Source organism: Leptotrichia sp. oral taxon 221, from assembly GCF_018128245.1.
GTDB lineage: Bacteria > Fusobacteriota > Fusobacteriia > Fusobacteriales > Leptotrichiaceae > JABCPH02.
This window is the reverse complement of record NZ_CP072378.1, coordinates 1,787,814-1,903,156: the sequence shown is the minus strand read 5'-3', so window position 1 is coordinate 1,903,156 and position 115,343 is coordinate 1,787,814. Positions and strand designations below refer to the sequence as shown.

General features: G+C 29.3%; 112 protein-coding genes, 1 other RNA gene and 2 pseudogenes (2 of these 115 cut by a window edge). 92 read left to right on the top strand and 23 right to left on the bottom strand.

Features of this window, described 5'->3' with window-relative positions; all coding sequences use genetic code 11:
* The 6 genes from J4863_RS08545 to J4863_RS08520 all read left to right on the top strand — a co-directional run.
* A protein-coding gene (locus J4863_RS08545) for a TolC family protein (protein WP_211618316.1) crosses the window boundary here: on the top strand, positions 1 to 1,244 show its 3' portion. It extends 25 nt beyond the left edge of the window; only the last 1,244 of its 1,269 coding nucleotides appear in the window; the start codon falls outside the window, past its left edge; the stop codon is at positions 1,242 to 1,244.
* 115 nt (positions 1,245 to 1,359) lie between these two features.
* Positions 1,360 to 2,559, top strand: coding sequence for an efflux RND transporter periplasmic adaptor subunit (locus J4863_RS08540; protein ID WP_211618315.1), 1,200 nt, complete (start codon positions 1,360 to 1,362; stop codon positions 2,557 to 2,559).
* Positions 2,560 to 2,609: 50 nt separating this feature from the next.
* Positions 2,610 to 5,684 carry an efflux RND transporter permease subunit gene (locus tag J4863_RS08535; RefSeq protein WP_211618314.1) on the top strand — a complete coding sequence of 1,025 codons (3,075 nt, stop codon included), beginning with the start codon at positions 2,610 to 2,612 and terminating at the stop codon, positions 5,682 to 5,684.
* Between the two features lie 102 nt (positions 5,685 to 5,786).
* Positions 5,787 to 6,083 carry a PG0541 family transporter-associated protein gene (locus tag J4863_RS08530; RefSeq protein WP_147002791.1) on the top strand — a complete coding sequence of 99 codons (297 nt, stop codon included), beginning with the start codon at positions 5,787 to 5,789 and terminating at the stop codon, positions 6,081 to 6,083.
* Between the two features lie 155 nt (positions 6,084 to 6,238).
* Positions 6,239 to 6,799 carry a hypothetical protein gene (locus J4863_RS08525; protein WP_211618313.1) on the top strand — a complete coding sequence of 187 codons (561 nt, stop codon included), beginning with the start codon at positions 6,239 to 6,241 and terminating at the stop codon, positions 6,797 to 6,799.
* Positions 6,800 to 6,846: 47 nt separating this feature from the next.
* The gene (locus J4863_RS08520; protein ID WP_211618312.1) at positions 6,847 to 7,665 is read left to right on the top strand and encodes a Cof-type HAD-IIB family hydrolase; all 819 of its coding nucleotides are present in this window, start codon (positions 6,847 to 6,849) and stop codon (positions 7,663 to 7,665) included.
* Between the two features lie 141 nt (positions 7,666 to 7,806).
* Here the strand turns inward: J4863_RS08520 and trxB are convergent, their stop codons facing one another.
* Positions 7,807 to 8,730 (bottom strand): thioredoxin-disulfide reductase, encoded by a 924-nt coding sequence (gene trxB / locus J4863_RS08515; protein ID WP_211618311.1) that lies wholly within the window; start codon positions 8,728 to 8,730, stop codon positions 7,807 to 7,809.
* A 174-nt stretch (positions 8,731 to 8,904) separates the two neighbouring features.
* Complete coding sequence (trxA, locus tag J4863_RS08510; protein WP_211618310.1) at positions 8,905 to 9,216, bottom strand: thioredoxin; 312 nt, start codon at positions 9,214 to 9,216, stop codon at positions 8,905 to 8,907.
* A 331-nt stretch (positions 9,217 to 9,547) separates the two neighbouring features.
* On the opposite strand from trxA, the gene J4863_RS08505 reads away from it, so the two are divergent.
* From J4863_RS08505 to J4863_RS08470, 8 genes and pseudogenes are all read left to right on the top strand, one after another.
* On the top strand, positions 9,548 to 10,210 hold the full coding sequence (locus tag J4863_RS08505; RefSeq protein WP_211618309.1) for a metalloregulator ArsR/SmtB family transcription factor: 663 nt from the start codon (positions 9,548 to 9,550) through the stop codon (positions 10,208 to 10,210).
* 623 nt (positions 10,211 to 10,833) lie between these two features.
* The gene (nadN, locus tag J4863_RS08500) at positions 10,834 to 12,627 is read left to right on the top strand and encodes an NAD nucleotidase (RefSeq protein WP_211618308.1); all 1,794 of its coding nucleotides are present in this window, start codon (positions 10,834 to 10,836) and stop codon (positions 12,625 to 12,627) included.
* Positions 12,628 to 12,850: 223 nt separating this feature from the next.
* Positions 12,851 to 13,168 (top strand): annotated as a pseudogene (locus tag J4863_RS08495) (recombinase family protein); the annotation flags it as partial.
* Positions 13,155 to 14,222 (top strand): RNA-guided endonuclease TnpB family protein, encoded by a 1,068-nt coding sequence (locus J4863_RS08490; RefSeq protein ID WP_211618306.1) that lies wholly within the window; start codon positions 13,155 to 13,157, stop codon positions 14,220 to 14,222. The pseudogene J4863_RS08495 and the gene J4863_RS08490, both read left to right, overlap by 14 nt.
* A 192-nt stretch (positions 14,223 to 14,414) precedes the next feature.
* Positions 14,415 to 14,780: a MazG nucleotide pyrophosphohydrolase domain-containing protein gene (locus J4863_RS08485; RefSeq protein WP_211618305.1), complete on the top strand. Its 366-nt coding sequence runs from the start codon at positions 14,415 to 14,417 to the stop codon at positions 14,778 to 14,780.
* A gap of 27 nt (positions 14,781 to 14,807) precedes the next feature.
* Entirely contained in the window at positions 14,808 to 16,466 is a 1,659-nt protein-coding gene (locus J4863_RS08480; RefSeq protein WP_211618304.1) for a bifunctional UDP-sugar hydrolase/5'-nucleotidase, read from the top strand.
* A gap of 371 nt (positions 16,467 to 16,837) precedes the next feature.
* Complete coding sequence (locus J4863_RS08475) at positions 16,838 to 18,085, top strand: dicarboxylate/amino acid:cation symporter (protein ID WP_211618303.1); 1,248 nt, start codon at positions 16,838 to 16,840, stop codon at positions 18,083 to 18,085.
* A 258-nt stretch (positions 18,086 to 18,343) separates the two neighbouring features.
* Complete coding sequence (locus tag J4863_RS08470) at positions 18,344 to 19,048, top strand: MliC family protein (protein ID WP_211618302.1); 705 nt, start codon at positions 18,344 to 18,346, stop codon at positions 19,046 to 19,048.
* Positions 19,049 to 19,133: 85 nt separating this feature from the next.
* Here the strand turns inward: J4863_RS08470 and epsC are convergent, their stop codons facing one another.
* The 3 genes from epsC to J4863_RS08455 form a co-directional block, all read right to left on the bottom strand.
* Entirely contained in the window at positions 19,134 to 19,688 is a 555-nt protein-coding gene (gene epsC, locus J4863_RS08465) for a serine O-acetyltransferase EpsC (RefSeq protein ID WP_249111594.1), read from the bottom strand.
* A gap of 140 nt (positions 19,689 to 19,828) precedes the next feature.
* Positions 19,829 to 20,746, bottom strand: a complete 918-nt coding sequence (gene cysK / locus J4863_RS08460) for a cysteine synthase A (protein ID WP_211618300.1) — start codon at positions 20,744 to 20,746, stop codon at positions 19,829 to 19,831.
* A gap of 135 nt (positions 20,747 to 20,881) precedes the next feature.
* Entirely contained in the window at positions 20,882 to 22,576 is a 1,695-nt protein-coding gene (locus J4863_RS08455; RefSeq protein ID WP_211618299.1) for a M3 family oligoendopeptidase, read from the bottom strand.
* A gap of 279 nt (positions 22,577 to 22,855) precedes the next feature.
* On the opposite strand from J4863_RS08455, the gene J4863_RS08450 reads away from it, so the two are divergent.
* Positions 22,856 to 23,116: a hypothetical protein gene (locus J4863_RS08450; protein ID WP_211618298.1), complete on the top strand. Its 261-nt coding sequence runs from the start codon at positions 22,856 to 22,858 to the stop codon at positions 23,114 to 23,116.
* A 326-nt stretch (positions 23,117 to 23,442) separates the two neighbouring features.
* Positions 23,443 to 24,201: a formate/nitrite transporter family protein gene (locus J4863_RS08445; protein WP_249111519.1), complete on the top strand. Its 759-nt coding sequence runs from the start codon at positions 23,443 to 23,445 to the stop codon at positions 24,199 to 24,201.
* 20 nt (positions 24,202 to 24,221) lie between these two features.
* Here the strand turns inward: J4863_RS08445 and J4863_RS08440 are convergent, their stop codons facing one another.
* From J4863_RS08440 to fucO, 3 genes are all read right to left on the bottom strand, one after another.
* Positions 24,222 to 25,460, bottom strand: a complete 1,239-nt coding sequence (locus J4863_RS08440; protein WP_211618297.1) for an MFS transporter — start codon at positions 25,458 to 25,460, stop codon at positions 24,222 to 24,224.
* A 72-nt stretch (positions 25,461 to 25,532) separates the two neighbouring features.
* The gene (locus J4863_RS08435; RefSeq protein WP_211618296.1) at positions 25,533 to 26,321 is read right to left on the bottom strand and encodes a PhzF family phenazine biosynthesis protein; all 789 of its coding nucleotides are present in this window, start codon (positions 26,319 to 26,321) and stop codon (positions 25,533 to 25,535) included.
* A 308-nt stretch (positions 26,322 to 26,629) separates the two neighbouring features.
* Positions 26,630 to 27,778 carry a lactaldehyde reductase gene (gene fucO, locus J4863_RS08430; protein WP_211618295.1) on the bottom strand — a complete coding sequence of 383 codons (1,149 nt, stop codon included), beginning with the start codon at positions 27,776 to 27,778 and terminating at the stop codon, positions 26,630 to 26,632.
* Positions 27,779 to 27,999: 221 nt separating this feature from the next.
* On the opposite strand from fucO, the gene J4863_RS08425 reads away from it, so the two are divergent.
* The 4 genes from J4863_RS08425 (at position 28,000) to J4863_RS08410 (ending at position 32,124) form a co-directional block, all read left to right on the top strand.
* Positions 28,000 to 29,130 carry a hypothetical protein gene (locus J4863_RS08425; protein WP_211618294.1) on the top strand — a complete coding sequence of 377 codons (1,131 nt, stop codon included), beginning with the start codon at positions 28,000 to 28,002 and terminating at the stop codon, positions 29,128 to 29,130.
* Between the two features lie 74 nt (positions 29,131 to 29,204).
* Positions 29,205 to 30,146 carry a YafY family protein gene (locus J4863_RS08420; protein ID WP_211618293.1) on the top strand — a complete coding sequence of 314 codons (942 nt, stop codon included), beginning with the start codon at positions 29,205 to 29,207 and terminating at the stop codon, positions 30,144 to 30,146.
* A gap of 24 nt (positions 30,147 to 30,170) precedes the next feature.
* Entirely contained in the window at positions 30,171 to 30,878 is a 708-nt protein-coding gene (locus tag J4863_RS08415) for a hypothetical protein (RefSeq protein WP_211618292.1), read from the top strand.
* Between the two features lie 37 nt (positions 30,879 to 30,915).
* Positions 30,916 to 32,124, top strand: coding sequence for a PD-(D/E)XK nuclease family protein (locus J4863_RS08410; protein WP_211618291.1), 1,209 nt, complete (start codon positions 30,916 to 30,918; stop codon positions 32,122 to 32,124).
* A 244-nt stretch (positions 32,125 to 32,368) separates the two neighbouring features.
* Here the strand turns inward: J4863_RS08410 and pcp are convergent, their stop codons facing one another.
* The 3 genes from pcp to J4863_RS08395 form a co-directional block, all read right to left on the bottom strand.
* Complete coding sequence (gene pcp / locus J4863_RS08405) at positions 32,369 to 33,010, bottom strand: pyroglutamyl-peptidase I (RefSeq protein ID WP_211618290.1); 642 nt, start codon at positions 33,008 to 33,010, stop codon at positions 32,369 to 32,371.
* Positions 33,011 to 33,137: 127 nt separating this feature from the next.
* A complete protein-coding gene (locus J4863_RS08400; protein WP_211618289.1) occupies positions 33,138 to 34,079 on the bottom strand; it encodes a DUF979 domain-containing protein in 942 nt (313 codons plus the stop codon).
* A complete protein-coding gene (locus J4863_RS08395; protein ID WP_211618288.1) occupies positions 34,079 to 34,759 on the bottom strand; it encodes a DUF969 domain-containing protein in 681 nt (226 codons plus the stop codon). Before J4863_RS08395 ends, J4863_RS08400 begins: the two co-directional genes overlap by 1 nt.
* 305 nt (positions 34,760 to 35,064) lie before the next feature.
* Here J4863_RS08395 and J4863_RS08390 point away from each other — a divergent pair, with 305 nt between their 5' ends.
* The 3 genes from J4863_RS08390 to J4863_RS08380 all read left to right on the top strand — a co-directional run bounded on the left by J4863_RS08390 (position 35,065) and on the right by J4863_RS08380 (position 38,018).
* The gene (locus J4863_RS08390) at positions 35,065 to 35,610 is read left to right on the top strand and encodes a type I restriction-modification system subunit M N-terminal domain-containing protein (RefSeq protein WP_249111518.1); all 546 of its coding nucleotides are present in this window, start codon (positions 35,065 to 35,067) and stop codon (positions 35,608 to 35,610) included.
* A 118-nt stretch (positions 35,611 to 35,728) separates the two neighbouring features.
* Complete coding sequence (locus J4863_RS08385) at positions 35,729 to 36,826, top strand: RNA-guided endonuclease TnpB family protein (RefSeq protein WP_211618287.1); 1,098 nt, start codon at positions 35,729 to 35,731, stop codon at positions 36,824 to 36,826.
* Between the two features lie 349 nt (positions 36,827 to 37,175).
* On the top strand, positions 37,176 to 38,018 hold the full coding sequence (locus tag J4863_RS08380; protein ID WP_211618286.1) for an aldo/keto reductase: 843 nt from the start codon (positions 37,176 to 37,178) through the stop codon (positions 38,016 to 38,018).
* A 35-nt stretch (positions 38,019 to 38,053) separates the two neighbouring features.
* Here the strand turns inward: J4863_RS08380 and J4863_RS08375 are convergent, their stop codons facing one another.
* Positions 38,054 to 38,905, bottom strand: a complete 852-nt coding sequence (locus J4863_RS08375) for a LysR family transcriptional regulator (protein ID WP_211618285.1) — start codon at positions 38,903 to 38,905, stop codon at positions 38,054 to 38,056.
* Positions 38,906 to 39,132: 227 nt separating this feature from the next.
* On the opposite strand from J4863_RS08375, the gene J4863_RS08370 reads away from it, so the two are divergent.
* The 5 genes and pseudogenes from J4863_RS08370 to J4863_RS08350 all read left to right on the top strand — a co-directional run bounded on the left by J4863_RS08370 (position 39,133) and on the right by J4863_RS08350 (position 43,220).
* Positions 39,133 to 39,720, top strand: a complete 588-nt coding sequence (locus J4863_RS08370) for a TMEM175 family protein (protein WP_211618284.1) — start codon at positions 39,133 to 39,135, stop codon at positions 39,718 to 39,720.
* 149 nt (positions 39,721 to 39,869) lie between these two features.
* A pseudogene (locus J4863_RS08365) lies at positions 39,870 to 40,322 on the top strand (aminoacyl-tRNA deacylase).
* A gap of 49 nt (positions 40,323 to 40,371) precedes the next feature.
* On the top strand, positions 40,372 to 41,169 hold the full coding sequence (locus J4863_RS08360; RefSeq protein WP_211618283.1) for an enhanced serine sensitivity protein SseB C-terminal domain-containing protein: 798 nt from the start codon (positions 40,372 to 40,374) through the stop codon (positions 41,167 to 41,169).
* 74 nt (positions 41,170 to 41,243) lie between these two features.
* A complete protein-coding gene (locus J4863_RS08355) occupies positions 41,244 to 42,164 on the top strand; it encodes an AraC family transcriptional regulator (protein ID WP_249111517.1) in 921 nt (306 codons plus the stop codon).
* Between the two features lie 156 nt (positions 42,165 to 42,320).
* A complete protein-coding gene (locus J4863_RS08350) occupies positions 42,321 to 43,220 on the top strand; it encodes an ATP-binding protein (RefSeq protein ID WP_211618281.1) in 900 nt (299 codons plus the stop codon).
* Positions 43,221 to 43,939: 719 nt separating this feature from the next.
* Here the strand turns inward: J4863_RS08350 and J4863_RS08345 are convergent.
* From J4863_RS08345 to J4863_RS08325, 5 genes are all read right to left on the bottom strand, one after another.
* Positions 43,940 to 44,254, bottom strand: a complete 315-nt coding sequence (locus tag J4863_RS08345; RefSeq protein ID WP_018497710.1) for a helix-turn-helix domain-containing protein — start codon at positions 44,252 to 44,254, stop codon at positions 43,940 to 43,942.
* Positions 44,255 to 44,400: 146 nt separating this feature from the next.
* Positions 44,401 to 44,751 carry a cupin domain-containing protein gene (locus tag J4863_RS08340; RefSeq protein WP_094080280.1) on the bottom strand — a complete coding sequence of 117 codons (351 nt, stop codon included), beginning with the start codon at positions 44,749 to 44,751 and terminating at the stop codon, positions 44,401 to 44,403.
* Between the two features lie 316 nt (positions 44,752 to 45,067).
* Positions 45,068 to 46,456 (bottom strand): MATE family efflux transporter, encoded by a 1,389-nt coding sequence (locus J4863_RS08335; RefSeq protein ID WP_147003477.1) that lies wholly within the window; start codon positions 46,454 to 46,456, stop codon positions 45,068 to 45,070.
* A gap of 319 nt (positions 46,457 to 46,775) precedes the next feature.
* Positions 46,776 to 47,231, bottom strand: coding sequence for an FxLYD domain-containing protein (locus tag J4863_RS08330; protein ID WP_211618280.1), 456 nt, complete (start codon positions 47,229 to 47,231; stop codon positions 46,776 to 46,778).
* A gap of 212 nt (positions 47,232 to 47,443) precedes the next feature.
* Positions 47,444 to 47,956, bottom strand: coding sequence for an FxLYD domain-containing protein (locus J4863_RS08325; RefSeq protein ID WP_211618279.1), 513 nt, complete (start codon positions 47,954 to 47,956; stop codon positions 47,444 to 47,446).
* 302 nt (positions 47,957 to 48,258) lie between these two features.
* On the opposite strand from J4863_RS08325, the gene yajC reads away from it, so the two are divergent.
* From yajC to secY, 35 genes are all read left to right on the top strand, one after another.
* Complete coding sequence (yajC, locus tag J4863_RS08320; RefSeq protein WP_211618278.1) at positions 48,259 to 48,519, top strand: preprotein translocase subunit YajC; 261 nt, start codon at positions 48,259 to 48,261, stop codon at positions 48,517 to 48,519.
* Positions 48,520 to 48,647: 128 nt separating this feature from the next.
* Complete coding sequence (locus J4863_RS08315) at positions 48,648 to 49,991, top strand: N-acetylmuramoyl-L-alanine amidase (RefSeq protein WP_249111516.1); 1,344 nt, start codon at positions 48,648 to 48,650, stop codon at positions 49,989 to 49,991.
* A 23-nt stretch (positions 49,992 to 50,014) separates the two neighbouring features.
* Positions 50,015 to 50,557 carry a GerMN domain-containing protein gene (locus tag J4863_RS08310; protein WP_211618277.1) on the top strand — a complete coding sequence of 181 codons (543 nt, stop codon included), beginning with the start codon at positions 50,015 to 50,017 and terminating at the stop codon, positions 50,555 to 50,557.
* 160 nt (positions 50,558 to 50,717) lie between these two features.
* A complete protein-coding gene (gene yqeK, locus J4863_RS08305; RefSeq protein ID WP_249111515.1) occupies positions 50,718 to 51,299 on the top strand; it encodes a bis(5'-nucleosyl)-tetraphosphatase (symmetrical) YqeK in 582 nt (193 codons plus the stop codon).
* 16 nt (positions 51,300 to 51,315) lie between these two features.
* The gene (rnr, locus tag J4863_RS08300; RefSeq protein WP_211618276.1) at positions 51,316 to 53,505 is read left to right on the top strand and encodes a ribonuclease R; all 2,190 of its coding nucleotides are present in this window, start codon (positions 51,316 to 51,318) and stop codon (positions 53,503 to 53,505) included.
* Positions 53,506 to 53,527: 22 nt separating this feature from the next.
* Complete coding sequence (gene smpB, locus J4863_RS08295) at positions 53,528 to 53,998, top strand: SsrA-binding protein SmpB (RefSeq protein WP_211618275.1); 471 nt, start codon at positions 53,528 to 53,530, stop codon at positions 53,996 to 53,998.
* Positions 53,999 to 54,276: 278 nt separating this feature from the next.
* Entirely contained in the window at positions 54,277 to 55,632 is a 1,356-nt protein-coding gene (locus J4863_RS08290; protein ID WP_211618274.1) for a glucose-6-phosphate isomerase, read from the top strand.
* Between the two features lie 201 nt (positions 55,633 to 55,833).
* Entirely contained in the window at positions 55,834 to 57,210 is a 1,377-nt protein-coding gene (locus tag J4863_RS08285; protein ID WP_211618273.1) for an aminopeptidase, read from the top strand.
* A 114-nt stretch (positions 57,211 to 57,324) separates the two neighbouring features.
* Positions 57,325 to 60,366 (top strand): alpha-amylase family glycosyl hydrolase, encoded by a 3,042-nt coding sequence (locus J4863_RS08280; RefSeq protein ID WP_211618272.1) that lies wholly within the window; start codon positions 57,325 to 57,327, stop codon positions 60,364 to 60,366.
* A 405-nt stretch (positions 60,367 to 60,771) separates the two neighbouring features.
* Entirely contained in the window at positions 60,772 to 61,155 is a 384-nt protein-coding gene (gene rpsL / locus J4863_RS08275; RefSeq protein ID WP_211618271.1) for a 30S ribosomal protein S12, read from the top strand.
* Positions 61,156 to 61,185: 30 nt separating this feature from the next.
* Positions 61,186 to 61,656, top strand: a complete 471-nt coding sequence (rpsG, locus tag J4863_RS08270) for a 30S ribosomal protein S7 (RefSeq protein WP_211618270.1) — start codon at positions 61,186 to 61,188, stop codon at positions 61,654 to 61,656.
* A 73-nt stretch (positions 61,657 to 61,729) separates the two neighbouring features.
* The gene (gene fusA / locus J4863_RS08265; RefSeq protein WP_211618269.1) at positions 61,730 to 63,814 is read left to right on the top strand and encodes an elongation factor G; all 2,085 of its coding nucleotides are present in this window, start codon (positions 61,730 to 61,732) and stop codon (positions 63,812 to 63,814) included.
* A 105-nt stretch (positions 63,815 to 63,919) separates the two neighbouring features.
* On the top strand, positions 63,920 to 65,104 hold the full coding sequence (gene tuf / locus J4863_RS08260; RefSeq protein ID WP_147002960.1) for an elongation factor Tu: 1,185 nt from the start codon (positions 63,920 to 63,922) through the stop codon (positions 65,102 to 65,104).
* Between the two features lie 25 nt (positions 65,105 to 65,129).
* On the top strand, positions 65,130 to 65,435 hold the full coding sequence (rpsJ, locus tag J4863_RS08255) for a 30S ribosomal protein S10 (RefSeq protein ID WP_211618268.1): 306 nt from the start codon (positions 65,130 to 65,132) through the stop codon (positions 65,433 to 65,435).
* Between the two features lie 83 nt (positions 65,436 to 65,518).
* The gene (gene rplC / locus J4863_RS08250; RefSeq protein ID WP_211618267.1) at positions 65,519 to 66,145 is read left to right on the top strand and encodes a 50S ribosomal protein L3; all 627 of its coding nucleotides are present in this window, start codon (positions 65,519 to 65,521) and stop codon (positions 66,143 to 66,145) included.
* Positions 66,146 to 66,166: 21 nt separating this feature from the next.
* Positions 66,167 to 66,811 (top strand): 50S ribosomal protein L4, encoded by a 645-nt coding sequence (gene rplD / locus J4863_RS08245; RefSeq protein WP_211618266.1) that lies wholly within the window; start codon positions 66,167 to 66,169, stop codon positions 66,809 to 66,811.
* Positions 66,811 to 67,095, top strand: coding sequence for a 50S ribosomal protein L23 (gene rplW / locus J4863_RS08240; protein WP_211618265.1), 285 nt, complete (start codon positions 66,811 to 66,813; stop codon positions 67,093 to 67,095). The genes rplD and rplW overlap by 1 nt, the downstream gene beginning before the upstream one ends.
* A 139-nt stretch (positions 67,096 to 67,234) precedes the next feature.
* Complete coding sequence (rplB, locus tag J4863_RS08235; RefSeq protein ID WP_211618264.1) at positions 67,235 to 68,062, top strand: 50S ribosomal protein L2; 828 nt, start codon at positions 67,235 to 67,237, stop codon at positions 68,060 to 68,062.
* A 99-nt stretch (positions 68,063 to 68,161) separates the two neighbouring features.
* On the top strand, positions 68,162 to 68,434 hold the full coding sequence (gene rpsS / locus J4863_RS08230; protein ID WP_211618263.1) for a 30S ribosomal protein S19: 273 nt from the start codon (positions 68,162 to 68,164) through the stop codon (positions 68,432 to 68,434).
* 59 nt (positions 68,435 to 68,493) lie between these two features.
* Positions 68,494 to 68,829: a 50S ribosomal protein L22 gene (rplV, locus tag J4863_RS08225; RefSeq protein WP_211618262.1), complete on the top strand. Its 336-nt coding sequence runs from the start codon at positions 68,494 to 68,496 to the stop codon at positions 68,827 to 68,829.
* Positions 68,830 to 68,852: 23 nt separating this feature from the next.
* Complete coding sequence (gene rpsC / locus J4863_RS08220; RefSeq protein ID WP_211618261.1) at positions 68,853 to 69,509, top strand: 30S ribosomal protein S3; 657 nt, start codon at positions 68,853 to 68,855, stop codon at positions 69,507 to 69,509.
* On the top strand, positions 69,509 to 69,934 hold the full coding sequence (rplP, locus tag J4863_RS08215) for a 50S ribosomal protein L16 (protein WP_211618260.1): 426 nt from the start codon (positions 69,509 to 69,511) through the stop codon (positions 69,932 to 69,934). The genes rpsC and rplP overlap by 1 nt, the downstream gene beginning before the upstream one ends.
* Positions 69,934 to 70,125, top strand: coding sequence for a 50S ribosomal protein L29 (gene rpmC / locus J4863_RS08210; RefSeq protein WP_211618259.1), 192 nt, complete (start codon positions 69,934 to 69,936; stop codon positions 70,123 to 70,125). The genes rplP and rpmC overlap by 1 nt, the downstream gene beginning before the upstream one ends.
* Positions 70,126 to 70,136: 11 nt before the next feature.
* Positions 70,137 to 70,397 carry a 30S ribosomal protein S17 gene (rpsQ, locus tag J4863_RS08205; RefSeq protein ID WP_211618258.1) on the top strand — a complete coding sequence of 87 codons (261 nt, stop codon included), beginning with the start codon at positions 70,137 to 70,139 and terminating at the stop codon, positions 70,395 to 70,397.
* A 41-nt stretch (positions 70,398 to 70,438) separates the two neighbouring features.
* The gene (gene rplN / locus J4863_RS08200; RefSeq protein WP_211618257.1) at positions 70,439 to 70,807 is read left to right on the top strand and encodes a 50S ribosomal protein L14; all 369 of its coding nucleotides are present in this window, start codon (positions 70,439 to 70,441) and stop codon (positions 70,805 to 70,807) included.
* 16 nt (positions 70,808 to 70,823) lie between these two features.
* Positions 70,824 to 71,204 (top strand): 50S ribosomal protein L24, encoded by a 381-nt coding sequence (rplX, locus tag J4863_RS08195; RefSeq protein WP_211618256.1) that lies wholly within the window; start codon positions 70,824 to 70,826, stop codon positions 71,202 to 71,204.
* A 31-nt stretch (positions 71,205 to 71,235) separates the two neighbouring features.
* Positions 71,236 to 71,775, top strand: a complete 540-nt coding sequence (rplE, locus tag J4863_RS08190) for a 50S ribosomal protein L5 (protein WP_211619356.1) — start codon at positions 71,236 to 71,238, stop codon at positions 71,773 to 71,775.
* 31 nt (positions 71,776 to 71,806) lie between these two features.
* A complete protein-coding gene (rpsN, locus tag J4863_RS08185) occupies positions 71,807 to 72,094 on the top strand; it encodes a 30S ribosomal protein S14 (protein ID WP_211618255.1) in 288 nt (95 codons plus the stop codon).
* Positions 72,095 to 72,122: 28 nt separating this feature from the next.
* Positions 72,123 to 72,518 carry a 30S ribosomal protein S8 gene (rpsH, locus tag J4863_RS08180; protein ID WP_211618254.1) on the top strand — a complete coding sequence of 132 codons (396 nt, stop codon included), beginning with the start codon at positions 72,123 to 72,125 and terminating at the stop codon, positions 72,516 to 72,518.
* A gap of 31 nt (positions 72,519 to 72,549) precedes the next feature.
* Entirely contained in the window at positions 72,550 to 73,083 is a 534-nt protein-coding gene (gene rplF, locus J4863_RS08175; protein WP_211618253.1) for a 50S ribosomal protein L6, read from the top strand.
* A 13-nt stretch (positions 73,084 to 73,096) separates the two neighbouring features.
* On the top strand, positions 73,097 to 73,459 hold the full coding sequence (gene rplR / locus J4863_RS08170) for a 50S ribosomal protein L18 (RefSeq protein ID WP_211618252.1): 363 nt from the start codon (positions 73,097 to 73,099) through the stop codon (positions 73,457 to 73,459).
* A gap of 18 nt (positions 73,460 to 73,477) precedes the next feature.
* On the top strand, positions 73,478 to 73,987 hold the full coding sequence (gene rpsE / locus J4863_RS08165; RefSeq protein WP_211618251.1) for a 30S ribosomal protein S5: 510 nt from the start codon (positions 73,478 to 73,480) through the stop codon (positions 73,985 to 73,987).
* Between the two features lie 21 nt (positions 73,988 to 74,008).
* Positions 74,009 to 74,188: a 50S ribosomal protein L30 gene (rpmD, locus tag J4863_RS08160; RefSeq protein WP_211618250.1), complete on the top strand. Its 180-nt coding sequence runs from the start codon at positions 74,009 to 74,011 to the stop codon at positions 74,186 to 74,188.
* 6 nt (positions 74,189 to 74,194) lie between these two features.
* Positions 74,195 to 74,809, top strand: coding sequence for a 50S ribosomal protein L15 (rplO, locus tag J4863_RS08155; protein WP_211618249.1), 615 nt, complete (start codon positions 74,195 to 74,197; stop codon positions 74,807 to 74,809).
* Between the two features lie 44 nt (positions 74,810 to 74,853).
* Positions 74,854 to 76,167 carry a preprotein translocase subunit SecY gene (gene secY / locus J4863_RS08150; protein WP_211618248.1) on the top strand — a complete coding sequence of 438 codons (1,314 nt, stop codon included), beginning with the start codon at positions 74,854 to 74,856 and terminating at the stop codon, positions 76,165 to 76,167.
* 152 nt (positions 76,168 to 76,319) lie between these two features.
* Here the strand turns inward: secY and J4863_RS08145 are convergent, their stop codons facing one another.
* The 6 genes from J4863_RS08145 to J4863_RS08120 all read right to left on the bottom strand — a co-directional run bounded on the left by J4863_RS08145 (position 76,320) and on the right by J4863_RS08120 (position 81,428).
* A complete protein-coding gene (locus tag J4863_RS08145) occupies positions 76,320 to 76,964 on the bottom strand; it encodes an ABC transporter permease (protein ID WP_249111513.1) in 645 nt (214 codons plus the stop codon).
* Between the two features lie 204 nt (positions 76,965 to 77,168).
* Positions 77,169 to 77,972: an ABC transporter permease subunit gene (locus tag J4863_RS08140; protein WP_211618246.1), complete on the bottom strand. Its 804-nt coding sequence runs from the start codon at positions 77,970 to 77,972 to the stop codon at positions 77,169 to 77,171.
* Between the two features lie 21 nt (positions 77,973 to 77,993).
* Positions 77,994 to 78,749, bottom strand: coding sequence for a phosphonate ABC transporter ATP-binding protein (gene phnC / locus J4863_RS08135; RefSeq protein ID WP_211618245.1), 756 nt, complete (start codon positions 78,747 to 78,749; stop codon positions 77,994 to 77,996).
* Positions 78,750 to 79,018: 269 nt separating this feature from the next.
* Positions 79,019 to 80,014: a phosphate/phosphite/phosphonate ABC transporter substrate-binding protein gene (locus J4863_RS08130; protein WP_211618244.1), complete on the bottom strand. Its 996-nt coding sequence runs from the start codon at positions 80,012 to 80,014 to the stop codon at positions 79,019 to 79,021.
* Between the two features lie 263 nt (positions 80,015 to 80,277).
* Positions 80,278 to 80,617: a transfer-messenger RNA gene (ssrA, locus tag J4863_RS08125) on the bottom strand.
* A gap of 70 nt (positions 80,618 to 80,687) precedes the next feature.
* On the bottom strand, positions 80,688 to 81,428 hold the full coding sequence (locus J4863_RS08120) for a sirohydrochlorin cobaltochelatase (RefSeq protein ID WP_211618243.1): 741 nt from the start codon (positions 81,426 to 81,428) through the stop codon (positions 80,688 to 80,690).
* Positions 81,429 to 81,599: 171 nt separating this feature from the next.
* Between J4863_RS08120 and J4863_RS08115 the strand changes: the two genes are divergently transcribed.
* From J4863_RS08115 to J4863_RS07975, 29 genes are all read left to right on the top strand, one after another.
* Positions 81,600 to 82,181, top strand: coding sequence for a GNAT family N-acetyltransferase (locus J4863_RS08115; protein ID WP_249111512.1), 582 nt, complete (start codon positions 81,600 to 81,602; stop codon positions 82,179 to 82,181).
* Positions 82,182 to 82,480: 299 nt separating this feature from the next.
* Positions 82,481 to 85,000 carry a DNA translocase FtsK gene (locus J4863_RS08110; RefSeq protein WP_211618241.1) on the top strand — a complete coding sequence of 840 codons (2,520 nt, stop codon included), beginning with the start codon at positions 82,481 to 82,483 and terminating at the stop codon, positions 84,998 to 85,000.
* A 63-nt stretch (positions 85,001 to 85,063) separates the two neighbouring features.
* Positions 85,064 to 86,125 (top strand): rod shape-determining protein, encoded by a 1,062-nt coding sequence (locus J4863_RS08105; RefSeq protein ID WP_211618240.1) that lies wholly within the window; start codon positions 85,064 to 85,066, stop codon positions 86,123 to 86,125.
* A 178-nt stretch (positions 86,126 to 86,303) separates the two neighbouring features.
* A complete protein-coding gene (gene scpB, locus J4863_RS08100) occupies positions 86,304 to 86,888 on the top strand; it encodes an SMC-Scp complex subunit ScpB (protein ID WP_211618239.1) in 585 nt (194 codons plus the stop codon).
* 24 nt (positions 86,889 to 86,912) lie between these two features.
* Complete coding sequence (locus tag J4863_RS08095; RefSeq protein WP_211618238.1) at positions 86,913 to 87,599, top strand: pseudouridine synthase; 687 nt, start codon at positions 86,913 to 86,915, stop codon at positions 87,597 to 87,599.
* 54 nt (positions 87,600 to 87,653) lie between these two features.
* Entirely contained in the window at positions 87,654 to 88,301 is a 648-nt protein-coding gene (locus J4863_RS08090) for an MtnX-like HAD-IB family phosphatase (protein ID WP_211618237.1), read from the top strand.
* The gene (locus tag J4863_RS08085; protein WP_211618236.1) at positions 88,298 to 88,918 is read left to right on the top strand and encodes an ACP phosphodiesterase; all 621 of its coding nucleotides are present in this window, start codon (positions 88,298 to 88,300) and stop codon (positions 88,916 to 88,918) included. The genes J4863_RS08090 and J4863_RS08085 overlap by 4 nt, the downstream gene beginning before the upstream one ends.
* Positions 88,915 to 89,064, top strand: a complete 150-nt coding sequence (locus J4863_RS08080) for a hypothetical protein (protein WP_211618235.1) — start codon at positions 88,915 to 88,917, stop codon at positions 89,062 to 89,064. The genes J4863_RS08085 and J4863_RS08080 overlap by 4 nt, the downstream gene beginning before the upstream one ends.
* A 101-nt stretch (positions 89,065 to 89,165) precedes the next feature.
* Positions 89,166 to 90,263: an RNA-guided endonuclease TnpB family protein gene (locus J4863_RS08075; RefSeq protein ID WP_211618234.1), complete on the top strand. Its 1,098-nt coding sequence runs from the start codon at positions 89,166 to 89,168 to the stop codon at positions 90,261 to 90,263.
* 188 nt (positions 90,264 to 90,451) lie between these two features.
* Positions 90,452 to 90,718, top strand: coding sequence for a hypothetical protein (locus J4863_RS08070; RefSeq protein WP_211618233.1), 267 nt, complete (start codon positions 90,452 to 90,454; stop codon positions 90,716 to 90,718).
* A 16-nt stretch (positions 90,719 to 90,734) separates the two neighbouring features.
* The gene (gatC, locus tag J4863_RS08065) at positions 90,735 to 91,034 is read left to right on the top strand and encodes an Asp-tRNA(Asn)/Glu-tRNA(Gln) amidotransferase subunit GatC (protein ID WP_211618232.1); all 300 of its coding nucleotides are present in this window, start codon (positions 90,735 to 90,737) and stop codon (positions 91,032 to 91,034) included.
* A gap of 129 nt (positions 91,035 to 91,163) precedes the next feature.
* Positions 91,164 to 92,627 carry an Asp-tRNA(Asn)/Glu-tRNA(Gln) amidotransferase subunit GatA gene (gatA, locus tag J4863_RS08060; protein WP_211618231.1) on the top strand — a complete coding sequence of 488 codons (1,464 nt, stop codon included), beginning with the start codon at positions 91,164 to 91,166 and terminating at the stop codon, positions 92,625 to 92,627.
* Between the two features lie 23 nt (positions 92,628 to 92,650).
* Positions 92,651 to 93,610 (top strand): HNH endonuclease, encoded by a 960-nt coding sequence (locus tag J4863_RS08055; RefSeq protein ID WP_211618230.1) that lies wholly within the window; start codon positions 92,651 to 92,653, stop codon positions 93,608 to 93,610.
* A 17-nt stretch (positions 93,611 to 93,627) separates the two neighbouring features.
* Positions 93,628 to 95,061: an Asp-tRNA(Asn)/Glu-tRNA(Gln) amidotransferase subunit GatB gene (gene gatB / locus J4863_RS08050; RefSeq protein ID WP_211618229.1), complete on the top strand. Its 1,434-nt coding sequence runs from the start codon at positions 93,628 to 93,630 to the stop codon at positions 95,059 to 95,061.
* An 18-nt stretch (positions 95,062 to 95,079) separates the two neighbouring features.
* Complete coding sequence (locus J4863_RS08045; RefSeq protein ID WP_211618228.1) at positions 95,080 to 97,227, top strand: penicillin-binding transpeptidase domain-containing protein; 2,148 nt, start codon at positions 95,080 to 95,082, stop codon at positions 97,225 to 97,227.
* Positions 97,228 to 97,248: 21 nt separating this feature from the next.
* Entirely contained in the window at positions 97,249 to 99,426 is a 2,178-nt protein-coding gene (gene priA / locus J4863_RS08040; RefSeq protein WP_211618227.1) for a primosomal protein N', read from the top strand.
* A 26-nt stretch (positions 99,427 to 99,452) separates the two neighbouring features.
* Positions 99,453 to 99,974, top strand: coding sequence for a peptide deformylase (def, locus tag J4863_RS08035; RefSeq protein WP_211618226.1), 522 nt, complete (start codon positions 99,453 to 99,455; stop codon positions 99,972 to 99,974).
* Between the two features lie 112 nt (positions 99,975 to 100,086).
* Positions 100,087 to 101,016 (top strand): methionyl-tRNA formyltransferase, encoded by a 930-nt coding sequence (gene fmt, locus J4863_RS08030; RefSeq protein WP_211618225.1) that lies wholly within the window; start codon positions 100,087 to 100,089, stop codon positions 101,014 to 101,016.
* A 63-nt stretch (positions 101,017 to 101,079) separates the two neighbouring features.
* Entirely contained in the window at positions 101,080 to 101,751 is a 672-nt protein-coding gene (locus tag J4863_RS08025; RefSeq protein ID WP_211618224.1) for a redox-sensing transcriptional repressor Rex, read from the top strand.
* Positions 101,748 to 102,599 carry a bifunctional methylenetetrahydrofolate dehydrogenase/methenyltetrahydrofolate cyclohydrolase FolD gene (gene folD, locus J4863_RS08020; RefSeq protein WP_211618223.1) on the top strand — a complete coding sequence of 284 codons (852 nt, stop codon included), beginning with the start codon at positions 101,748 to 101,750 and terminating at the stop codon, positions 102,597 to 102,599. The genes J4863_RS08025 and folD overlap by 4 nt, the downstream gene beginning before the upstream one ends.
* Before the next feature lie 80 nt (positions 102,600 to 102,679).
* Positions 102,680 to 103,156 carry an acetyl-CoA carboxylase biotin carboxyl carrier protein gene (accB, locus tag J4863_RS08015; RefSeq protein WP_211618222.1) on the top strand — a complete coding sequence of 159 codons (477 nt, stop codon included), beginning with the start codon at positions 102,680 to 102,682 and terminating at the stop codon, positions 103,154 to 103,156.
* Between the two features lie 21 nt (positions 103,157 to 103,177).
* Positions 103,178 to 104,500, top strand: coding sequence for a hemolysin family protein (locus J4863_RS08010; protein ID WP_211618221.1), 1,323 nt, complete (start codon positions 103,178 to 103,180; stop codon positions 104,498 to 104,500).
* Entirely contained in the window at positions 104,487 to 104,939 is a 453-nt protein-coding gene (locus tag J4863_RS08005) for an NUDIX domain-containing protein (RefSeq protein ID WP_211618220.1), read from the top strand. The genes J4863_RS08010 and J4863_RS08005 overlap by 14 nt, the downstream gene beginning before the upstream one ends.
* A 14-nt stretch (positions 104,940 to 104,953) precedes the next feature.
* Positions 104,954 to 105,484, top strand: a complete 531-nt coding sequence (locus J4863_RS08000) for an adenine phosphoribosyltransferase (protein ID WP_211618219.1) — start codon at positions 104,954 to 104,956, stop codon at positions 105,482 to 105,484.
* 171 nt (positions 105,485 to 105,655) lie between these two features.
* Positions 105,656 to 107,809, top strand: coding sequence for a bifunctional (p)ppGpp synthetase/guanosine-3',5'-bis(diphosphate) 3'-pyrophosphohydrolase (locus tag J4863_RS07995; protein ID WP_211618218.1), 2,154 nt, complete (start codon positions 105,656 to 105,658; stop codon positions 107,807 to 107,809).
* A gap of 25 nt (positions 107,810 to 107,834) precedes the next feature.
* Entirely contained in the window at positions 107,835 to 108,038 is a 204-nt protein-coding gene (locus tag J4863_RS07990; protein WP_211618217.1) for a hypothetical protein, read from the top strand.
* A gap of 30 nt (positions 108,039 to 108,068) precedes the next feature.
* Complete coding sequence (locus tag J4863_RS07985) at positions 108,069 to 108,878, top strand: ParB/RepB/Spo0J family partition protein (RefSeq protein ID WP_211618216.1); 810 nt, start codon at positions 108,069 to 108,071, stop codon at positions 108,876 to 108,878.
* A 30-nt stretch (positions 108,879 to 108,908) separates the two neighbouring features.
* Complete coding sequence (locus J4863_RS07980) at positions 108,909 to 113,516, top strand: translocation/assembly module TamB domain-containing protein (protein WP_211618215.1); 4,608 nt, start codon at positions 108,909 to 108,911, stop codon at positions 113,514 to 113,516.
* A gap of 8 nt (positions 113,517 to 113,524) precedes the next feature.
* Positions 113,525 to 115,343, top strand: the 5' portion of a protein-coding gene (locus tag J4863_RS07975; RefSeq protein ID WP_211618214.1) for an outer membrane protein assembly factor. Its footprint extends 260 nt past the window's final position; the window shows 1,819 of its 2,079 coding nt (coding positions 1-1,819); it begins with the start codon at positions 113,525 to 113,527; its stop codon lies beyond the right edge, outside the window.

The following is a 115,343-nucleotide window of genomic DNA, read 5'->3' as shown; positions in this document are numbered from 1 at the left end:
TAGTATCATTATTATTGTTAATTGCAATTCCGAGTTTTGCACAAAAAATAACGATACAAGAAGCAGCAGAGATGGCAATTAAAAATAATAAAGATATTAAAATTGGAATGTTGAAAGCAGAGCAAGGGAAAATTAATGTAGATAAAGCCTGGGCAAGCAAATTTTTTACAGTAGGGTATTCAGGGAAAGCTCAAGAATTTTTGGATAAAGATTTTTCTAAAAAAGGAGAGGCTTTTCAACATTATTTAACATTGTCGCAACCGATTTATACAGGTGGTAAATTGAAATTGAATCATGAAATAAGTAAAGAAAGTTTGACGTTGGCACAACTTAATTTGGATAAAGTTAGAAAAGATACTATTTTAAGCACAGTTCAAGCGTATATTGATGTTTATAATGCAATGAGTACTTTGGGAGTGTTGCAAAAATCGAAGGAAACACTAAATGAAAATTTGAAAACACAAAAAGAATTGTATGATTTGAGAATGACGACTAAGCCAGAGCTTACAGAAGCAGAAAGAAGTTTGTCATCAATTGAAGCACAAATCGTAGAACAAGAAGGAAATATTGAAGTTTCGAAGGAATCGTTAGGAATTTTGATTGGAATGAAAGACAGTTCACAAATTGAAATTGTTCCATTTGGAGTTGAGGATAATTTTACGAAAACAGTTAAATTAGAAGATGATTTATCAAAATTGAAAACAGAAAATACAGAGTATAAAATTTCTATGAAACAAAATGATTTGAGTAAGAAAAATGTTAAGTTGGAAGAAGCAAGTTACAAACCAACTGTTAGTGGGGTAATAAATTACGGAACATTGCAAAGTCAAGATAGATTTGGAAATATTTTGAAACCAAGAAACTTTACGACTTCGGCTGGTGTGAATTGGAGCTGGGACATATTTGACTGGGGAACAAGAAAAAACAACGTAAAATATGCGAAAAAAACTCAAGAAATAACAGAACTTCAAGTGGATCAAACTTTGGAGGTTGTTCAAACAAATATGAAAAAAACTTATTATCAATTAAGAGCATTGGAAAAAAGTATAGCTGCATTGCAATTAGCGGTTCAAAAGGCAGAAGAATCTTATGAAATGGAAAGAGAAAGATATTCATATAGATTAATTACGATGGAAAATCTATTGCAATCTGAAACTAATTTAAGACAAGCCAGAGTAAATTATGCACAAGCTAAATTGAATTATTATTTCCTAGTTTCTAAATATGGAGCATATTTGGATTAAAGATGTTATAAATAAAGAGTTACAAGAAGTTTTAATAATATGTTATTTAAAAAATAATTTAAATTTATAGATTTTTATAAATACTACTGAAAAAAATAAAAAATAGGGAGGAAAAATGAAAATAAATAAAAAAATAATTGTAGCGATGGTGGTGCTAGCATTGCTTACTGTTTCATGCGGAAAGAAAAAACCAAAAGGAAATTCATCTACAGCAAGACCAGTAAAAGTGCAAGTAATCGGTCAAAATCAAATGTCGTTGGGATACACGGCAAGTGGGTCGATAAAAGGGATAGAAGAAATACCGTATACAGCGACTTCAAGTGGGGAAGTTGTAGTAATTAACGGGAAAAATGGAGATTATGTAAATGCAGGGCAAGTAATTGTGGCAATTGATAATCAAGCGGCAAGATCTGGTGTTAGAGAGGCTGTTTCAAATGTAAGAACGGCAGAATCTAATATTAGTTCGGCACATGGAGATATTAGTGCAGCTAAAGGAAATATTGCCTCAGCAGCAGCAGCAGTGGAAGAAGCGAGAATTAATTATCAAAAATATAAAATGTTATATGATAAAAGATTAATTACAGAAACTGATTTCTTGACAGCACAAACAAAATTAAGTTCGGCACAAGCTAACTTAAATTCAGCTAGAAGTAACTATAATACAGCGGTAAATGCATTATCTTCTAGAAGAAACAGTTTGAGTTCGGCACAAGCTAATTTGGCTACAGCAAATGATACTAACAGTAAAACTGTTATTAAAACTAAAGTTAGCGGATATATTGCAAATATGGATTTAGAAAGACATCAACAAGTATCAGCAGGAGCAAAATTATTTACATTGGTTAATGAAAGTGAAATGAAATTGGAAATTGGAGTTCCAGCAGAAATTGTTAAAAAAATTCAAATGGGAGCACAAGCAACTATAAAAGTTGATGAATTGAATGGTAAGGAAATTGTTGGAACAGTTTATGAAATAGCAGCTTCAGCTGATTCAGCTAGTAGACAATTTATTGTAAAAGTTAAATTCCCTAATCCAGATAGAGAGTTAAAAAGTGGAATGTATGGAAAAGCAAATATTGCAACAGGAGCTGAAGATGGGTTGATTATTCCTAAAAAGGCGATTGTAGTAAGAGGAGTTCAGCAAGTTATTTATGTTATTAGAGATGGAAAAGCAGTTATGATACCGATAAATATTTCTAATCAAAATGAAACTTATGCGGCAGTGACTGGTGATGGCTTGACAGCTGGTGATCAGTTAGTTGTTGATGGACAAAATGTTGTACAAGCGAATGAAAAAGTAAATATTGTGCAGTAATAGAAAAATAGAGAAAGGAGCATACGGTTATTGCAATCGTATGAGATAAAATGACAGTAGCAGAATTTGCAACGAAGAGAGTAGTGTCGACAACGATGATACTTATATTTATGATTTTTGCTGGTTGGGTAGCGATGACAGGTATGAAACAGGAAAGAATACCAGATTATGATATACCGATAGTTGTTGTTAATGCCACTTGGACTGGAGCGACAGCGGAAGATGTAAAAACACAAGTATCTAAAAAAATTGAAGATGCGGCATTGAATGTAGATGGAATTAAAAATATTACAACATCTTCATCTTATGGTTCATCAGTAGTTACGATAGAGTTTAACTATGGTGTAGATACAGATATTAAACAAGTACAAGTTCAAACACAAATAGATAAAATAAAAGGACAATTGCCAGATGATGATAACTTTAAAGATCCTACAGTATCAAAATTAGATATAGCAGGGAGTTCCAACATGGCGTTAATGATTGGAATTACTGGGAAAAATAAAGAGTTAATAACATCATTTGTTGAAGAAACATTACAACCTAGATTGAAGAGAAATAGAGGTATCGGTAATATTTCTGTAATGGGTAATGCGACAAGACAAATTAAAGTTTGGCTGGATCCAGCTAGATTAAAGGAATATAATTTGTCAGCGGCAGAAATTTATAGTAAAATAAAAGCAGCTAATACGGTAACACCAGCAGGTACAATAACTGATGGGACGAAAGAATTTATCCTAAAAGTTGATGGAGAATTAAAAGAGCTTGATCAAATTCAGGATATCGTTATTTCAAATCAAAATAATCAAACAGTTAGATTGGCTGATGTGGCAAAAGTTGAGTATGGAACAGAGGATCCTACATCATATGTAACATATAATGGAAAAGAAATGGTTGCCGTTATGATTCAAAAGAGTAAAGATGGTAACTTGGTGGAGGTTGCTAAAAAGGCTAAGGAAACTTTGAAAGAAGCAAAACCATTATTTCCAGAAGGTTCTAGTTATAATATAATAGTTGATAACAGTGAAAAAGTTAGTGAATCAATAAAAAATGTTGCAAGTTCTGGGATACAAGCGGTTATCATTACAATCATAGTACTTTTTGTATTCTTGAAAAACTTGAGAGCGTCATTAGTTGTGGGAACATTGATTCCGATTTCAGCAATGTTTACATTCTTCTTACTTACAACACAAGGGATAACATTGAATATGGTTTCGTTAATGGGATTATCACTTGCAGTTGGATCATTAGTAGATAACGGAGTTGTTACGCTGGATAATATTTTTGATCACATTCAGATTAATAAGGAACCAGCAGATGTAGCAGCGATACGGGGTACAAATGAAGTAATTCTTCCGATGATGGCGTCAACTGCAACTTCAGTTTGTGTATTTTTACCAATTATATTATTTGAAGGACTTGCTAAGGAAGTATTTAAGAGTATTGCATTTTCAATGATGTTTGCGTTGTCAGCTTCGATTATTGTTGCGATGTTATGGGTTCCAATGGCTTCGAGTTTATTTTTAGATGTTAAAAAAATATCAGATAATGCTGAAAAAGCTGCTAAATTTAATGCATTTAGAGATAAATATAAAGAATTAGTGGCAAAAGTATTGGAAAATAGATGGAAAATGGTAATTGGAGTTACAATAACATTTGTTATAGTTGTATTTGGAATAGGAAAAACGGTAAAAACTACGTTCTTTCCAACGATTGACGATAATCAATATTCGGTAGTTGCGACACTTGCGACAGGATTAGATTTAGATGTGTCAAAAGATATTGCAAATAAAATGGAAGCTGTTGTAAAAGCAGATCCAGCGACTAAAGATATAAATGTTATTGCCTCAAAAAGTGCAGCGACAATAAATGTCGATGTAAAGAAAGATACGATGAAGGCAATGAACCGTGTCAGAGAAAAATTAAAAGATTTACCAAATGTAACACTTGCGGTTTCACCACAAAAAGCAGGAGGTCGTTCATCGCAGAAAGATTATTCGTTTCAAATAGAAGGTGATGACCCACAAGAATTAAATAGAATTGCAAATTCGATAATGAATGATATGAAGAGTCAGTCTTGGTTTAAGGATGTTAAGTCATCGACTGAAGGTGGATATCCACAAGCTAAATTGGAAGTTGACAGAGTAAAAGCAGAAAGTTATGGAATAACTGTAACAGATATTACTCAAATGCTATTTATGACAGCATCTGGATCAGCAAATCCAATTGATGTAACTCAAAGTACAGAAACATTGGATGTAGTGTTGGAATTGGAAAAAAATCAAAAAAATTCATTGAATAAAATTATGGATTTAGAGATAAAAACTAATAAAGGAACTTATGTTAGATTAGGAGATATTGCTACAATGCAATATGAAGAAAGTGCGTCAACTATTTCAACAGAAAATGGTAAAAGAATTGTAACAGTTGGTGCAAACTTGGATAAATCAAAAGGATTTAACGATGCAGCGACATTTATTCAACAGTCATTCAAGAAGGCAAATCCAGCTGAAGGATACAAAATTGGGGTAGCAGGACAAGCTAAAAACCAATCTGAAATGGGTGGACAAATTAAGAAAGACTTGTTACTTGCGATTGTGTTGATTTATACAGTACTTGCGGTTCAGTTGGAATCATTTATCTTGCCACTTATGATTATGACAACATTGCCATTATCAATGATTGGAGTAATTTTAGGATTAGCGATAACCAGAGTACAACTTAGTATGTTCGTTATGATTGGTATCTTGATGTTATTTGGTATGGCGGTTAATAATGCGATTGTAATGCTTGATTTCGTTGCGGGATTGCGGAAAAAAGGCTGGTCGATTCATGATGCCTTAGTAGAAGCCTGTGGTTCAAGACTACGACCAATTTTAATGACAACGCTTACAACAGTATTAGGTTGGTTGCCAATGGTATTCTCGAGTAAAGGAAGTTCGGGATACTATCAAGGAATGGCGATTGCAGTAATGTTTGGACTTTCATTCTGTACAATCTTGACATTGTTCTTTACACCAGTGTTATATTCGTTGGTTGAAGAAAGAAAAGAGAGAAAACAAAAAGAAAAAGAAGAAAAGAGAAGACAGGAAAAAGAAGAAGAAAGAAGAGGATATGCTAAATAATTCGATTCTTTGATTTATTAAAGTGTTTGGTAACTTATAAAAGTTAATTTTTATGAGTTATCAGACAAAATTATATTTATAAAAATTAGAGGGGAGAATTTTGTGAAAAGATTAGAAATATATTTTGATTCATTTTATACGGAAAAAATGAAAGAAGAATTAAGAGAGTATGGAATAGATCAATATTTTATAGTTCCAGCTGTTCATAGTTCTTGGAGTAAAACTTTTAAACATTTTAATACACATGTTTGGCCAGGGACAGACAGTATTTTAGTTACTTATTTGGAAGATAGGCACGCACAAGAGATTATACGGATTATTAAAATTATGAAGATAGATTTAGGTCGTGGAATTTCGATGGGAGCAGTTATTTTGCCTGTTGAAGATATTATTTTATAAAATTTTGTCAAATGTGATTTAATTTGAGAAAAAATAGGTTGTCTAATTAATTTTAGATAACCTTTTTCTATTTTTTATGATATAATTGGGTTGGAAAATATAATTTGTTTTTTATGATTATTTTTAGTGTTTAGGAAAAGAAAAAGAGGGAGATTATGAAAAAATTAATTTTAGGATGTGTAGGACTTATGAGTTTATCTATTTTTGGTGGAACAGCAAAAATATTTGAAAATGGTACAATTACGAGAGAAGATAAAAGATTGATAAAAAAAATGGAAGAATCTAAAAATTATTCTTGTAAAGTGTCAGAAAATTTGAAAAAAGTTGAAGGAAAAACTTATATTGGACATTATGATGTGAACGGAAAACCTGCTGGTGAATGGAAATTGAAGGACGGAAGCGTAAGACAGTGTTTTTTAAAAGATGGAGAAATTACAGAAGTAAAAGGAAATTATTTTAAAAAGATTAGCAAAAATATGGATTTGTTGATTTCGTATGGAAATTATGGTCAAAGACCTGCTATTGATGTTTACAATGTTTTTGTGAAAAAAAATGGTGAGAGAACTGATAATTACTTGTATTTGGAAAAATATAATGGAAAGTATTCTAAAAAATTAGGAAGATTACTTTTGTTGGATGAAATCAAGCCTTTGTATGAGCAAGAACGAGTTTTGAAGGATGATGCGAGTATTCCTTTAGAAATGATAAAAAAATAATTGGTTATCAAAAAATGTGAAATAAAATTATAAAATAGGGAGGAAAAATGGAATATAAATTGATTGCTACGGATATGGATGGGACTCTTTTGAATGATAGCCATCAGGTTACAGAGAAAAATATTGAAGCGATAAGAAAGGTTCAAGAAAAAGGTGTAAAATTTGTTTTGGCGAGTGGAAGACCAACCTTTGCAATGCATAAATTTGCAGAAATTTTGAATATGAAAGAAAACGGAGGGTATTTAATTTCGTTTAATGGTGGACAAATTGTGGATTTGGCAACAAATGAAACAATTTTTCATCAAGGATTTGACCAAAAGGATATCGAATTGTTGTATAACGAAGCAATGGAAATGGGAATGAGTTTTATCTTGTACGGAAGTGACACAATTTATGGGAATGAACTAAATGAGTATACTGGTGTTGAATACGAATTAACAGGAATGAAATTTGAGAAAATTGATTCATTGGCAGATTTGGATAAATTTGGGATTGAGCGAACTACGAAATGCATGATTTTAGGGTCGCCAGAAGAAGTAAAAAAAGCAGAAGTTAGAATGAAAGAAAAATATGGAAATGAATACTTCATCGCAACTTCTAAACCAATATTTTTGGAAGTAGCTAATGTTTTGGTAAATAAAGGTAAAACTTTAAAAAAATTAGGAGAATTGTTAGGAATTTCGACTGAAGAAATGATAGCTGTCGGAGATAGTGGAAATGATGCAGCATTGTTGGAGACTGTTGGAATGCCTGTTGCGGTTGAAAATGCGACACCAGAAATTAAAGAATTATCAAAATTTGTAGTACGTGAAAATAACGATGATGCATTAGACGATGTGATTCATCACTTTTATGAAATAAAATAAGAAATAAAAAAATAGAGACTAACTTTTAAGAAATTTAGAATTTCTTGAGAAAGTCTCTTTTTTTGTGAAAGATTCGTTCAAAAAATTTTATTAAAAAACCTCTAAATTTAATAGATTTTTTGATATTTTGTTTGAAGTAAATTAATTATTTTCATTTAAGTAATGTTCCACGTCAAGTGCTGCAATTGCACCACTTCCAGCAGAAATGATAGCTTGTTGGTATTTACTATCTTGAACATCTCCAGCAGCGAAGATTCCTGGAATATTTGTCGCAGAAGATTTTCCTTTTGTTAAGATGTAACCATTTTTATCTAATTCGATGTTGTCCCCTAAAAATGCTGTGTTAGGTGTTCTACCAATTGCTACGAATATACCGTCAATTTCAAGAGTTTCAGTTTCCTGAGTTTCATTATTAATTAACTCAATCCCAATAACTTTGTTACCATCAACAACAACTTTTTTTGGAATATAATTCAATTTCCAAGAAATTTTTTCGTTGTTTTTAGCACGTTCTTGCATTATAGCAGAAGCTCGAAGTTCGTTTCTTCTATGAATAATTGTTACATTTGAAGCAAATTTTGTCAAAAAGACAGCCTCTTCCATAGCAGTATCTCCTCCACCAATCACAACGATATTTTTTCCTCTAAAGAAGAATCCGTCACAAGTCGCACATGCACTAACTCCTCTTCCAATATATTCCTTTTCATTTTCAATTCCCAAATATCGTGCACTCGCTCCAGTTGCCAAAATTACTGTTTTTGTTTCAATAATTTTTTTATTTTCTAAATGAATTTTAATAGGTTTTGAGTCAGAATCAATTTTAGAAACATTCGATTGTAAAAATTCTGTTCCAAAATTAATTGCCTGTGTTTTCATGTCGTCAACCAATTGAGGTCCTAAAATTCCTTTTGGGAATCCAGGAAAATTCTCTACATCTGTAGTTGTTGTTAATTGTCCTCCAGGTTCAGAACCATTAATAACAATATTTTTTAAACCAGCTCTACTCAAATAAATTGCAGCTGTCAATCCTGCTGGACCAGAACCGATAATAACTGAATCGTACATAATTTCTCCTTTCTTATCCACTCCAAAAGTGGTCGTAATTTTATAATCTTAAATTTTAAATTAAATGAATCTATGATAAAATGGGAATTTTTAAAAGTCAAAATCATAAAAATAATTTTAAACTAATGTTAATTCCCATTTTTATAATTGTTATTATTATTGATTTTTAGTAGACTAAAGAGCGTTATTAATTTTATCAACTAAAGTTTCTTTAGCTTGAACTCCTACCATTTTATCAACGATTTCTCCATCTTTGAATAAAATCAATGTAGGAATACTTTGAACTCCAAATCTTTGAGCTAATTCTAATTCGTGGTCAACATTTATTTTTCCAACAGTTGCTTTTTCACCGATTTCTTCAGAAACTTCTTCCAAAATAGGTAATTGCATTCTACAAGGACCACACCATTCAGCCCAGAAATCTACCAAAGTTACACCATTTGCTATTGTATCATTAAAATTATCTTTTCCTAAAATTTTTGCCATTTTTATCACTCGCTTTCTAAATTTTTTCATTTTATATCAATTGTTTTTAATCTATTCAATTGATTAGTTGAATAGTATCACATTTTTGAAAATAAGTCAATGTTTTTTTTTAATTTTTAATCTAGCTATTTTTCGTGGGAAACAATAAGAATATTTTTTATACAATTTTTAGAAAAGATATGATATACTAAAAAATATTAGAAACTTTTTTTTGAAAATACAGTTGATAAAAAAAGAAAATTTAAAAAATTTCATGATGATGTATAAATTTTTGTCTAAAGTTATAAATTTAGGTAAAATAGAAATTCCTTGGAAAAAGAAAGGAGGAAAAATGAAAAAAATTTTGGAAGAATATAAAAATAATTTGTATAATGGACTTTCTAAAATTGGGAAGTGCCTTTCGAGCGAAAAGAGGATTGAGATTTTAGATTTACTTGTACAAGGTCCGAAAACGGTGGAAAATATTTCGAATGAAACAGGTATGACAATAGCGAATACTTCAAAACATTTGCAGACATTGAAGGATGGAAGGCTGGTTTCTTGTGAGAAAAAGGGGAATTTTGTGGAGTATAAAATTTCGAATACACAGATAATTGATTTGGTTTATTTGCTTAGGGATGTTGGAGAGCGGCAATTGGAGGATATTAAAAAAATTCATATGGAATTTGAGGAATGTTGCAATAATACAAAAACTTTGTCGTTGGAAAAGGCTTATGAGATGGTGAAAAAAGATGAAGTTTTAATAATAGATTTGCGTCCAGAAGATGAATTTAATTCAAATCATATTGAAAAGTCGATAAATATTCCGATGAAGACTCTTGAAGATAGAATAAATGAGATTCCTAAAAATAAGGAGATAATTCTTTATTGTAGAGGTCGTAATTGTGGAAGTGCAAATTTGGCTTCAAAATATTTGAATGAGAGGGGATTTAAGGCTTATAGCTTGAATCAAAGTTATTATGATTGGGAAAAATTTGAAAAGATATTAAAATAAAAATGAAAAAACACAAAAATGACACAAATAAATGATAAAATATATTTGTCGATGAAAAGCGGTTCGATGTTGGAAGTTATACTATTTATTTAGAGAAATTACTCGCAATTGTTGGTTTGTGAGTAATTTTTTTTTGGAAAATCTGCCATTCCACTTAAGAATAAAACAGTTAAATCCCAATTCATTTTTACCACCTCCAGTTAAAAGGTTTGTTGGTAGCGAACCAACGAATAATTATAACATAAAAAAAGACTCCATTCAATCGAATGAAGTCTCTTTTTCGCTATTTTTATTTACCTTTTAACTGGTTTTTCTTAAAAATATTATATCATTTTTGATATGGAAATGCAATCATAAATTTTCGATAATAGATGATTTTTATAAAGATGACAATAAATATTAATTAATATATTCAAGTTCATATTTTGGTTGAATATCAATATTTGTATTTTTAACAAAAAAATAATTAACTAAAATTTTCATACACTAAAAAGTAATTTTTTAGTGATTTTTTTTTGAAATTAGGTTATACTATTAGTATGAGAATAATTATGGCAAAATTATTAAATTTTAGAGAAATAAAGGAGCTATAATTATAAAATTTGAAACTTTTAGGAGGAATCATGAAAAAATTATTTTTATTAGGACTTACAGTTGCGATTGCGACAAGTTTACAGGCTGCAGGAAAAAACGCTAGAAAAAATGTGAGAAAGGTTGCGAATAATCAACCATTTGAATTGAATGTTGCTCATATTAATGACCATCACTCTCATTTAGAGCAAGAGAGAATGACATTGAAAATTGATGGGAAAGATGTAACTTTGGATATCGGAGGATTGCCAAGAGTTGGACAAGAAATCAAAGATTTTAGAAAAAATAATAAAAATACTTTAATTCTTCATGCAGGAGATGCAGTAACAGGGACATTGTATTATACTTTGTTTAAAGGAATTGCAGATGCAGAATTGATGAATGTTATTAATTTTGATGCGTTCACATTAGGAAATCATGAATTTGACGATGGAAACGAAGTATTGGCAAAATTCTTATCAGCATTGAAAATACCAGTAATTTCATCTAACGTTGTTCCAGATAAAGGAAGTATTTTAGAAGGAAAATGGAAACCTTACATCATTAAAAATGTTGGTGGAGAAAAAATTGGTATTATTGGAATGGAAGTTGTGAAGAAAACAGTTGAATCTTCTAGTCCAGGAAAAGATATTAAATTTATTGATGAAATAGAAGCTGCTAAAAAATATGTAAAAGAATTGCAAGATCAAGGAATTAATAAAATTATCTTGTTATCACATGCAGGATATGAAAAAAATGTTGAAATTGCACAAAAAGTTTCAGGAATTGACTTGATTGTGTCAGGAGATACTCACTACTTATTAGGAAAAGAATTTGAAAAATATGGATTGAAAATAGGTGGAGATCAATATCCTAAAAAAATAACTTCGCCTTCTGGAGAACCTGTTTATGTGGCTGAAGCTTGGAACTATTCATATTTAATTGGGGAATTAAAAGCTAAATTCGATAAAAAAGGTGTAATTACAGAATTAGTTGCATCACCAAAATTGTTACTTGGAGACGATTTGTTTGAAGTGAAAAATGCTGAAGGTAAAAAAGTTCAAGCAAGTAAAGAAGAAAAAGCAGCAATTTTAGCAGCAATTAAAAAAGATAAAAACTTAAAAATTGTTAAAAATGATGAAACTTTACAAAAATTATTAGATAGATACCAAAAAGAAAAAACAGAATTAGGTAAAAAATCAGTTGGTAAAATAAAAGAAATGATTCCTGGTGGTTCTGAAAACAGAGTTCCAAGTGCAAAAAATCCTGAAGGTTCATTAGCTACAACATTGGTTATGGAAGCAGAATTAGATACATTAAGAAATACAGGAACTGGAAATGTTGATTTTGTTCTTGGAAATGCTGGAAATGTAAGAATTACAATTGAACCAGGTGACTTTACTTATGATGAAGCTTACACATTATTGCCATTTACAACAAACACAGTTTACACATTGGAAGTAACTGGTGCAGAAATGAAACAAATATTAGAAGATGCAATTGATTATGCATTAACAGGTGGATCAACAGGTTCATTCCCTTATGGAGCAGGAATTAGATATGAAGCAACTAAAGATGGAAAATTAGGAACAAGAGTTACAAAAGTAGAAGTATTTGACTTTAAAGCAAACAAATGGGTTCCAATTGATGCAAACAAAAAATATATGTTAGCAACAAACTCATATATCGCAGGTGGAAAAGATGGATATACAACTCTTGGAAAAATTACTTCTGAAAGAGGTGGAACAAACACATATTTAGGAGATGATAAAATATTTATCGATTATTTGCAAAAACATAAAGAATTAGGAAGACCAGCAAGTTCAAATGTTAAATTTAAATATTAATTTTTGATGATTTAATTAGATTCCCAACTGAATTTTAGAAATTTTTGAGATTTGGTTATGATTATTTATATAGTCCTAAGATTACGTTAAATATAAAAAATCAATAACATAGTATTTAACTATTACAATGGGTGTTTAGTTACCAATCATCTAAGGCTAGTTAAGTTATGATGAAGGTTCAACGACTAGGTGGTTGAGCCACCCTTTTAAAAAAAGATAAACTGATATTGGAAGTGGAACAAATTATAAAAAAGAAGGTCTTTTAAAAATGATAAATTTAGTTGAATGTGGAGAAGTTGACAGAATAATTGTCTTATATAAAGACAGACTTATAAGATTTGGCTATGATTTAATTGAATACATTTGCAAACTTAATGATACTAAAATAGAAATAGTAGATAATTCTACTATTTCTAAGGAACAGGAACTAACAGAAGATTTAATACAAATTATAACTGTTTTTGCAAACAAACTGTATGGAGCAAGAAGAAAAAAAACAATTAATTTGATAAAGAGTGTAAAAGAAAATGCTGATAGGTAAAAAAATCAGAATAAAAACAACTCCTGAACTAGAAATATTATTTAGAAAATGTGCAGGTGTTGCAAGATTTTCTTATAATCTAATGATTAGTTTAAATAATAGTTCCCAAAAGTTTATTAAAGAGAGTGATGTGCGAAAATATGTAACGCAGTTAAAAAAGCAAGAAAATTACAGCTGGTTAAAAGAAGTTAGTGCTAATATCCCTAAACAGGCAATAAAAAACTGTGGGAAAGCATACTCCGATTATTTCAAAAAGTTAAGAGGAAAACCTAAATTTAAAAAGAAATTCAAAAATGACCGTTTCTATGTGAATTATGAGAGCTTGAAAAAAACAAATTTAGGATTTAAAGCTGAAAAATTAGGAGAAATAAGAACTAGCGAACCATTACCTGAAGCCAAACAATATTATAATCCGTATATTGTATATGACAATAAATATTGGTATCTAACATTTTCTATTGAAACAGAGTGTATAAAAGAGCAATTAAATGATTTTACACTTGGAATTGATTTAGGAATAAAGTATTTTGCAGTAACATCACAAAATGAAATTATACCAAATATAAATAAGACTTTGACAATAAAAAAACTTTACAAGAAAATAAAAAGATACCAAAGAAAACTTACAAAGTGTTTAAAAAATAGTTTTAATAGAATTAAAGTTTTAAAACAGCTTAGGCGATTGTTTAGAAGACAAAAAAATATCAGAAATAATCATATACATCAAGCAACTTCACATTTGGTAAAAACCAAGCCAAGTAAAATAGTTGTTGAGTATTTGAGAGTTTCTAATATACTTAAAAACAAAAGATTATCAAAAGCAATATCTGAAAGTGGATTTTATGAATTTAGAAGACAACTTGAATATAAATGTAAATTAAGAAATATTAAATTTATGTTAGCAGATACATTTTTTCCAAGTAGTAAAAAATGTTCTAACTGTGGAAATATAAAAAAAGATTTAACATTGAAAGATAGAATATATAAATGCGATTGCTGTGGTCTTGAAATAGATAGAGACTATAATGCAAGTCTTAATTTAAGCAAGTTATAATACAATATAAAAAATTAACATACCGTTCGATATACGGAAATTTAAGTCTGTGGAGAGTTAGAAAAACTTGTCAATTTTATTCGATAAGAACTTTATGAAACAGAAAGTTGAATTAGTGATAATCAACATAATAAAAGTTTATTTTAATTTTTATAGACTTTTTATATCGGAATTAGTTAACAGGAGGGAAAAATGACTTTAAAGGAAGCACAGTATTTAATAAAACATATTGAATTAGGAACTCTTGAAGAAAAAGAAGATACGAGAACGGCAATCGAGAAGAAAGATAATATCCAAAGACTTGTTTTGAAATTGATAGAAGAATTTGGTGAATTGGCGGAAAATATTCGTAAAAATGCAAGATATACAGGTGAAAGTATTAAGGGTACGATTGAAGAAGAGGCATTTGATATTTTTTACTATATAATTGCAATTGCGAATGAATATGATATTGACTTGGAAAAAGTATTTTTAATGAAAGATAAGTTGAATCAAGAAAAATACAAAAGGGAATTTTCTTTGGAAGAAGCAAGGGAAATGTATAAAAAAGTGAAGTAAATTTTGAGAGGAGAAATTTTAATTTATATGAAAAATAAAATAGCAGCGTTATTATTGGCCTTGTCAACGATGGGATTTGCAAAGGAAGTGAATGTAAAAATATTAGGAACATCAGATGTTCATGGAAGAGTAGTTCCTTGGAGTTATGCGTCTGATACTGAGGATAAATCAGGATCTTATGCACAATTATCAACATTGATTAATCAGAGAAGAAAAGAGAATAAAAATGTAATTTTGGTGGAAGTTGGAGATTCGATACAAGATAATTCGATAGATTTGTTTGCATTGACTTTAGAAGAAGCGAAAAATCACCCAATTCCAAAAGTGTTGAATTATATGAAATATGATGTTTTTGTTCCAGGAAATCATGAATTTAATTTTGGGATGCCTGTATTAAATGAAATTTTAAATGATATAAAAGCTAAAAAATTAGCGGCGAATTTGTATCATAAAGATGGGAAAAGATATTTGCAACCAACTACGATCATTCAAAAAGATGGTGTAAAAATTGGAATTATTGGATTGACAACACCAATGTCGGCTAAATTTGAGGAAGATACTGGAAATTTAAAAGACTATAAATATGTTTCAATTATTGAAGAAACTAAAAAACAAGTGAAAAACTTGAAGGCTAAAAAAGTTGATGCAATTGTAGCTGTGGCGCATATGGGAATTGAAAATGAAAATAATATTCCTGAAACAGGGTTGAGAGATTTAGCTAATGCAGTTCCTGAAATTGATGCGATTGTAGCTGGACATATGCACCAAGATGTTAAGAGTGAAACTATAAATGGTGTATTGATAACAGAACCTCATAGATACGGAACTGTTTTATCTGAAATAGATTTAAAATTTGATGTAAATGACAAGACTAAAAAAGTAAAATTATTAGGAAAAACAGCTACTACAACGCCTGTTAAAAATTTAGAAGCAGATAAAAAAGTAGAAGAAATTTATAAACCTTATCATGAAAGATTGCGTGAAATTGCAAATGAAAAAATAGGAGAAACAGAAAATGATATGGTTCCTCAAGGGAAAATTCACGGAGTTTCAATATCATTTGCGAAGGATACAGGAATGTCATCGTTCATTACAGATGTGGAAAAATATTACAGTAAAGCTGATGTAGTTTCATTTGCATATGATTATGAAAATGTAAAATTGGATAAAGGGGACATTAAGAGAAAAGATATCGCCTACAATTATAGATATGTAGGTGGAGATGTTTCAGTTTATGAAATGACTGGAAAACAATTAAAAGACTATATGGAATGGGCAGCAGATTACTTTGATACAATTCAAAAAGGTGATACAAACTATAGATATAACGATGTTAGAGGGAAATCAAAATATGTAACATTCGATATTTTTGGAGGAGTTTCTTATAAAATTGATTTAAGAAATCAAAAAGGTAATAAAATTGTTGATTTGAAATTAGCTGATGGAAGAAAAATAACCCCTGATATGAAATTAAAAGTAGGAATGAATTCTTACAGATTTGATCAATTAATTAAAAAAGGTGGAATTTTTGAAGGACAAAATATACCACTTGTTTGGTCATCGAAAGATGAAATGGGACAAGATAAAGGAAGAATCCAAAGCATGATGATAGATTACATTAAAAATGTAAAAGGTGGAAAAATTGATGGAAAATCACACGACAGATGGGAAATTATAGGATTATAATTTAGAAAGGAAAAATATCGATGAAAAAATTAATTTTAGCAATATTTTTAATTTAAAAAATATTTTTTCGAATATACAGAATTAAAAAATTGAACTAAAAAGGCAATTACTATTTTAAGTATTATAAATATTTATAGAATTATATATATAATATATTTGAATTTTCTTCCGTGAAAAGGTAAAATTTAAGGATAAAAAGATAGAAAACGGAAGAAAGGAGAAGGGCATTTATAATTAAAATAAATTCAAAAAATAAATGTTATATATTTTTGAAAGTTTTGATGATCAAATAGATTTAGAGTAGATGAATTCAGAAAATATGTAAATTTATAGTGAAAATTTTTATTATAAGATGCCCGAGAAGTTACGTTATGAAAAAGTTAGGATTAACAACAAGAATAATGGTTGGATTAGCATTAGGTATCTTGTTTGGACTGATTTTGAGTCCTTTTTCAAAAACTCCATTTGTAAAAGATGTAGTAATTGATTCAGTTCTTGCATTTTTTGGAGGAGCATTCATTAACTTAATGAAAGTTATGATAGTGCCATTAGTTTCAGTTTCATTAGCAATGGGAGCAGCATCGATAGGAGATATTAAAAAACTTAGAAGAATTGGAACAAAAGTTTTAGGATTTTATTTTGCTACGACAGCGATTGCAGTTGCGATAGGATTATTTGTAGCTAAGATAACAGGCGTTGGTAAAGGAATGAAGATGGGTGAATTACCTGTTGGTGAATTTAAGGTTGCAGAGCAAGATAAACTAATAAATGTATTGCTTGACATGGTTCCCAAAAATATTGTAAATGCAATGTCTGAAGAAAAAATGTTAGCAATTATAATTTTCTTCTTATTGTTAGGAGTAGCAATTACAGCTTTGGGAGATAAAGTAAAAAATATAAAAGTTATTTTAGAGGAAGCAAATGAATTAGTATTGAAAATGGTTGAATTAATAATGGAAGTTGCACCAATCGGTGTATTTGCGTTAATTTCAAAAGTTGTTGCATCAACAGGAGTAGACGTATTGCTAAAATTAGTAGGATTTGTTGTAGTAACATTGATAGCATTTGTAATTCATACAGGAGTTTATCAAATAATGCTTGTAAGTATGGCAAAAATGAGCCCTATAAAATTTTTCAAAAAATTCTTAAAAGTTATTTCGGTAGCATTTTCTACATCAAGCAGTAATGCAACAATACCAGTAAATATCGAAACATTATCAGAAAATTTTGGTGTTTCAGAAGAAATAAGTTCTTTCACAATACCATTAGGAGCGACAGTAAATATGGATGGAACTGCGATAATGCAAGGAGTTGCAGCAGTATTTATAGCTAACCTTTATAATATTCATTTAGGACCAACACAGTATCTAGGAATTATTTTGACAGCAGTATTGGCTTCAGTAGGAACAGCAGGGGTACCAGGAGCAGGAATGTTGATGTTATCGTTAGTATTGAAACAAGCAGGATTGCCATTAGAAGGAATTGGAGTGGTAATCGGTGTTGATAGAATAATAGATATGTTTAGAACAGTTGTAAATATTACAGGAGACGCTGTTTGTACGATTGTTGTTGCAAGAAGTGAAAATGAAATTACGGATATGGAAAAATTTAATAGTTAAAAATAGAAATTATGCTGTTATTATATTAAACAAATAAATTAGTAATGTAAAATTTCTTATGTATAAAAAGTAAAAAGTACACTTTAAAATATTAAAAATCGTTCATTTTTATAAGTGAGCGATTTTTTTTGTAATTTTGTATTCTATCTAATAAATTACAAATCTAAAAATATGGATTTTAGAGTAAAATATCCTTAAAATAGAGTAGCGAATGTAAATTAAATTATGAGATTTTATAATAGAAAGAAGGAGTTTAAGATGAGAAAAAATAAAATTTTATTAACGATATTAGCACTTACTTTGGGAATTTCTGCATCAGGATTTGCAGCACAAACAAATGATGCGTCAAAAACAACGCCAACAAAGACTACAACATCAAAAACAGCCCCTAAACCAACATCAAAACCTAAAACTACACCAGCACCAAAAAAGGCAACAACAAATACTCCAAAAGCAACTACTGCAAAACCGAAAACAAACTCAAAAGTTGTAACTAATTTTAATTGTGCTGGTCAAACAATTAAAGTTGAATATGATGGAGAAATAGCAAAATTAACAAATAAAGATGGGGTTTATACTTTAAAAGTGGCAAAAGCTGCGAGTGGAGCACTTTATACAAATTCAAAAGGATTATCGATTCATTCGAGTGGAAAAGATGCTATTTACACAGTTGGAGGAAAAGATATATCGTGTGATATCGTAAAAGCTGGAACTGCTGCAAAACCTACAGCAACACCTGTAACAAAAGTAGTGGAATACAATCTTAAAGGCAAAATAAAAGTAGAATTTATAGGTCAAAATACTGCGAGAGTAACTGATTTTTCTGGAAAAACTTATACATTAAAAAGAGCAAAAGCAGCAAGTGGTGAATATTTTGAAAATGAAAATGGTGTATCGTTGCACATAAAAGCTGATGAAGGAGTTTTCACTGTTAAGGAAGTTGACTATTCTTTTGGAAAATAAATTTTATGAAAAAATTAAGAAGAGATAACTATAAAATAGAAAATTCGATAAATTAGAAAGTGATTTCAAATTTACCGAATTTTTTTTAAATATGCCACATATAATAATCTTCTGTATCTTTTGTAATGATACGAGCAGGAATACCTACCGCAACAGCATTATTTGGGACATCTTTCAAAACAACAGAATTAGCACCAATTTTTGCATTATTTCCAATAGTAATATTTCCTAGAATTTTTGCTCCAGTTCCAATTGAAACATTATTTCCAAGAGTTGGGTGTCGTTTTTTATTTTTTCCTGTAATTCCAGCAATTCCTCCTAATGTTACACCATGATAAATAGTGCAATCATTCCCAATAACAGCAGTTTCTCCAATTACAATTCCCATTCCGTGATCAAAAAGATTTCGCTTTCCAATTGTCGCACCAGGATGAATCTCGATACCAGTGAAAAATCTAGAAATTTGCGAGATTAACCGTGCTAAAAAGAAAAATCTCTTTTTGTATAAATAATGTGCAGCTCTATGATTTATAACAGCGTGTAAAGAAGGATAAAGTAATGCTTCAAATTTATTTTTTACAGCAGGATCTTTTGCCAAAATATTATCCATTTCAAGTTTAATTATTTTAAAAATATTAATTCCTCCTTTATATTTTTTTTGAAAAAATAAATTATCATTCCAGAATTTATTTTTGTTCTAGAATTTTAATTAATAAAAAACATTATTGTTAAAAATGGCTGCCTATAAACAAAGACAGCCAGTATTTAAAAATTTTTGAATTATTTATAAGCTTCAACAGAAAGATATTTTTCTCCACCATCTGGTGCTATTGCAAGAACTTTTTTACCTTTTCCAAGTTTTTTAGCTACTTGGAATGCAGCAGCAATTGCAGCTCCTGAAGAGATACCAACGAAAAGTCCAGCTTCTTTACCAGCTTCAACTCCATATTTAATAGCATCTTCATTAGAAATTTGAATAATTTCATCTACATATTTAGGATCGTAGTTTTTTGGAACAAATCCAGCTCCGATTCCTTGAATAACGTGTTTTCCAGGATTTCCACCAGATAATACGTTTGAATTAGTTGGCTCAACAGCGATTAATTTTGTATTTGGACTTTCTTCTCTTAATCTTTTTCCAACTCCTGTTAATGTTCCAGCAGTTCCAATTCCAGATATGAAAGCATCCAAAGAAGTACCAAAATCAGCGATAATTTCTTTTCCTGTTGTTTCATAGTGTTTTTCTGGGTTAGCAGGATTTTCAAATTGTTGAGGTAAGAAATAACCTGGGTTTGCGGCAACTATTTCTTCAGCTTTGGCAATAGCACCTTTCATTCCAGTTGCAGCGTCAGTTAATACTAATTCAGCACCATATGCTTGTAAATATTTTCTTCTTTCAACACTCATCGATTCAGGCATTACAATAATAACTTTGTATCCTTTTGCTTTTCCAATTAATGATAAAGCGATACCAGTATTTCCAGAAGTTGGTTCAACGATTGTTCCTCCTGGTTTTAAAAGCCCTTCTTTTTCAGCAGCTTCAATCATTCCTAAAGCAGCACGATCCTTAACACTTCCCCCTAAATTAAATTTTTCCAATTTTACATAAACGTCAGCAATATTTTCATCTTGACCTTTCAAATTTAATTTCACAACCGGTGTATTTCCGATAAGTTCTAAAATATTTTCGTAAATCATAAGTTACCCCCTATATTTAGTTCTAATTTATTTGTACATAAAAATTATAACATAAATTTAAAAAAAATCAATAGTTTTAGTTATATAAATATCTAATAGTGATATAAATAAGATATATTATTATTGATTTAATAATTATAATTTCATATCGTCAATACTTTCTAAAAACTCTCTAATTTTAGGAATTACAGAAGCAATAGTTCCTTGCTCAAATGGATTTTTCAAGTTGGCAGCTTTCATTAATTCAAAGAAAGGTTTGCTACCTCCTAATTTACAAAGTGCCAAATATTCGTCCCATGCTTTTTCACGATTTTCTTGAGATTTTATCCAAAATTGGAATGCACAAACTTGAGCTAGTGTGTAATCAATGTAGTAAAAAGGCGAATTAAAAATATGTCCTTGTCTAAACCAGAAAATTCCTTCTTTCAAGTCATCAACTTCTCCATAATCTCTAGTTGGCAAATATTTTTTCTCAATTTCAAGCCATTTTGCTCTACGGTCGTCAGGCGTTGCATTTGGATTTTCATAAACCCAATGTTGGAATTCATCCACAGTAACTCCGTATGGAATGAATAGTAAAGCTTCCGACAAATGGATAAATTTATATTTTTCAGCATCATTTTCAAAGAAAAGATCCATCCATGGCCAAGTTAAAAATTCCATACTCATTGAATGAATTTCACATGCTTCATAAGTAGGCCATAAATATTCAGGAATTTCATATCCACGACTTTGGTAAACTTGGAATGCATGTCCAGCTTCGTGTGTTAAAACATCCACATCGTGAGAAGTCCCATTAAAATTAGCAAAAATGTAAGGCGATTTATATTCAGGAATGTAAGTACAATAACCACCACTCATTTTACCTTTTTTAGACAATAAGTCCAAAAGATTTTTTTCTGTCATAAACGAGAAAAATTCAGCAGTTTCTTTTGAAAGTTCATTGTACATAGTTTTTCCATGATTCAAAATCCATTCAGGATCTCCATGTGGATCAGCATTCCCAGAATTAAATTTAATTGGCTCATCATAAAATTTTAATTTATCTAGACCAAGTCTTTTTGCTTGTCTTTGTCTAAGTTCTGTATGAAGAGGAACAATATTTTCTAAAACTTGTTTTCTGTATGAAGCTACCATTTCAGAATCATATTCAAGTCTAGAAAGTCGTGCATATCCCAATTCAACATAATTTTTGTATCCTAATTTTTGTGCAATTGTAGTTCTAACTTTTACAAGACCATCATAAATTTTATCAAACTTATCTTTATTCTCTTTAAAGAAATGAGCTACTTTTTTACTCGCTTCAATTCTAACATTTCTATCTTTTGATTGCGTGTAAGGAACCATTTCAGAAAGATTTTTTTCCTCTCCATCAAATTGAATTTTTGCACTTGCAATTAATTTGCTATATTTACTAGAAAGTCTATTTTCCTCTTGCAAATCAGGAATAATTTCTTCATTAAAAGTTTTCAATGTATTTTCAGCTAAATCGAATAAAAATTTTCCATATTTTTTCTCAAGATCAGCTCTAAATTTTGAATTTACTAATGCTTTGTAAAATTCAGAAATAAATCCAAATAAAATAGGTGAAATTTCATCCACATACTCATTTTCTTTATCGTAAAATTCATCAGTCGTGTCAATACTATGTCTAATTGATACTAATGTTTCCATTGTCTCAATATGATTTCTCAACTTAATAATTTCATCCATATATTTTGTTTGTTCTTCAAGGTTTTCTGCATCAGAAAAACTCTTAATTAAATTTGAAAATTTTTCTTTTGTTTCATCAATGTTAATTTTTTCATATTTATAGTCATTAAATTTCATATTATTTTGATTCTTAAATAGAATCGCTCCTTTCTTTTTGATAGTTTGATTATATCCTATTTGAGAAAAGATTACAATTTTTTTTAGAATTCTTTTTGTTTGTTATGAAAAAGAGTATGAAAGTTGATTTTTATTGAATATTTTTGTTACTTATTCCAAAAAAATAATATGGAATCTTATAAATTCATAGTATGTGAAAATAAAAAAATTCCAAATAGAAAATAAAGAGAAAAATGTTAGAATAATCAAAAAGAAAATTAAAAAAATTTGGAGGAAGATATGAAAAAAGTATTGACTTTATCAGTATTGGCAATGATGATGATGACATTTTCTGTTGCGAATGCGAAAACTACTAGAAGAAACAGAGTTACAAAAAAAACAGTTGCTAAAAAAGTAACACCTAAAAAGGTTGCACCAAAAAAAGTAGTTCAAAAAACAGCAGCAAAACCAGCAAAAGTGGAAAAACCTGCATCATCAACTTGTGGAGTTCCAGCTCCAAAAGCAGAAGTAAAACCTGGAATTTGTAAATTACCAAAATAAAAGAATTATAAGTAATTAGTTATTGTATCAATCAAAATATAATGAAAATAAGTAAAATATCAATTAATTAAGAGTAGAAGAGAAATTGTTTGGTTTCTCTTTTTTGGTTTGTGAAGAATTCTTTTTTAGTTATTTTAGAGGTATTGAAGATTTTAGTTGTAGGATTTTTAAATTAAGAAAAAGTCGGAAATTATATTTAGATAACCAAATTATTCTGTGAGCAAATGAAAAAAAATAATTTACAAATTTTTAAAAGTATGTAATAATTATAAATTAGTTTTTACTCAATTTAGTGAAAAAAATAATTTTATTAAAGGAGAGAGATTATGCACGAGGATACATTAGCGAGTATTTCAGGAGCAGCGAAAAAGAAAATTGAGTTGTTGCGTGAAAGTAGATTAAAATATTTGATGTCAGCAGGATTGGCTGGACTGTTTATAGGATTTGGAATTATGCTTATTTTTGTGATAGCAGGTCTTATGGCAGGGAATCCAGCTAGTAAAATAGTAATGGGAGTAGCATTTCCTGTAGCATTGAGTTTGGTAGTGGCTTTAGGAACAGAGTTATTTACAGGGAATAATATGGTTGGAATGGCAGGTTTTTTGAATAAAGCAATAACTGGAAAAGATTTAATTGAAATGTGGGTAAGTTCGTATATTGGGAATTTAATTGGTTCGATTATTGGTGGAGCTTTGTTCTTTTATTCGGGAGTTGCTTCTCAACCAATAGCAGCAGCAATTGTAAAAGGAAGTGTTAGTAAAATTACAGCACCAGCTGGACAGTTATTTTTTAGAGGGATTTTGTGTAATTTCCTTGTATGTTTAGCAGTACTTGCTGGAATAAAATTAAAAGAAGAAACTGCAAAATTAATTATGGTTTTCTGGTGTCTATTTGTGTTTATCACAGCAGGATTTGAGCATAGCGTGGCTAATATGACACTTTTAACAATTGGAGCTTTGATTGATGGGACAAAAGTTACTTTATCAGGATTTGCGTATAACTTGTTGTTTGTAACGTTAGGAAATATTGTAGGTGGATCATTTATTGGATTTGCTTATTACGTTATTGGAAAAAAGAAAAAATAGAAAAAATGAGATTAACCAATTTAGGCTAATCTCATTTTTGGATGGAAAATAATTAGTAAAATTAAGACAATTGAAATTACAACAATGTTTACGATAAATGGTAAAAAGCTATTAATTGATAAAATGTAGCCTGATAAAAGTGATCCAACAGCATTTCCTAAAAAGCTCACAGCTGAAGCAACACCTAAAATTTTACCTTGCTCATATTTGTAATTTTTTGCAATAATTGTATTTCCAAGTGATTTTACGATTTCGTAAGTCATTGTGTACAAAGCCATTAAAATGTATGATGGGAGCGTTAAATTTAATCCGTGCGAATTTAATCTGAATAAAATAATTCCCATTAGCATGATTCCGATAAAAAGTAATGCTTTGTAAAGTAAAAGTTCTTTGTATTTTTTTAATAAAAAACTTAATAAAACACTTGTTCCAAAAAAGGCAGTAAGCGATGAAAACATTACAAATGTTCCGATTGTATTTGAAGAAACTTTTACATAAAATTTTAAAAAGTAGTTTATAGAGCTTCCAAAAGTGTAAATTCCAATTCCTGTTAGAAAAATTATAAAGCAGAAAAATTTAGAGAAGGGATCTAATTCCTTGATATAAGTAAATGTTGAAAAAGGATTTAGATTTTTTTTCTCGTTTGTTTTTCCAGTTGAATTTTCTTCAAATTTATCGCTTTTAATCTCTTTCATTATAATAAAAATTAGTAAAAATGCGATAATTCCACAAATGAACTGTAATCCAAATGAATATCGCGGATCAATTAATGCGACTAATCCTCCAACTTTTTGACCGATTGCACCACCGATAATAGCGGCAGAACTTACTTTTGCGATGTTTTTAGCTTTTTCTTCTTTTGAAGAAATTTGGCTAACATATCCGAATGCGACTGCATAAGTTCCTCCAGAAGCGAATCCTGATATAATTCGTGCTAAATAAATAAATGATAAATACGGTGAGAATCCAAAGATTAACTGTGCTGAACCATAAATTAATGGCATAAATTTAAAGATTTTTTTCATTCCAACGTGATCAGCTAAAGATCCCAAATATGGTGATGAAATGAACATCGAGCAACTCATAAGAGCTAATAAAACTCCAGAAATACTCTTTTTCCAGTTTCTAAGTTCGATTAATGCTGGCGTGGCTGGATGTCCAAGATTGTATAAAAATACACAAAAAAACATTAAAAATATCATTCTATTTATATTATTTTGAAAAAAAGAATGAAAATTAACTTTTTTTGTTGATGTCATAAATTTTTTCCTCCTAAAATAATTTTTCTTTTTTGTCTGTCACAAAAAAAGTAAAAAGACGTCGTTAATTTTTTAAATAAAAATTTCTGAAACTGCAAATAATACAGCTTTTCCACTCAATGAAACTCGATTTTTTTCTCTATCTAATTTGCAATAAAGAATTCCTGTCCGTTTGGAAGCTTGAAATGCGACAATTTCATTTTTTCCCAATTTATCTGACCAAAGTGGTACAAGATGACAATGTCCAGAGCCACAAACAGGATCTTCGGCAACATCCAATTTTGGTGCAAAGGAACGAGAAATACAATCAAATTCTGAGTTTTCATCAGCTTTAGCCGTAATGTGTAAAAGAAGTCCATCAAGCAATTTAATTTTTTCCAAATTTGGCTCAAACTTTTCCACAAGTTCCGAATTTTCTAAAACACAAACTAAATCCCTGTCAATAAAGACTTCTAGTGGTTTAACTCCAATCGCATCAATTATTTCTTCCGTAATTTCAACAGATTTTAAGTCGTAAGAAGGAAAATTCAATTCAAATAATTCTCCTTTTTTATGAACAGTTAAATCGCCACTCAATGTGTCAAACACGATTTTATCAATATTTTTTTCATAAAAATTAGTTATCACAAAAGCTGTAGCCAAAGTAGCATGTCCACAAAGGTCGATTTCTCCGCCAGGCGTGAACCAACGCAATCTATATTTTTTATTTTCCTTCACAGCAAAAGCCGTCTCTGACAAATTATTCTCTCTAGTAATCGAAAGCATCAAGTCGTCATCTATCCAAGAATCCATAATACACACAGCAGCAGGATTCCCTTTGAAAACAGTGTCTGCAAAGGCATCTACAACATATTGTTTCATATTTTTCCTTTCTGTTTATTTTGAAATAAAATTTAAAAAATTAGTTTTGAATACTTCAGAATATTGTATAGTAAAATGGGAAAAAATTCAAGGTTTAAATGAATTTTCACTTACAATGTTATAAATCACAATTGAGGAATTGCAATGGGAGGAAACAGGAATATCATAAAGAAATATTGAAAAAACAAGTAAAAGAATTTTTAGAATTTATTAAATAAACTTGAATTTTAAGAAAATTAAATATTCAAATTTAGAAATTAAAATTAATAGAAAACTCCACTCTAAAACGAATGGAGTTTTTTTGTAAATTACAACAATTTTTTATAAAGTTTTTTTATTTCTTCCAAGTTTGTATCTCGTGGATTTCCGCCAGTACAAACATCATTCAAAGCTGATTCAGCGATAAAATCTAAATCTTTTATATCCATTATTCCCTTTAAATTTTCAGGAATATTTACGTCATGTGCCAATTGTCTTACAGCCTCTACTGCTGCTTTTCTATATTCTTCGGGAGCCATTTTTTTAGTATGTTTTATTCCAAAAGCTTTTGCTATTTCTCTAAATTTTTCCCCTGTATATTCAGCATTGTATTCCATTACAGTTGGTAAAATTATAGCGTTTGCAACACCGTGCGGAGTTCCGTAAAATGCTCCTAGAGGATGAGCCATTGAGTGTACAATTCCAAGTCCTACATTTGAGAATCCCATTCCTGCTAAATATGAGGCAAGAGCCATTTTTTCTTTAGCTTCTTCGTCATTTTCCACAGCTTTTCTCAAATATTTTGCTATTAATTCAATTGCTTTTAAATGGAACATGTCAGTCATTTCCCAAGCAGCTTTTGTTGTAAATCCTTCGATTGCATGAGTTAGTGCATCAAGTCCAGTTGCAGCTGTCAATTCTTTTGGCATTGTCATCATCATTCCTGGATCAACTATCGCAACTATTGGCATATCGTGTGGGTCAACACAGACAAATTTTCTATTTTTTTCAACATCAGTTATAACATAATTTATTGTAACTTCGGCAGCTGTTCCAGCTGTAGTTGCAACTGCGATTATTGGAACGCATTTATTTTTTGTATCTGCAACTCCTTCAAGACTTCGAACATCAGAAAATTCAGGATTATTTATAATAATTGCTACAGCTTTGGCACAATCCATAGCAGAACCTCCACCAATTGCAATAATATAATCTGCACCACTTTCTTTAAATTTTTCAACTCCAGCTTTTACATTTTCAATCGTAGGATTTTGTTGAACATCAGAAAATATTAAATATTTCAAATTAGCTTTATCAAGTATATCAGTAATTTTTTTAGCTGCTCCAGCTTTAATTAATCCAGGATCTGTACAAATAAAAGCTTTTTTGAATTTATTTTTTTCCACTTCACCTGGAATAGATTCAATTGCTCCAAATCCATGATAAGATACTTCATTTAAAATGATACGGTTTACCATAACAAGTCACTTCCTTTTATTATAGAAATATTAATTATTTTTTTCTCTTTCTGATATAATTGTATCTCGAAAATTATTGTTGTCAAGATAAAAAGAATGTTGCATTTGATATTGTAGTTATAAAATTTTAAAAAAATAAATTTTTATTCTAAAGGGACAAAATATGTCTCATATAAAAAGTATAATTAGATAACAAAAATAAAGTTGAGGAGATGGGGAAAATGAGTAATGTAAAATTAGTTAAAAATGATGCTTTTTATAACGCTGAGTTTGATACCGATATTTTTTTATATTGGATGATAAAATGGTTAAATGTTGAGACTACAAATAATAGCAGTAAGGTGGCTTTAAAAAATATGGCAAAAAAATTTATTGAGGAAATTTTAGGAGAAAAGTTAACTACAGAAGATATTGAGATACATTTTTCAAATAAAAATTATTATTCTGAAAATAGAACCTTTATTGATAGAATTTTAGGTAATTGTCCGATTTTGTTAATTTTAAATAGGAATCAAAATGGAAACAGAAAATATATATATTTCAGAGATTTTAGTTATTATGAATATTCAAAAGATTTTAATGAATACAATGGGAAATTAATTAAATTATTAAAAAAATATGAGAATTTAAAAGAAAACGAAGAGAATAATGTAAAAATTGTTCATTTTTCATCTGATTTAATTTCTAGGTATGAAAAGGAAGAAGTAGAAGAAATAAGTATTTTATACGATAAAGAAAAATTTTTAACTTTATTTGAAAATTCAAAAAAATATATTGATGACAGTATTTTTGACAGTTATTACAATCAAATCAAACAAGAAAATAAGAAAAATTTCGGTGTAAGTATTAACGAAAATTTATCTTTATATTTAGTCTTAGAAAGTTATATAAATAAAAAATTTGAAGATTATGATGTATATCGTTGTTTTGATTATATAAAATGGTTGAAACATGAATTTTTTATAGAATGTTTTTGTGTAAATTTAATTGCAGAAGATAAAAAAACAAATAATTATTTTTTGTTAAAATGGTTTAATGATAATAAAATCGAAGAAAAGACAATAAAATTAATTCAGAAAGAATTAAAAGATATATTTCCTAATTTTAAGGAAGTTAATTATGAAGATATTGATTGTGAAAATAATGAAATTCCATTAATGTGTTTTACAGTAAATCTAGATAGTTCATTAAAAGATATAAAAAAAATGGTTGATAAAATAACGGAAAAAATTGAGAAATTTAATAAAATGAAAAATTGTAGAGACATAAGAGAGGAATATGTAGAATATTTTGAAGAAAAGAGATTAAAGAAAAGATTTCGAAGTAATAGAAAAATTAGGAAAAAGTTTTAAATTTTGAAAAAGTGACAAATCAAGGTATAATTAAAACGTTGAGAAGAATTTTTTAGAAAGGCTTAATCTTAATCATGAAAAATAAAAATTCTGAGGAAAAATCGATTAGAATATTAAAAATAATGAAAAGGTTGAATCAAAAAGAGATAGTGAATAGAAGTGATTTAGCTAATGAATTTAAAGTTGATAAAAAAACGATACAACGAGATATAGCTACTTTGAGGAATTATTTTTTTGAAGAAGGTGAATCGGATATAAAATATTCTAGTTCAAAAAAAGGTTATTATCTTGAAAAGAATGACAAGATAGCTTTTACAAACGAAGAACTTTTGGCTATAAGTAAAATTATCCTTGAAAGTCGGGCTTTTAATAAAGAAGAAACTGAAAAATTAATAACGAAACTAGTTAACAATTCCTCAATAAACGATAGGGAGATAATAAAAAATTTGATAAATAGTGAAAAGGCGAATTATATTCCTTTACAGCATGGACAGAAACTACTCGAAAGCATTTGGAAATTAGCGCAATGTATAAAAAACCAAGAATGGGTGCATTTAAATTATACAAAAAAAGATAAACAATATAAAGAATACAGAATAAAGCCACTATCAATAATGTTTTCTGAATATTATTTTTATCTAATTGGATATATTGAAAATAAAGAAGAATATCCTGCAATTTTTAGAATTGATAGAATGAAAAAGATAGAAAATACAGGCAAGAAGTTTAAAATCCTAAATTATTCTGACAAATTTAAAGATGGAGAATTTAGAAAATATATACATTTTATGCATTCTGGACCTCTTACAAGAATAGAATTTAAATACAGAGGCTATATCGAGTATGTGCTTGATAAATTTCCAACTGCAGAAATATTGGATGAAAAAATAGTTAAAGAAAATAATCGGGAAACTACAGTTTATACTGTAAAAATCGAAGTTTATGGAAGTTTTGGAGCGGAAATGTGGCTACGAAGTCAGGGAGATTACGTTATTGAATACAAAATTTTAAAATAAATTTCTATAAAAAGGAGAAAATTTATGGAAAAAATACCAAAAATAAAAATTATAAGTTTAGGAGAAACAGCTCTAAGCACTATTGAGAAAGAAATAATTACACATGAAAATATAAGCATTATTACAATTAAAAATGACTACAAAGATTTAAAAATAAATTTTCAAGATACAGATGTAATTTTGATAATTTTAAATACATATTTTGAAAATGATAAAAATTTTGCCTTAGAAATAATCAGAAACACTGAAAAAAACGACATTTTTACTGGCATTTACGATATTGAAAATGGCTATACTGACCTATTTGATTCAAAAACAGACTTTATCATAAAATGCAAATCTTCAGAAGATTTAAAAAATGGAATCAACGGAATAACAAAAACTTTAACAGCAAAAGGAATGGTTACTCTTGATTTAGCGGACTTAAAAACTGTATTTCAAAAAACCTCAAAATCTTTCGTAATTTTTGAAAAAGGAAATTTAGAAACTTTTGATGATTTCTTGCAAAACCTAAAACTAAAGCTGGAAACTTTTGATAAAAATAAAACTTATAAAATATTTTTGAATATAACAGCAGGAAAAAATATCGAATTGACTCAGATAAAAGAGATTGCTAAAATAATGACTAATATTCTTAATGAGCGGGCATTTCTTTGGGGACTGCAAATATATCCAGAAAATGAAAATTTCATAAATATTATTGCTTACATTGTGGAAGATTCAGTTAAATAAATAAATTAATTAATATTATAGAAAGAAGGGATTTAAAATGGAAAGAAACAATATTTTTAATTTTGCAACGTCAGAGCTGTCACAGGATGCTTTTATATGTTGGTTATGTAACTGGGTAAATTTTGATGACAATAGTTTATCAGAAGATGAAAAAAAATTAAAATCACTTGCAACTGAATTTATTGAAAAAATGTTAGGTGAAAAGCTCGAAGATAGGAAAGTGAATATAAAAAGACAATATCAGAAAATAGACGTACTATTGGAAATTCAGAATAAAACAGAATTTATAACTAAAGGGAATAATATAAATCCAATAGTAGACATGTATGTAATAATAGAAGATAAAGTGGGAATAGGTTTACATAGCAATCAGATTGAGAGATATAGAGAATTAATATCTGAAAAAAATGAAAAAGATAATGGAAGTAGGGCTAAAATAAAAGTAGTTTATTATAAAATATACGATGAAGATAATACGGAAAGATTAAAAGAGAATGGTGTGAATGTAATATTAGGAAGAGAAAACATCCTAGAATTATTAAAAGAATACAAGGATAAGATTAATAATTCAATATTTGAAAATTATCATAATTATTTGAGCAATATAGAAACAGATGTAAATTCATATGAAAAAAAGAACTTGGAAGACTGGAATTCAAACTGTTATATCGGATTTTTTAAAGAATTAAAAAACGAAAAAAATTTATTAGAACATGCTATTGGAAGACAAAAAGATTGTAGTTGGGGTTATGTGAATAACTCATCAGGTGGATTTATGGGAATGTGGTGGTTTCCTTTAAGTGAAGAAAAAATTAATAAATTAACAGAAACTTCTGATGAAGATATTTATTTACAAATAGAACAATATAATCAGAAAAATATAATTGCAATAAAATATTCAGTTCCTAAAAAAAATAAAAATAATAAAGAACTTTCAAAAGAAGATTTCGAAAAGAAAGTAACAATTGCTTCCGAAAAACGTAAGGAACTTTTTTCTAAATTAAAAAATAAATTAGAAAATGAGTCGAAAGATATACTAAAATGCGAAAATAAACCAGAAAATATAAAAAAATTCAAAAATATACTAAAAAATGAAAAGTTTCAGAAAAAATATTTTAGAGCAGGTCAGTATATGACAGTAGGATATTTAGAATTTGAAAATATTGATGATTGTAAAGATAAAATAAAAATCCTTCAATATGCTTTAAATCTTTTGTTAAAAGGGTGTGTAAAAATTTTTGTGTAAATCTCTAAATAATATATGATAAAATAACTATATAATATTTGGAGGTTTTTGTTATGGCTAAAAAGAAAATTGACAATAAAATTTTGACTTCTTAACAGCAAATGAATAAAATTTAGTTTCTGTTTTTTAAAAGAAAGTTTACCTTTTACAAGTAAAAAATAAAGAATAAAACCTGCTTTAGAATTTTTTTAAATAAAAGCAGGCTTTTTATTTTTGATATATCTAAATGTTTAGAAGAATGTTGCTAACAAATAGTTCCGCCAGTTTCTTTAATATCTTTATCATTTTTTACAATAGTTTCAATTGCGGCAATTAAACCTTTTACAATAGTATTTAATTCCATTGATGGTGTATTTTTTTTATTAATAACTTGTTCTGGTAAAAATGGAATATGGATAAATCCAGATTTCTTGTCTTTGTATTTTTTATTTATTAAATAAAGTGTACCGTAAAGAACGTGATTACAGATGAAAGTTCCTGCAGTGTATGAAACTGAAGCTGGAATTTTATTTTTTTGTATGTTTTTTACCATAGCTTTTACAGGAAGATCTACAAAATATGCATTTTCTCCATCTGGAAAAATTGGCTCATCAATAGTTTGGTTTCCTTCGTTGTCAGGTATTCGGAAATCATCAAGATTTATTCCAACTCGTTCAATGGAAATATCAAATCTTCCGCCTGCTTGTCCGATTGACAAGATAACATCTGGATTGTGCTCTTCAATAGCTTTTTCAATTTTTTTAATAGATTTTCCTTTTACTGTCGGAATTTCCAATTTGATAATTTGTGCTCCTGCAATATTATCAGGCAATTTTTTAACTGATTCAATGGCAGGATTTATGGGCTCACCTCCAAAAGGGTCAAAGCCAGTAACTAATATTTTCATAGTATTTTTTGTATGATTTTATAAAAATAGATTTAATTTATAATTTCATACTCTCCTTTCTAGATTTTTTTTTAATTTACTTGTTTGTAAAAATTTAGAAATCTCAATAAACATAGTATTTTCAGTTTTATTTTACTCCAAATAACAGCAGCATAAGTATAATATGTGTTACAAGCAGTAATAAAGCCATTGGAGCTTGGACTTTTATAATTCCATATTTATCTTTTATTTCAAGAATTGAAGCAGGGACAATATTGAAGTTTGCTGCCATTGGAGTCATAAGAGTTCCGCAATAGCCAGCGGTCATTCCCAAAGCACCAATAACAGCTGGATTTCCACCGTTTTTGATAATAAATGGGATTCCAATTCCTGCAGTTATTACTGAAAATGCAGCAAAGGCATTTCCCATAATCATAGTGAATATAACCATTCCAATAGCATAAATAACTATTCCTACAAAGATATTTCCAGTTGGAACAACAGATGAAATGCTGGCAGCTATTACTTTTCCAACTCCAGCTTTAGTAAATACAGCACCTAATGCAGCAAGAAGCTGTGGCAAAATGGCAGTTGCACCAATTTGCATAAGGAGTTTTGAAGTATCTTCGTTTGTTTCGCTGAATTTTGGTTTTATGATAATTGCAGCTGCCAGAAGGGCGACAAGCGAACCTCCACCGATACCTAATGCAGGTGGTATAGCAGTTTTTCCAATTTTAAATTGAAGTATCAGAAAAGCGGCAATTCCAATTAATACAGCTGGGATGAAAATTTTATTTTTTAATTTTTCACTTTGTGCGATTTTGAATTGTGAAGAAATATTTTCAAATTTTCCAATATGTAATTGTTTTGTTACAGTAATTATGGCAAGAATTACAAGAAGTCCGCCAGTAACCTTATATGGAATAGCTTCTCCAAAAATAAATATTATCCCAAGAATAGTCCAAAACAAAAATGTTCCTATTTTTGCCTTTTCATTTTTCAATCCTCTAATTCCAGTACTTATACTAACAAGTCCGCAAAGAATATAAATAATTTGTGTCAAAAGTTTTAAAAGAGCTTTTATTTCCATTATTTTTTACCTCCTTTGCTCAAAATTATTTTTTTATCGTAAATATATACTTGAATAAAAGTAAAAATTATTGCAATTATCCCAATTGGTATTGAAGATAGCGCCAATTGCTTCAAAGATACAGCATATCCATTTTCCTTCAGTGTAGTCTGAATCAAAAGAAGTCCTGATGCCCCTACAAATATGTTTTGTGAAAAGAAATTTCCATAATTTTCAATTGCGGCACTTAAACTTTTTAACTCTTCAGTTTGCTTTTCTGTTAAATCCTTATTTTTATGAGCTTTTGCAGCAGCTTCAGACATTGGGTAAATAAGAGGACGTATAAACTGAATGTGTCCACCAATTCTAATTGACAATGCACTCGCAATCGAACGGATTACCATATAAAGTCCTAAGATTCTACCAGCAGTTGCATTTTTTAATTTTTCAATTAAAGCTGCACTTCTTTCTCTAAGTCCATATCTTTCAAGGACTGCAATAACTGGCAAGCTAATCAAAAAAATTGACATAAGCCTATTATCCACAAAAGCCTTTCCAATAATTCCAAGAATTTCAAAAAAATTCATTTTTGCAGCAATTCCAGTAGCTATACCAGCAGTAAGTACCACAGCCAGCACATCTAGCTTCAAAGAAAATCCCACTACAATAATAACAATACCAATAAGTATCCATAAATTCATAAGTATTCCTCCTAATAAAGTTTATTATTTTTTTAAAATTATCATATAATCCTAATATGATTTTACCTTGAAATAGTGAAAATGCAATAGTTTTAGAGAAAAAATAGATTTCTAATTTTATACTGCTTTTTAAGTTTTGAAAAATAGAAAATAAAATTAGTTTTAAATATTTTAAAGGATTGCGTAGTAAAATGGGAAAAAAAATCAATATTTAAAAAAAGTTTTGTACTGAAAATAAATTTTATGTGAAACTATGGTATAATGTTAACAAAAAATAAATTATGAATAGATATAAGGAGAAAGAAGTGGCAAATACAAAAGAATCAAATGAAACGGCACAAAGAGCAGAACTGCATCGTAAAATTTGGGCAATTGCAGATAATGTGCGTGGAGCGGTGGATGGTTGGGATTTTAAGCAATATATTTTGGGAATATTATTTTATAGATTTATTTCAGAAAATATGACAGAATTTTTCAATAAAGCAGAACATGAAGCTGGAGATTTGAAATTTAATTATGCGGATATTTCTGATGAAGAAGCCAAAGAAGATTTTAGAGCTGGTACCGTGGAAGATAAAGGATTTTTTATTTTACCAAGTCAACTTTTTGAAAATGTAGTAAAAACAGCGAGAGCCAATGAAAATTTGAATACAGATTTAGCAAATATTTTTAAAGCTATTGAAGCAAGTGCTGTTGGATTTGAGTCGGAAGATGATATTAAAGGATTATTTGAAGATGTCGACACTACGAGTAATCGTTTAGGTGGAACGGTTGCTGAAAAAAATACAAGATTGGCAGATATTTTAACAAAAGATAGCAAGAAGTCTCCGACTTCTATAAGTGGGAGATGAATTGCTTTTTTTGTAAAAAAAATTGAAAAAAGGATACTCTTATGATACAATTTTTGTATAAAATATCGAAGAGAAATAATTAAAAATAATATTCAAAATCAAAAGGAAGTGTAATTTCATGAAATATAATTTGGCATTCAAATACAGAATTTATCCAAATAAAGATCAGGAATTATTGATAAATAAGACTTTTGGATGTGTTCGTTTTGTTTACAACAAAATTTTGTATACAGCGAATAAAATTTATGAAGAAACTGGAAAAAATAAAATAGTTACACCTGCCAGTTTGAAAAGTGAAAACCAATTTTTAAAAGAAGTAGACAGTCTAGCACTTTCAAATGCTCAATTAAATGTAAAACGATCATTTACGAATTTCTTTCAAAAGAGAGCAAAGTTTCCAAGATTCAAATCTAAAAAGAATAATGTTAAAAGTTACACGACAAATTGTGTGAACAATTCAATACGAATTGAGGAAACAAAATATTTGGTTTTGCCAAAATTGAAAAAAGTTAAATTAAAATATCATAGAGAAATACCGAAGGATTACAAGATAAAGTCAGTAACATTGACAAACAGTAATGGAAATTACTATGTTTCCATCTTGACAGAATTTGAAAAAGAAATTCAAAAAGTGCCAAGTAATGATAAAATAATTGGACTTGATTTTTCAATGTCTGAGTTATTTGTCAGTTCTGAAAACCAAAGAGCTGATTATCCAAGATATTTTAGGATGTTGGAGAAAAAATTGAAAAAATTACAGAAATCATTATCGAGAAAAGTAAAATTTTCTAAAAATTGGTATAAGCAAAAAGCGAAAATATCAAAGTTACATGAGTATATTAAAAATTGTCGAAAAGATTTTCTGCATAAATTATCAAAAAAATTGTCTGAAGCGTATAATGCTGTAGTTGTTGAGGATTTGAATATGAAAGGGATGAGCCAGGCATTAAATTTTGGGAAAAGTGTAGGAGATAATGGGTGGGGAATATTTTTGAGAATGCTTGAGTATAAACTGATGTTTTTAGGGAAACAATTTTTGAAGATAGATAAGTGGTTTCCGTCATCGAAAACTTGCAGTAAATGTGGAAATATTAAAGAGGAACTGAAATTATCAGAAAGAAGTTATAAATGTGAGTGCTGTGGAATTGAAATTGATAGAGATTATAATGCTGCAGTGAATATAAAAAACATTGGAAAATTGATGTTGGAATATTAGGAAAATTAAAAAAACAGGGCAGGGACTGTCCGAAGAGCTTGGTAAATATATTTGGCTAGCAAAAGCAGATACTTCCCAAGAAGCTCCCGCTTCTACAAGCGGGAGTAGTTCACTTCTTTATTTTTCTCTAATATATTGTATCTCAAAAATTGTTGTTGTCAAGATAAAAAGAATGTTGTATTTAATATTACAATTTATGATGGATAACTTTATAGTATGCATTTTAGTTATAGTGAATTTGCAAAATTGATATTAGACTTCAGAGGAAAAAATTGATAAAATAAGTTCAAGAAAATTAAAAGTACAACTGTAATTAAAAAATGACATATAAAAATTAGGAGGAAATATTATGAAATACGTAACTTTAAACAATGGAGTAAAAATGCCTATATTGGGATTTGGAGTATTTCAAATTGATGATATGAAAGAATGTGAGGAAGCAGTCTATAATGCGTTAAAAGCAGGATATAGATTAATTGATACAGCTGCGTCCTACAGAAACGAAGAAGCTGTGGGAAGAGCTATAAAAAGAAGTGGTATACCTAGAGAAGAAATTTTTGTTACAACAAAATTATGGGTAAGTGATGCAAATTATGAAAAGGCAAAATTGGCATTTGAAACTTCTTTAAAAAAATTGGATTTGGAATATATTGATTTATATCTGATACATCAGCCATTTAATGATGTATATGGAGCTTGGAGAGCGATGACAGAGCTGTATAAGGAAGGGAAAATAAAGGCAATTGGTGTAAGTAATTTCTATCCTGACAGACTGGTTGATTTTATTATGAATAATGAAGTAGTGCCAGCTGTAAATCAGGTGGAAACACATCCTTTCAATCAGCAGGTTAAAGCAAATGAAATAATGAAGGAATATGGAGTTCAAATAGAATCATGGGGACCTTTTGCAGAAGGAAAAAATGGAATATTTACAAATGAAATTTTGTCTGAAATTGGTAAAAAATACAATAAATCTGTGGCTCAGGTAATTTTAAGATGGCTAATTCAAAGAGATGTAGTTGTAATACCAAAATCAGTCAGAAAAGAAAGAATTGAAGAAAATTTTAATGTATTTGATTTTGAATTGAACAGTGAGGATATGGAGAAAATATCTGAACTTGATAAAAAGGAAAGTCTATTCTTAAATCATGATGATGTGGAAATAGTAAAATGGCTTAATGGAAGGAAATAATAAAAATAAGAGGGAGATATCTTCCCTCTTATTTTTTAAGAATCTTTACTAAAACTATCAAATATTTTTTTTATTTCATTTTTTATATTTTTCTTACAAATACAGTAAAATGTCATTTTTGCTTCTTTATCAATAATCGGAATTGAAATATTATTTTTAAAATTATCTTCACGTTCAAGTGTGAAATTTGAACGGAAATGTAGTAAATTTTGCATTTCAGCTAATTCCTGATAAATAATCCTGTCACTTTGGATAAGGAAGTTCATATTAGGCATTTTTTCTAAAACTACATCCTTCCATATTCCTATTGGATTGAATAAGAGCATTCTGTCATCTGTAATATCTGAAAAATGTATTTCCTTCTTTTTAGCCAGTGGATGCTGCAAAGGAACTGATAAAAATAGTTGTTCAGTTTTGTATTTTATGCAGAAAAATTCAGAATTATCAATAGGTTCAGAAAGTATAATCATCTGATAAATGTCATTTTTAAGTTTTTCAAATAACTGAAGATTATTTTCTATTTTATGAAGAATATATTTTTCAGGATAAAATCTTCCAAATAATGAAATCATATCCCACAATGGAGCTGGAGCAAATGAACCGATTGAAAAATTATTTTGAACCAGATTATTTTTATTAACTTTTTCTTCCATTTCATCTATAAGATTAAGTATTTTTTCTGCGTACTGGATAACAGTTTTTCCATTTTCATTTAATTCCATCTTATTTTTTTTCCTGTCAAACAGTTCAACCCCTAAAGTTTTTTCCAGCTTTTGTATCGAACGGGAAAGGGCAGGCTGTGAAATATACAATTCTTCAGCAGCTTTTGATAATGTTCCATATGTTGCAAACGCAATAAGCTGTTTTAGTTGTTCCAATTCTATCATATTAATCACCTTATATAATTTTTATTTCTAGTATGCATTTTAATTATAGCACATTTTCTAAACGGTATTGTACTTTTATCTTAAATTTTAGTATTATAACTACATGAAGATAAGGAAATAAAAATAAGAAAATGAAGGAGATTATATATGAAAAACTAAAAATTTAAATTCCTTACTGATTTATGATATAATTGTATTATTATAAAATCATGGAATGGAGTTTAACTATGAATAAAGAAAGATTGGCAGCTTTTATGGATGCCATACTTGCAATTATTATGACAATTCTTATATTAGAACTGAAAAAACCTGAAACAGCAACTTTAAAAGCACTTTGGAATCTGAGAGTAGATTTTTTTGCATATACGCTTTCATTTTTCTGGCTTGGAACAATGTGGGTAAATCTGCATAATGAATGGCATAAAATAAAATATATTACACCGTCAATTGTCTGGGTAAATGTAGTAATACTTTTCTTTTCTTCATTTTTTCCATATGTAACTTCTTTTGTAACTTCATATTATAACAGTAGTGTAGCACAAGGATTTTATGGGATAATAGTTCTAGCTGTTACATTCTGCAATATAATTTCGTTGTATCTGATAGAAAAGGTGAATAAACATGATAAAGAATTGCAGGAATCATTAAAAACAATGATAAGATGGATAAAAGTTGATATAAGTATAAAAATAATTGGGTTAATAATATCGTGTATATTTTATCCGCCAGCAATGATGATAAGTGTTTATATTACTTTATTTGGAGTTGCATTTCCGGAACAGTATAAGGCAATAAAAAGAAGAAGGGGAAAATAGAAAAAGTAAATAAAAATTGTCATTCTGTACTGCACCCAAAATCTTGGACACAAGATTGGAGGTGCAGTTTTTATGAGCAAATTAACAAGAAAAGATAAAATTGAAATATATGAAAGAAAAAATTGCAAAAACAAATGCATTAAGACAGCTTGATAAACAAAAGATTCCATATATTAATTCACACTTATGAGTGGAGTGAGGATAAAAGTGGAGGGCTTGGTGTTGCTGAGAAGTTGCCTGAACTAGCGGATAGAGTTTTTAAGACAATTGTTTTGAAAGGGAAAAGTAAAAATTTGTATGTGTGTGTAATTCATGGAGAAGCACATTTGGATTTGAAAAAAGTAGCAAAGGCCTGCAAAGAGAAAAATATTGATTTATTGCCACTTTCATAACTAGAAAAAGAAACAGGATATATTCTTGGAGGGTGTTCTCCTGTAGGAATGAAAAAACTGTTTAAAACTTTTTTTGACAAGGAAGTTGAAAAATTTGATAAAATAATGGTTTCGGCTGGCAGACGAGGACTGCAGATGGAAGTGGAAACAGAAAAACTAGTTGAAGTTGTGAAGGGGAATGTTGTGGATTTGACGATGGAAGAGATTTAAGCTATAATGGGTATAATATAAAATATTGAAACGAAGGAGTTGAAAAATTATGATTGATGTAAATAAGCCATTGGAAAATCCTGTGTTAAAAGAATTGTTTAGTAGAATAGGAAAAAATCAGAAAAGTGATTTAGAATTACAAAATAAAATTTTAGATGAAATTATAATGAGAGCTTATTTTTTAAGTTATGTATTTTTTGATAAACCTATTGAAACTGATGAAACTGGAAAAGGAACTGTTAAAGAAGATTCAAATGTATCTTTCTATATGATTTCTTCGTCTGATGGAAAACAATTTTATCCAGCATTTACTGACTGGGAAGAATTGAATAAGTGGAATATCGGCATTGATAAAATACAGACACTTATTTTGTCTTTTGATGATTATGCAGAAATGGTATTGCTAAATCCAGATATAGAAGGTTTTGTTATTAATCCATTTACTACATCATTTACCTTTACAAGAGAACAACTTAAAATTTTGAAAAAGGAAAAGGAAGAAAGACTTAAGGTCGTTGAAACAAAAGTAGAAAAGGACACACCTGTAATGATTGGAGAAGCGAAAGAATATCCTGAAGACATGCTTGAAGCATTAAAAAGTGCTTGTAAATTAGATAAAAATATTAAAAGAACATGGTTAATGCTCATGTATAAAGAGAGACAGGAGAGTTATCTATTAGTTATTGACAGTATGGGAAATGAAAAAGAAAGTATAGAATTTATAGGAAGAAAAATAACTCCATACTTGAATGGAAAATATATTGATATGTTTTCATATAAAGATAGTTTTGGAAAAGATGTTGTTAAAGATAAAAAGCCATTTTATGAAAAGAAAAACTCGATATAATAAAAAATAGGAAAAAGAAGAAAATAACTATACCAAAGCAGTTTCAGGATTTTTTAAAGAGCATTGGGATGTCAATGGAAAATATACTTGAAAAAGCAGGAATTCCTAATATTTTATGGAAAGAGGAAATTCAGTTTTCTACTGAGGAATATTATTTGTTTTTAAAGGAAATTGATGAAGTTATTACAGATGAACAGATTTTAGTAATTAGTAATGTAGATAATTTGAATATGTTTATTCCTTTGTTTTTTGCGGCACTTTCCTCTAAAAATGGACTTGAAGGTATAAAAAGGCTGGCAAAATATAAAAAACTGATAGAGCCTGTATTTCTGGAAATTAAAGAATTTGAAGAAATGGTTCAAGTACAGTATTTTTTTGAACAAAGAGAAAAGGAATTACCATGTTTTGCAGTCTTGAATGAACAGCTTATGTTGATAAATTTATTGAATAAAGGAATTGGTAAGAGAATATCTCCAGTAAGTGTTACAAGTCCTTTTGAATATGGTGAATTATTGACAAAAGAGATAAACGCTATGATAAATAAAGCAAAACAAAATGAAGTCATTTTCAGCATGAAAGATTTGAAAAAGCCATTTTTGACAGCAAACAACATAATGGTGGAGTATCTGGAGCCACAATTAAAACAGAAACTGGCAGAAAAAGAAAGTGAAACTCTTGAAACTTTTACTGACAGGGTTCAGAAAAAACTTTGTCAGCTTATTCCAAGTGGACAGTCTAGCCTTGAAAATGTTGTGGAAGAATTTGGGATAAGTGCTCGAACAGTTCAAAGAAATCTGGATGTAGAAAATATAAAATTTAACCAGGTAGTTAAAAATGTTCAAAAAATAATGACCCTTAATTATTTAGAATCAAAAGAACTTTCAATAGAGGAAATAGCCTATTTGGTAGGATATACTGAAACTTCTTCATTTTATCGTGCATTTAAAGGATGGATAGGGAAAACAGTATTGCAGTATAGAAAAGAAAAAGAATAAATATTAAAATACGTCATAAATTTGGCGTATTTTTTTCGTTGCAAAATGAAACGAAAAATGGAACGAAAATCTTTTCGTTGCAAAAGTGATAAAAATGAAGTATAATTAATTTGTAAAAATATTGTTTTAAGTAGATTATATAAATGGAGGGTTTATATGAGAAAAGATTATGAAGCAATTAAAATAGAAAACGAAAAATTAGAATTTAAGTTTTTAGAAAAGAAAATGAAAGAGGTAGTAGGAATAAAAGAACTGAACCTGGATATACTAAAAACATTGAATTTATATGAAAATAAAAAATTTAATATAGCTGCTGAACTTTTTGCAGACAATAATAATAGAAAATTTTCTGGAATTGATATAGTAGTTTTAGGTGAAAATATAAATAAAATATTATTAAGGGAAAATATTGAAAGAAAATCCATACTTGAACAATATTCTGACGCAATCAGTACATTTGAAAGATATTATGAATATGAAGAAATAGTGGGAGCTGAGCGTGTAACAAAAGAAAAAATTTCAAAAGAAGCTTTCAGGGAATCTGTTGCAAATGCAATAGTTCATAGATTGTGGGATATAAATGCGAATATAAAAATAGTAATGTCAAATGATAAAATTGAGATTATATCGCCAGGAAGTTTACCTCCAGGAATGTCAGAAGATGAATATATGAGAGGCTATGTTTCAGTTTTGAGAAATCCCATAATAGCAAATATTTTTTATAGACTAGGAATAATTGAAAAATTTGGAACAGGAATAAAAAGAATAAAATATGAATACAGGGAAAATTTTGTAAAACCGTCTTTTGAAATATATGAAAATAGCGTAAGAATAACTTTACCAATAATTGAAACAGTTCCAAGTAATTTAGTCAATGGGGAAGTAAAAGTTTTTGAAATTCTTAAGAAGCGTGAAAAATTAAGTAGAAAAGAAATCGAAGAATTAAGTGGCTATAATAAATCAAAAGTTATAAGATCAATAAATGGTCTAATTGAAAAAAGTATTGTTGAACAGTTGGGAAAAGGACGTTCTGTAAAATATCAATTAAAGAAATAAGAGAAAATTATTTTTTCGTTGCAGAAGTATAAATCGTATTGATTTTTTTCAAAAAGACTATACTATAATATAGAGGTGGTTTTAATGATAGTTACAAATTATTCGAGTCTGAGAAAGGATTTGAAAAAATATTGTGACAAAGTTATTGATGATTGAGAAGCAATAATCATAACAAGAAAAAACGATAAAAATGTAGTACTGATGAGTTTAATAGTTTGATAGAAAATCTTTACATCATGTCAAATAAGAAATACTGCAATAAACTGTTAAAAAGAAAAGAGAAAGCGGAGAATATACAAATGCATGGTATAATTGAAGTAGAATAATGAATTCGGATGAGAGGAATAAAAATGGAGCTGTCCTGTTATGAAAAAAATAGTGAGTCATCTCTATTTTGAAACAGGAAATGAATACAGGGAATAATTATATCAAAAATTAACAGCTACAGAACATATTATATGGATAGATAATCCTAAAGTTCTTGGAATTTATGAAACAAGATATTATTTTGATTCTAATGGAAAAATTGTAAGATATGTAGATGAAAAAGGAAATATTCACGAAAATGATTCACAGATGAGAGAAGAAGATGAAGAGATTAGGAGATTTAAATTGAATTTTTTAGGAAATAGGTTATAAGTTTAAAATAAAAGTGATATTAGCTTAAAATTTGTAATATCACTTTATAGGGTGTGTACAAAATTTTTGGTGCAGTATACTTATTTTTTCTTATATTTATTTCCATATTCGTTCATTAAATCAAAAATGGGTTTTAGTTCACTACCTTTCTTTGTAAGAGAATATTCTACTTTTGGTGGAACAACTGGATATACTTTTCTTACAACTATTCCATCACTTTCAAGTTGTCTTAAATTTTCAGTTAAAACTTTTGCACTGATTCCGACTATAGATTTTGTTAATTCATTATATCTTTTTGTACCAGTTAATAAATCCCTCAATATTAGTATTTTCCATTTATTAGCTATCATTGAAGCAGTATATTCAACTGGACATTCTGTATATATTTTTCTCATAAAATCACCTCTTGTATTCATTATATCATCATATGATACTTTAAGTAAGTACAAAAAAAGAGCTGTCTCAAAATTTTAAAATTTTAAATAATTCAAAAATACAGCTCCCACATTATTTTTAAATTTTCTTTTTGAGACAAACCCTATTAATATATAATACCATCATTTTCAGTATATGAAGTTAATGAATTTTCCTTTACTTGAACACATACATAGCTGATACCTTCATCATCTGCGGCTGCAAATTGTCTTTTACCATTAGGGGATATTTTAATTACATTTCCTTTTTTTATTTTAACAACTTCACCATCAATTGTCAGAGTACCTTTACCCTCTGTAATTATATATATTTCCTCATTTTCTTTATGCGAATGAACAAATGGTACGCTTACACCTGCAGGTAAACTGTTAAAACTTACTTCCGCTCCTGTTAATCCTAATGTTTGATGGAATTCTGTTCTTGCTCCATCCGCAATTCCTATTGAATAATTTTTCATATATGATTCCTCCTTTTCTTTTATGTGTTTATTTTATAACATAATGAAACAAATGGCAAGAATGCACTTTTTTGTTATATAGTTACCTTTTGGTATAAATTGTGGAAATATAGAGGAAAATGATAGGATAAATTTTAAAAATAGCTCTATACACAAATTATATAATATATTACGACATATAAAAAATGGAACGAAAAGCTTTTCGTTGCAAAAATATTATAAAAAAGCTATTTCATAAAATAACTCTTATGAGATAGCTTTTAATTCAATAAAATTTATTTTAAAAAATTTCAAATCTTACAATTCTCTAAATTTTTTATACATCTTGATTCACTTTCGGAATACTCTTCATTTCCCCTTTCAAAACAATCACAGATACAACAAAAGCTATGAAATCTGCTATTGGAAATGCGAACATAATTCCATCAATACCCATAAAATATGGTAAAATTATTAGTAATGGTAAAAGTGATATAATTTGTCTTACAAGTGACAAAAAAGCTCCTTTTGAGGCCCTTCCAATTGATGTTAAAAACATTGTAATAGCACCTTGAATACCATTTAGGAATATGAAGAATAAAAATACTCGCATATATTTTGTTCCGTATTGAAAGTAGAGTTTGCTTCCGTTACCGAAGACAGAAATTATTTGAACAGGGAAAAGTTCAGCGATTGCAAATGCTACTAAAGAAATAATAAAAGCCACTTTTAGAGATAATTTTAAAATTTCTCGAACCCTTGCAAATTTTTTTGCTCCATAATTAAATCCAGCAATAGGCTGAGCTCCTTGCGTCAATCCCAATAAAATCGCTATAAATATGACATTTATTTTCATAACAATTCCAGCAACGGCAATAGGAATTTCACTTCCATAAATAGATTTCGCACCATAAATTTTCAATAAATTATTTGTCACAATTTGAACAATTAGTGCAGAACATTGGAAAATCAAAGGCGATGTTCCCAACATAAACAAAATCCAAATTTCTCGTATTTTTATCTTAAAATCCTTCAATTCAAATTTTACACTTTTAAATCTAAAAAAATATAATCCTAGCATAATTGCTGAGATAAATTGCCCAATTACAGTCGCCCAAGCAGCACCGTCCATTCCCATATTAAATCCAAACATAAACAGCGGATCAAGAATCGTATTTGTAATAGCTCCAATAACTATCGCAAGCATTGAATAAAAAGAATTTCCATCAGCTCTAACCATAGGATTTGCTCCTATTGAGAATAATAAAAACGGTATTCCAAGAGATGTAATTTGAGTATATTCAATCGCATAATCAAAAATTTGATTAGTAGCCCCAAAGGCCGTCAACATTGGTCTTAAAAAAATATTAATTAATATACACAAAATAATACCACTTAAAAGTAACATTGTAGCCGCAGTTCCAGCCACGCTTTTTGCCCTTTTTGGACGCTTCCTTCCCAATTCCAAATTAAAGTTAGTCGCAGCTCCAACTCCAGTCATAAGCCCAATCGCAAGACAAATCGTCGTAAGCGGAAAAGCCACATTCGTAGCCGCATTCCCAAGAAACCCAATTTTTTGCCCAATAAAAATCTGATCCACAACATTGTAAAGAGCATTAACCAAGTTAGCAATGATAGCAGGAACCGCAAGTGAAATCAACAGTTTTCCAACAGGTTCTGTACCAAATTTAGTTTTTCGTTCATTTATTGCTTTCGTTTTTCCCATTTTTCCTTCCTTTCCAAAATTTTTAAATATGATAAAATTCTCTCTAATAAAAAGAGAAAAAATTTTTTGTAACAAGAAAACTGAGAAAAAATCCCAGTTTTAAGCCATCATATTAGTATGGTAAAAAATAATATCTTATGAGTATTTTACTACATTTGGTAAAGGGTTTCAAATTTTTTTATTTACATAAATTGCAATATTAACTGTAAATACAATTATAAAAACCCCAAGTTTATAAAATTAATTATAACTTGGGATTTTTTTTATCATTTTTATATAACAATCTCTTATTATTGAGATACAGTTCCTATATTTTCAATTATTCACCTGTAATAGTTCCGTATTCAAGAGCACAAAATCTAACTTTATCAGATTTTATAGTAGCTCTAAATGGTGTTGGATCTCCTTTTTTAGATATTCTAGTTTTAGCAATTGCATTCCCAATTTCATTATGTTCGCTATCATAACATGGTATAGTAAGAGTTACATTTTGTGTTGTATTTTCTGGAGAGCTTTTATAAATTAATGTTCCATTGATAATTACTATTCCATTTTGTTGACTAATTTTTGCATTTTTATATTCAAAAACTCCTATTGAAGAATCAATATAGTCTGTTTCACCGTTTATTTTTTCTTTAATAGAATCTTTTATTAGTGATGGTGCTAATAATAATAGTGATGGTGGTGCCATAACTGTTGCTGCTATTCCACTGGCAGTGGGACCACAAGATGATAATAATGCTAAAATTCCAGTTAATAGAATTAATTTTTTCATAAATTTACTCCTTTTAATGCTTTATTAAGATAATGTATCTTTGATTAACGTTATAGCATAAAAGACAAACTATTTCAAGAAAAAATATACTTTAAATTTCAAATGAATCTAATAATAAATTATACTTTTTTTAAATATTCATTAATCAAAATTTTTCAATAATTTTATGGAATTTATATAATTGAAAGAAGACTTCACTCAGTTGAATGTTTTTATTTTTGAGGTGAAGTTGTTTCTGTGCCTGGAGTATCTGAGTTTTTACCTTCTTTAGTCGTAATAACTGATTTTTCAGGATAGCAAAATCTTACATCATTACTTTTTAAAGTAGCATTAAAATTCCAATGTTCATTTTCTTTTAATGTTTTAGTTGTAGCTATTGCATCTCCAATTTTGTTATGATCCTTATCTTCACATGGAATGGCAAGAGTAACATCTTCATGCAATTTTTTATAGTTTTTCAATGTACCACTAACGATAATTGTTCCATCTTTTTGAGCAATTCTTGTATTTGTATATTCAAAATGGTCATTACCGTATTCTGTGGAATTATCTATAGTTTTAGTTTGGTGTTCGATAATTGGTGAAAGAATACCGGTAGCCACTAAACCTACTGGTAAACCTGCAGTTAATGCTACAGGAACAACTACCGCTTTAACTACACCACCTGCTGTTTGACAAGACGATAATAACGCAAAAATACCAATTGATAAAATTAATTTTTTCATAAATTTACTCCTTTTAATTCTTTATTAAGATAATGTATCTTTATTAACGTTATAGCATAAAAGACAAACTATTTCAAGAAAAAATAGACTTTAAATTTTAAATAAACCTAATAACAAATTATACTTTTTTTTAATATTTTTTAATAATTTTTTATAACATTCTTATGAAAGCATAAAAATTAAAGCAATAAATACTTTTTACACATCAATAAAACAGAATTTTTTATCTGTATAAAATTGAAAAAAGATTTCAATTATGGTATAATACAATGTAAATTTATAATAAAAGTGAGGAGAATTTTATGAATCAAACAGTATTTTTAATTGTTTATATAATCTTTATAATGGCACTATTGATTTTGCCTTCATATTTGTCGAATAAAAAGAAAAAGAAAGCTTTTGATGAAATGATGGATGGATTAAAAGTGGGAGATAAGATTATTACAACTGGAGGAATTCACGCTACAGTTGTTAATATTTTAACTGAAACAGTAGAAGTAAAAATAGACAAAAATGCAAGAATGACTATTTCAAAATCATCTATTTCATCAGTTGTAAAATAAAAAGTAGTGATGTGGTAAATTTTATTCTTAGATTAATTGAAATGTAATCTAAGAATGAAATTGTATCACATTAAAAATTAAGAAATATTAAAAAGGGAAATGTTGGGAAAGAATAAAAAGGAGGAGAAATGAAAAAAATTATAGCGGTAATGTTGCTTATGATGAGTACGTTTATGTTTGCGGAAACATTGGAAAAAGTAACATACGGAAATGGTGTTTATACAGGTACATTTAAAGAAAATACGAATAAATTGCCAAATGCAAGTATTCTAGTTAATGGTTCAGAAAAGATTTTAAGATTAGATTATGATGATGTAGATTTGGGAAGAGGCGTTGGTCAAGGGTCGGCTAACGTGTATGACCAATTTGTTAATAGAATTGATACTTCACAAAATGGAGGAAAATCATCAATTTTATTTTATTTGAAGTCTCAAACAGAGTATAAAATCTTGAGTAAAGGGAAAGAAATTGAGATAACATTCAGTAACCCAAATGCAGGAGCAACAACAAATACAGTAGTTGTAGGAAATAATGCGAATAGAGGAACAACAAATAATAATTACTCGACACAATCTTACAACAACAATAATTATCAAAATAATAATAACTATAATACTAATAGAAATACTTATAGTAACAGTAGTAATGACACATATACAAACAATAATTACAACACTAATGCTAATAGAAACACTTACAGCAATAGTAATAACAATACTTACACTAATAATAATTACAACAGTAATACTTATAACAATGTTAACAAAAATTATACAAACAATCCAAATACAAATGTATATACTCCAGCACCAACTAGAACTGGAAACAAAAAATATACAATTATAGTCGATCCAGGACATGGTGGACATGATTCTGGTGCAGTAGCAAATGGATACAGAGAAAAAGATATTGCCTTAGAAGTTGCAAAAAGATTAGCTAGAAATCTAAGTGCAGATTATAATGTAATTACAACAAGAGATTCAGATTATTTTGTAACATTGGATGAAAGACCAGCAATTGGAAATAGAGTAAATGCAGATTTTTTTATAAGTATTCACTTAAATTCAGGAGGTAGTTCAGCTAATGGAGCAGAAGTTTATTATTATAGTAAAACAGGATCAAGCGATTACGCTTCAGAAGTAGCTAAATTTGAAAATAGAGTAGATGAAAGTTATGGAAGTTCACCTTTTTCTGATTATGTTTTAAAAGATATATTCTATAAAGTAAATCAAGAAAAAAGTGCTGCAATTGCTGAATCGGTATTGGATGGAATTATAAATGTGACAGGATTAAGAAGAAGAGGAGTTAAGGGAGCTAACTTTGCTGTATTAAGAGGAAGTAACTCACCAGCAATTCTTGCAGAGATAGGATTTATTTCAAATTATTCTGATTTATCAAAATATCTTACTCCAGAAGGTCAAGAAAATGTAGCAAGTGCAATTGCTGATGCGATTAGAAGACATTTTAGATAGAAAGTTTTAAGAAGGAGAAATTTATGGAAAAAGGGAAAAAAGCAAAAAATGTACAAATGCCAAAGAAAAAAAGTTTTTTTAGGGAAAATTTTTCTATAATAATTCTAATTTTACTTTCTGGAATGTCGATAGCAATTAATTATTATGATAAAGAAAATTCTGAAATGATAAATGTTGAAGTAGATAAAAATTTAGTAAAAGCATCATCTAATAATGCTCAACAAAAAATAAATATATTCATTTATAATCCATCAAATAAAATGGTTGAAGAAAAGGAAGCTTATATTCCGAAACAGAAGAATTTGGTGGAAGGAGATTATATTAATGAAGTTATCAAAGATACAAATTTTTTAACTAAAAACATGAAATTCATGAGTGCCTATACTTTGAGAATTGATGGAGAAAATACTACAATAGTTAAATTAAATTCAGAATTTACAGGATTGAGATCAAATCAAGCGTTATTTAATGGATTTGCACAATCAGTATCAAATACGATTTTGAAAAATTTTAGTAATATTAAAAAGGTTATAATTCAAATAGATGGAGAAGCAATTATTCAATAGTTGCTTTTTCTTTTTATCATAATAAAAAATTATAATAGAAAAAAGTGAAATTTTTATTTGGTATATTGAAATAATATGAGATTTTAGATAAAATAGTAAATAGGAAAAGTATAAAATTGTTAATGTATCATGAAAAAAACTTATTAAAAAGGAGATAAAAATGAGTAATATAAATATCGAAAAAATAAAAACAAATGTAAGAAAATATCTTGATGAAAAAAGATATAATCATGTAGTAAGAGTGGCAGAATGTGCTGTGGAATTGGCAAAAATTTATAATGTGAATGTGGAAAAAGTGGAGGCTTCGGCGTATTTACATGATGTGGCTAAATTTTTTGATTTATCAGAAATGATAGATTTGATTAAAGGGAAATATCCAGAAGTATCAGATGAATTATCTAAAACAACTGCAATTTTACACGGTTTTGCGGGAGCTGAATTTGTGAGAAATAATTTCGATTTATTTGGAATTGACGATGAGGAAATTTTGGATGGAGTGAAATATCATACAATTGGAAGTCCAAAAATGTCGACTTTGGCTAAAATTGTGTATTTGTCAGATGCGATTGAAGCGGCGAGAACATGGGAAGGCGTGGATGAAGCACGTGAATTAGCGAAAACAGATTTGGATGCAGCAATAAAATTTGAAATTAATGAAAAATTGAAATATTTATTGGGGAAAGATTCTATAATTCATCCAAACATAATATTATTTAGAAATGCGATAATTGCAAATCAATAGAAAAATAGGTGAAAAAATGAAAATAGAAAAAGAGTTAAAATATTTGAAACAAGTGTTGCAAGAGTATGAATTTACGTTTCAGGAAATTTTGCAATTAATGGATTGGAGTCCAAAAAAACGTAAATTGTATAAGCAGATTGTGAATGCTTGGGAAGAAAATGGAGAAATTTATTTAAAGAGAAATGGGAAATATACGCTGCCAGAAAAAGCTGGATTACTAAAAGGTGAAATTTCTATTGCAAATGGGAGTTTTGGATTTTTAGATGTTCAAGGTGAAAAAAGTGTATTTATTCCTGGGCCTTTTTTAAATACAGCGATGGACGGAGACACTGTTATTGTTAGAGTTTTGAAGGAAAATGTTCAAGGTGACAGAAAAAGAGAAGGGGAAGTTCTTCAAGTTGTAAAAAGAAATCGTGAAGTTGTCGTTGGGATTTTTGAGCATAATATGAGTTTTGGGTTTGTGCGAGTAAAAAATTCGAGAAAAGATATTTACATTTCCAAGAAAAAGATAAAAGGTGCGAAAACTGGGGATTTGGTTGCGGTAAAAGTGTATTTTTGGGGAGATGATACGAGAAAACCTGAAGGAGAAGTGGTTAGCATTTTAGGTGATCCTCAAGATACGGAAGCATTAATTTCTTCATTGTTAATAAGTGAAGGGATTCAAGAGAAATTTCCTGGAGAAGTTTTGAAGGAATTGGATAGCTTGGATGAAGATTTATCGTCTGAAATTCCGAATAGAAGGGATTTGAGAGATCTTGATATTATTACGATTGATGGAGCTGATGCGAAAGATTTGGATGATGCAGTTTATGTTGAAAAAACAGAGGATGGATATAAGCTGATTGTAAGTATTGCGGATGTTTCGTATTATGTTAAAGAGGGAACTGAATTGGATAATGAAGCCTTGAAGAGAGGGAACTCGATTTATCTGGTGGATAGAGTTATTCCGATGTTGCCGAGAAAATTGTCTAATAATTTGTGTTCGTTGAATCCAGATGAGGATAAAATGACTTTTTCTGTGGAAATTGATTTTGATGAAAAAGGGAAAGTTTTAAAAAATGATTTTTATAAATCAGTTATAAAATCGAAATTTAGAATGACTTACGATGGTGTAAATCAAATTTATGATTACATTGATAATCGAGAAAAAACTGATTTGAGTGAAAAAGAAATCGAAAAATTAGAAGAAAATAAAAAAGTTTTTGAAAAATATGAAAAAATTGTGCCAATGTTGCAGGAAATGTTGAAATTGTCACACATAATTAGAGGTACGAAAAAACGTCGTGGAAGTATTGATTTTGAATTACCAGAGATAAAAGTTGTTCTTGATCAAAATAAATTGGTTAAGGATATTGTTTTGCGTTCTCGTGGTGAGGCAGAAAGATTGATTGAAGATTTCATGGTTGCAGCGAATGAAGTTGTGGCGGAAAAATTGTTTTGGGAAGAAATTCCAGCGATATACAGAGTTCATGAAGATCCAGACAAAGAAAAATTAAAAGCATTAAATGAAACGCTTGTAAAATTTGGTTTCTCAATAAAAAATCTTGATGAAATTCATCCAGGGAAATTTCAAACGATTATTGATAGAACGACGGGATTGCCAGAAGGATATTTGATTCATAAATTGATTTTGAGAGCAATGCAAAGAGCAAGATATGCAAATAAAAATTTGGGACACTTTGGATTGGCGTCGAAATATTACTTGCATTTTACGTCACCGATAAGAAGGTACTCGGATTTGGTCGTTCATAGAATGCTTGGAAGATCGCTTGAAAAATTCATTAATGATAAGGATAAAAGTAAATATTTTGGAGAATTTGACGTTGTCGCTTCAGCAATTTCACGAACAGAAAGAGTCGCTGACAAATTAGAAGAAGATAGTGTAAAAATTAAATTAATCGAATATATGCAAGATAAAATCGGTAAAACATACATCGCAAGACTTAGTGGAATGAATAAAAATAAAGTGTTTATGGAATTGGAAAATCACATTGAAGTCGTGTATAATGTAAATGTTACGAGAGATCATTTTGTATACGATGAAGAAAATTTTAAAATAATTAACACAAATACAAACGAAACTTATACAATGGGAAATACAATAAAAGTAGTGGTTACAGGTGCTTCGTATGAAAAAATGGAAATAGAAGTAATTCCTTATGAGGAAGAAATTTTGAAAATTGAAGATGACGGAGACAAAGAATAATTTATAAAAAATTGAATTAAAAATGACTGAAAAGGAGGAAAAAATGCCAGTATTAGCTAGAAACAAAAAGGCTTTTCATGATTATTTTATCGAAGATAAACTTGAAGCGGGAATTGAACTCGTTGGGACAGAAGTGAAATCTGTGAAGGCTGGGAAAGTGAGCATAAAAGAGAGTTTTATCAGAATAATAAAAAATGAAATTTTTGCAATGAATATGCATATTACGCCATATGAATTTGGGAATATTAATAATGTTTCTGAATCGAGAGTACGAAAATTATTGCTAAATAGAAGAGAAATTGAAAAATGGGGATCAAAAATTAAAGAGCAAGGATATACGATTGTGCCACTTTCAGTTTATACAAAACAGAGATTAGTGAAAATGGAAATTGGACTTGCTAAAGGTAAAAAATTACACGATAAGAGAGAATCATTGAAACAAAAAGATCAAGAGCGAGATATGAAAAAATATCAAAAAAGTTTCACTCGATAATTTTTGTAAGAATTGATTTTGGATAAATTAACTTTGAAACAAAAGTTGTTGAAAACCTTGTTTTACCTAGTTTTAATAGGTTCTTATAAGTTGAAAAATTGTAAAATATTATTTTAGGCTTTACTTTGAATGTATTTAGTGATAAAATAGTGAAGAAATAAGTTTTGATTTATATAAATCAAATAAAATTTTTAAAATGGTTAAATTTAATCTTTTATGTATAAAAAGAAAAGGGATTTTTAATTTGTAGAAAAAAAGAAAGGAAAGGTTTTTTTAAAATGAAATTAGATTTTAGTTACAAATTTTCAAAAAATTTCTTCGGTGAACACGAAGTAGAACAAATCAAACCATATGTAGAATTGGCAAATGAAGTATTAGTATCAGGAAAAGGAGCTGGAAATGACTTCTTGGGGTGGACAACATTGCCATTAGATTATGACAAAGAAGAATTTGCTAGAATAAAAAAAGCAGCAGAAAAAATAAAAAATGATTCAGAAGTATTAATCGTTATTGGAATTGGTGGTTCTTATTTAGGAGCAAAAGCTGCAATTGAATTTTTATCACACAGTTTTTATAATAATTTACCAAAAGATAAAAGAAAAACTCCAGAAGTTTATTTTGCTGGAACAAATATGAGCGGTGTTTATTTACAACACTTAATTGATGTAGTTGGAGATAGAGATTTCTCAGTAAATGTTATTTCTAAATCAGGAACAACAACTGAACCAGCAATTGCCTTCAGAGTATTCAAAAAAATGTTAGAAGAAAAATATGGAAAAGAAGAAGCTAGTAAAAGAATTTATGCAACTACTGATAAAGCAAAAGGTGCATTAAAAACATTAGCTGACACAGAAAAATATGAAACATTTGTTGTACCTGACAATGTTGGAGGAAGATTCTCAGTTTTAACACCAGTTGGATTATTACCAATTGCTGCAGCTGGAATTAACATTGATGAATTAATGCAAGGAGCGGCTGATGCAGTAAAAGATTTTTCTAGCAAAAAATTAGAAGAAAATAAAGCATTGCAATATGCAGCAGTTAGAAACATTTTATTGAGAAAAGGTAAAAATGTAGAAATTATGGTTAACTATGAACCAAGATTACATTATTTCTCTGAATGGTGGAAACAATTATTTGGAGAATCAGAAGGAAAAGATTTCAAAGGATTATATCCTTCATCAGCTGATTTTTCTGCAGATTTACACTCTTTAGGTCAATATATTCAACAAGGACAAAGAATGTTTATCGAAACAGTTGTTTCAATTGATAAACCAGAAGTTGAATTTGAAATTGAAAAAGATGAAGAAAACTTAGATGGATTGAATTTTGTTGCAGGAAAAACTTTAGATTATGTAAACAAAAAAGCAAGAGACGGAGTTATTTTAGCACACGTTGACGGTGGAGTACCTAATTTAACAGTAAATATTCCTGAAGCAACACCTTATCATTTAGGATATGCATTCTACTTCTTTGAAAAAGCATGTGGAGTAAGTGGATACGTTTTAGGTGTAAATCCATTCGATCAACCAGGAGTTGAAGCGTACAAGAAAAATATGTTCGCATTATTAGGAAAACCTGGATACGAAGAAGAAGGTAAAAAATTAGAAGAAAAATTAAATTCTATAAAATAGTAAAAAATAGTTAAATATATATAATAAAAAATCTTGAATATATTTTCAAGATTTTTTTTTAAAAAATTAAATAAATTTATGTAAAAAAATAATAATAGTTCACTTTTTTGAAAAAAAGTTGTAAAATAGTGTTAGAAGGAAAAAAGTAAACAAATCCAATGCAAAAAATTTTACAAAAATAAAATAAGAAAGGGAAAATTTATGACAAAAGAAAATTTGTGGAAAAATTATTCTGAAAAGAAAAAAGAAGAAATTTTCGATTTTGCTGAGGGATATAAGAAATATTTAGATTCGGCAAAGACTGAGAGAGAATTTGTTGTAGTGACAGAAGAAGAATTAAAGAAAAATAATTTTGTTAATATAAATGAAAAAAGCGATTTAAAAGCAGGTGACAAAATTTATTTTAATAATCGAGACAAAAATCTTGTGGCAGTTATCATTGGTAAGGAAGATATTAAAAATGGGATTAATATGGTTGTTTCTCATTTGGATTCACCAAGATTAGATTTGAAGCCACATCCAATTCAAGAAACAGAAGAATTTGCGTTATTAAATACGCATTATTACGGTGGAATAAAAAAATATCAATGGGCGTCAACGCCTTTAGCTTTACATGGTGTAGTTTATTTAAAAGATAATACGAAAGTAGTTTTGGCGATTGGAGAAAAAGAAGAAGATCCAGTTTTTTGCATTCCAGATATTTTGCCACATTTATCTTACAAAGTGCAAGATGATAGAAAGGCACGAGAAGTAATTAAAGGTGAAGAATTAAAATTATTATTTGGAAATACACCAGTAAAAGATGAAAATATTGAAAAAAAAGTTAAGCAGTGGGTTTTAGATAAATTAAAAGAAGAATATGGTATCGAGGAAGATGATTTTTTTGCGGCTGAATTAGAAGTCGTACCAGCAGGGAAATTAAGAGATGTAGGTCTTGACCAAACAATGATTGGAGGATACGGTCAAGATGATAGAATTTGTGCATATACATCATTAAAAGCATTATACGAAATAGAGAATCCTGAAAAAACAGTAATGGTTTATTTGACTGATAAAGAAGAAATTGGAAGTGAAGGGTCGACAAGTTTGAAAACTACATTGCCAGAATATGTTGTTGGGAAAATTTTGTCGTTAACAGAAAAAAATTATAATGACCAAATGTTAAGAGAAACTTTATGGAATTCAAAAGCGTTATCATCAGATGTAACAGCAGCTATAAATCCTGTATTTTCGTCAGTTCATGATCCAGAAAATGTAGCAAGATTGTCTTATGGATTAGCTTTTGCAAAATATACAGGTTCAAGAGGAAAAGTAGGTGCAAGTGATGCTGATGCAGAGATTATGCAAGAAATAAGACAAGCATTTGAAAAAAATGAAGTTGCATATCAAGTTGGAGGATTCAACAAAACAGATGAAGGTGGCGGTGGAACTGTCGCAAAATTTTTGGCGTACTATGGAATAAGAACTGTAGATGCAGGGCCAGCACTTATCTCAATGCATTCGTTATTTGAAATTTCTTCAAAGGCAGATTTATACGAAACATACCGAGCATATAAAGTGTTTTTTGGAATAAAATAGTATTTGGATTGTTTTAAATATAAATTTATGCAAGAGAAAATGAGAAATAAGTGATTGTAAAAAATTAAAAAGATTTACAATCAATTAAATTACATGGAAAGATAAGGGAGAAAAATGAATTTATTAGATTACAAAATAATCATTTACAGAAATAATAAATTTTATAAAGAAGAAAATTTTACTTCATTTGATGGAGTCAGATATTTTTATAAATGGAGTGACGTTGAGTCAGGAAGTTATTATTTTGAAATAAGTTATCAAGATGAAATTATAAAATCAGTTACCTACAACCATACATCGCCTTTTGCTACTGTTTTTGAAGCAAGGGTAGAATTAACAGGAAGACCAAAAGCAATAACAGGATTCCAAGCAGGAATTGATATTTTAGTAGAATATTATCCAGAAAGAGAAAAATTCATTTTATCAAAAACAAAATTTTTCAGAACGAAAGTGGATATAAAAAAATATGGCTTGAAAGATGTTGAAAAAGTTGAAGTTGCAAGTGAAGAAACAGGGTGGAGACCAATAAGTGAACCTGTGAAAAAGCTGTCAGATACAATTTATGAAATAACAATGATCCCTGGAAATGGTGTTTATGAGTATAAATATGTAATTGATGGAAAATGGTATCCTGAAGGAGAAAATTTGAAATTAATTCTTGGAGAAAGAGGAGAATTATTCCCAAAAGGATATATGGGTGATGGAAAATTTGTTTATGATACGAAAGAAAAAGAAAGCGATTTAAAGGCAATTGTTCATGATTATAAAAGTTTGAAATATTTTAATAAGATATCAGACAGAGACTATGAATTTAAAATAAGAACACAAATTGAAGATGTGGAAAGAGCCTACATAAGTATTGTTTTATCAGAAGAAGATAGCTATGAAATGATTTATGAGCTAGAAAGATTTAGTGATAAAACAAATAGTTTTGACTATTTCCAAAGAATAGTAGATTGTGGTAGAAAAGTAGATAAAATCATGTATTATTTTATTTTGGAAGATGGTGGAAAGAAAGTTTACTTTAATGGAAAATTACATGAAGAAAAACCAGAAAGAATGGTTATCAAAACAACTAGAGAAGATATTCAAATTTTTGATGTTCCAGATTGGTCAAAAGAAGCCATTTGGTATAATCTTTTCCCAGATAGATTCTACAATGGGAATCACTACAATGATGCCATTTTCAATGAATTTGGACCAGAAGAATTTAGTATAAATGAATTACATGAAAATAAATTTATCGAAAAATATAAATGGGAAAAATTAAATAATGTCTATGGAAAATTTGATAGAAATAGATGGACTTCTGATTTCTCTGATAGAACTGATTGGGAAAAAGCTGGAGAGAAAAAAGTTGATTATAGCTTGAAATATGCGAGAATGTACGGAGGAGATATTCAAGGTATCAAAGAAAAAATTCCTTATTTAAAAGAATTGGGAATAAACGCAATATGGTTAAACCCAGTATTTTTCTCATACCAAAATCATAAATATGGTGCAAATGATTTCAGACATATTTCACCAGACTTTGGTACAATCAGAACAAGTGGTGAAAAATACGATGTAAAAGTTAATAAATCCAATAAATACAACAATAAAACATACATCGACGTTCTAGGAAAACAAGCAATTAATAACAGTGAATTAAAATTATTAGAAGTTAACTTAAAAGGTGAAAATAAAGGTAAAAATGGTTATGGTGAAACTGAAGATCCAGAAACTTGGGTTTGGACAGAATCTGATTTAATTATGGTTGATTTTATAAAAGAATTACATAAAAATGGAATAAGAGTAATTTTTGATGGAGTTTTCAATCATAGTAGTGACAGACACTGGACATTCAATATGGTGTTAGCTGATGGAGAAACTTCTCAATATAAAGATTGGTATAAAATTAAAGATTTTACAAATCATATTCCTGTGACAGACGATTTGTCAGATGAAGAAGCATATGATTTGATTATGAAAAATAAAAAACGTTTAATTTATAACGCTTGGGGAGGATTTAATTCGTTACCAGAATTCAATACTTTCAATGAACAATATAAGGATTATATCTTTAATATTACAAGAAAATGGATGTATGGACCTGATGGAAAAGAAAGTAAAAACTGGATGGAAGATGATGGAATAGACGGATGGAGACTAGATGTACCAAACTGTCTTGAAAATCAAAATTTCTGGAATGAATGGCGACAAGTCGTTAAAGGATGCAAACAAGAAGCCTATATTACAGCAGAATTGTGGGGAAATGCTTCAAATGATATTAATTATGGTAATAAATTTGATACAGTTATGAACTACGAATGGCTAAAAACTGTTATCGGATATTTTATAAATCACAGTAGAGAAGGTGGAGAAAGATACAAATTAAAAGCAACTGATTTCTTCAATGAATTGAGAGAAAAACGTTCATGGTATCCATATCAATCTCTACAAGCATCACAAAATTTAAATGGTTCACACGATACAGATAGACTATATTCAAGAATTGTAAATGATATTTTAGGTAGAAACTTAGAAGAAGGAAAACAATTAGAAAAAGGTTATAACTCAATAAGACCAGACCTAGCTTCTAACTATCATCCAAATACATCAATTGACTGGATAAATAGCAAAATAAAACCAAAAGATGTATTAAAATTAATATCAATTTTCCAAATGACATATATTGGAGCACCGATGTTATATTACGGTGATGAAGTGGGAATGTGGGGAGCTACTGACCCTTATTGTAGAAAACCAATGCTTTGGAAAGAATTTATGTATGATGAAGAAAAAAATCCATCATTCTTGAATAAAGAAGAAAGATATGAGCAAAAAGTAGACGAAGACTTATTATTCTGGTACAAAAAATTAATAAAAATTCGTAGAAAAAACAGAGTGCTAGTATATGGTAAATTCAAAGAATTATTAGCAGATGATCAAAGAGACATTATAGCTTATGAACGTAAAAATGAAGACCGTTCAATAATAACAGTTATAAATAATTCATTCAATGACTATAAAGATATCGAATTTTTAACTGATTATCCAGGAGAAAGATTCCTAGATTTAATTTCAGAAAAATTTGTAAAAGTTAGCATGAATGGAAAAATTAATATTAGTCTAAAAGCTAAACAAGGTGTAATATTGAAACGTTGGAATTATTAGAAACTAAAATTTTAGGGAGTGAGTCAAGTTGCTCACTTCTCTATTACAATTACAATTGTTATTTCAAAAAATATATTATATAAATATTAACTATATAAAAGATATATAATTTATATAATAAAATTTCGATAATTTTAACAAAAACTCAATAAAGACCTTGACATAATGGCTTAAATAGTATAAAATAAGTAAGTTATAACTCATAAACTAAATCTTCAGAAAATATGTAAAAAAACATATTTTTTAGTAAATTTAGAGTAAATCGCTATACTTATAAATGGGTATACATTATGCCCTACAAATTAGGGTGTAGATTGAAGGGATGAGCTTTTAAAAAAGTTTTAGTTTATAAAAAATGACGAGAAATTATATATAAAATTTGAAGAAAGTTGGGAGGAGGAAAATATGCCTACTATTAATCAATTAGTAAGATTTGGTAGAAAAACAACAGAGAAAAAGAAAAAATCACCTGCGTTAAAAGGTAATCCACAAAAAAGAGGGGTTTGTGTAAGAGTATATACAACTACACCTAAAAAACCAAACTCAGCCTTAAGAAAAGTAGCAAGGGTTAAATTAGTAAATGGAATTGAAGTTACTGCTTATATTCCAGGAATCGGACATAACTTACAAGAACACAGTATCGTTCTTTTAAGAGGAGGAAGAACAAAAGATTTACCAGGGGTTAGATATAAAATAATCAGAGGTGCTTTAGATACTGCGGGAGTAGTAAACAGAAGACAAGCTAGATCAAGATACGGAACAAAAAAACCAGCGGCAGGCGCTAATTAATTAAAACTAAGAAGTAAGGAGGACAAATAAGTGTCAAGAAGAAGAAAAGCGGAAAAGAGAGATGTTTTACCTGATTCTCAATATAACGATAAAGTAGTAACTAAATTCATAAATGGATTAATGAAAGATGGAAAAAAATCATTAGCTGAAAACATTTTCTATACAGCATTAAATGAAATTAAAGAAGAAACTCAAGAAGAGGGAATTGAAGTGTTCAGAAGAGCAATGGAAAATGTTAGACCTCAATTAGAAGTTAGATCAAGAAGAATTGGAGGAGCTACTTACCAAGTACCAGTTGAAGTTAGAAAAGAAAGACAACAAACTTTAGCTATTAGATGGTTAGTTAGATACACAAGAGAAAGAAAAGAACACGGAATGGTAAACAAATTGAAAAAAGAGTTAGTAGCAGCTGCTAACAATGAAGGTGGATCAATTAAGAAAAAAGAAGACACATATAAAATGGCCGAAGCAAATAGAGCATTCGCACATTATAAATGGTAATTCGTTAAAGTATAGTTTATTTAATTATCTGAATTATTTAACTGCTTAATATTTAGAAGGAGGAAACATCAGAATGGCAAGAAAAGTTGCTTTAAAAGATACTAGAAATATTGGTATCATGGCTCATATTGATGCCGGAAAAACGACTACTACTGAAAGAATTTTATTCTATACAGGAGTTAACCATAAAATTGGAGAGGTTCACGAAGGAGCCGCTACAATGGATTACATGGAACAAGAACAAGAAAGAGGAATCACAATTACATCAGCAGCAACAACTGCATTTTGGAATAAACACAGAATTAACATCATAGATACACCAGGTCACGTTGACTTTACAGTTGAAGTTGAAAGATCTTTAAGAGTATTAGATGGAGCTGTTGCAGTATTCTCAGCAGTTGATGGTGTTCAACCACAATCTGAAACAGTTTGGAGACAAGCTGATAAATACAACGTTCCAAGAATGGCTTTCTTTAATAAAATGGATAGAGTTGGAGCAGATTTCGATATGTGCGTTAACGATATTAAAGAAAAATTAGGTGGAAACGGTGTACCTATCCAATTACCAATTGGTGCTGAAGATAATTTCGAAGGAATTATTGATTTAGTAACAATGAAAGAATATTTATTTAAAGATGAAACTATGGGAGCTGACTATGAAATAGTTGATATAAGAGCAGAGTTAGTTGATGAAGCTCAAGCAGCTAGAGAACATATGATTGAATCTGTAGTTGAAACTGATGATGAATTAATGGAAAAATATTTTGGTGGAGAAGAAATTTCTGAAGAAGAAATCAAAAAAGCATTAAGAGCTGCTACAATCGAAGGAACTGTTGTACCTGTATTGTGCGGAACTGCATTTAAAAACAAAGGAATTCAACCATTACTTGATGCAGTAGTTGCTTATATGCCATCACCATTAGACATCAACGGTGGAAAAATTAAAGGAACTGATCCTAAAACTGAAGAACCTATCGAAAGAGAAATGGGAGACGATGCTCCATTCTCAGCATTAGCGTTCAAAATTATTACGGATCCATTTGTAGGAAGATTATCATTCTTCAGAGTTTATTCAGGAATATTAGAAAAAGGATCTTATGTATTAAACTCTACTAAAGGTAAAAAAGAAAGAATGGGAAGATTACTTCAAATGCACGCAAACAAAAGAGAAGAATTGGAAACAGTTTACTCTGGAGATATTGCTGCAGCAGTAGGGTTGAAAGATACTACAACAGGAGATACATTGTGTGCTGAAAATGCTCCAATTATCTTGGAAAAAATGGAATTCCCTGATACAGTTATTCAAATAGCTGTTGAACCAAAAACAAAAGCTGACCAAGAAAAAATGGGTACAGCATTAGCTAAATTAGCTGAAGAAGATCCAACATTTAAAGTTACAACTAACCAAGAAACTGGTCAAACATTGATCGCTGGAATGGGAGAATTACACTTGGAAATTATCGTAGATAGAATGAAACGTGAATTCAAAGTTGAAGCAAATGTAGGTAAACCACAAGTTGCATATAGAGAAACAATCAACGGAAGCGCTGATGTTGAAGAAAAATATGCTAAACAATCTGGAGGTAGAGGTCAATACGGACATGTTAAAATTAAAGTTGAACCTAATCCAGATAAAGGTTATGAATTTATTAACCAAATTACAGGAGGAGCTATTCCAAGAGAATACATTCCTGCAGTAGATAAAGGAATTCAAGAAGCATTAGAAGCTGGAGTTGTTGCAGGATATCCAGTTCAAGATGTAAAAGTAACATTATATGACGGATCTTACCATGAAGTGGATTCATCAGAAATGGCATTTAAAATAGCTGGATCTATGGCAATTAAAAAAGCCTTAAGAGCAGCAAATGCAGTATTATTAGAACCAATCTTCAAAGTAGAAGTTACTACTCCAGAAGAATACATGGGAGATGTTATTGGTGACTTGAACTCAAGAAGAGGACAAGTATCAGGAATGACTGACAGAAATAATGCGAAAATTATTAACTCAGAAGTACCATTATCTCAAATGTTTGGTTACGCAACTGACCTAAGATCTAAAACACAAGGTAGAGCATCTTATTCAATGGAATTTGAAAAATATGTAGAAGTACCTAAAAATATTGCAGATCAAGTTATTAAAGAAAGACAAGGAAAATAGTAAATAAAATGTGAACGACTTTCTATTTGTTAAGTTATCAATAGAATAGAAAGTCTTCAAATTAGAAATAAAATATAAATTTAAAATATCTGGAGGAAATAAGAAATGGCAAAAGCTAAATTCGAGAGAAGTAAACCACACGTAAACATAGGAACAATCGGTCACGTTGACCACGGTAAAACAACAACAACAGCAGCAATTTCAAAAGTATTAGCTGAAAAAGGGTTAGCTGAAAAAGTTGATTTTGAAAACATTGACCAAGCTCCTGAAGAAAGAGAAAGAGGAATTACAATTAACACAGCTCACATTGAGTATGAAACAGAAAAAAGACACTACGCTCACGTAGACTGTCCAGGACATGCTGACTATGTAAAAAATATGATTACAGGAGCAGCTCAAATGGATGGAGCTATCTTAGTAGTATCAGCAGCAGATGGTCCAATGCCTCAAACAAGAGAACATATCTTGTTGGCAAGACAAGTAGGTGTACCTTACATCGTAGTATACTTGAATAAAGTAGATATGGTAGACGACGAAGAATTATTAGAATTAGTAGAAATGGAAGTAAGAGAATTATTAAACGAATACGGATTCCCAGGAGATGACGTACCAGTAATCAAAGGATCTTCATTAGGAGCATTAAATGGAGAACAAAAATGGATAGATGCAATTGTAGAATTGATGGATGCAGTGGATGAATATATTCCAACACCAGAAAGACCAATTGACCAACCATTCCTTATGCCAATTGAAGATGTATTCACAATTACAGGAAGAGGAACAGTTGTAACAGGAAGAGTAGAAAGAGGAGTAGTAAAAGTTGGAGAAGAAGTAGAAATCGTAGGAATTAAACCAACTTCAAAAACAACAGTAACAGGAGTAGAAATGTTCAGAAAATTATTAGATTCAGGACAAGCTGGAGATAATATAGGAGCATTATTAAGAGGAACTAAGAAAGAAGAAGTGGAAAGAGGACAAGTGTTGGCAAAACCAGGAACAATCACTCCACATACAGGATTTAAATCAGAAGTATATGTATTGACAAAAGATGAAGGAGGAAGACATACTCCATTCTTTACAGGATACAAACCACAATTCTATTTCAGAACAACTGATATTACAGGAGAAGTAAACTTACCAGAAGGAGTAGAAATGGTAATGCCTGGAGATAACATTGAAATGACAGTAGAATTAATTCACCCAATTGCAATGGAAGAAGGATTAAGATTTGCGATTAGAGAAGGTGGAAGAACAGTAGCTTCAGGAGTAGTTGCAACTATTACTAAATAGTCAAAAATTATAGGAGGAAAAAACTTTGGATAAAATCAGAATATATCTTCAATCTTATGATCATAAATTATTAGATCAATCTGCAAAAAAAATTGCAGAAGTAGTAAAGAAAAATGGTTCAGAATTAGCTGGTCCATTACCTTTACCAACTAAAACTAAAAAATATACAGTTTTAAGATCTGTACATGTTAATAAAGATTCAAGAGAACAATTTGAAATGAGAATACACAGAAGATTTGTTGAAATTAAAAATTCTAGTCAACAAATAATGGCTGCGTTAGGATCATTAAACTTACCATCAGGTGTAGGAATAGAAATTAAGCAATTATAAGCTTAGTACATGTTGGCAATTGGATTGAGGAATTTTCCTTAATTCAATGTCAACCAATATATTAAGGAGGATAAATAAATAAAATGATATTAGGTAAAAAAATCGGAATGACTCAAATTTTCGAAGATGAAAAATTAATACCAGTAACAGTTATCGAAGCTGGTTCAAACTTCGTAGTTCAAATTAAAACAAATGAAAAAGAAGGATACAATGCTATTACATTAGCATTTGATGAAAAAAAAGAAAAAAATACAAATAAACCAGAAGCAGGTTTATTCAAAAAAGCAGGAATTACTCCTAAAAAATTCTTAAAAGAATTCAAAGTTGCTGATACAGCTTCATATGAATTAGGACAAGAATTTAAAGTAGACGTATTAGAAGGAATCGAATTTGTTGATATCACAGGAACTTCAAAAGGTAAAGGGACTGCAGGAGTTATGAAAAGACATAACTTTGGTGGAAACAGAGCTTCACATGGGGTTTCTAGAAACCATAGATTAGGAGGGTCAAATGCTGGAGGTGCTGCATCAAACAGTAATGTACCTAAAGGTAAAAAAATGGCTGGAAGATTAGGTAATGAACAAGTAACAGTTCAAAACTTAAGAGTTATTAAATTTGATGTAGAAAACAACCTTTTATTAGTAAAAGGTGCAATACCAGGACCTAAAAATGGTTACTTAGTTATTAAAAAATCGGTTAAGAAATACTAATAGGAAAGAGAGGAGGATAAAATGCCAGTTTTAAATATTTATAAATTAGATGGTTCGCAAGCAGGAACTGTTGAATTAAACAATGAAGTATTTGGTATTGAACCAAATAAATCTGTAATGCACGAAGTTTTAGTTGCTGAATTAGCAGCTTTAAGACAAGGTTCTGCCTCAACAAAAACAAGAGCAGAAGTAAGAGGTGGAGGAAGAAAACCTTTTAGACAAAAAGGAACAGGAAGAGCTAGACAAGGTTCTACAAGAGCACCACACATGGTAGGTGGAGGAGTTGTTCACGGACCAAAACCTAGAAATTACGCTAAAAAAGTTAATAAAAAAGTTAGAAAATTAGCTTTAAGATCAGCATTAGCTCAAAAAATTATTGAAGGAAACTTAATTGTTTTAGATGACTTTGCATTAGAAGCACCAAAAACAAAAACATTTGTTGAATTTGCAAAAGCATTAAATTTTGCTGATACTAAACAATTATATGTAACTGAAGATTCTTATGAAACTTCTGATAGAGATTACTTCTTGTATTTATCAGCTAGAAATATTAAAAAAGTTTCAATTTTAAATTCAAGAGAAATTAATGTTTATTCATTAATCAAACAAGATAAAGTAATTGTTACTAAAGAAGCACTTGCAACTATCGAGGAGGTGTTAGCATAATGCATATTACTGATATAATCAAAAAACCAGTATTGAATACAGAAAAAGCTAGAAACTTATTTGAAAATAATGAGTACGTATTTATCGTTGATAGAAGAGCAAACAAAATTCAAATCAAAGAAGCTGTTGAAAAATTATTCAATGTAAAAGTTGAAAGCGTAAATACTTTGAATATTAAACCAAAAGCAAAAAGATTTAGAATGTCAGTTTATAAAACATCTGCTATAAAAAAAGCAATGGTTAAATTGAAAAAAGGTGAAACAATCGCAGCATATGAAGGATAATTCTGATTTATCAGAATCCTTTTTATGATATAAAAAATATATGAAAAAAATATTTTTTAGTATAGGAATTATTTCATAAAAATGATATAATATACAGGTTGTGAAAAAATGAAATTAAGGAAGAGAGGTAATAAAAGTTATGCCAATTAAAAAGTTAAAACCAATAACTAGTGGGACAAGGCATATGTCGATATTAGTTAATAATGAATTAGATAAAGTAAGACCTGAAAAATCATTAGTAGAACCATTAGGTTCATCTTATGGAATTGATAACTACGGTCATAGAACAGGTAGAAATAGACATAAAGGTCATAAAAGATTATATAGAGTTATTGATTGGAAAAGAAATAAATTAGGAGTTCCTGCAAAAGTAGCAACTCTTGAATACGATCCAAACAGAACTGCAAACATTGCATTATTACATTACGTTGATGGAGAAAAAAGATATATCTTAGCTCCAAATGGATTGAAAAAAGGTGATGTAGTATTAGCTGGTGAAGGTGCTGAAATCAAACCAGGAAATGCTTTGAAATTAAAAGATTTACCAATCGGGACAGTTATTCACAATGTTGAGTTGATGCCTGGAAAAGGTGGACAATTAGCAAGATCTGCAGGAACTTCTGCAAGATTAGTAGCTAAAGAAGGAACTTATTGCCACGTTGAATTACCTTCAGGAGAATTAAGATTAATTCATAAAGAATGTATGGCAACAATTGGTGCAGTAGGAAATTCTGAACACTCATTAGTATCATTAGGTAAAGCTGGAAGAAATAGACATTTAGGAAGAAAACCACACGTAAGAGGATCAGTAATGAACCCTGTAGATCACCCTCATGGAGGAGGAGAAGGTAGATCTCCTATAGGTAGAAAATCACCAGTTACACCTTGGGGTAAACCTACTCTTGGTAAGAAAACAAGAGGTAAAAAACTTAGCGATAAATTTATTGTTAGAAAAAGAAAAAAATAGTCAAGTTAACAAAATGATATATGATAATGTTGCTTAACACACTTTTATGTGTGTGAGCTAACATTTTCAACTTAAAGATGAGATGATAAGGAGGAAAGAATGGCTCGTTCATTAAAAAAAGGACCTTTTGTTGATGCTTATTTATTGAAGAAAGTAGAAGCATTAGGAGAAAAAAAACAAGTTATTAAAACATGGTCAAGAAGATCTACTATATTCCCTCAATTTATTGGACATACTTTTGCAGTATATAATGGTAAAAAACATTTACCTGTATACGTAACAGAAGAAATGGTAGGACATAAATTAGGTGAATTTGCACCAACAAGAACTTTCTATGGACACGGGAAAGATGCAAAAAAAGGTAAAAAATAATTAAATATAAAAGAATCTAATTAAAATATATAAAATTAGTAATGGAAGGAGGCCATTTAATGGCAGTAGTAGCTAAATTACGTTACCAAAGATTAAGCCCTCAAAAAGCTAGACTTGTAGCTGATATAGTTAGAGGAAAAAATGCTTTACAAGCTTTAAACGTATTAGAGTTTACAAATAAAAAAGCAGCTAAATATATAGAAAAAACATTAAGATCAGCAATTGCAAATGCAGAACATAATTTTAATTTGGATCCAGAAAAATTATATATTTCTAAAATTTTAATTGATAAAGGACCAGTATTAAAAAGAATTAGCCCAAGAGCAATGGGAAGAGCAGATGTTATAAGAAAACCAACTGCTCATATAACAGTAGAAGTTTCAGAAAGAAACTAAGAATAGTATAAGGAGGTAAGTCTGTGGGACAAAAAGTAGATCCTAGGGGGATTAGAATTGGAATCACAAAAACTTGGGATTCAAAATGGTTCGCTGAAGGGAAAGAATACTTAAATAATTTTCATGAAGATATAAAAATAAAAGAATACATTAAAAAGAATTACTATCATGCAGGAATTTCAACAGTTCAAGTTGAAAGAACATCACCAACTGATGTTTCTGTAATAATAGAAACTGGGAAAGCTGGAATTCTAATTGGTAGAAAAGGTCAAGAAATTGAAGCTTTAAAAAATAATTTGGAAAAATTAACTAACAAAAAAGTACAAGTTAAAGTACAAGAAATTAAAAATCCTAATAAAGATGCACAATTAGTGGCTGAAAGTATAGCAACTGCTATTGAAAAAAGGGTAGCTTATAAAAGAGCTGTTCAACAAGCAATTCAAAGAGCTGAAAAATCAGGTGTAAAAGGGATTAAAGTAATGGTATCAGGAAGATTAAATGGTGCCGAAATAGCTAGAAGTGAATGGACACTTTCAGGAAGAGTATCATTACATACATTGAGAGCAGATGTTGATTATGCAACTGCAACTGCACATACTACATATGGAGCTTTAGGAATTAAAGTATGGATTTTCAATGGTGAAGTTCTTTCTACTAAAAAGGAAGGAGGAAATAATTAATGTTAATACCTAAAAGAACGAAATATAGAAAACAGTTCAGAGGAAAAATGGGTGGTATAGCAACTAAAGGAAACAAAGTTGATTTTGGTGAATTTGGATTGGCCGCTAGAGAATTTGGTTGGATTACTTCAAGACAAATAGAAGCTTGTAGGGTAACAATCAACAGAACATTTAAAAGGGAAGGAAAAATTTGGATTAGAATATTCCCTGATAAACCTTATACAAAAAGACCAGAAGGAACAAGAATGGGTAAAGGTAAAGGTAATACAGAAGGTTGGGTAGCTGTAGTTAAAAAAGGAAAAATAATGTTTGAAGTTGCTGGAGTATCAGAAGAAAAGGCTAAAGAAGCATTAAGAAAAGCAGGACATAAACTACCTATCAAAGTTAAATTTGTAAGAAAAGAAGAAGTAGGTGGTGATAAGTAATGACAGCAAATGAAATAAGAGAATTATCATTAGAAGAATTAGATGCAAAAGTTAAAGAATTGAAACAAGAATTGTTTAATTTAAAATTTCAAAAAACTCTTGGACAATTACAAAACACTACTAAAATAACTGAAGTTAAAAGAACGATAGCAAGAATAAAAACTATCGCAACTGAAAAAACTGTTAAATAGGAGGAACAAGAGTGGAGAATAAAAGAAACGAAAGAAAAGTAAGAGAAGGTATTGTTGTTTCTGATAAAATGGATAAAACAGTAGTTGTTCTTGAAGAAACAATGAGATTACATAAAATCTATAAAAAAAGAGTGAAAACTTCTAAAAGATATAAAGCACATGATGAAAATAACGAATGTGGTGTAGGAGACAGAGTAAGAATCATGGAAACTAGACCATTAAGTAAAGATAAAAGATGGAGAGTAGTGACTATCTTAGAAAAAGCTAAATAGAGAATAGTGGATAATGAAATTTTGAGAGGAGGAAATTTTAAATGGTTCAACAACAAACGATACTTAATGTTGCTGATAACACAGGAGCGAAAAAAATCATGGTTATTAGAGTATTAGGTGGGTCAAGAAGAAGATTCGGTAAAATTGGTGACATCGTAGTAGCATCTGTTAAAGAAGCTATACCTAATGGAAATGTAAAAAAAGGAGATGTAGTTAAAGCTGTTGTAGTAAGAACAAGAAAAGAATTAAAAAGAGCAGATGGTTCATATATTAAATTTGATGATAATGCAGCAGTTGTATTAAATACAAGCTTAGAAGTAAGAGGTACAAGAATTTTTGGACCTGTAGCAAGAGAACTAAGAGCTAAAAACTTTATGAAAATAGTGTCTCTAGCACCAGAAGTATTATAGAAAGGAGAGTTTATAAGTGGCTAAACCAAGAGTAAAATCAATACCTAATAGATTACATGTTAAAACTGGAGATACAGTTGTTGTAATTAGTGGTAGATCGAAAGACTTATCTAGAAATGACAAAGGTCAAACTGGAGATAAAGGAAAAGTTGGAAAAGTATTAAAAGTATTCCCTAAAATAGGTAAAATAGTTGTTGAAGGTGTAAATATTCAAAAAAGACATATCAAACCTAATGCAATGAACCCACAAGGCGAAGTTGTAGAAAAAGAAATGCCAATTTTCTCATCTAAAGTAATGCTTTGGGATGAAAGTGCAAAAAAAGGGACTAGAGTAAGATATGAAATTAAAGATGGAAAAAAAGTAAGAATATCAGTTGTTTCTGGTAACGAAATATAGAAAGGAGGAAAACTCAGTGGCTGAGAAATATATTCCAAGATTACAAAAGTTATATAAAGAAGAATTGGTTGCATCATTAATGAAAGAATTAAACATCACTAATGTTATGCAAGTACCTAAAATTGAAAAAATAGTAGTTAATATGGGGATTGGTGAAGCGGTAAACAACCCTAAATTAATTGATACTGCAATGAGAGAATTAGGGCAAATTACAGGACAACAGCCTGTAGCTAGAGCAGCTAAAAAATCAGAAGCAGGATTTAAATTAAGAGAAGGACAAAAAATCGGAGCAAAAGTAACATTAAGAAAAGAAAAAATGTACGAATTTTTAGATAGATTAATTAGTATTACTTTACCAAGAGTTAGAGACTTTGAAGGAGTTTCACCTAAAGGGTTCGATGGAAGAGGAAACTATACTTTAGGTATTAGAGAACAAATCGTTTTCCCTGAAATTGAAATTGATAAAGTTGATAAAACATTTGGAGTAGGAATTACAATAGTTTCAACTGCAAGAACTGACGAAGAAGGAAGAGCGTTATTAAAAGCATTCGGAATGCCGTTTGCAAAATAGTTTACAATTTGAAGGAGGTGTAATTCAATAAATGGCTAAAAAAGCAATGGTTGAAAGAAACTTAAGAAGAGAAAAAATAGTTGATAAATATGCAGAAAAAAGAGCAGAATTAAAAGCAAAAGCTAAAAAAGGTGATAGAGAAGCAATAGCTGAATTGGCTAAATTGCCAAGAAATGCGTCACCTACTAGATTGAGAAATAGATGTCAAATTAATGGAAGACCAAGAGGATTCATGAGAGAATTTGGAATTTCTAGAGTAATGTTTAGAAAATTAGCAGGAGAGGGTGCAATCCCAGGAGTAAGAAAATCAAGTTGGTAAGAAGAAGTTCGAGAGGAGGAATAAGTAAATGCATTTAACAGATCCTATTGCTGATATGCTTACTAGAATTAGAAATGGAAATATGGCAAAACATGCTGAAGTTAAAATACCATTTTCAAAAATTAAAGAAAGTATAGCGAATATATTAAAAAATGAAGGATATATAGTTAGTTACGAAGTAAAAGAAGAAGGTACAAAAAAAGATATAGTAGTAACATTAAAATATATGGATGGAGATGCTGTAATCAAAGGGTTGAAAAGAATTTCTAAACCTGGAAGAAGAGTATATACATCTGTAGAAAGTTTACCTAAAGTATTAGGTGGATTAGGAATTGCCATTGTCTCAACACCAAAAGGTGTTATAACAGACAAAGAATGCAGAAAGCATAGCGTTGGTGGAGAGGTTCTTTGCTACGTGTGGTAATTTACGCATTTTATAAAATAGGAGGAGAGTCATGTCAAGAATAGGTAATAAACCTATAACTATACCAGCTGGTGTAGAAGTTAAATTAGATGGTAATAAATTTATCGCTAAAGGACCTAAAGGACAATTGGAAAGAGAATTAAGCGATGAAATTAAAGTAAATATTGATGGCACTGAAATAACTTTTGAAAGACCTAATGACTTACCAAGCATTAGAGCTCTTCATGGGACAACTAGAGCAAATGTTAATAATTTGATTATTGGTGTTAGTCAAGGGTTTGAGAAAAAATTAGAATTAGTAGGGGTTGGATACAGAGTACAAGCTAACGGAAAAGGTTTGACTTTAGCTTTAGGATATTCTCACCCTGTTGAAATAGAAGCTGTTGAAGGAATAACTTTCAAAGTAGAAGGTAATACAAAAATTTCTATTGAAGGAATTGACAAACAATTAGTTGGACAAATTGCTGCAAATATCAGAGCTAAGAGACCACCTGAACCTTACAAAGGAAAAGGAGTTAAATATGCTGATGAAGTAATTAGAAGAAAAGAAGGTAAGAAAGGATAGGAGGTAGATTTTAGTGATAAAAAAACTAGATAGAAAAAAAGTAAGAACTAGAAAACATAAAAGTATAAGAAGAAGAATCGTTGGAACTGCTGAAAGACCTAGACTTTCTGTTTACAGAAGTTTACAAAATATATTTGTTCAAATTATTGATGATACTACTGGAAATACTTTAGTATCAGCATCTACAATTGAAAAAGGTGCAAAAATCGAAAATGGTTCAAATATTGAAGCAGCTAAACAAATTGGTGAGAGAATTGCTAAAAAAGCATTAGAAAAAGGAATAACGACAGTTGTATTTGATAGAGGTGGATATATTTACACTGGAAGAATCAAAGCAATAGCTGATGCTGCAAGAGAAGCAGGATTAAAATTCTAAGGAGAAGGAGGACTTATTTTGGCCAGAGATAGAGAAAGAAATGAAAAAGCAAGTGAATTTAAAGAAAGTCTTTTAAGAATAAATAGAGTTTCTAAAACTGTTAAAGGGGGAAGAAGAATGTCATTCTCAGTTTTAGCAGCAGTTGGAGACGAAAAAGGTAAAGTTGGTATTGGTTTAGGAAAAGCAAATGGTGTACCAGATGCTATTAGAAAAGCAATCGCTAACGCTAAGAAAAATTTAGTAACTGTATCTTTAAAAGGTGGAACTTTACCACATGAACAAATTGGTAAATACAATTCTACAAGTGTATTATTGAAACCAGCTTCAAAAGGGACAGGAGTTATTGCTGGGTCAGCAGCTAGGGAATTATTAGAATTAGCTGGTGTAACAGACGTACTTACAAAAATTAGAGGTTCAAAAAATAAAAGTAATGTTGCAAGAGCTACATTAGAAGGATTAAGACAATTAAGATCTATTGAAGAAGTAGCTAGATTAAGAGGAAAAACAGTAGAAGAAATTTTAGGATAATTAGGTTAGGAGGTAAAATTAATGTCTAAAGTAAAAGTAACACTTGTTAAGGGAATTAATGGAAGAAAACCTAATCATATTGCGACTGTGAAATCACTTGGATTAAGAAAAATCAGTCAAAGTGCAGTACATAATAAAACTGCAGATATAGAAGGAAAAATAAAATTAGTTTCTTATTTACTTAAAGTAGAGGAGGTTTAAGAATAAATGAATCTTAATGAATTAAAACCTGCTGAAGGATCAAAAAGACAAAGAAAAAGAGTAGGAAGAGGTCACGGAACTGGTTGGGGTAAAACAGCTGGTAAAGGGCACAATGGACAAAAACAAAGATCAGGTTCATATGTATCACCTATATTTGAAGGTGGACAAATGCCAATAGTTAGAAGAGTTCCTAAAAGAGGATTCTCTAATTCAGCATTCAAAAAAGATTTTGTAGTAATTACATTATCAGATATAGTAGATAAATTCAACGATGGTGATGTTGTAAGTTTACAAACATTAGTTGAAAATGGGATTATTAAAAATCCTAAATTTATATCTAAATATTCAGATGCAGCTTTAAGAGAAGTAAAAGGTAAAAAAGCAGTAAAAAGATATTTAGCTGAAAATGTTGAATCATATGTTAAAGAAAAAGAATTTACAAGTTTATTAAAAGTAATTGGAAATGCAGAAGTTTCTAAAAAATTAACAATTAAAGCTCATAAAGTTTCAGGAACTGCTAAAGCATTAATTGAACAAGCTGGTGGATCAGTAGAATTACTTGAAATTAAATCGTATTCAGCTAAAGCAGGAAATAACAAAAAAGAAGAAGAGAATAAGTAAGATTTAATATCTTGCTTTTTCTTCATATATAAGGAGTGGTTGTATTGACTTTAACTGAAGCAATAGTAAGTAGAGTGAAAGCTATTTTTAATATTCCAGAATTGGAAAAAAGAATAACGTTTACACTATTGATGATACTAGTAGCTAGAGTAGGTATACATATAGTTGTTCCGGGAGTAGATACAAATGTATTCAAGAGTCTTTCGCATAATAATGCAATTGCAGGATTTTTAAATCTGTTTTCTGGAGGGGCTGTAGAAAGAGCTTCGATCTTTTCATTAGGAATAATTCCTTATATTAACTCTTCTATTGTGTTTCAATTATTAGGAGTTATTTTCCCTAAAATAGATGAAATGCAAAAAGAAGGTGGAAAAGAAAGAGATAAAATAACACAATGGACAAGATACTTGACTATAGTGTTAGCTTTAGGACAATCATTTGGGATAGCAGTAATGCTTGCTAATCAAGGATTTGTTCTAGAAGATACAAGTTTTAAATTTATTATAAGAACAGTTGTATTAATGACTGGAGGAACTGCATTTTTAATGTGGATTTCTGAAAGAATTTCTATAAAAGGTATTGGAAATGGGACTTCAATGTTAATCTTTTTAAATATTGTTGCAGGATTGCCTAGTGTTTTAACACAAGCATATTCAAGTTTAAAAGGAAGTGGAACAGGTATAATCTTAATGTTTATATCAATAATAGTTTTTGTTGTATTTATTGCTTTAATGGTTTTAGTGCAACTTGCTGAAAGAAGAATACCAATTCAATATGCTGGAAAAGGAAGTTTAGGATTTGGTGGAGGACAAAGTGCAGTTGGTAGAAGAACATATTTACCATTAAAAATAAATATGTCTGGAGTAATGCCAATAATCTTTGCTTCAGTGCTAATGGCGGCACCACCATTTTTAGTTACATTAATGAAACCGGGTGTTTGGAAAAATAGATTGACAACTTGGTTTTCACAAACAGGAGTATTGTATCTATTATTATTTGCTGTATTAATTACAGTATTTTCGTTCTTTTATACGTTAACAATAGCTTTTGATCCAGATAAAGTATCAGAAGATTTGAAACAAAGTGGAGGAACAATACCTACTGTAAGAGCAGGTGCAGAAACAGCTGATTATTTAGAAAAGGTTGTTACAAGAGTTACTTTTGGAAGTGCTATTTTCTTATCAATATTAGGAATATTGCCTAATATTTGGTTTGGATATGTTCTTCATATACCTGTATTACTTGGAGGAACAAGCTTATTGATCTTAGTTGGGACAGCTGTTGAATTATTGTTACAAATTGATTCATATTTAGCTGTTAAACAAATGAAAGGTTTTATAAGTAGAAAAAATAAATAAAAATATAATAAAAAAATCTCTGATTAAGAATAACTTCTTTTTAAGAGATTTTTTATTTTATATTCGAATTTATTTAAAATCAAACTACTAAAATTATATAAATTTAGGTTTTAAGTAAGTAGCAATAACTTTTGGTTCAGTCTTACGGAAGTTTAATTTTTTAGATATTTATTTTTTAAGAAATAAGAAATAAATTCTAGTATGAGTGCTACGATAAATATTAAGTAAACAAATACTCCAATTTCTCGAATGTCAAAATACATTGTTCCTGACATAAACATGTCGTATCCGATTCCACCTGCTCCTGATGCAGCGCCAACTGCTACGGCGTTTGTAAAGTTGATTTCGAATCTTACAAAAGTCCATGAGAGGATGGAAGTAATTGTAGATGGTAAAACTGCTTGGAATATTATTTGCCACCAAGAAGCACCTGTTGCTTTAAGGGCGTCGATAGTGTCTGTGTCGATTTCTTCTATGCTTTCAGAATATGCTTTTATTAAATAAGCAATACTATGAAATGACATTCCAATAATAGCAGATTCCACACCAATGTTTGCAACAACTGAAAATACTAAAACCCAAAGTATTGTCGGGATTGCTCGTATGAATGATACAATAATTTTGATTATTTTTGATGTTCTTTCATTTGAAAGATTTTTTGCTGCAAAAAAAGATAAAAATAACGCTATAAAAGATCCAATCAATGTTGTCAATATAGCAAGTGCAATAGTGATTAAAAGACTATTAAATACTTCTAGAAACGTATATCTATCTGATAATCGTGCTTCGAAAAACATAATTTTTAAATCTTTTAAAAATTCTAAAAAAGCAGAAGACAGTTTAACACCACCCATATTGATTGTAGCTAGTGTAAAAATGGTGATTAAAGATAGAATACTTAATGTAGACCACAAATAAATTCTAGATTTTGTGAATTTTCTTATTATTATTTTATTATTTTTTGTTTTTTCAATATATTTTGAATTCATTTAAAGATCCTCCTACATTAATTCTTTTCTGATTTTATTAGATAGTAATTCTATGCTGATAATAATTATTATTACGAACAATATAACCATTCCAGCCGCATCATAACGGAAACTTCGATAGTAGAGGTTAAAAATGAATCCGATTCCAGTACCTGTAAGTAATCCGATTAAAGTTGCTTCCCTAATTCCATTTTCTATAAAAAATAATAGCCAAGATATTAGTTGTGGTAAAACGCTTGGGATAACACCTTGAAAAATTATTTGGAAATATGATGCACCTGTTGTTTTTAAGGCTTCAATAATATTTTCTGATGCTTCATCTATAGTCTCAATGAAAGTTCTTGTTAAATATCCAAGAGTTACTAAAAACAGTGCTAAAAATCCTGTAAACTGGCTTTGTTTAAATGAAAATAGAAGAACTAAAGACCAAGCAACAAGAGGAATATTTCTGAAAAACGAAGCAATAATTTTTACTAATACTTTTGTAAAAAGGTTTATTCCAGTTGCTTCAGAACCGATTAATGCTAAAAATAGTGCAAAAATAGATGATACAATTGTTGAAGAAACTGCTAATAAAATAGTTTCAATTGCTGTTTTAAAAATAATTGGCAAATACTGCAAAGATTCTGATGTTGGAATAAATTTTTGGAAAAGCCAAATTATCCCACTTGGAATTGATAAAAAAGCAGCGGTATTTTTAAAGCCAGAAATAATGCTAGAAAAAAAATATAAAATAAAAACTATTAATACAAAAAAGATTTTACTATTTTTTCTTTTTTTAAAAATATCGTTATTTATTTTTTGTGATTTTAACATTTTTGTGACACCCCTTTCTTATTAATGTTCTTCGGTTTCTTCATTTTTATAAATTTTTTCAATTTCTTCTTTTGATAATTTATCAACAGAATTGTCGAATACTTTTTTTCCTTTATTTAAAGCGATTATTCTGTCAGAATATTTCAAAGCTATATCAACTTGGTGAAGATTAACGATGCAAGTAACACCCATTTCCTTAACAATTTTAAGAAGGTATTCCATAACTTTTTCAGATGATTTTGGATCAAGCGAGGCAATAGGTTCATCACATAATAACAAAGTTGGTTTTTGTATCAAAGCACGTGCAATTCCAACTCTTTGTTTTTGTCCTCCACTTAAATCACTGCATTTTTGATAAGCATATTTTGCCAAATCAACTTTTTCCAATAATCTAAAGGCTTCTTCCTTTTCCTCTTCTGTATAAATCCCCAAAGCTCCAGCTAAAACCGATTTATAGCCAAGTCTTCCGTGCAAAACATTCTCAATAACAGTCAAACGTTCAACTAAATTATAATTTTGGAAAATCATACCAATCTGTCTTCTAACTAGTTTAGTTTCCTTTTTATTCAATGTTTCAATTTTTTTACCTTCAAAAATAATGCTACCACTTGAAATATCAATCATTCTGTTAATACTTCTAAGTAAAGTAGATTTTCCCGCCCCAGAAGGTCCAATAATAGATATAAACTGTTGTTTTTCTACATCAAATGAAACATCTGAAAGAGCAACAGTTTTATTTTTATAAGTTTTGAATACATTTTTTAAACTTAAAAGCATATTTCTTCCTTTCTATCAGAATCTATCAATAAAAATAAGAATTTAGTTTCATAAAAAATTGTAAAATAGAACTAATTATTTATGAAAAATTTTATTTATTAAGATATTTCTGAAAAGTTTTTTTTAGAAAATTTTCATAAACAATTTTATCATATATTTTATAAAAATAATAGTTTAAAAAAATAAAAAAGCTTTCATAATATCATTTAGAAATTATAAAAGCTTTGTTTAATAGCCACTCTTTTAAAATAAATTAAAGTAGCAAAAAATTATTTTTCTTTCATTATATCTTCATACCATTTATTGTTAACTTCAACAAATCCTACTTTGTCACTTTCTTTTAAGAACATTCCTCTAATTTTACTTGTTTTAGCACTAAAAATTGCAGGGTTTTCATAAGTTTCTTTAGATAATAAAGCTGCTTTTATTTTTGCTTGGTCATCTTTATTAAGTGATTTTACGTTGAATACGATTGCTCCATTAGGTACAGGAATAGATTTTATAACTGTAAAACTTTTTCCAACGTATTCTCCAAATGGTGAAGGTGCACCAGCTTTAACTTTGTATGTAGCCCCAGTTTTATTTTCTTCCCCTGATACTAATTCATAAGTTGTAAAAGATTTAGGAATAGCAAATGTAGCAACATCTACATCTTTTTTCAATAAATTTACTTGTGTTCCAGGATGTGAATTTCCGAAAATAACTTTCGAGAATACTTTTCCTTCTTGAAGTAATTCATCAGTATTTTTCAATCCAAATTCTTTAACTAAAACTTCTCCAGGAACAACAAATCCTGATGTGGAACTATTTGTTACAAAAGAAACTTTTTTACCTTTTAATTTTTTCAAATCATAAGTATTTCCAACTTTGTAATTGTTAGCAGCATCACTAGGTACAGCTATAAAACTGTAATAAAGAGCATCTGCATTTGTACCACTTTTTCCAGCATTTGTAACAATTGCTTGTACATCTTTTGTTTTTTTGTCAGCACTTAAAATACCTTCGGCCCCAATATAAGCGATTTGAGCTTGCCCCGAAATAATGTTTTCCATAGCAATATTGTAGTCAGTCGTTGTAACAATATTTGCCTTTTTACCTGTTGCTTTTTCAATGATTTTAGCAAATTCTTCACGAGAAGCTTTTAGAGAATCATTCGATTCATTTGGCAAAAATACTATGTTAATTGTGTCATTCTTTTTACCACAACTTATAGCAAGCATAAGAATTACTAAAGCCATTAAAATTTTAAAAATTCCTTTTTTCATAAATACCTCCTAGTATTATTTTAGATTTGTAAAAGATAAATTAAAATATAAATTATAGAAGATATAATTAATTTTAATTTCTTTAGCACATTATAACAATTTTTTTTAGATTTTTCTAGGATTAATTTTTTTTAATATTTAGAAAAATTTTTTAGAGAAAAATTCAAAATATGATTTTAAAAATAAAAAAGAGATAATCTAACACTTTTTAGAAAATCTCTTTTAGTAAATAATTTATTTATAACATTAATTTGAATTTTTTTTGGTGGAAATGACGGGAATCGAACCCGTGTCCAAAATAGAAAGTCCTTACTACCTTCTACAAGTTTAGTTCATTTAACGCTTTAACTTTTAGATATTAAATGAACAAAAGTCTAAAAGCGAGATTATAAGTTGTCCTCAAATGACATAATCATACACTAGAGTAAGCCATTTAAAATGACGTCTTCCAAATCAACAATGGCAAATTCAAATGGAGACGAGCCGCGTAACTAGGCAGCTAAAGCGTAATTATCGTTTCCGATTAATTTAAAGTTGGATTTAAAGACTCCCGTCTACTTGCTAGTAATAAGCTTTTTATCCTGTCGAAACCAAAACATTCCCACATTTATCGTATTGATATTATATCACAAAAATTCAAATATTCAAGCTAAATTTTATAAAAATTAAAAATTTATAAAACTTTTTCTAGTTTTTTCATAAATATTTTTTGAATGAAATCGTATTCACCCATTCCTTTTAATGAAACTGTAACATTGTAGCCATTCTTTTTAAGAATGGATTTCCATGAATCTTCTTCGTCAGATGCCATATCATTTTTGGCATGGTCTCCAGCAACAATCATTAAAGGTTTTAATAAAATATTTTTAAAATTCGTTTTTGACAATTTTTCTAAGACATCTTTTAAAGTGATTTTGCCTTCAACAGTAGCAACGAAAATATTATTTTTTCCAGAGGAATTATATTTTTCTTGTAGAGTTTTATAAATAACATCTTCTTTATGATCAGAACCGTGTCCCATAAAAACTATTGCATCATTATTTTCTAAATCGTTAAATTCATTATTTTGAACGATTTTTTCATAATCAGAGTCAGTTGCTAAAAGTGGCTCTGTGATTTTTCCATAAGTATCGTCTAATTTTGAATATTCAATTCCAGCTAAAATGTGTAGAGACATAGTGATTACTTCTGAAAATCCTCTTTGCTTTAAGGCTTCAAGACCTTCTTTTTGATTGTAAATTTTTAAATTTTCGTTTTTTTGAATAATTTTTCTTATAATATTTGATGTAAATGCTCTTTCAAAACATTCTTTTCCATATTTTTCAATTACTAGATTTTCGATAACTTCGATAGTTTTTTTTCTTGTGTCAGAATGAGAAGTACCAAAACTTGTGACTAAAATACCTTTTTTCATTTTTAATCCTTTCTTAAAATTATGAATTAATTAATTTATTGTATTATATCATAAATTTTGAAAGTAAAATAGATAGAAAATTTTTTTGGGAATAAAATTTATTTTTTATTTTTTCTAAAATTATGATATACTTAGAGAATAAAAGTTTTGAGTAAAGGGAGGTTTGTGAAAATGAAAAAAAATGCTTTGTTTAGGCTTGCGACAAAGGAAGATGCGAAAGAAATATTAGAAATATATCGATATTATATTGAGAATACGACGATTACATTTGAGTATGATGTGCCGACGATAAAAGAATTCGAGAAGAGAATAGAGGATATTGAAGGGGAATATCCGTATATTGTTTGTTTGGTGGATGATAGAATTGTGGCGTATGCATATGCACATAAAGTTTGGGAGAGAGCTGCTTATCAATGGGATGTTGAATTGTCAGTTTATACGGATAAGGATTATGTTGGGAATGGTTTTGGGAAGAAAATGTACAATATTTTAATTGATATTTTGAGATTGCAAAATGTAATAAATGTTTATGGATGTGTTACTTTTCCAAATGAAAATAGTGAGAAATTACATAATTATTTAGGATTTAAGAAAAATGGTGTCTTTACTAAGGCTGGATATAAGTTTGGGAAATGGTTAGATGTTATGTGGTTTGAAAAGGCGATATTAGAGCATGGATTGGAGCCAAAACCAGTAAAAAGAATGGATGAGTTAGAACAAGAAAGAGTAAAAGAAATTTTGAATAAGTATTAAAAATTTAAAAATATAGCAAATTTATAGAAAAAATTGTTAAAAATTGCTTATAACCAATGACAAAATAAGAAAAATAATGTATAATAGTGAGAAGATAATATAAAAATATTATTTAAAAAAATTTTTGAATTGTGCTAGAATAATTATAGTATTAAAATTCAAGGGGAATATTTTTAGATAGTATTTTTAAGAAAAAAATTAATTATACAGAAAATGTTTTGATAATTGGAACTGTTGTGAGTTTTAACATTTATCGAAAAACTTTAATGCACAAATTTAAAATAAGGAAGGAATGAGGAATGAATAAAAAAAGGATAGAAGGATTTTTTTGGATTCTTTTAGGGCTATTTTTATTGGTATTATTGTCCAATAAGGCAAGTATCCAAAGTAACGGTAGTTCTGATAAAAATCTTTTAATATTTTTTCTAAAAATGTTAACTTTACTTTTTGGTAAGTTAGCGTGGTTTATTACTGTTTCGATTCTAGTCATTGGAGGAATTATCGCATATAGAGGTGATTTTCAATTTACAAGAATAAAGGTTATTGGATTTATAGGATGGTTTTTTAGCTGGTCGTTGCTACTTATAAAAAAGGCGTTGACAGGATCATTAGCTGGAGATAATTTTACTGTGGCAGGGCAGAAATTATTAGAAATAGGATTTAATGGTAAAAGTGGTGGAGTTCTAGGTGCGATAGTTTCGATGCCATTGTATAAAATTATGTATTCAATGACAATGGGATTTTTGCTGACTTGTTTGTTGTTAGTCTCAATTTATTTGGTATTTAAGGATTACATAGAATTAGGTTACGAAATAATCATAGGAATCTTGAAATATCATAAAAGTGATGAGTATAAAGAGAAAAAAGCATTGTTAAAAGCAAAAAGAGAGACAGAAAAATTAAAGAGAACTAATTATAAATTATATCAAAAAGAAAAATTAAAAGAAAAAATTATACAATCAAGAAAAGAAAAATTGAGTTTTGAATTGTCGAAAAAGCCGAAGGAAAAATTCTTACAAAAAACGGAAGTTTATACACCTGAAGAAATGAAGGTAAAAGAGAAGGAATGGAAAGAGGCTTCTGAAAAAAGAGTATTGCCTAAAGACAATGTGAAGAAAAAATTATCAGAAGAGAAAGTGGTTTTGAAAGAAGAACCTGTAAAAGCTGATAATAAAGAAAATTCAAAAGTTGAAAAGACTGAGGAAATTAATAAGAAAGAAGCTACGGTTGAAAATGAAAAAGATGAGAAAACAAAATTGGAAATTGTAGTTGATGATAAAAAGAATAAAAAAGATAAAAAAGATAAAAAAACAGTGGAAGAGGAATTGCCAGAATTTCCTAAAATAGAGGCTTTTGAGAATATAGATACAATTGAAAACCAGAAAAAAATTAATGAAAAGTTAGAAAAGATTAACCAAGAGTTGGAAAATGGTAGAGGCTATAATGAATTAGTAAAAAAAGCAATTAGTGCTATTTTTAAAGAAAAGCCGATGGATAATGAAACGAAAGATAAAATTGAGAAAAGTATCGTGGAAAATGTGTCGCATTTGGAAAATGTGTTGAAGGAATTTGGAGTGGATGCGAAAGTTGTGAATTATGAATATGGACCAACAATAACAAGGTACGAAATAACAATACCTACAGGGACAAAAGTAAGTAAGGTTACAAATCTTTCGGATGATATTGCTATGAATTTGGCGGCAGAAAGTATTAGGATAGAAGCACCAATTCCAGGAAAAAATACGATTGGGATTGAAACGCCGAATAAAATAAAAGAGCCAGTTTATTTCTCTAATATAATAAAAAATAAAGAATTAGAAAAGGGAGATTTAAATGTAATTTTAGGAAAAGATGTGGTTGGACGTGATAAAATAATTGATATTGCTAAGACACCACATTTGTTAATTGCTGGTCAAACTGGTTCAGGGAAATCAGTAGCAATAAATACATTAATCTCTACATTAATTTCTAAAAAGTCAGAAAAAGAAGTTAGATTTATTATGGTTGATCCGAAGATGGTAGAATTGATGCCATATAATGGAATACCACATTTATTAGTTCCAGTAATTATTGACCCACATCAAGCGGCATTGGCGTTAAAATGGGCGGTTAATGAGATGGAAAATAGATATAAACTGTTGGTTGAGAATGGTGTAAGAAATATTACAAGTTATAATAAATTAAACTTTGTAGAAAAGATGCCGTTTATTGTTATTGTCATTGATGAGTTGGCTGATTTGATGATGACTGTTTCTGGAGGCGTAGAGGAATCGATAGTTAGAATAGCTCAAAAAGCAAGGGCTGTAGGAATTCATCTAGTTGTTGCTACTCAAAGACCGTCGACAGATATTGTAACAGGATTGATAAAAGCTAATTTACCTAGTAGAATTTCGTTTGCATTGAGATCGCAAGTAGATTCGAGAACAATATTGGATGTGATGGGAGCTGAAAAACTGTTAGGAAAAGGAGATATGCTATTGTTAGCAAATGGATCTTCAAAATTAGAAAGAATACAAGGAGCATTCATTTCAGACGAAGAAGTTAATGATTTAACAAATACGTTGAAAATGAATTCGAAAGTACAGTATAGAGATGACATTTTAGTTGAACAAGATGAAAATACGCTTAGTACGTTGGATTCATTCTTTGAGAATGCAGTTGATATTGTAAGGCAAGAAAATAGAGTATCAATTTCATTGTTGCAAAGAAAGTTAAGTATAGGATTTCCAAGAGCGTCAAAAATTTATGAACAACTAAAAGAAAATGGAATTATTGATGACAATAATCAAATTGTGATGAATGATTTTGAAAGAGTTTAGTATGAAAAAGTTATTAAATTAAATTGTAAATAAAAAAACAAAATATTAAGGAGATAAAGTTTTATGGGATTTTTCGATTTTTTTAAAAGAAGCATGAGAGGAGCAACGCATAGCTCAAGATCAACAAGAGATATAGCGATTGATTTAGGGACAGCAAATACAGTAGTGTATGTTAAAGGGGAAGGAATTTTAATAGATGAACCAACATATGTTGCTATAAATATAAAAACAGATGAAGTGGAACATATTGGAGAAAAAGCAAAAGAAATTATTGGAAGAACAGCTAAGCATACAGAAATAATTAGACCATTGAAAAATGGAGTTATTTCAGATTATGAAGTAACTGAAAAAATGTTAGAAGAATTTTTAAGAAAAATTAGAAAAGATAAAGTTCAAAGTTCGAGAGTAATTATTTGCGTTCCAAGTGGAGTTACACAAGTAGAAAGAAGAGCTGTGGTAGAAGTAGTAAAAGATGCTGGAGCTAAAGAAGTTTATTTGATTGAAGAACCAATTGCAGCAGCTATTGGAGTTGGAATTGATTTATTTGAACCAAAAGGACACTTGATTGTTGATATAGGTGGAGGAACTACTGAAATTGCGTTTATCGTTTCAGGTGGAGCAGCTATTTCTAAATCTGTAAAAATTGCAGGAGATCATTTGAATGAAGATATTATCAACTATGTAAGAGATAATCATAGTTTGTTAATTGGAGAAAGAACAGCAGAAACATTGAAAATAAATACAATTAGTGAATTTGATGACACTCGTTCATTTGAAATTAGAGGAAGAGAAATTGGTGTTGGATTGCCAAAAAGTATTGAAATAGTAGCATCTGAAATAGATGCAGCTATTTTGAAACATATTAATTCAATAATTGATGAAATAAGAATTACGATGGAAGAAATTGAGCCAGAAGTTGCAGCGGATATTTATGAAACAGGAATTTATTTATCTGGTGGAGGAGCTGGAATTAGAATCTTGAAAGAAAGAATTGAAGCGGAATTAAAATTGAAAGTAACTGTGGGAGACGATGCGATTCATGCGGTTGTAAATGGGATTGCTAAAATTTTAGAAAATTTCCCTGATTACAAAAATATTATAATTTCTCCAAATTCAGAATATTAATAAATTGAATTTGCAATAAGAATATTTAGTAAAAAGAAATTAGATATTTTTAATAATGGTTTATTAATTTAAACTAAAGTTTTTAGAGTATGAAATACAAATTGATTGTGAGAGCATTTTGCTCTCACACTTTGTTATAATTTTAGCTTAAAAAATTTTCAAAAAAGAAAAGAGAAAAATGGGAAATATAGAAAAGAAAATTAAAATAGAAAATATTGAAGAAAAAATAGAAGCGTTGTTGTTTCTTTCGAAGGAATTGTTGACGGTTGATGATCTTGCAAAATTCTATAAAATGGAGAAATTTGAGATAGAAGAGGCAGTAAAAAGTTTAGCTGAAAATAGAAAAAAAACGGGAATTAATTTGAGAATAGAAAATGGAATTATTTCGTTGGTGTCAAATCCGATGTTTGGAGAAGATGTGAAAAAGTTTTTTAATCCAGAATTGAGAATAAGAAAATTAACGAAATCAACAATGGAAACTTTGGCAATTATTGCATATAAAGGGCCTATCACAAGAACAGAAATAGAACAAATAAGAGGTGTTAATGTCGAAAAGGCAATGGCAAATCTTTTGGAAAAAAATCTCGTGTATATTTCTGGGAAAAGAAAAACAATTGGTACACCAAATTTGTATCAAGTGACTGATGATTTTTATAGTTATTTGGGAATAAAAGGAAAAGATGAGATGCCTGGTTACGAGCAATTTAGAGAGATACAAATGCTAGAGGATGAAGAAAGAGAAGAAAACGAGGAAGAAATTTAAATAAAAAGGAAAATAGAGGTAAAAATGAGATTAAATAAATTTATAGCAGAATCTGGAGTTTGCTCTAGAAGAAAAGCCGATGAATTGATAAAAGAAGGAAGAGTAACAGTAAATAAACAAGAAGCAATTATTGGGATGGAAATTAAGCCAGAAGATGTGGTAAGAGTTGATGGTGAAAGAATAAAAGTAAATACAAAATTTGAATATTACATTTTAAATAAACCAAAAAGGGTTTTATGTTCAAATGAGGATAAATTTGGAAGAAGATTGGCGATTGATTATATAAAATCGAAAAAACGTTTGTTTACATATGGTAGATTGGATTATATGACAGAAGGTTTGATCATTATTAGTAATGATGGAGAAATTTACAATCATGTTATGCATCCAAGAAAAAAACTATATAAGAGCTATATTGCAAAAATTAATAGAGAGCTTGAGGAAAAGGATTTGGAAGCATTACAACATGGTGTTGTGATTGAAGGGAAAAGAACGGCTCCTGCGAAAGTGAAAAGGCTTGGAAAAAGAGAAATTAGAATCGCAATTTTTGAAGGAAGAAATAGACAGATAAGAAAAATGTTTGAAACATTGGGGTATAATGTGGATTCATTGAAGAGAGTTAAAATTGGTGAGTTGACTTTGGGACACTTACAAGTTGGAGATTATAGAGAATTGACGCGAGAAGAAGTGGAATATTTGAAAAATCTATAATGAGAAAATGAGATATAGCGAAAAGTTTGAAAAAGTAAAACAGAAGGAGAAAATGTGAGCAAAAAATTAATATTTTTAATAGATTTTGATATTACGATTAGTAAAAGAGATTCGACGGATACGTTGCTTTCGGTGTATCAGCCAGAATTGAAGGAAGATATTAGGAAAAAATATCGAAGTGGCGAAATTACAATGAAGGAATATTTGCAGACTGGGATTGAGAGTTTGAATATTACGAAAGAGGAATTTTTGGAAACATTGAAATTGGTTGGGATTGACGAGACATTTGTAGATTTTGTTAAAAGTGGCATAGAATTTAGAATTGTGAGCGCTGGGACAAAATTGAATATCGCAGGTGTTCTTAGGAATTATGGAATTGACCTGAATGAAGATGAAATTATATCAAATGATATTAAATTTGATGAGAATAAAATTACTGTTTCATTTCCTTACTTAGATAAAGAGCAATATTACGGTGTTGACAAAAAAGAGGCTGTTCAGAAATATAAAGATGAAGGTTATACGGTTTATTTCGTTGGGGACGGACCTTCGGATTACAGGGCGATTGAAGTGGCAGATTTTTCTTTTGTTAGAAAAGGGACTCGAGCGATTAAGTTTTGTCAAGAAAATGAGATTGATTTTTTTGAGTTTGAGAATTTTGATGAGATTTTGAACTATTTGAAAAAACAGGAGTCAAAATGAATTATTTAGCTCATTCGGTTATATCACTTGAAATTGATAAAAAAATGAATGAAAATACGCTTTATGGCAATTTTACTGGAGATTTTTATAAAGGGAAGGTTGAGAAAATCGAATTACAAGAAAATCTGAAAAGTGGGATAATCTTGCATAGATTAATTGATAAAATTTCTGATAGAGAAGAAAATTTTTTGAATGGACTTTTGCGAGAAAAATTTGGGATTTTTAAGGGGATTGTGTCGGATATGTATGTTGATCATTTTTTGTGCAAAAATTTTGAGGATATATTTTGTAAAAATTCTGATTTTGAAAATATGGAAAAAGTTGAAAGAAAAATAATTAAAAATATTGAAAAATATGATGAATTTTTTCCAAGTGATTTTAAAAGTTTTTTTGACTGGTTGAAGAGAGAAAAAGTTTTGGCTAGGTATAAAAATTTGGATTTTTTGGATAGAGTTTTTTGGGGAATATCGAAAAGAGTGAGAAAAGGGGAAATCCTTAGAAATGCGGTTTGTGAACTGAGAAAAAATTATGGGGAATTTGAGGAGAAATCGTTGAAAGAATTTTTGTTTGTAAAGGGAAAAATTGTGGAAAATTTTGAGGGAAGTGAGAAACTATGAAATTAAAAGAATTATTTCCAAATCAAGATATTGAAAATATGGAATTGAAAAAATTGATAGAAACGATAAGTTATAAAGATTTTAACAAAAAGATAGCAAGAAGTCTCCGACTTCTACAAGTGGGAGATGAATTGCTTTTTTTGTAAAAAAAATTGAAAAAAGGATATGCCTATGATACAATTTTTGTATAAAATATCGAAGAGAAATAATTAAAAATGATATTCAAAATCAAAAGGAGGTGTAATTTATGAAATATAATTTAGCATTCAAATACAGAATTTATCCAAATAAGGAGCAGGAATTATTGATAAATAAGACTTTTGGATGTGTCCGTTTTGTTTACAATACGATTTTATATATTGCTAATAAAATTTATGAAGAAACTGGAAAAAATAAAATAATTACACCTGCCAGTTTGAAAAGTGAAAACCAATTTTTAAAAGAAGTGGACAGTTTGGCACTTTCAAATGCTCAATTGAATGTGAGACGATCGTTTACGAATTTTTTTCAAAAGAGAGCGAAGTTTCCAAGATTCAAATCTAAAAAGAATAATGTTAAAAGTTACACGACAAATTGTGTGAACAATTCGATACGAATTGAGGAAAACAAATATTTGATTTTGCCAAAATTGAAAAAAGTAAAATTGAAATATCATAGAGAAATACCAAAGGATTACAAGATAAAGTCAGTAACATTGATAAATAGTAATGGAAATTACTATGTTTCTGTTTTGACAGAATTTGAAAAAGAAATTCAAAAAAATCCAAGTAATGATAAAGTGATTGGACTTGATTTTTCGATGTCTGAACTATTTATCAGTTCTGAAAACCAAAGGGCTGATTATCCAAAATATTTTAGAATGTTGGAAGAAGAATTGAAAAAATTACAGAAATCATTATCGAGAAAAGTGAAGTTTTCTAAAAATTGGTATAAGCAAAAAGCGAAAATATCAAAATTGCATGAGTATATTAAAAATTGTCGAAGAGATTTTTTGCATAAATTATCGAAAAAATTGTCTGAAGAATACAATGCTGTGGTTGTTGAGGATTTGAATATGAAAGGGATGAGCCAGGCATTAAATTTTGGGAAAAGTGTAGGAGATAATGGGTGGGGAATATTTTTGAGGATGCTTAAGTATAAACTGATGTTTTTAGGGAAACAATTTTTGAAGATAGATAAATGGTTTCCGTCATCAAAAACTTGTAGTAGATGTGGAAATATTAAAGAGGAACTGAAATTATCAGAAAGAAGTTATAAATGTGAGTGTTGTGGAATTGAGATTGATAGAGATTACAATGCGGCACTGAATATAAAAAACATTGGAAAAGCGATGTTGGAATATTAGGAAAATAAAAAAACAGGGCAGGGACTGCCCGAAGAGCTTGGTAAATATATTTGGCTAGCAAAAGCAGATACTTCCCAAGAAGCTCCCGCTTCTAAAAGCGAGAGTAGTTCACTGAGGAAACTACATTAACTGGAAAAACAATATTAAAATTAATTGATAAATTAAAAAACAAAGATTACAAACTTCATTTGTTTTATATAGGAATAAACAGCGTAGATATTGTAAAAGAAAGAATAAAAAATAGAGTTTTAAGAGGCGGACATGATATTCCTGATAAAATTGTCGGAAAAAGATATAATGAATCTTTGGAAAATTTATCGAAAGTTTTAAAGAAATTTGATAATGTTACAGTTTATGATAATACAAAAGAGTATAAAATGATTTTAAAAATTATAAATAAAAAAATAATAAAACAATCTGATGAGTTACCCAATTGGGCTAAAAATATTTTTTAAAGGAGGAAAATAGCGAATGTTAAGCAAAGAAGATGTACTGAAAATAGTAGCGCTTTCAAAGCTGGAATTTTCAGAAAATGAAATTGAAAAATTTAAAGTGGATTTGAATAAAATTTTTGACCATATGGAAGAGTTGAATAGTGTGGATACGAGTGAGGTTGAGCCACTTTTTAATGTGCTTGATTTGAAGGATGTATTGAGAAAAGATGTTGTTAAGGATAGTGGAATTAAGAAAGAAATCTTGGAAAATGCACCAAATAGCGATGAGGAATTTATAATTGTTCCAAAAGTTGTGGGAGAAAATGCGGATAATTAGGATGTATTGAAAAATGTCTGATTGGTAGAATTTTTGGAGAATAGAAGTTTGAAAATTGGAAGAGAAAAAATTTTTTGAAAAATTGAGATTTTTAGATACATTTTAGAAAAAATTTAGAAAGGTGGAAAAATGAGTTTATACAAAAAAACGGCTAGTGAAATAGCTGAAATGATAAAAAATAAAGAGATTACTTCTGAAGAAGTGACAAAATCTTTTTTGGATAGAATTGAGAAAACTGAAGAAAAAATAGGAGCATTTTCTAATGTGTTTCCTGAAAAAGCTTTAGATGAGGCAAAAAAATATGATTCTGAAAATAATGAAGAAGCTAGAAAAAATTATGATAATGATTTGTTGTTTGGAGTGCCTGTGGCTTTGAAGGATAATATTGTATCAAAAGGAGATTTGACTACGGCTGCATCGAAAATTCTTAGAAATTATGTGGGAGTTTATGATGCGACAGTTGTGGAAAAATTGAAAAAGGCTGGGACACCGATAATTGGGAAAGCTAATATGGATGAATTTGCGATGGGGTCTTCAAATGAGAATTCGTCGATAAAATCAGTTTCTAATCCTTGGGATTTGACAAGAGTTCCTGGTGGAAGCAGTGGAGGTTCGGCAGCGATGGTTGCAGCGGGACAAGCACCGATTGCACTTGGTTCGGATACAGGTGGAAGTATTAGACAACCTGCTTGTTTGACTGGAACTGTTGGGGTTAAGCCAACTTATGGAAGAGTTTCAAGATACGGACTTATGGCGTTTGGATCTTCGCTTGATCAAATTGGAGCTTTGGCAAAATCGACTGAGGATTTGGCTAGACTTTTACAAATAATTGCGGGGTATGATGAAAAAGATGCGACAAGTGTAAATGTGGAAGTTCCTAACTATTTGGAAAGTTTGAATAATGACTTGAAAGGCTTGAAAATTGGGATTCCAAAAGAATATTTTGCAGAAGGATTAGATGAAAATATTAAAAAAGTAATAATGGATTCGGTGGAAAAATTGAAGGAATTAGGTGCTGAAATTAAAGAAGTATCACTTCCATATTCAAAATATGCGATTTCTACTTATTACATAATTTCATCGGCTGAAGCTGCTTCAAACTTGTCAAGATACGACGGAGTAAGATATGGTGTGAGAGAAAGCAACGAAGATGTGGAAAAAATGTATGTTGTATCAAGAACAAAAGGTTTTGGAGACGAAGTAAAAAGAAGAATTATGATTGGAAACTATGTGTTAAGTTCTGGATTCTACGACGCTTATTACAAAAAGGCTTCGCAAGTTAGAAGACTTATTAGAGACGATTTTTCAAAAGCATTAAAAGAAGTAGATGTTTTATTAACACCAGTTTCTCCAACAACAGCATTCAAAAAAGGAGAAAAAAACACAGATCCAGTACAAATGTATTTAGCAGACATTTACACAGTTTCAGTAAACATGGCTGGACTTCCTGCAATTTCAGTACCGGCAGGATTTGTTGATGGATTGCCAGTTGGAATTCAATTAATTGGAAATTATTTTAGAGAAGACTTGCTGTTCAATGTAGCGAATAAGTTTGAGAAGGAACGTGGGGAGATAGAGTATCCTGAATTGTAAAATTAAAAAGGATGTGGATAATTATGAATAATTGTTATTTATGTAGACAAGTTCTTTCTAAAGAGAATGAATCAGTAGAACATATAATTCCTAATTCTATAGGTGGAAGATTAAAATCAAAAAAACTATTATGTAAAAAATGTAATTCTAAACTAGGAACAGAGTATGATAGTGAAGTGTCTAAAATGTTTAACGCTTCTATGATAATTTCTGGAGTCAAGAAAGATAATAATAAAAATTTAAGTAAAGAAAAATTTTATGATAGAAATTTTAATAACATGCCTTTTGAATTTGAACGTAATAAAACGGGAATAAAAATTAATTTTAACCAAATTATCAGGAATAAAGACAGTATCTCTGTAAGTGGTAATAAGAAATTTGTTGAAGAAAAAAAGAAAGAACTTTTAAAAAATAATACAAGAATACTAAAGAATGAAAGTGTAAATGTTGTTAATGAGATTAATTTAAATAGAGAAGACCAAATTGATAAAGAAAGATTATTTAAATCTATTTTGAAAACAGGAATAGGATTTTATTTAGAAAATAAAAATAATGTTGAGAAAATAGAAAATGTTATAGAAAATTTATCTCAAGAAAATAATTTTAACAAATTAAAAAATATAGTTGAAGTTAGAGAAACAAAAAGAACAAATAATAACTATCATAGTTTATTTCTATTTAAAAATCCTATAACGACAAGAATAACTTGTTATGTTTTATATTTTAGCAAGTATTTTAATAATTATTTCAAAGTTGAATTATCAAAAAATTATATAGAAAAAAATTTTGATTTTGACTTTTATTTGTATAATTTAATAAAAAATACAGAAGAAAAAGAAATTTCAAAAAAGATTCAATATGAAATAGAAACAATGTTAAATAAAGAATTAGAAAATAAAGAGAATGATTCAAGAGAACTAAATGAAGTGGGAGAAACCATTGAAGAGTTAATGATAAATATGATTATTACTAATATGCTATGAAAGGAAAAATAAAAAAAATGAGTATGGAATATGAAACAGTCATCGGACTGGAAGTGCATTGTCAATTAAAAACAAATACAAAAGTATGGTGTTCGTGTGATGCCGATTATGATAACAAACATCCAAATACATCGGCGTGTCCAGTGTGTACTGGTCAACCAGGAGCATTGCCAAAATTGAATGAAAAAGTGCTTGATTATGCGATAAAAGCGGCACTTGCTTTAGGATGTGAAATAAATGAGGAAAGTCAATTTGATAGAAAAAATTATTTTTATCCAGATTCGCCAAAAAATTATCAAATTACGCAATATTTTAAACCTTATGCGGAAAATGGGACTTTGAAAATTACGACAAATTCTGGAAAAGAAGCAGTTGTTGGGATTGAGAGAATTCAAATTGAGGAAGATACGGCGAAAAGTATTCACACAACTTCTGAAACATTGTTGAATTACAACAGAGCGTCTGTACCATTAATCGAGATTATTTCTAAGCCAGAAATTAAAAATGCTGAAGAGGCTTATGCGTACTTGAATACATTGAAGGATAGATTGAAATATACTAAAGTTAGTGATGTAAGTATGGAATTGGGATCGCTTAGATGTGATGCGAATGTTTCTGTTAGAAAAAAAGGTGAAAAAGAATTGGGGACTAGAACGGAAACTAAAAACTTAAATTCGTTTAAAGCGGTTATGAGAGCCATTGAATATGAAACAAATAGACAAATTGAAGTGATTGAAAATGGTGGAAGAGTTGTTCAGGAAACTAGACTTTGGGATGAGGAAAATGCTGTAACTAAGCCAATGAGAAGCAAAGAGGAAGCTATGGATTATAGATATTTCCCTGAGCCAGATTTGCCTACACTTGTAATTTCTGACGAAAGATTGGAAAAAGTAAAAGGAGAAATGCCAGAATTTGCTGATGAAAAAGCGAGAAGATTTGTAAATGAGTATAAATTGCATGAAATGGAAGCTGCAACACTTTCTTCAGAACAAGAATTAGCTGAATATTATGAAGAAATTGTAAATGATACAAAAGAGCCAAGACTTGCGGCAAACTGGGTGTTGACAGAAGTTTTGAGAGTGTTGAAGGAAAAAAATATTTCGATTTCAGAATTTAATGTAACGCCGAAAAATTTAGGAAAATTAATTAAATTGATTCAAGCGAAAACAATTAGCTCAAAAATAGCGAAAGATGTATTTGAAATTTTATTGACAGAAGATAAAGATCCTGAAATTATCGTAAAAGAAAAAGGATTAGTTCAAATTACTGATGATAGTGCGATTGAGAAAATTGTTGATCAAGTGTTGGCTGAAAATGCACAATCGGTGGAAGATTACAAAAATGGTAAGAGTAATGCGTTAAAATATCTTGTTGGACAAGCAATGAGATTGTCTAAAGGTAAGGCTAATCCTCAAATGATTAATGAAATGATTTTAGCTAGGTTAAGCTAGAATTTTTGGGGGAAAGAAATGAAATTTTTTGAAGGAAAAAATATAAAAGGAAAAAAAGAATCAGGTTCTAAAAAAAGTGGGAAAAAATTTAAAAATAATAAAGAAACAGAAATTTTTTTTAATACATTTAGTGGAAGATTAAGTATTGCGTTGAGCCTTATGTCGCTTGCATTAATTACAGTGATTGGGAGAGTCTATTACCTTCAAATCGTTGATAATAGATGGGAAAAGATTGGAGAAGCGCAGTATACAAGTATAAACAAAATAAAGGTAAAAAGAGGAAAAATTGCAACTGATGACGGTGAAGTGTTAGCTTATGATAAGGAAAATTATGCGATTATCTTGGATCCATCGATTGTTCAAAAACAGATTGTTCCAAAAGCTAAAGATAAAGGTAGTAAAAAAGAGGAAGAATTAGAAAAAGAGGCTCAAGAAAAAATAGATGCTGCTAGAAGAGTTGAAAAATTATTTTTAATATTGAAAAAATATATTCCAGAAATTGACTCTGAAAAATATATGAAGGAATTAGATGCTAAAAGTAAACGAAATGCTCGATATATGAAAATAAAAGAGATTTTTGGATATGATCAGAAGAAAGCGATTGAAAAAGAGTTAAATGATGCTGGAAATAAAGATGTGAAAAAAGGTGTTACTTTTGAAAATATTTTCACTAGAACTTATATTGATAATAGAGCATTTCAAGAAACTGTAGGATTTATCAATAATGAAAAAGAAGGACTTTATGGGATTGAGAAATTTTATGATTCTCAACTTAAAGGGACTGAAGGAGTTATAAGACTTTTTAATAAAAATAATTCGACAATGGCGAGTATGGATAAAAGTGAAAGATTGGTTGAGCCTAAAAATGGTAATAGCGTAATTTTGACGCTTGACAGTGTTCTTCAATATGCAATGGATGAGGAATTGAAAAATACTTATAATTATTATAATGCATCTTCGACAATGGGAGTTTTAATCGAAGTTGAAACAGGAAAAGTATTGGCAATGTCATCTTATCCAAAAGCTGATTCGAATACAAAAGTAAAAAATAGACCAATAACTGATTTATTTGAGCCGGGATCGATATTCAAGCCAGTTACAGCTTCGATAGGACTTGAAACAAAAGTGATTTCTCCAAACACACAAATTTATTCATCAGGTTCTATAAGAGTTGACGATAGAACTATTAAAGATCATGATGGAGTACCAATTTCAGGAAGTTTGGAAACAATTATTGCAAAATCAGGAAACGTTGCAATGGTAAAAATTGCACAAATGATAAAGAATAAAATATTTTATAATTATTTGATGAACATAGGTTTAGGGTCGAAAACAGGGATAGATACTTATTCTGAAATGACACAAAAGCTGTTTCCATTTAAAAGTTTGACAGCAGTAAAAAAATCGAATGTGGCGTTTGGACAAGGAATTGCGATGACGCAAATGCAAATGTTGATGGCGTTGAATACAGTTATAAATAATGGGAAACTTATGAAACCATATTTGGTGGATAGAATAGAAGATTCTGATGGAAAAATAATTAAGAAAAATCAGCCGACTGTTATAAAAAAGGTATTTAGTGATGAAGTTTCTAAAGCGAATAGAAGATTCATGGAAGCCGTTGTAACTAGAGGAACTGGACAAGCTGCTCAAATAAAAGGTTACAGAATTGGTGGAAAAACTGGTACGGCACAAAAATCAGGAATTGGAGGATATCAGAAAGGTCGTTATTTCAGTTCATTCTTCGCATTTTTTCCAGCTAATAATCCAAAATATGCAATATTAGTAACGATAAATGAGCCAAAAAGAACTGGAAATTACTATGGAGCGACGGTTGCGTTGCCTTCTGTAAAAAATATTTTATCGAAATTAATTGAGTATAAGAGAATTAGTCCAGATGGTGAAGTTGGCGGTAAAAAAGACGATGAAAATGATGAAAAAAAAGTTGCAGTAAAAAAAGTGGATATAAACGTTGTGAAAGAGCAATTTAACAAAGGAATAATGCCAGATCTTAAAAATTTAAGTTTGAGAGAATTTCTAGACGTTTTCCCACGAGAGAAGTATCCAAATCTTAAAATTAATGGAAGTGGAGCTGTAGTGGATCAATTTCCGAAAGCTGAAACAAAAATAAATAGAAATACGACTATAAATGTTGCATTTAAGTAAGAAAGATAAAAGGGAGGGGTTATGTATTATTATGAAATTTATGTCGAAGATCAAAAGGGTTCTTTTACTTATAAATCTGAAACAAAATATGAGATAGGTGAATGGTGCATTATAAATTTTATTAATCGTAATAAAGCAGGATTGGTGCTTTTTGAGGTTTCTGAAGATAAAATTACGTTTGATCTTTCAAAATTAAAGCCAATAATCTCTAAAGCTCCTATTTTATCTATTCCAAATCCGATAATGAATTTAATAGATTGGATGGCAAAATATTATTTGAGTGATTATTATCATGTTATAAAGACGGCATATCCAGGGGCTTTAAAGTTAACTTATTCAAAAAAAGCGATTTATTTGGAAGATTTGGAAGAATCAAAAAGATTGGATTCTGAGATTGTCGAAAAATTTAATGAATATATGCGAGAAAAGCAAGAGATTACAGAAGCAACATTAAAAAAACATTTTTCGCAAAATATTATTAATAGGGCGATTAAGGAGAAGGCTATTAAGATTGAAAAAAAGATAAATTTAAATTCAAAAAGAAAAATAGCTCAAAAAGAAAAAAGTGAATTGATAGAAAAAAATATTATTTTAAATGAAGAACAACAAAAAGCAGTAAATGAAATAAAAGAGAGCCAAAAGCAGTTTTTTTTGTTAAAAGGTGTAACTGGTTCTGGGAAAACAGAAATTTATATAAATTTAATAAAAGAGGCACTTGAAAAAGGGGAAGGGAGCATTTTTCTTGTCCCAGAAATTTCGTTGACTACGCAGATGATACAAAGATTGGAAGAACAGTTTTTAAATTCGGTGGCAATTCTGCATAGTAAATTGACAGAGCAGGAGAAAAGACAGGAGTGGACTTATATCCGAAAAGGCGAGAAAAAAATTGTAGTAGGGGCAAGGTCAGCTGTGTTTGCACCAGTGCAAAATTTGAAGTATATTGTAGTTGATGAGGAACATGAAAATACATACAAACAAGAGAATAATCCAAGATATCATACGAAAAATGTTGCGATAAAACGGGCATTGCTGGAAAAAAATGATGTGAAAGTGATTTTAGGGTCGGCGACTCCGTCATTTGAATCCTTTTACCAAGCAAAACAAGGTGATATCGAATTAATTGAATTAAAAAAAAGATACAAAGAAGCTAAATTACCAAAATATGAAATTATAAATTTGAATGAAGTTACTGAAAATTTTTCTGATAAATTATTAGAGAAAATTTCATTGACTTTGAAGAAAAAAGAACAAGTAATTTTGATTTTGAATAGAAAATCATTTTCTACGCAAGTGAGATGTAAAGACTGTGGAAATGTACCAAAATGTCCAAATTGCAGTATTTCATTGAATTATTATAAAAATGGAAATAAATTAAAATGCCATTATTGTGGATATGAAAGATTTTTTAATAAAAAATGTGATGAATGTGGGAGCGAAAGAATGATGTTAATTGGTTCGGGAACTGAGAAAATTGAGGAGGAATTACAAGAGATATTTTCTTCAAGTAAAATTGTAAGAGTGGATTCCGAAAGTATAAAATCAAAAGAGCATTACGAAAAAATTTATAATGACTTTAAGAACCAAAAATATGATATAATGTTAGGGACACAAATTATTGCGAAAGGACTTCATTTTCCAAATGTAACACTTGTTGGGGTTTTGAATGCTGACATAATAATGAATTTTCCTGATTTTCGGGCGAGTGAAAAAACATTCCAGTTGCTAGTGCAATCTGCAGGTCGTGCAGGTCGTGGTGAAAAAGAAGGAGAAGTTGTCATTCAAACATTTAATGAGGAAAATGATGTTATAAAAAAAATAGTAGAAAATGATTATGAAGGATATTATGAAAATGAGTTAATTTTGAGAAAAACCTTTAATTATCCACCGTTTGGACGATTAATTATTTTAAATTTATCATCAACAGATGAGAAATTACTGGAAGAGAACTCAAAATTATTATATAATGAACTAGAAAATAAAATAAAAGAAACTCTGGCTATAACAATGAATGAATTTATTTCTGAACCATTCAACGCTCCAATTTACAAAATGAAAGGGCGTTATCGAAAACAAATATTCATAAAATTTAGCAGAGAGCATATAAATAAAGTAAAAAATATTATTAGGAGAGTGCTTTTTAATTTTGAGCATAGAAAAATTAGGATAAATATAGATGTAGATCCAATAAATATGTTATAATACAACAAAAGGGATAAGGAGAATATATGAAAATAGTTTTATATGGACACCCAACTTTAAGAAAAGTGTCAACAGAAGTAACAGAAATAAACGATGAAGTAAAAGAAACTTTAAGTCAAATGGTTGATAAAATGAGGGAAGCTAATGGAGTAGGTCTTGCAGCAAATCAAGTAGATGTTGATAAAAGATTTTTTGTTTTGGAAATTGATGGAGTTGTAAAAAAAGTGATAAACCCAGAAATTTTAGAAAACAGTGAAGAAGAAATCGATTACGAAGAAGGCTGCTTAAGCATACCAAATGTTTACAAAAAAGTAGTTAGACCAGAAAAAATTAAAGTAAAATATCAAAATGAAGAAGGAGAAGAAATCGTAGAAGAACTAGAAGAAATGTGGGCTAGAGCATTCCAACACGAATTAGACCATTTAGATGGGATTTTATTCGTAGACAGAGTCTCGCCACTAAGTAAAAAATTAATTGCAAAAAAACTAGAAACATTGAAAAAGAATTTCTTAAAAGGAAAAATTTATAGAGAAGATGTTATTGAATAATTTTTTTGATAAGAGATGAGAATAGAATTTTGATAATATCATAATTATTGAAAGTCTTTTTGGTTTCTTTTTGTGATAACCAAAAGAAAGAAGTTAAAAAGGAGGAGATTTTTTGAAAACAATATTCATGGGAACCCCAGAATTTGCAATACCAAGCCTAAAAGTAGTTTCCCAAAATACAGATTTAAAATTAATTTTTACAAAAGAAGACAAGCGTAACGCAAGAGGTAACAAAATTATTTATTCACCTGTAAAACAGTTTGGATTGGATAATGACATTGAAGTTATTCAGCCGAAAAGAATGAAAGATGAAGAAGTTATTGATAAAATAAAAGAGGTAAATCCAGATTTAATAGTAGTTGTGGCGTATGGAAAAATTTTGCCAAAAGAAATTATTGATATTCCAAAATATGGGATTATAAATGTGCATTCTTCGTTGTTGCCGAAATATAGAGGTGCTTCACCGATTCATTCTGCAATTTTGAATGGAGATAAGGAGTCTGGAGTAAGTATTATGTATATCGAGGAAGGTTTGGATTCTGGAGATGTGATTTTGAAGGAAACTTGTGAAATTACAGAAGATGATACGCTTGGGACTTTGCATGACAGATTGAAGGAATTGGGTGCAATTGGATTGGAAAAGGCTTTGAAATTGATTGAAGCGGAAGAAGTGAAAGCAGAAAAACAAGATGATTCAAAAGCGACTTTTGTCAAACCGATTACGAAAGAACAGGCAAAAATTGATTGGAATAACACAAAAGAAGTGATTTTTAATCAAATTAGAGGATTGAATCCTTTTCCAGGAGCGTACACTCATAATGAAAAAAATGAAAATATAAAAATATATAAGAGTGAAAAACTTGAAAAAGAATATGATGGAGAAAATGGGACAGTTGTGGAAATGACGAAAAAAGGGCCTGTTGTAAAAGTGGCGAATGGTGCACTAAGGTTATTAGAAATAAAATTTGAAGGGAAAAAACTTCAAAGTGGAGCAGATGTTGTAAATGGTAGAAAAATGGCAGTAGGAGAGAAATTATTCTAACAATTATTTAAAAAAATATAAAAAATACCTAAAGTAAAAAAATTAAGTATTTTAGGAGGAAAAATGGGACTAAAATTAAAAAAATTGGATATATCAGACAGAGTAGTTCAAAGATTGACAGAATATTTGTCAATATTAAAAGAAGTTAGCAAAAGTGATAATGAAATAAATTCTATAGAATTATCAAAAATTATGAACACTACATCAGCGCAAGTGAGAAAAGATTTGTCGACTTTTGGAGAGTTTGGAGTTAGAGGAAGAGGCTATGATGTAAATAAATTAATTGAGATAATCGAAGGAATTTTGGGAATAAACGTAGTAAACAATATTATTGTAGTTGGACATGGAAAAATGGGAGAAATGATTGCTTCGAATAGTAAAGTTTTGGGGAAAGGATTCAAAATTGTAGGAATTTTTGATAAGGATCCAAATAAAATTGGAAAAGAAGTATTAGATCACTTGGTAGTACAAGATGTGGAGAATATAGGTGAGTTCTTAAAAGATACAACTTTAAAAGTAGAAACAGCTATTTTGGCAGTTGTAAAGGAACAAGCTCAAATAGCAGCGAATAACCTTATTAAAAATGGAATAAAAGCGATATTAAATATGACAACATACAAATTAGAAGTTGATGATAATATAACTGTTATAAATATGGATATATCTGCAAAATTGCAAGAATTAAACTTTTGGAGAATTTTAAATTCTATAAATATTGAAGAGGAGACTGAATGATAATAATTGATGGAAAAGAATTTTCAAAAAAGATTTTAGAAGAAATTTCTAATGAGCAAAAAGAAATTGTAGAGAGAAAAAATTTAAGACCAGCAGGATTGGCTGTTATTATTGTTGGAGAAAATCCAGCTTCTCAAGTTTATGTAAGAAATAAAACTAGAGCTTGTGAAAAAGTGGGATTCTATTCAGAAACAATAAAATTGGAAGAAAATATTTCAGAAAATGATTTGATTAAAAAAATTGAAGAATTGAATGAAAATGATAAAATAGACGGAATATTAGTGCAACTTCCATTGCCAAAACGTATTGATGAGTTGAAGGTAATTAATTCTATTAAACCAGAAAAAGATGTAGATGGATTTAGTAACGTAAATGTTGGAAAAATGGTTATTGGAGATGAAAGTGGGTTTTTATCGTGCACACCTTATGGAATTATGCAGCTGTTGGAAGGTTATGATATTGATGTGAATGGAAAAGATGTTGTTGTTGTTGGAAGAAGTAATATTGTTGGAAAACCAATGGCAATGATGTTGATTCAAAAAGGTGCGACAGTTCAAGTTTGTAATTCTAGAACAAAAGATTTGAGTAAAAAATTGAAAAAAGCTGATATAATCGTGGTAGCAGTTGGTGTTCCAAGAATGATAAAAGCTACTGATGTTAAAGAAGGTGTTGTTGTTATTGATGTTGGGATAAATAGAGTTGATGGGAAATTGTGTGGAGATGTTGATTATGAAGATGTAGCACAAAAAGCGTCTTATATCACGCCGGTTCCTGGAGGAGTAGGACCAATGACGATAGCAAGTTTGATAAAAAATACTTTTATTTCTTATCAAAGAAAAATTTATTAAAATTTTAAAACAAAGCCTTTTTTGTTTCTTTTTGTGGCTAACAAAAAGTAATATAAATAATTTTTAGGAGGAAAAATATAGTGAAAGATAAAATTAAATTTATAAAAGAGTTAGCAGAAAGCATGAATGAAAATAAGATTGAAACTGTAAAATACGAAGAGGCAAGTTTTGAAATTCAATTAAGTAAAAAGAAAAAAGAGAGAAATATAATTGTTAATGGTGGAGGAGTTGCACCAGCACAGTATTCTCAACCAGCACCTGTACAACAAGAAGTTGCAAGTGAAGAAACTGTTACTGAGGTAGCACCAGCAGAAGAAATTACTGGAACTGAAATTGTTTCACCAATGGTTGGAACTTTTTATGGTTCAGCATCACCAACATCAGAACCATTTATCAAAGAGGGAGACACTGTTACAGAAGGTCAAACAATTTGTATTGTTGAGGCAATGAAATTGATGAATGAAGTAAAATCTACAGTAAATGGAAAAGTGAAAAAGATACTTGTGAAAAATGGAGATGCAATTAAAAAAGGTCAAACAATTGCGATTATTGGATAGTGAAGGAAGGAGATTTGTGAGTTGGAAGAAAAGAGGATTTGGATGGAAATCATCTTATTAGTTGTTATGCTATTTTTATCAGCATTTTTAGTAGCAGCTGAAACAGCATTAAGTTCGTTAAAAAAAATTCATATGAAAGGAAATGAAACTTCAAAAAGTCAAAAAGATACAGAAGAATTATTAAATATTTGGCTAAAAAATCCAAATGAGCTTTTGACGACACTCTTGCTTTGTAAAACGATAGCGTATTTGCTTTTAATTGGAACAATGTTAAGAATTTCGAAGGATATTTATAAAATATATGAATTGAATATGTCAAAAAATATATACTATTCAATTGCGTTTGCATTGATTTGTACAGTAGTAGTTTTATTTGTTGAGTTATTTTCGAGAGCAATAGCCAAAAGTAAGGTTTATAGTATTTCGAAATTTACAATAGTTCCGTTGAATACTCTAAGAATAATATTGAGACCATTAATATTAATTTTTATTCAAATTTCAAAAGGAATGATGAAAGTATTTAAAATAAATACTAGTTCTCAAATATTTAAGATAACGGAAGACGATATAATTACTTATATTAAAGAAGGTACTGAAAGTGGAGCAATTGAAGAAGGCGAAGAGGAAATGTTACATAGCATTTTTGAGTTTTCTGACACAGCAGTAAAAGAAATCTTAACACCAAGAAGAGATATATTTGCTATAGAGGCTGAAAAAGAGCTTGGCGAAGTAATAGATGAGATATTTGAACAAGAATTTTCAAGAATACCAATTTACAGTGAAACGATTGATAAGATTGTAGGAATTGTTCATATAAAGGATTTATTGGAATATATAAAAGATCAAAAACTACATTTAAAAATGAAAGATTTGATGAAAGATGTCTATTTTGTTCCTGCGACAAAAACGTTGCTTGAATTGCTAGAGGAATTTAGAGAGAAACAATCTCACATGGCTGTAATAATTGATGAATATGGTGGAACATTGGGAATTGTTACGATTGAAGACCTTTTGGAAGAAATTGTTGGAGAAATTCGTGATGAATTTGACCAGGAAGAAGAGAATATTCAACAGGTGACAGATAAAATTTATGATTTGAAAGGTGATACTTTGATTGAGGAAATTAATTCGGAATTATCAGTAAATATACCGCTTTCAGAAGAGTATGATACGATTTCTGGATATTTTCAAGATAAATTAGGAAAAGTCGCTGAAATTTCTGACCATATAACAGGAGAAGGATATATTTTGAAAGTTATGGAAGTCGATAACATGAGAGTTGAGAAAATTAGAATAGTAATCACTGGAAAAGATAACGAGGAGAACGAAGATGGAAGAGATTAGGCCTAGAGTGAGAGTGGCAGGAGTATTGATTGAAAATGGAAAGATACTTTTGATACAGCATCACAAAGAGGATAAAAAATACTGGTTAGTACCTGGTGGAGGTGTAGACTGGGGAGAAAGTACTTCAGAAGCATTGATTAGGGAGTACAAGGAAGAGACAAATTTGGATATAGAAGTGGAAAGTTTTCTATTTTTGTCAGAAACAATAGCACCTGATAAAAATAGACATGTTATAAATTTATATTTCAAAATAAAAAGAGCAGAAAATACTAAAAGTGAATTACATCTAGGGGACGAAGCAGTTTTGACAGATTTGAAATTTGTTGAAAAAGATGAAATTGAAAATATTCAATTATATCCGAATATAAAAGGTCAATTAATAAAATTATTAAATAATGAACCAGTAATTCCGTATTTGGGATTATTGTGGGATAAATAAAATTAGGAGGATAAATGACTACTCAAGAAGTACAAGAAGTATCAAAATTATTAAGAACAATAGAGGATTTTCCAGAGAAAGGAGTTATTTTTAGAGATATAACGACTGTTTTAAAAGATAAAAAAGGATTGCAGATTGTTATAAAAGATTTTACAGAAAGATATAAAGATCAAGGGATTGACTATGTTTTAGGTGCAGATGCGAGAGGATTTATTTTTGGAGCGGCGATTGCGTATAACATTGGTGCGGGATTTGTTCCAGCTAGAAAACCTGGTAAATTACCGGCTGAAACTGTAAAAGAGGAATATGAATTGGAATATGGAAAAAATAGTATCGAAGTTCACAAAGACGCTATCGAAAAGGGATCGAAAGTTTTAATCGTAGATGATTTGTTAGCGACAGGAGGAACAGCAGCAGCAATGGTAAAATTAATTGAAGATTTAGGTGCTGAAATACACGAATTGGCATTTATGATTGAATTAGAAGATTTAAAAGGAAGAGAATTGTTACACGGAAATAAAGTTTATTCGCAATTAAAATATTAGAAGGAACAGGGGATTTTTAATAAGAGATTCTTATTTTAAATTCCCTTTTTTGAGACTATATTAGGTTATTTCAATAATGAAAAAATTTTATAAAATATAGAATATATTTATCAATAAAAATAATATTTTTGATTTGAGAAATATCCTTAATAAAATTGCTGGAGGTAAATTATGACTGAAGAAAAATTGTTACAACAATTAATTGATAGAATAAAAGAAAATAATTTAGATGTTGATATTGAAAGGATTTCACAAGCATTTATTTTGGCGAATGAATCTCATATTGGGCAAAAGCGGAAAAGTGGAGAAGACTATATTTTACATCCAATTGAGGTAGCGAAAATACTGGTTGATATGAAAATGGATACTGATACGATTATTGCTGGGATTTTGCATGATGTTGTTGAAGATACGTTGATTACATTGCCTGATATTGAGTATATTTTTGGTATTGATGTAAGAAAATTGGTTGATGGAGTTACGAAATTAAGAAATTTGCCAAGAACTGATAGTAAGAGAATTGAGAACATTAGAAAAATGGTCGTTGCAATGGCTGATGATATTCGGGTTGTAATTATAAAATTGGCGGATAGACTGCATAATATGCGGACTTTGAAATATATGAAACCTGAAAAGCAAATTGAGAAATCGAAGGAAACGATAGAAATTTATGCGCCGATTGCTCATAGAATTGGAATGGCAAAGATAAAATGGGAACTTGAGGATATCAGTTTCAGATATTTGGAGCCAGAAAAATATCAGGAAGTTAGGGAATTGGTAAATACGAAGAGAAAAGAGCGGGAAGAGTACACAAGCCGAGTTATTGAGGAAATTACTGCTGAGTTGAAAAAACATAAGTTAAAAGGGGAAGTTACTGGAAGACCAAAACATTTGTATAGTATTTACAAGAAAATGTATGAGAAAGAAAAGAAATTTGCTGATTTAAATGATTTGATTGCGATTCGGATAATTGTTGACAAGGAAGAAGAGTGCTACAACGTTTTAGGAATTATTCATAATTTGTATATTCCTGTCTCAGGTAGATTTAAGGATTATATCGCTGTTCCGAAAATAAATGGATATCAATCGATTCACACAACAGTTAAAGGGCCTAACGATCAAAATGTAGAAATCCAAATAAGAACAGCTCAAATGCATAGAATTGCAGAAGAAGGGATTGCAGCACACTGGAAATACAAAGAGAAAAAAACAAAAGATAAAAATGAACAATATTATGCAGCTGTAAAACAAATGATTCAAACAAATGCGGACAATCCAAAAAATTATGCACAAGCAGTATTAAATCAAACGATTTTTATTTTTACACCAAAAGAAGATGTATTGGAATTGCCAATTAATTCAACGGCTTTGGATTTTGCGTTTCAAGTACATACACAAATTGGATATAGAACAATTGGTGCGAAGGTAAATGATAGAATTGTTCAGCTTGACCAAGTTTTGGAAAACGGAGATAAAGTTGAAATAATGACTTCTAAAAATGCCAAAGGACCTGGAAAAGACTGGATTAATATGGTAAATAACCACAGTTCAAAAACTAAAATCAGAAAATGGTTTAAAGATAAGGAATTTGAGCAAAAAATTAAAGAAGGTGAACAATTACTTGAAAGAGAGTTCGATAAATTAGGTATTAAATTGAAGGATTTGGAAGAGGATGAAAGAGTATTCCTTTATATGAAGAAATTTAATATTTCTACAATGGATTTGCTTTATTACAAATTTGCGGTTGGAGATTTGTCGCTTGACGGATTTTTGAATAAATTTGAGACAAAAGAAGAGAAAAATTTGAATCAAGTTTTGGAAGAAGAAACAGAAAAAGGAAATAAACGAAAAGAAAAAAGTCATGGTGGAATTAAAATTTCTGGAACAGAAAATACGATGTATCGTTTTGCAAAATGTTGTAGTCCATTGCCAGGAGATGATATAAGAGGATATGTAACACGTGGACGTGGAATTGCAATTCATCGTTCTGATTGTCAAAATTACCAAACACTTGTAGAACGAGAACCTGGACGTGAAATTGAAGTTTACTGGGATGAAGAAGTAATAAACTCAAATGCTACAAAATATCAGTATAATTTCACTGTAAAAGCAATCGAAAGAAACGGAATTTTATTAGACATAATTCGAATATTAAACGAATACAAAATGGAATTAGTAAACGTAAACACAAACCAAACAAGAGAAAATGGAAACAGATATGTTCTACTACATTTTGGAATTATGATAAGAAAAAGAGATGATTTTGACAGACTTGCAAACAACTTATTATCAATGAAAGATGTTACGGATATTTTAAGAAAATGAAAAAAGGGAACAGGGGGATAATAAAATGAAGAAAACATTATGGATTATAATAATTTTTATTGGATTACTTTATTATCGTTCAATAGGAGAAAGTGTAGATTTTAAAGTAATTTTTGAAATTGTAATAGCATTATTCATATTTAAAATTCTTTTTAATATAACGAAAAAGTTATTTGGAATAGCTTTGGTTATATTTTTTGTATATTTTTTAATACATTATTTTTTATAAAATTAGATATTTTGAAAAGAAGGGAAAGTAATGAAATTATTAAATTTGAAAATAGATAAAATTGTTAGGAATAAAAATCAACCGAGGAAAAATTTTGATATTGAAAAATTAGAAGAATTAAAAAATTCAATAAAAAATAATGGTTTGATTCAGCCGATAGTTGTTAGAAAATTGAAGAGTAATAAATATGAGATTATTGCTGGAGAAAGACGGTACAGAGCTTGTAAGGAATTGGGAATGAGTGAGATTTCAGCATTGGAAGTACAGGCAAATGATTCAAAAAGTTATGAATTTTCTGTTTTAGAGAATATTCAACGAGAAAATTTAAATCCGATTGAAGAAGCTGAATCGTATTTGATGTTGATGGAAGTTTATGGGTATAATCAAGAGAAATTGGCAGAAAAGCTAGGAAAAACGAGGTCATCGGTTTCTAATAAATTGAGAATTTTGAAATTGCCGTTTTCTGTGAAGGAAATGGTTAGAGCTGGAGAAATTTCTTTTGGACATTCGAGAACACTTCTGGGGCTTAGAGATGAATCTCAAATTGAAGAAATGGCTCAAAAAGTGAAGAATGAGAAAGTATCTGTAAGAGAATTGGAAAGAATGATAAGAAATCTTTCACAAAAAAATAATAAAAAAAAATATAATAATAATGAAAAATGTGGTAAAATAGAACCTGAAAATTCTGAAAAAGAATTTATCGAGGATAGATTGAGAGAATTTTTTGAAACACAAGTAAAAATAATAGGCAATTTAGATTCAAGTGGTAAAATACAAATAGATTTTTCAGATTATGAGGAATTGAAGAGGATAATAGAATTGATGAAAATTTCTTTCTAAAAATAAAATAGTTTTGGAAAGGAGGCTATATTGAAGTACGTACGAAGGGGATTATATATTTTTATTCCACTTTTATTATGTCTATTTGCTTTAAGAGCGTATATTTCTACAAATAATTTTCGTGATTTATTAACAAATATCTTAAAAAATTCAGGGTTAAATGTTACTTTTGAAAAAGTTGAGTTGCAAGGCTTTAACAAATTAAAGATTGATAATTTGATTGTAAGAGATATTCACGGAAACGTTTTTATTAATTCGAAGAAAACGACTGCAAATATAAATTTGTTAGTTCCGTCGAGATTGAATAGGATAGATGTTTATGATGCGACTGTTAATATTGAGAGACAAAAAAATAATCATATGAATGTTTTTGATATTATGAAACCTTCGAATAAGAAAAATCCTATTGATAGAGCGAGTAGATTGGGAAAATTGTATATTCACAATACTACTGTAAATTATTCGGATGTGAGTTATGCAAAAAAAATAGAAAAAACATTGAATAAAGTTAACGGTTTTTTGGAATCTGCAAAATCACGTGGTTTTACTTTAGAAGCGAAAGGAAGTAATGGCAACGAGGTTTTAGGTATAAAATTAAGAAATCCAATAAAAAGAGTTCAAAATTTTTGGTCAATTTTTAATAAGAAAAAAAATAATGATGAAAAAGAGAAACATTTTGAAATGACACTGGATTTTAAAAATGTAAAAATAACAGAATTATTAGGTCAATATGTTCCTTTGGATATGATTAAAGCTAAATCAGGGATTTTAGATGGGAGATTATTTTTATCTAACAAAAATCCTAAAAAAGAGACGATTCCAGTAGGAAATTTAAAGATAACTAATGGTACTGTTTGGTATGAAGATATTGAAGGTGACATTAAAAATGTTGATGCGACTGTAATTTTATCAAAAGACAAAAATACAGTTGATGCAAAAACAAAATTAAAAAATCGACCAGTGACTTTCAAATTAAGTCAAGATAGACCAAAAGAAAAATTGAAAATAAAGTTAACGGCGGATAAATTACCGTATTCAGAAATTAATCGTTATAAGATTATTAAAGAATTTAAGGTTGATGCGATTGGAAATGTGACTGCAGATCTTGATATTGACGTTGATTTGAAAACAAAAAATGCATTATTAAATGGTATTTTTTCTTCAGAAAATATTAAACTTGCAAACTATAATTTTAGAAATGTGAAAACTAAAATGAAATTAGATACAAAAGAAAAAATTGTAGTTTTAGATAATACCAAATTTAATTTTGATGAGACAATTTCTGGATTTAAGGTTAAAGCTGATGCTGTGATTCCGAAATTCACATATAATACGAACACTAAAATTGGTTCAGGAAATTATATTTTGACAAATAGAGGATCAGATTTTAGTATAAAAGAAATCGCAGGGACAGCATTAATCAATAGTGAAAATATCATAACAAGTAATTTTAATTCAAAAGAAGTGTCAGGAAATTTTAGAATAAATCCAAAATTAATGGAGATGGTTGTTAACGCAAAAAGTAATCAAAATTTTGATGTTATTTACCAAAAACAGAAATATACTTTGAAGCCAAAAATAGAGAATTTAAAATTGGCGTTTAAAAATAAAAATATTTTACAATCTGGAAGAATAAAAACAGATTTAAAAATACAAAATAAATATGTTGACAATATAAATGCTGATGTGATAGTGCATAATGGAAATTATGATATAAATGCACTTGTAACAACAGGAGGCGAAATATTTAGAGTTGCTGGAAAAACAACTAGCGACATGAAACATAATTATACAGTTGAATTGAAGGATAAAAATAAAATTCTAGATGTTGCAAAATTATTGAAAAATTATAAAGTTGACATTAAAGGATTGGAAACTGCGAGATTACCGATAAAACTGGTTAAATTGAATATTTTTGGAGATAGTAACAAGATTTCTGGAGATTATGAAATTTCAAGTGCATATGGTCGATTTATTGTTGAGTATGAGGAACTTCATGCAAAAGGTAAAATTCATGATTTACAAAAAATGGATTTGGATATGAGTGCAAAAATGAAAGAATTGTGGGTAAAATACCAAAGATTTAAAGAAGTTTCGACACATTTAGTGATAAAAGACAATGTTGTAAATATTGAAAAATTAGGTAATGACAGACAATTAGTTGCAAACGGAAAATATAATTTGAAAACAGGTAATATGCATATTAATTCAAAATTAAATAATTATGTTGTATATAACACTGTAAAACCAGAGTTAAATCTTTATATAAATAATGCAAATTTAACTTTAAATGGAAAAATGGACAATTTATCTGGAAAAATAATCGTACCAGATTCTAGAACAACAATAAATGATAAAAATATTGGTGAAACACAAATATATGCAGATATTAAAAATAGTGTTATTAATTTGACAGATGTTAGATTAAGAAAAAATAATTTAACGGGAACATATAATTTAAAAACAGGAATTGCAGATATGGTGTTGAATTTGGATGAAGAAAATGTTCCATACTTAATTGATGTACCAGATTTGAAATTTGGAGCGATTTCTAAGTTGAAGTTAAAAGGAGACTTGAATAAATTTAATTTAGCAGGATTTATAGATTTAAACAATGTAAATTACAAAGGTTATAATATACCAGGTGTTAAAACAATTATAGAATATGCAGACGGTAATATCGATAAATTATTGAATTACGGAACGTTAGATATAAAAGACTTTAGATTTATTGGGGATAATCAAGAAACTTTATTCCAAACAAATACAAAAGTTGATTTAGCGAATACGCATTTTAACTATAAATTAGAAAATCAAAAATTTGCGTTGGATTCGGTGGAAGACTTGAAAAATAAAGGATATAGTGGAGACATAAACTTGAATTTTTCACTTACAGGAAAACCTAACAATTTCAATGCGATACTTGGAATAGGTGCAGACGACGTTACATTAAGTGGATTCCATGTAAAAGATCTTGTCATCGATGCGTCAGCTAGTAATAAATTGTTGAATATTGGACAAATTTCGTTGGAATACGAAGACAATCCATTAGTAATAAATGGATACCTTCAATACGAACCAATGAAATACAATTTACACGCAAATGCAGAAAACTTTAATTTGTCATTCTTAGGATTAGATCCAAATATTAAGACAGCAGAAGGTATACTTAATATGGATATGACTTTGACAAATGCAGCAACATCAGGTAAAATTGATCTTGTAAACTTTAGTTATATAACTAAAGATGGCTTGACAAATGCTCAAAACATAAACGCTAAAATCGACGTAGCTAATAACAAATTACAAATTAATCGTCTTGATGGTGGATTTAATGGCGGAACATTCATTGTCGACGGGAATATGGATATACCAACAATTCCTGGTGATTTTATGAAAACAAAACATCTAGAATTAGGAAAAATCGATATAGATGCAAATTTGGATAAATTGGGATTGAGATACGGAAATGATATAGATTATGCATTAACAGGAAAAGTTAATCTTACAGAAGATTTCTTATCAGGAAATTTAAAAGTTGATAGTGCAGATATCAGAGGAATTCCAAATTTTGGTGGAAATGAAGAAGAGAATTTGACTGAAAGCCAAAAAATTCAAAAATTAAAAGATAAAACAATTGCAGAAGGAATAATTGAGGGAGTAATTGATAAAATATTAAAACAATACACTGTTGGTTTAGATGTACAAATGGGAAGAAATGTAAAAGTTGATATTCCAAGTATGAGTTTAGTGAAAAATATTAAAAGTAAAGTTGACGGTGGAGCAAAGATTAGATACGAAAATGGAGCAATTGGAATGGATGGAACATTCTCACTTAGAGATGGTAAATTTTACTTAAATGGTAATAGATTTAAAATTGATAGTGGGGAAATAAGATTTATTTCAAAAGATGGAGTTACATTATTGAGTGATCCATTTGTAATAATCACAGCTTCAACTACTGTAAAAGGAGAGAAAATTGAAGTGGATGTAAGCGGAAATGTAAGTAGTCCACAAATGGCATTTAGCTCTTCGTCAGGAAAAACGAAAGAAGAAATTTTATCATTGTTAGCATTTAAGACAGTAGTCGGAAACAACAGTAATAATCACGATGATACATCATTAAATCATAAAAATAATACAGATGATGGAGTAGTTGTGGTAGGTTCTTTAGTAAATACTGCATTAAATGAGTTGATTTTTTCGTCAGTAACTGGTAAAATTGGAGAGAGCTTAGGTTTATCGAATTTTTCAATTTCAACAGATGTTGATAAATCAAAAACTGGACAATATAGAGCAGCGACTACTTTATACGTTCAAGATAATTTATATAAAGATAAATTATTCTGGAATTTAGAAGTTAAATTTCCATTCCAAGTAACTAAAGATACTAACGGAGGAAATAGTAGTTCACTTCCAGTTGGCTATAATGCATGGTTAAATTATAATTTTAACAAATCATTAGAGTTAAAAGTTGGAGGAGAAACTATAAATCAAAAGAGTACCAATGCAAATATGAAATCAGGTACAAAAGGAAATTACTATATTGGAGTTGATTTCTCAACAAGGGGTCATTCCTTAGGCGAAATTTTAAAAAGAATGTTTAAGAAAAAGAAATTGGAAACATTAAAAAAATAGGAGGAAGAATGAAAAATAAAATTTACGCATTTATTGTGGCTGTTACTTTATTTGTTTCAATAAATAACATTTCAAGTGCAGCAGAACAACAAAATTTGAAAGTAGGTAAAATAGAGTTTTCACATTTAAGAGAGTTACCAGAAGATTACCTGTTATCAAAAATACCAGTAAAATCAGGTGATGATTATTCAAATAAAAGTATGAGTGACATTTATCTAGCATTGAAAAAATTGAATTATGTTGATAATGTTAGTGTTATTCCAGAAATAAATGGGGATACAGTTAATTTAAGAGTAGAAGTAAGTGAGGCGGCAAATGCTTCAGCTACTCTTCAAAATGAAGAAAGAGACAAAGCATTAAGTCAAAAAACAGAGTTTGTTATTTCTAAAATTGATATAGTTGGAACTAAAACTATTTCTAAAGAAGAATTATTAAGTGGAATGAAAATTAAAGAAGGTCAACAATTTGTACCTAAAGAAGCACTTAATGAAGCTCAAAGAATCTTTAATACAGGTTATTTTGCAACTGTTGAACCAAAAATAGATAGAAAAGCTGATAATACAGTTGTTATCACATATGAAGTGAAAGAAAATCCAGATGTAACAGGAATTGAAATTACAGGAAATACATTATTCACTGATGATCAATTAAAACAAGCATTAGGAATTAAAGAAGGACAAATTTTAAATGGTAATTTATTGAATCCTGATAAAAATGGAATTATAAAATTATATGAAAAAAATGGTTATGCAACAGCAAGAATCGAATCTATCAATGTTGGAGAAGATGGAAAAATAAAAATAGGAATGACTGAAGGAGTTGTTCAAAATGTAACATTCTCTAAAGCTTCAAGTAAAACAGATGACGAAAGAGCAAATCCAAAAAGAGCTAATTTAAGAACAAAACCATACGTTCTTGAAAGATATTTGGAAGTAAAACCTGGAGAAGTTTTAGAAGGTAAAAATATTGAGTCAACAATGAAAGAAATGTATAGAACGGGTATCTTTAATAGAATAGAGCCTAACATAACAGGAAGTGAAACAGATCCAAATGCAAGAAATGTAGAGTTCTTAATCGAAGAAAGACCAACGACTACAATTAACGGAAGTATTTCTTATGGAACTGCAGTTGGATTAGTTGGAGGACTTAAATTATCTGATGATAATTTCTTAGGAAGAGACCAACAAGCGGCTATTAACTTAGAAGCATCAAATAAAGGGGACAAAACATTCTCAATAGACTGGTTTGATCCTTGGATTAAAAATACTGAAAGAGTTCAAGCAGGAGGTTCGGCTTACTGGAGAGAATCTAGAGATGACGATGCTGACTGGGATGAATTAGAAAAAGTAAAAACTATTGGTACAAGATGGACAATAGGTAAAGGTTTAAACAAAGATATTTATGTAAGAGCTTCAACTAGATTAGATCATAAAAAAGAAATCTATTCTGGTGGAGAGGTTAAAGATAGTTATAACTTATTAGCAATAACTCCAGAATTTATTTATGATACTAGAGATAATGTAAGTGATCCAACAAAAGGACTTTATGCTGATTTGACATATGAAAAAGGGAAATTATTAGGTGATCGTAGAAAATACGATAGATTTGAAGCTGATTTAAGAGCATTCCACCCAGTAATAGGTAAGAAAAATATAATGGCATATAGAGCAGTTTGGGGATCAACAGGAAGTGGAACTCCAGATTCTATGAGATTTAGTGTTGGTGGAGCAGAATCAGTTCGTGGATATGAATATGGAGCATTTGACGGATACGATCAATTTTATGCAAGTATTGAAAATAGAACAAGATTTGGTAAAAATGGTGACG

Excerpts from the sequence above, each read along its gene's own strand:
- J4863_RS08540 (WP_211618315.1), top strand. The coding sequence starts at position 1,360 with ATGAAAATAAATAAAAAAATAATTGTAGCGATGGTGGTGCTAGCATTG.
- J4863_RS08535 (WP_211618314.1), top strand. The coding sequence starts at position 2,610 with ATGACAGTAGCAGAATTTGCAACGAAGAGAGTAGTGTCGACAACGATG.
- J4863_RS08525 (WP_211618313.1), top strand. The coding sequence starts at position 6,239 with ATGAAAAAATTAATTTTAGGATGTGTAGGACTTATGAGTTTATCTATT.
- J4863_RS08520 (WP_211618312.1), top strand. The coding sequence starts at position 6,847 with ATGGAATATAAATTGATTGCTACGGATATGGATGGGACTCTTTTGAAT.
- trxB (WP_211618311.1), bottom strand. The coding sequence starts at position 8,730 with ATGTACGATTCAGTTATTATCGGTTCTGGTCCAGCAGGATTGACAGCT.
- trxA (WP_211618310.1), bottom strand. The coding sequence starts at position 9,216 with ATGGCAAAAATTTTAGGAAAAGATAATTTTAATGATACAATAGCAAAT.
- J4863_RS08505 (WP_211618309.1), top strand. The coding sequence starts at position 9,548 with ATGAAAAAAATTTTGGAAGAATATAAAAATAATTTGTATAATGGACTT.
- nadN (WP_211618308.1), top strand. The coding sequence starts at position 10,834 with ATGAAAAAATTATTTTTATTAGGACTTACAGTTGCGATTGCGACAAGT.
- J4863_RS08490 (WP_211618306.1), top strand. The coding sequence starts at position 13,155 with ATGCTGATAGGTAAAAAAATCAGAATAAAAACAACTCCTGAACTAGAA.
- J4863_RS08485 (WP_211618305.1), top strand. The coding sequence starts at position 14,415 with ATGACTTTAAAGGAAGCACAGTATTTAATAAAACATATTGAATTAGGA.
- J4863_RS08480 (WP_211618304.1), top strand. The coding sequence starts at position 14,808 with ATGAAAAATAAAATAGCAGCGTTATTATTGGCCTTGTCAACGATGGGA.
- J4863_RS08475 (WP_211618303.1), top strand. The coding sequence starts at position 16,838 with ATGAAAAAGTTAGGATTAACAACAAGAATAATGGTTGGATTAGCATTA.
- J4863_RS08470 (WP_211618302.1), top strand. The coding sequence starts at position 18,344 with ATGAGAAAAAATAAAATTTTATTAACGATATTAGCACTTACTTTGGGA.
- cysK (WP_211618300.1), bottom strand. The coding sequence starts at position 20,746 with ATGATTTACGAAAATATTTTAGAACTTATCGGAAATACACCGGTTGTG.
- J4863_RS08455 (WP_211618299.1), bottom strand. The coding sequence starts at position 22,576 with ATGAAATTTAATGACTATAAATATGAAAAAATTAACATTGATGAAACA.
- J4863_RS08450 (WP_211618298.1), top strand. The coding sequence starts at position 22,856 with ATGAAAAAAGTATTGACTTTATCAGTATTGGCAATGATGATGATGACA.
- J4863_RS08445 (WP_249111519.1), top strand. The coding sequence starts at position 23,443 with ATGCACGAGGATACATTAGCGAGTATTTCAGGAGCAGCGAAAAAGAAA.
- J4863_RS08440 (WP_211618297.1), bottom strand. The coding sequence starts at position 25,460 with ATGACATCAACAAAAAAAGTTAATTTTCATTCTTTTTTTCAAAATAAT.
- J4863_RS08435 (WP_211618296.1), bottom strand. The coding sequence starts at position 26,321 with ATGAAACAATATGTTGTAGATGCCTTTGCAGACACTGTTTTCAAAGGG.
- fucO (WP_211618295.1), bottom strand. The coding sequence starts at position 27,778 with ATGGTAAACCGTATCATTTTAAATGAAGTATCTTATCATGGATTTGGA.
- J4863_RS08425 (WP_211618294.1), top strand. The coding sequence starts at position 28,000 with ATGAGTAATGTAAAATTAGTTAAAAATGATGCTTTTTATAACGCTGAG.
- J4863_RS08420 (WP_211618293.1), top strand. The coding sequence starts at position 29,205 with ATGAAAAATAAAAATTCTGAGGAAAAATCGATTAGAATATTAAAAATA.
- J4863_RS08415 (WP_211618292.1), top strand. The coding sequence starts at position 30,171 with ATGGAAAAAATACCAAAAATAAAAATTATAAGTTTAGGAGAAACAGCT.
- J4863_RS08410 (WP_211618291.1), top strand. The coding sequence starts at position 30,916 with ATGGAAAGAAACAATATTTTTAATTTTGCAACGTCAGAGCTGTCACAG.
- pcp (WP_211618290.1), bottom strand. The coding sequence starts at position 33,010 with ATGAAAATATTAGTTACTGGCTTTGACCCTTTTGGAGGTGAGCCCATA.
- J4863_RS08400 (WP_211618289.1), bottom strand. The coding sequence starts at position 34,079 with ATGGAAATAAAAGCTCTTTTAAAACTTTTGACACAAATTATTTATATT.
- J4863_RS08395 (WP_211618288.1), bottom strand. The coding sequence starts at position 34,759 with ATGAATTTATGGATACTTATTGGTATTGTTATTATTGTAGTGGGATTT.
- J4863_RS08385 (WP_211618287.1), top strand. The coding sequence starts at position 35,729 with ATGAAATATAATTTGGCATTCAAATACAGAATTTATCCAAATAAAGAT.
- J4863_RS08380 (WP_211618286.1), top strand. The coding sequence starts at position 37,176 with ATGAAATACGTAACTTTAAACAATGGAGTAAAAATGCCTATATTGGGA.
- J4863_RS08375 (WP_211618285.1), bottom strand. The coding sequence starts at position 38,905 with ATGATAGAATTGGAACAACTAAAACAGCTTATTGCGTTTGCAACATAT.
- J4863_RS08370 (WP_211618284.1), top strand. The coding sequence starts at position 39,133 with ATGAATAAAGAAAGATTGGCAGCTTTTATGGATGCCATACTTGCAATT.
- J4863_RS08360 (WP_211618283.1), top strand. The coding sequence starts at position 40,372 with ATGATTGATGTAAATAAGCCATTGGAAAATCCTGTGTTAAAAGAATTG.
- J4863_RS08355 (WP_249111517.1), top strand. The coding sequence starts at position 41,244 with ATGGAAAATATACTTGAAAAAGCAGGAATTCCTAATATTTTATGGAAA.
- J4863_RS08350 (WP_211618281.1), top strand. The coding sequence starts at position 42,321 with ATGAGAAAAGATTATGAAGCAATTAAAATAGAAAACGAAAAATTAGAA.
- J4863_RS08345 (WP_018497710.1), bottom strand. The coding sequence starts at position 44,254 with ATGAGAAAAATATATACAGAATGTCCAGTTGAATATACTGCTTCAATG.
- J4863_RS08340 (WP_094080280.1), bottom strand. The coding sequence starts at position 44,751 with ATGAAAAATTATTCAATAGGAATTGCGGATGGAGCAAGAACAGAATTC.
- J4863_RS08335 (WP_147003477.1), bottom strand. The coding sequence starts at position 46,456 with ATGGGAAAAACGAAAGCAATAAATGAACGAAAAACTAAATTTGGTACA.
- J4863_RS08330 (WP_211618280.1), bottom strand. The coding sequence starts at position 47,231 with ATGAAAAAATTAATTCTATTAACTGGAATTTTAGCATTATTATCATCT.
- J4863_RS08325 (WP_211618279.1), bottom strand. The coding sequence starts at position 47,956 with ATGAAAAAATTAATTTTATCAATTGGTATTTTTGCGTTATTATCGTCT.
- yajC (WP_211618278.1), top strand. The coding sequence starts at position 48,259 with ATGAATCAAACAGTATTTTTAATTGTTTATATAATCTTTATAATGGCA.
- J4863_RS08315 (WP_249111516.1), top strand. The coding sequence starts at position 48,648 with ATGAAAAAAATTATAGCGGTAATGTTGCTTATGATGAGTACGTTTATG.
- J4863_RS08310 (WP_211618277.1), top strand. The coding sequence starts at position 50,015 with ATGGAAAAAGGGAAAAAAGCAAAAAATGTACAAATGCCAAAGAAAAAA.
- yqeK (WP_249111515.1), top strand. The coding sequence starts at position 50,718 with ATGAGTAATATAAATATCGAAAAAATAAAAACAAATGTAAGAAAATAT.
- rnr (WP_211618276.1), top strand. The coding sequence starts at position 51,316 with ATGAAAATAGAAAAAGAGTTAAAATATTTGAAACAAGTGTTGCAAGAG.
- smpB (WP_211618275.1), top strand. The coding sequence starts at position 53,528 with ATGACTGAAAAGGAGGAAAAAATGCCAGTATTAGCTAGAAACAAAAAG.
- J4863_RS08290 (WP_211618274.1), top strand. The coding sequence starts at position 54,277 with ATGAAATTAGATTTTAGTTACAAATTTTCAAAAAATTTCTTCGGTGAA.
- J4863_RS08285 (WP_211618273.1), top strand. The coding sequence starts at position 55,834 with ATGACAAAAGAAAATTTGTGGAAAAATTATTCTGAAAAGAAAAAAGAA.
- J4863_RS08280 (WP_211618272.1), top strand. The coding sequence starts at position 57,325 with ATGAATTTATTAGATTACAAAATAATCATTTACAGAAATAATAAATTT.
- rpsL (WP_211618271.1), top strand. The coding sequence starts at position 60,772 with ATGCCTACTATTAATCAATTAGTAAGATTTGGTAGAAAAACAACAGAG.
- fusA (WP_211618269.1), top strand. The coding sequence starts at position 61,730 with ATGGCAAGAAAAGTTGCTTTAAAAGATACTAGAAATATTGGTATCATG.
- tuf (WP_147002960.1), top strand. The coding sequence starts at position 63,920 with ATGGCAAAAGCTAAATTCGAGAGAAGTAAACCACACGTAAACATAGGA.
- rplC (WP_211618267.1), top strand. The coding sequence starts at position 65,519 with ATGATATTAGGTAAAAAAATCGGAATGACTCAAATTTTCGAAGATGAA.
- rplD (WP_211618266.1), top strand. The coding sequence starts at position 66,167 with ATGCCAGTTTTAAATATTTATAAATTAGATGGTTCGCAAGCAGGAACT.
- rplW (WP_211618265.1), top strand. The coding sequence starts at position 66,811 with ATGCATATTACTGATATAATCAAAAAACCAGTATTGAATACAGAAAAA.
- rplB (WP_211618264.1), top strand. The coding sequence starts at position 67,235 with ATGCCAATTAAAAAGTTAAAACCAATAACTAGTGGGACAAGGCATATG.
- rpsS (WP_211618263.1), top strand. The coding sequence starts at position 68,162 with ATGGCTCGTTCATTAAAAAAAGGACCTTTTGTTGATGCTTATTTATTG.
- rplV (WP_211618262.1), top strand. The coding sequence starts at position 68,494 with ATGGCAGTAGTAGCTAAATTACGTTACCAAAGATTAAGCCCTCAAAAA.
- rplP (WP_211618260.1), top strand. The coding sequence starts at position 69,509 with ATGTTAATACCTAAAAGAACGAAATATAGAAAACAGTTCAGAGGAAAA.
- rpmC (WP_211618259.1), top strand. The coding sequence starts at position 69,934 with ATGACAGCAAATGAAATAAGAGAATTATCATTAGAAGAATTAGATGCA.
- rplN (WP_211618257.1), top strand. The coding sequence starts at position 70,439 with ATGGTTCAACAACAAACGATACTTAATGTTGCTGATAACACAGGAGCG.
- rpsN (WP_211618255.1), top strand. The coding sequence starts at position 71,807 with ATGGCTAAAAAAGCAATGGTTGAAAGAAACTTAAGAAGAGAAAAAATA.
- rpsH (WP_211618254.1), top strand. The coding sequence starts at position 72,123 with ATGCATTTAACAGATCCTATTGCTGATATGCTTACTAGAATTAGAAAT.
- rplF (WP_211618253.1), top strand. The coding sequence starts at position 72,550 with ATGTCAAGAATAGGTAATAAACCTATAACTATACCAGCTGGTGTAGAA.
- rpmD (WP_211618250.1), top strand. The coding sequence starts at position 74,009 with ATGTCTAAAGTAAAAGTAACACTTGTTAAGGGAATTAATGGAAGAAAA.
- rplO (WP_211618249.1), top strand. The coding sequence starts at position 74,195 with ATGAATCTTAATGAATTAAAACCTGCTGAAGGATCAAAAAGACAAAGA.
- J4863_RS08145 (WP_249111513.1), bottom strand. The coding sequence starts at position 76,964 with ATGTTTTTCGAAGCACGATTATCAGATAGATATACGTTTCTAGAAGTA.
- J4863_RS08140 (WP_211618246.1), bottom strand. The coding sequence starts at position 77,972 with ATGTTAAAATCACAAAAAATAAATAACGATATTTTTAAAAAAAGAAAA.
- phnC (WP_211618245.1), bottom strand. The coding sequence starts at position 78,749 with ATGCTTTTAAGTTTAAAAAATGTATTCAAAACTTATAAAAATAAAACT.
- J4863_RS08130 (WP_211618244.1), bottom strand. The coding sequence starts at position 80,014 with ATGAAAAAAGGAATTTTTAAAATTTTAATGGCTTTAGTAATTCTTATG.
- J4863_RS08120 (WP_211618243.1), bottom strand. The coding sequence starts at position 81,428 with ATGAAAAAAGGTATTTTAGTCACAAGTTTTGGTACTTCTCATTCTGAC.
- J4863_RS08115 (WP_249111512.1), top strand. The coding sequence starts at position 81,600 with ATGAAAAAAAATGCTTTGTTTAGGCTTGCGACAAAGGAAGATGCGAAA.
- J4863_RS08110 (WP_211618241.1), top strand. The coding sequence starts at position 82,481 with ATGAATAAAAAAAGGATAGAAGGATTTTTTTGGATTCTTTTAGGGCTA.
- J4863_RS08105 (WP_211618240.1), top strand. The coding sequence starts at position 85,064 with ATGGGATTTTTCGATTTTTTTAAAAGAAGCATGAGAGGAGCAACGCAT.
- scpB (WP_211618239.1), top strand. The coding sequence starts at position 86,304 with ATGGGAAATATAGAAAAGAAAATTAAAATAGAAAATATTGAAGAAAAA.
- J4863_RS08095 (WP_211618238.1), top strand. The coding sequence starts at position 86,913 with ATGAGATTAAATAAATTTATAGCAGAATCTGGAGTTTGCTCTAGAAGA.
- J4863_RS08085 (WP_211618236.1), top strand. The coding sequence starts at position 88,298 with ATGAATTATTTAGCTCATTCGGTTATATCACTTGAAATTGATAAAAAA.
- J4863_RS08080 (WP_211618235.1), top strand. The coding sequence starts at position 88,915 with ATGAAATTAAAAGAATTATTTCCAAATCAAGATATTGAAAATATGGAA.
- J4863_RS08075 (WP_211618234.1), top strand. The coding sequence starts at position 89,166 with ATGAAATATAATTTAGCATTCAAATACAGAATTTATCCAAATAAGGAG.
- gatC (WP_211618232.1), top strand. The coding sequence starts at position 90,735 with ATGTTAAGCAAAGAAGATGTACTGAAAATAGTAGCGCTTTCAAAGCTG.
- gatA (WP_211618231.1), top strand. The coding sequence starts at position 91,164 with ATGAGTTTATACAAAAAAACGGCTAGTGAAATAGCTGAAATGATAAAA.
- J4863_RS08055 (WP_211618230.1), top strand. The coding sequence starts at position 92,651 with ATGAATAATTGTTATTTATGTAGACAAGTTCTTTCTAAAGAGAATGAA.
- gatB (WP_211618229.1), top strand. The coding sequence starts at position 93,628 with ATGAGTATGGAATATGAAACAGTCATCGGACTGGAAGTGCATTGTCAA.
- J4863_RS08045 (WP_211618228.1), top strand. The coding sequence starts at position 95,080 with ATGAAATTTTTTGAAGGAAAAAATATAAAAGGAAAAAAAGAATCAGGT.
- priA (WP_211618227.1), top strand. The coding sequence starts at position 97,249 with ATGTATTATTATGAAATTTATGTCGAAGATCAAAAGGGTTCTTTTACT.
- def (WP_211618226.1), top strand. The coding sequence starts at position 99,453 with ATGAAAATAGTTTTATATGGACACCCAACTTTAAGAAAAGTGTCAACA.
- J4863_RS08025 (WP_211618224.1), top strand. The coding sequence starts at position 101,080 with ATGGGACTAAAATTAAAAAAATTGGATATATCAGACAGAGTAGTTCAA.
- folD (WP_211618223.1), top strand. The coding sequence starts at position 101,748 with ATGATAATAATTGATGGAAAAGAATTTTCAAAAAAGATTTTAGAAGAA.
- J4863_RS08005 (WP_211618220.1), top strand. The coding sequence starts at position 104,487 with ATGGAAGAGATTAGGCCTAGAGTGAGAGTGGCAGGAGTATTGATTGAA.
- J4863_RS08000 (WP_211618219.1), top strand. The coding sequence starts at position 104,954 with ATGACTACTCAAGAAGTACAAGAAGTATCAAAATTATTAAGAACAATA.
- J4863_RS07995 (WP_211618218.1), top strand. The coding sequence starts at position 105,656 with ATGACTGAAGAAAAATTGTTACAACAATTAATTGATAGAATAAAAGAA.
- J4863_RS07990 (WP_211618217.1), top strand. The coding sequence starts at position 107,835 with ATGAAGAAAACATTATGGATTATAATAATTTTTATTGGATTACTTTAT.
- J4863_RS07985 (WP_211618216.1), top strand. The coding sequence starts at position 108,069 with ATGAAATTATTAAATTTGAAAATAGATAAAATTGTTAGGAATAAAAAT.